At 43.1% G+C, this 115343-nt stretch carries 97 protein-coding genes, 1 tRNA gene and 1 pseudogene (1 of these 99 running past the window's edge); 63 read left to right on the forward strand and 36 right to left on the reverse strand.

The features are described 5' to 3' along the window. Window positions 1-112: 112 nt before the first annotated feature. A pseudogene (locus FEK29_RS07030) lies at window positions 113-684 on the reverse strand (PhnA domain-containing protein). A gap of 143 nt (window positions 685-827) precedes the next feature. Here FEK29_RS07030 and FEK29_RS07035 point away from each other — a divergent pair. The 5 genes from FEK29_RS07035 to tamL all read left to right on the forward strand — a co-directional run bounded on the left by FEK29_RS07035 (window position 828) and on the right by tamL (window position 12559). After that, window positions 828-1193: a BlaI/MecI/CopY family transcriptional regulator gene (locus FEK29_RS07035; protein ID WP_138257724.1), complete on the forward strand. Its 366-nt coding sequence runs from the start codon at window positions 828-830 to the stop codon at window positions 1191-1193. A 1-nt stretch (window position 1194) separates the two neighbouring features. Next, the gene (locus tag FEK29_RS07040) at window positions 1195-3450 is read left to right on the forward strand and encodes a M56 family metallopeptidase (protein ID WP_138257725.1); all 2256 of its coding nucleotides are present in this window, start codon (window positions 1195-1197) and stop codon (window positions 3448-3450) included. A 323-nt stretch (window positions 3451-3773) separates the two neighbouring features. Next, window positions 3774-4874: a DUF4407 domain-containing protein gene (locus FEK29_RS07045; RefSeq protein ID WP_138257726.1), complete on the forward strand. Its 1101-nt coding sequence runs from the start codon at window positions 3774-3776 to the stop codon at window positions 4872-4874. A 383-nt stretch (window positions 4875-5257) separates the two neighbouring features. Further along, window positions 5258-10234 carry a translocation/assembly module TamB domain-containing protein gene (locus FEK29_RS07050; protein ID WP_138257727.1) on the forward strand — a complete coding sequence of 1659 codons (4977 nt, stop codon included), beginning with the start codon at window positions 5258-5260 and terminating at the stop codon, window positions 10232-10234. Window positions 10235-10276: 42 nt separating this feature from the next. Next, window positions 10277-12559 (forward strand): translocation and assembly module lipoprotein TamL, encoded by a 2283-nt coding sequence (tamL, locus tag FEK29_RS07055; RefSeq protein ID WP_138257728.1) that lies wholly within the window; start codon window positions 10277-10279, stop codon window positions 12557-12559. Between the two features lie 44 nt (window positions 12560-12603). On the opposite strand, the gene galE is transcribed toward tamL, so the two are convergent. The 15 genes from galE to FEK29_RS07130 form a co-directional block, all read right to left on the reverse strand. Further along, window positions 12604-13638, reverse strand: a complete 1035-nt coding sequence (galE, locus tag FEK29_RS07060) for a UDP-glucose 4-epimerase GalE (protein WP_138257729.1) — start codon at window positions 13636-13638, stop codon at window positions 12604-12606. A gap of 17 nt (window positions 13639-13655) precedes the next feature. Then, complete coding sequence (gene rfbD / locus FEK29_RS07065) at window positions 13656-14534, reverse strand: dTDP-4-dehydrorhamnose reductase (protein ID WP_138257730.1); 879 nt, start codon at window positions 14532-14534, stop codon at window positions 13656-13658. Window positions 14535-14543: 9 nt separating this feature from the next. Further along, on the reverse strand, window positions 14544-15092 hold the full coding sequence (gene rfbC, locus FEK29_RS07070) for a dTDP-4-dehydrorhamnose 3,5-epimerase (RefSeq protein ID WP_138257731.1): 549 nt from the start codon (window positions 15090-15092) through the stop codon (window positions 14544-14546). Between the two features lie 507 nt (window positions 15093-15599). Continuing rightward, entirely contained in the window at window positions 15600-17375 is a 1776-nt protein-coding gene (locus FEK29_RS07075) for a MutS-related protein (protein WP_138257732.1), read from the reverse strand. Between the two features lie 250 nt (window positions 17376-17625). After that, the gene (locus FEK29_RS07080) at window positions 17626-17985 is read right to left on the reverse strand and encodes an MmcQ/YjbR family DNA-binding protein (protein WP_138257733.1); all 360 of its coding nucleotides are present in this window, start codon (window positions 17983-17985) and stop codon (window positions 17626-17628) included. Window positions 17986-18099: 114 nt separating this feature from the next. After that, window positions 18100-18423: a Dabb family protein gene (locus FEK29_RS07085; RefSeq protein ID WP_317129170.1), complete on the reverse strand. Its 324-nt coding sequence runs from the start codon at window positions 18421-18423 to the stop codon at window positions 18100-18102. 95 nt (window positions 18424-18518) lie between these two features. Further along, window positions 18519-19142, reverse strand: a complete 624-nt coding sequence (locus FEK29_RS07090) for a DUF4230 domain-containing protein (protein WP_138257735.1) — start codon at window positions 19140-19142, stop codon at window positions 18519-18521. Then, on the reverse strand, window positions 19135-19494 hold the full coding sequence (locus tag FEK29_RS07095; protein ID WP_138257736.1) for a DUF4260 domain-containing protein: 360 nt from the start codon (window positions 19492-19494) through the stop codon (window positions 19135-19137). Before FEK29_RS07095 ends, FEK29_RS07090 begins: the two co-directional genes overlap by 8 nt. Further along, on the reverse strand, window positions 19491-20243 hold the full coding sequence (locus FEK29_RS07100; RefSeq protein ID WP_138257737.1) for a cyclase family protein: 753 nt from the start codon (window positions 20241-20243) through the stop codon (window positions 19491-19493). Before FEK29_RS07100 ends, FEK29_RS07095 begins: the two co-directional genes overlap by 4 nt. Window positions 20244-20275: 32 nt before the next feature. Continuing rightward, a complete protein-coding gene (hemW, locus tag FEK29_RS07105; protein WP_138257738.1) occupies window positions 20276-21442 on the reverse strand; it encodes a radical SAM family heme chaperone HemW in 1167 nt (388 codons plus the stop codon). 66 nt (window positions 21443-21508) lie between these two features. Further along, entirely contained in the window at window positions 21509-21874 is a 366-nt protein-coding gene (locus FEK29_RS07110; RefSeq protein WP_138257739.1) for a four helix bundle protein, read from the reverse strand. Between the two features lie 212 nt (window positions 21875-22086). Then, window positions 22087-22644, reverse strand: coding sequence for a crossover junction endodeoxyribonuclease RuvC (gene ruvC / locus FEK29_RS07115; protein ID WP_138257740.1), 558 nt, complete (start codon window positions 22642-22644; stop codon window positions 22087-22089). A 3-nt stretch (window positions 22645-22647) separates the two neighbouring features. Next, a complete protein-coding gene (locus tag FEK29_RS07120; RefSeq protein ID WP_240042687.1) occupies window positions 22648-23124 on the reverse strand; it encodes a hypothetical protein in 477 nt (158 codons plus the stop codon). A 219-nt stretch (window positions 23125-23343) separates the two neighbouring features. Further along, entirely contained in the window at window positions 23344-24975 is a 1632-nt protein-coding gene (locus tag FEK29_RS07125) for a M56 family metallopeptidase (protein ID WP_138257742.1), read from the reverse strand. Next, window positions 24972-25334 carry a BlaI/MecI/CopY family transcriptional regulator gene (locus FEK29_RS07130; RefSeq protein WP_138257743.1) on the reverse strand — a complete coding sequence of 121 codons (363 nt, stop codon included), beginning with the start codon at window positions 25332-25334 and terminating at the stop codon, window positions 24972-24974. Before FEK29_RS07130 ends, FEK29_RS07125 begins: the two co-directional genes overlap by 4 nt. Window positions 25335-25529: 195 nt before the next feature. Here FEK29_RS07130 and FEK29_RS07135 point away from each other — a divergent pair, with 195 nt between their 5' ends. Beyond that, window positions 25530-26039, forward strand: a complete 510-nt coding sequence (locus tag FEK29_RS07135) for a DUF456 domain-containing protein (protein ID WP_138257744.1) — start codon at window positions 25530-25532, stop codon at window positions 26037-26039. On the opposite strand, the gene FEK29_RS07140 is transcribed toward FEK29_RS07135, so the two are convergent. Both FEK29_RS07140 and FEK29_RS07145 read right to left on the reverse strand, forming a co-directional pair. Continuing rightward, entirely contained in the window at window positions 26036-26590 is a 555-nt protein-coding gene (locus FEK29_RS07140; protein WP_138257745.1) for a nitroreductase family protein, read from the reverse strand. The two genes, FEK29_RS07135 and FEK29_RS07140, sit on opposite strands and share 4 nt — an antisense overlap. A gap of 92 nt (window positions 26591-26682) precedes the next feature. Beyond that, window positions 26683-27573: a LysR family transcriptional regulator gene (locus FEK29_RS07145; RefSeq protein ID WP_138257746.1), complete on the reverse strand. Its 891-nt coding sequence runs from the start codon at window positions 27571-27573 to the stop codon at window positions 26683-26685. Between the two features lie 85 nt (window positions 27574-27658). Between FEK29_RS07145 and hutH the strand changes: the two genes are divergently transcribed. The 6 genes from hutH (at window position 27659) to FEK29_RS07175 (ending at window position 35527) form a co-directional block, all read left to right on the forward strand. After that, on the forward strand, window positions 27659-29233 hold the full coding sequence (hutH, locus tag FEK29_RS07150) for a histidine ammonia-lyase (RefSeq protein WP_138257747.1): 1575 nt from the start codon (window positions 27659-27661) through the stop codon (window positions 29231-29233). A gap of 3 nt (window positions 29234-29236) precedes the next feature. Continuing rightward, entirely contained in the window at window positions 29237-30487 is a 1251-nt protein-coding gene (gene hutI, locus FEK29_RS07155; protein ID WP_138257748.1) for an imidazolonepropionase, read from the forward strand. 8 nt (window positions 30488-30495) lie between these two features. Further along, window positions 30496-32499: a urocanate hydratase gene (locus FEK29_RS07160; protein WP_138257749.1), complete on the forward strand. Its 2004-nt coding sequence runs from the start codon at window positions 30496-30498 to the stop codon at window positions 32497-32499. Between the two features lie 141 nt (window positions 32500-32640). Then, window positions 32641-33618, forward strand: a complete 978-nt coding sequence (gene hutG, locus FEK29_RS07165; RefSeq protein WP_138257750.1) for a formimidoylglutamase — start codon at window positions 32641-32643, stop codon at window positions 33616-33618. 425 nt (window positions 33619-34043) lie between these two features. Beyond that, window positions 34044-35237 carry a hypothetical protein gene (locus tag FEK29_RS07170; protein WP_138257751.1) on the forward strand — a complete coding sequence of 398 codons (1194 nt, stop codon included), beginning with the start codon at window positions 34044-34046 and terminating at the stop codon, window positions 35235-35237. Window positions 35238-35299: 62 nt separating this feature from the next. Continuing rightward, window positions 35300-35527: a hypothetical protein gene (locus FEK29_RS07175; RefSeq protein WP_138257752.1), complete on the forward strand. Its 228-nt coding sequence runs from the start codon at window positions 35300-35302 to the stop codon at window positions 35525-35527. On the opposite strand, the gene FEK29_RS07180 is transcribed toward FEK29_RS07175, so the two are convergent. Then, window positions 35520-36425, reverse strand: a complete 906-nt coding sequence (locus tag FEK29_RS07180; RefSeq protein WP_138257753.1) for a universal stress protein — start codon at window positions 36423-36425, stop codon at window positions 35520-35522. The two genes, FEK29_RS07175 and FEK29_RS07180, sit on opposite strands and share 8 nt — an antisense overlap. An 86-nt stretch (window positions 36426-36511) precedes the next feature. Further along, window positions 36512-37201, reverse strand: coding sequence for a Crp/Fnr family transcriptional regulator (locus tag FEK29_RS07185; protein ID WP_138257754.1), 690 nt, complete (start codon window positions 37199-37201; stop codon window positions 36512-36514). Between the two features lie 121 nt (window positions 37202-37322). Here FEK29_RS07185 and FEK29_RS07190 point away from each other — a divergent pair, with 121 nt between their 5' ends. The 11 genes from FEK29_RS07190 (at window position 37323) to FEK29_RS07240 (ending at window position 48537) form a co-directional block, all read left to right on the forward strand. After that, window positions 37323-39719 (forward strand): heavy metal translocating P-type ATPase, encoded by a 2397-nt coding sequence (locus FEK29_RS07190; RefSeq protein WP_138257755.1) that lies wholly within the window; start codon window positions 37323-37325, stop codon window positions 39717-39719. Between the two features lie 93 nt (window positions 39720-39812). Next, window positions 39813-40016 carry a cbb3-type cytochrome oxidase assembly protein CcoS gene (ccoS, locus tag FEK29_RS07195; RefSeq protein WP_138257756.1) on the forward strand — a complete coding sequence of 68 codons (204 nt, stop codon included), beginning with the start codon at window positions 39813-39815 and terminating at the stop codon, window positions 40014-40016. Window positions 40017-40022: 6 nt separating this feature from the next. Next, window positions 40023-42224: a cytochrome-c oxidase, cbb3-type subunit I gene (ccoN, locus tag FEK29_RS07200; protein WP_138257757.1), complete on the forward strand. Its 2202-nt coding sequence runs from the start codon at window positions 40023-40025 to the stop codon at window positions 42222-42224. A 2-nt stretch (window positions 42225-42226) separates the two neighbouring features. Continuing rightward, entirely contained in the window at window positions 42227-42418 is a 192-nt protein-coding gene (locus FEK29_RS07205; RefSeq protein ID WP_125221360.1) for a CcoQ/FixQ family Cbb3-type cytochrome c oxidase assembly chaperone, read from the forward strand. Continuing rightward, window positions 42415-43398, forward strand: coding sequence for a cbb3-type cytochrome c oxidase N-terminal domain-containing protein (locus tag FEK29_RS07210; RefSeq protein WP_138257758.1), 984 nt, complete (start codon window positions 42415-42417; stop codon window positions 43396-43398). Before FEK29_RS07205 ends, FEK29_RS07210 begins: the two co-directional genes overlap by 4 nt. A 132-nt stretch (window positions 43399-43530) precedes the next feature. Further along, window positions 43531-44949, forward strand: a complete 1419-nt coding sequence (gene ccoG / locus FEK29_RS07215; RefSeq protein WP_138257759.1) for a cytochrome c oxidase accessory protein CcoG — start codon at window positions 43531-43533, stop codon at window positions 44947-44949. Between the two features lie 14 nt (window positions 44950-44963). Next, entirely contained in the window at window positions 44964-45410 is a 447-nt protein-coding gene (locus FEK29_RS07220) for a FixH family protein (protein WP_138257760.1), read from the forward strand. Between the two features lie 5 nt (window positions 45411-45415). After that, window positions 45416-46120 carry a sulfite exporter TauE/SafE family protein gene (locus tag FEK29_RS07225; RefSeq protein WP_138257761.1) on the forward strand — a complete coding sequence of 235 codons (705 nt, stop codon included), beginning with the start codon at window positions 45416-45418 and terminating at the stop codon, window positions 46118-46120. A 10-nt stretch (window positions 46121-46130) separates the two neighbouring features. Next, window positions 46131-46619: a GTP-binding protein gene (locus tag FEK29_RS07230; RefSeq protein ID WP_138257762.1), complete on the forward strand. Its 489-nt coding sequence runs from the start codon at window positions 46131-46133 to the stop codon at window positions 46617-46619. A 38-nt stretch (window positions 46620-46657) separates the two neighbouring features. Continuing rightward, window positions 46658-47053 (forward strand): group III truncated hemoglobin, encoded by a 396-nt coding sequence (locus FEK29_RS07235; RefSeq protein WP_138257763.1) that lies wholly within the window; start codon window positions 46658-46660, stop codon window positions 47051-47053. A gap of 92 nt (window positions 47054-47145) precedes the next feature. Continuing rightward, the gene (locus tag FEK29_RS07240; RefSeq protein WP_138257764.1) at window positions 47146-48537 is read left to right on the forward strand and encodes a Gfo/Idh/MocA family protein; all 1392 of its coding nucleotides are present in this window, start codon (window positions 47146-47148) and stop codon (window positions 48535-48537) included. Window positions 48538-48595: 58 nt separating this feature from the next. Here FEK29_RS07240 and FEK29_RS07245 read toward each other — a convergent pair whose 3' ends face one another. Together FEK29_RS07245 and hemN are read right to left on the reverse strand one after the other, a co-directional pair. After that, complete coding sequence (locus FEK29_RS07245; protein ID WP_138257765.1) at window positions 48596-49417, reverse strand: universal stress protein; 822 nt, start codon at window positions 49415-49417, stop codon at window positions 48596-48598. 24 nt (window positions 49418-49441) lie between these two features. After that, entirely contained in the window at window positions 49442-50803 is a 1362-nt protein-coding gene (hemN, locus tag FEK29_RS07250) for an oxygen-independent coproporphyrinogen III oxidase (protein WP_138257766.1), read from the reverse strand. 200 nt (window positions 50804-51003) lie between these two features. Here hemN and FEK29_RS07255 point away from each other — a divergent pair, with 200 nt between their 5' ends. The 4 genes from FEK29_RS07255 (at window position 51004) to FEK29_RS07270 (ending at window position 55894) form a co-directional block, all read left to right on the forward strand. After that, window positions 51004-51879 carry a nucleotidyltransferase family protein gene (locus tag FEK29_RS07255; RefSeq protein ID WP_240042688.1) on the forward strand — a complete coding sequence of 292 codons (876 nt, stop codon included), beginning with the start codon at window positions 51004-51006 and terminating at the stop codon, window positions 51877-51879. 786 nt (window positions 51880-52665) lie between these two features. Continuing rightward, window positions 52666-53526, forward strand: a complete 861-nt coding sequence (locus FEK29_RS07260) for a UDP-2,3-diacylglucosamine diphosphatase (protein ID WP_138257767.1) — start codon at window positions 52666-52668, stop codon at window positions 53524-53526. 14 nt (window positions 53527-53540) lie between these two features. Continuing rightward, window positions 53541-54536: a glycosyltransferase family protein gene (locus FEK29_RS07265; protein ID WP_138257768.1), complete on the forward strand. Its 996-nt coding sequence runs from the start codon at window positions 53541-53543 to the stop codon at window positions 54534-54536. Between the two features lie 8 nt (window positions 54537-54544). Continuing rightward, on the forward strand, window positions 54545-55894 hold the full coding sequence (locus FEK29_RS07270; RefSeq protein ID WP_138257769.1) for a GH1 family beta-glucosidase: 1350 nt from the start codon (window positions 54545-54547) through the stop codon (window positions 55892-55894). Window positions 55895-56214: 320 nt separating this feature from the next. Here the strand turns inward: FEK29_RS07270 and FEK29_RS07275 are convergent, their stop codons facing one another. Next, on the reverse strand, window positions 56215-57393 hold the full coding sequence (locus FEK29_RS07275) for an acyl-CoA dehydrogenase family protein (RefSeq protein WP_138257770.1): 1179 nt from the start codon (window positions 57391-57393) through the stop codon (window positions 56215-56217). 50 nt (window positions 57394-57443) lie between these two features. After that, a complete protein-coding gene (locus FEK29_RS07280) occupies window positions 57444-58103 on the reverse strand; it encodes a tRNA1(Val) (adenine(37)-N6)-methyltransferase (protein ID WP_240042689.1) in 660 nt (219 codons plus the stop codon). 169 nt (window positions 58104-58272) lie between these two features. Here FEK29_RS07280 and FEK29_RS18080 point away from each other — a divergent pair, with 169 nt between their 5' ends. Then, entirely contained in the window at window positions 58273-60225 is a 1953-nt protein-coding gene (locus FEK29_RS18080) for an autotransporter outer membrane beta-barrel domain-containing protein (RefSeq protein WP_193554882.1), read from the forward strand. A gap of 70 nt (window positions 60226-60295) precedes the next feature. Here FEK29_RS18080 and FEK29_RS07290 read toward each other — a convergent pair whose 3' ends face one another. After that, on the reverse strand, window positions 60296-61738 hold the full coding sequence (locus FEK29_RS07290; RefSeq protein ID WP_138257772.1) for a sulfatase family protein: 1443 nt from the start codon (window positions 61736-61738) through the stop codon (window positions 60296-60298). Window positions 61739-61908: 170 nt separating this feature from the next. Here FEK29_RS07290 and FEK29_RS07295 point away from each other — a divergent pair, with 170 nt between their 5' ends. Both FEK29_RS07295 and FEK29_RS07300 read left to right on the forward strand, forming a co-directional pair. Continuing rightward, on the forward strand, window positions 61909-64734 hold the full coding sequence (locus FEK29_RS07295) for a DUF7133 domain-containing protein (protein ID WP_138257773.1): 2826 nt from the start codon (window positions 61909-61911) through the stop codon (window positions 64732-64734). Beyond that, window positions 64731-65774 (forward strand): sugar phosphate isomerase/epimerase family protein, encoded by a 1044-nt coding sequence (locus FEK29_RS07300; protein WP_138257774.1) that lies wholly within the window; start codon window positions 64731-64733, stop codon window positions 65772-65774. Before FEK29_RS07295 ends, FEK29_RS07300 begins: the two co-directional genes overlap by 4 nt. Here FEK29_RS07300 and rimM read toward each other — a convergent pair. Together rimM and FEK29_RS07310 are read right to left on the reverse strand one after the other, a co-directional pair. After that, window positions 65771-66298: a ribosome maturation factor RimM gene (gene rimM / locus FEK29_RS07305; protein ID WP_138257775.1), complete on the reverse strand. Its 528-nt coding sequence runs from the start codon at window positions 66296-66298 to the stop codon at window positions 65771-65773. The two genes, FEK29_RS07300 and rimM, sit on opposite strands and share 4 nt — an antisense overlap. Window positions 66299-66306: 8 nt before the next feature. Next, window positions 66307-66891, reverse strand: coding sequence for a 30S ribosomal protein S16 (locus tag FEK29_RS07310; protein WP_138257776.1), 585 nt, complete (start codon window positions 66889-66891; stop codon window positions 66307-66309). 313 nt (window positions 66892-67204) lie between these two features. Here FEK29_RS07310 and FEK29_RS07315 point away from each other — a divergent pair, with 313 nt between their 5' ends. The 8 genes from FEK29_RS07315 (at window position 67205) to FEK29_RS07350 (ending at window position 75854) form a co-directional block, all read left to right on the forward strand. Further along, window positions 67205-67660: a ferritin-like domain-containing protein gene (locus FEK29_RS07315; protein WP_138257777.1), complete on the forward strand. Its 456-nt coding sequence runs from the start codon at window positions 67205-67207 to the stop codon at window positions 67658-67660. A gap of 243 nt (window positions 67661-67903) precedes the next feature. Continuing rightward, complete coding sequence (dnaE, locus tag FEK29_RS07320; RefSeq protein WP_138257778.1) at window positions 67904-72340, forward strand: DNA polymerase III subunit alpha; 4437 nt, start codon at window positions 67904-67906, stop codon at window positions 72338-72340. Between the two features lie 17 nt (window positions 72341-72357). Next, window positions 72358-73578 carry a multiheme c-type cytochrome gene (locus tag FEK29_RS07325; protein WP_138257779.1) on the forward strand — a complete coding sequence of 407 codons (1221 nt, stop codon included), beginning with the start codon at window positions 72358-72360 and terminating at the stop codon, window positions 73576-73578. Between the two features lie 108 nt (window positions 73579-73686). Next, a complete protein-coding gene (gene trxA, locus FEK29_RS07330; protein ID WP_138257780.1) occupies window positions 73687-74004 on the forward strand; it encodes a thioredoxin in 318 nt (105 codons plus the stop codon). Window positions 74005-74077: 73 nt separating this feature from the next. Continuing rightward, window positions 74078-75007, forward strand: coding sequence for a DUF58 domain-containing protein (locus FEK29_RS07335; protein ID WP_138257781.1), 930 nt, complete (start codon window positions 74078-74080; stop codon window positions 75005-75007). 72 nt (window positions 75008-75079) lie between these two features. Continuing rightward, a tRNA-Asp gene (locus FEK29_RS07340) sits at window positions 75080-75153 on the forward strand. A 153-nt stretch (window positions 75154-75306) separates the two neighbouring features. Then, entirely contained in the window at window positions 75307-75576 is a 270-nt protein-coding gene (locus tag FEK29_RS07345) for a helix-turn-helix domain-containing protein (protein ID WP_138257782.1), read from the forward strand. Between the two features lie 2 nt (window positions 75577-75578). Next, a complete protein-coding gene (locus FEK29_RS07350; RefSeq protein WP_138257783.1) occupies window positions 75579-75854 on the forward strand; it encodes a hypothetical protein in 276 nt (91 codons plus the stop codon). 255 nt (window positions 75855-76109) lie between these two features. Here the strand turns inward: FEK29_RS07350 and FEK29_RS07355 are convergent, their stop codons facing one another. Further along, window positions 76110-76574 (reverse strand): hypothetical protein, encoded by a 465-nt coding sequence (locus tag FEK29_RS07355; protein ID WP_138257784.1) that lies wholly within the window; start codon window positions 76572-76574, stop codon window positions 76110-76112. Between the two features lie 87 nt (window positions 76575-76661). On the opposite strand from FEK29_RS07355, the gene FEK29_RS07360 reads away from it, so the two are divergent. Next, a protein-coding gene (locus tag FEK29_RS07360) for an IS3 family transposase (RefSeq protein ID WP_240042690.1) occupies window positions 76662-77800 on the forward strand; the annotation gives its coding sequence in 2 pieces (ribosomal slippage) (window positions 76662-76923 and window positions 76923-77800; 1140 coding nt in all). On the opposite strand, the gene FEK29_RS07365 is transcribed toward FEK29_RS07360, so the two are convergent. The 4 genes from FEK29_RS07365 to FEK29_RS07380 are packed head-to-tail and all read right to left on the reverse strand — an operon-like array spanning window position 77786 to window position 80119. Next, window positions 77786-78724: a hypothetical protein gene (locus FEK29_RS07365; protein WP_138257785.1), complete on the reverse strand. Its 939-nt coding sequence runs from the start codon at window positions 78722-78724 to the stop codon at window positions 77786-77788. The genes FEK29_RS07360 and FEK29_RS07365 overlap by 15 nt on opposite strands. Before the next feature lie 8 nt (window positions 78725-78732). Continuing rightward, a complete protein-coding gene (locus tag FEK29_RS07370; protein ID WP_138257786.1) occupies window positions 78733-79554 on the reverse strand; it encodes a reverse transcriptase family protein in 822 nt (273 codons plus the stop codon). After that, complete coding sequence (locus tag FEK29_RS07375; RefSeq protein ID WP_138257787.1) at window positions 79547-79840, reverse strand: helix-turn-helix domain-containing protein; 294 nt, start codon at window positions 79838-79840, stop codon at window positions 79547-79549. Before FEK29_RS07375 ends, FEK29_RS07370 begins: the two co-directional genes overlap by 8 nt. Before the next feature lie 39 nt (window positions 79841-79879). Continuing rightward, a complete protein-coding gene (locus FEK29_RS07380) occupies window positions 79880-80119 on the reverse strand; it encodes a hypothetical protein (protein ID WP_138257788.1) in 240 nt (79 codons plus the stop codon). Window positions 80120-80669: 550 nt separating this feature from the next. Between FEK29_RS07380 and FEK29_RS07385 the strand changes: the two genes are divergently transcribed. Further along, window positions 80670-81443, forward strand: a complete 774-nt coding sequence (locus tag FEK29_RS07385) for a type IV toxin-antitoxin system AbiEi family antitoxin (RefSeq protein ID WP_138257789.1) — start codon at window positions 80670-80672, stop codon at window positions 81441-81443. Next, on the forward strand, window positions 81430-82326 hold the full coding sequence (locus FEK29_RS07390; RefSeq protein ID WP_138257790.1) for a nucleotidyl transferase AbiEii/AbiGii toxin family protein: 897 nt from the start codon (window positions 81430-81432) through the stop codon (window positions 82324-82326). The genes FEK29_RS07385 and FEK29_RS07390 overlap by 14 nt, the downstream gene beginning before the upstream one ends. Window positions 82327-82385: 59 nt before the next feature. On the opposite strand, the gene FEK29_RS07395 is transcribed toward FEK29_RS07390, so the two are convergent. Continuing rightward, window positions 82386-82916 (reverse strand): hypothetical protein, encoded by a 531-nt coding sequence (locus FEK29_RS07395; RefSeq protein WP_138257791.1) that lies wholly within the window; start codon window positions 82914-82916, stop codon window positions 82386-82388. Between the two features lie 572 nt (window positions 82917-83488). Here FEK29_RS07395 and FEK29_RS07400 point away from each other — a divergent pair. From FEK29_RS07400 to FEK29_RS07490, 19 genes are all read left to right on the forward strand, one after another. Further along, window positions 83489-83863, forward strand: coding sequence for a plasmid mobilization protein (locus FEK29_RS07400; RefSeq protein ID WP_138257792.1), 375 nt, complete (start codon window positions 83489-83491; stop codon window positions 83861-83863). 8 nt (window positions 83864-83871) lie between these two features. Then, the gene (locus FEK29_RS07405) at window positions 83872-84666 is read left to right on the forward strand and encodes a relaxase/mobilization nuclease domain-containing protein (protein ID WP_138257793.1); all 795 of its coding nucleotides are present in this window, start codon (window positions 83872-83874) and stop codon (window positions 84664-84666) included. A gap of 12 nt (window positions 84667-84678) precedes the next feature. Beyond that, the gene (locus FEK29_RS07410; RefSeq protein WP_138257794.1) at window positions 84679-86178 is read left to right on the forward strand and encodes a hypothetical protein; all 1500 of its coding nucleotides are present in this window, start codon (window positions 84679-84681) and stop codon (window positions 86176-86178) included. A gap of 138 nt (window positions 86179-86316) precedes the next feature. After that, entirely contained in the window at window positions 86317-86736 is a 420-nt protein-coding gene (locus tag FEK29_RS07415) for an HYC_CC_PP family protein (protein ID WP_138257795.1), read from the forward strand. Between the two features lie 142 nt (window positions 86737-86878). Next, a complete protein-coding gene (locus FEK29_RS07420; RefSeq protein ID WP_138257796.1) occupies window positions 86879-90676 on the forward strand; it encodes an efflux RND transporter permease subunit in 3798 nt (1265 codons plus the stop codon). Continuing rightward, on the forward strand, window positions 90673-91890 hold the full coding sequence (locus tag FEK29_RS07425; RefSeq protein WP_119638282.1) for a TolC family protein: 1218 nt from the start codon (window positions 90673-90675) through the stop codon (window positions 91888-91890). Before FEK29_RS07420 ends, FEK29_RS07425 begins: the two co-directional genes overlap by 4 nt. A 2-nt stretch (window positions 91891-91892) precedes the next feature. Beyond that, a complete protein-coding gene (locus FEK29_RS07430; protein WP_138257797.1) occupies window positions 91893-94295 on the forward strand; it encodes a multicopper oxidase domain-containing protein in 2403 nt (800 codons plus the stop codon). Between the two features lie 28 nt (window positions 94296-94323). Further along, window positions 94324-94920: a DUF3347 domain-containing protein gene (locus tag FEK29_RS07435; RefSeq protein ID WP_138257798.1), complete on the forward strand. Its 597-nt coding sequence runs from the start codon at window positions 94324-94326 to the stop codon at window positions 94918-94920. Next, window positions 94921-95376, forward strand: a complete 456-nt coding sequence (locus FEK29_RS07440; RefSeq protein WP_138257799.1) for a heme-binding domain-containing protein — start codon at window positions 94921-94923, stop codon at window positions 95374-95376. 73 nt (window positions 95377-95449) lie between these two features. Further along, window positions 95450-97993 (forward strand): heavy metal translocating P-type ATPase, encoded by a 2544-nt coding sequence (locus FEK29_RS07445; protein ID WP_138257800.1) that lies wholly within the window; start codon window positions 95450-95452, stop codon window positions 97991-97993. Window positions 97994-97998: 5 nt separating this feature from the next. Beyond that, complete coding sequence (locus tag FEK29_RS07450; protein WP_138257801.1) at window positions 97999-98706, forward strand: PepSY domain-containing protein; 708 nt, start codon at window positions 97999-98001, stop codon at window positions 98704-98706. Window positions 98707-98725: 19 nt separating this feature from the next. Next, complete coding sequence (locus FEK29_RS07455; RefSeq protein ID WP_138257802.1) at window positions 98726-99205, forward strand: DUF305 domain-containing protein; 480 nt, start codon at window positions 98726-98728, stop codon at window positions 99203-99205. Window positions 99206-99211: 6 nt separating this feature from the next. Beyond that, window positions 99212-100921, forward strand: a complete 1710-nt coding sequence (locus FEK29_RS07460) for an efflux RND transporter periplasmic adaptor subunit (RefSeq protein WP_138257803.1) — start codon at window positions 99212-99214, stop codon at window positions 100919-100921. Window positions 100922-100965: 44 nt separating this feature from the next. Next, the gene (locus FEK29_RS18175) at window positions 100966-101274 is read left to right on the forward strand and encodes a DUF6660 family protein (protein ID WP_138257804.1); all 309 of its coding nucleotides are present in this window, start codon (window positions 100966-100968) and stop codon (window positions 101272-101274) included. Between the two features lie 145 nt (window positions 101275-101419). Next, window positions 101420-105760, forward strand: a complete 4341-nt coding sequence (locus FEK29_RS07470) for a CusA/CzcA family heavy metal efflux RND transporter (protein WP_138257805.1) — start codon at window positions 101420-101422, stop codon at window positions 105758-105760. A gap of 4 nt (window positions 105761-105764) precedes the next feature. After that, window positions 105765-106967 carry an efflux RND transporter periplasmic adaptor subunit gene (locus tag FEK29_RS07475; RefSeq protein WP_138257806.1) on the forward strand — a complete coding sequence of 401 codons (1203 nt, stop codon included), beginning with the start codon at window positions 105765-105767 and terminating at the stop codon, window positions 106965-106967. Window positions 106968-106983: 16 nt separating this feature from the next. Beyond that, window positions 106984-107400 carry a Fur family transcriptional regulator gene (locus FEK29_RS07480; protein WP_138257807.1) on the forward strand — a complete coding sequence of 139 codons (417 nt, stop codon included), beginning with the start codon at window positions 106984-106986 and terminating at the stop codon, window positions 107398-107400. A gap of 59 nt (window positions 107401-107459) precedes the next feature. After that, window positions 107460-107834 (forward strand): DUF3703 domain-containing protein, encoded by a 375-nt coding sequence (locus FEK29_RS07485; RefSeq protein WP_138257808.1) that lies wholly within the window; start codon window positions 107460-107462, stop codon window positions 107832-107834. Continuing rightward, window positions 107831-109798 (forward strand): heavy metal translocating P-type ATPase, encoded by a 1968-nt coding sequence (locus tag FEK29_RS07490; protein WP_138257809.1) that lies wholly within the window; start codon window positions 107831-107833, stop codon window positions 109796-109798. The genes FEK29_RS07485 and FEK29_RS07490 overlap by 4 nt, the downstream gene beginning before the upstream one ends. Window positions 109799-110077: 279 nt before the next feature. Here the strand turns inward: FEK29_RS07490 and FEK29_RS07495 are convergent, their stop codons facing one another. From FEK29_RS07495 to FEK29_RS07505, 3 genes are all read right to left on the reverse strand, one after another. Beyond that, the gene (locus FEK29_RS07495; RefSeq protein ID WP_138257810.1) at window positions 110078-111301 is read right to left on the reverse strand and encodes a site-specific integrase; all 1224 of its coding nucleotides are present in this window, start codon (window positions 111299-111301) and stop codon (window positions 110078-110080) included. 248 nt (window positions 111302-111549) lie between these two features. Then, entirely contained in the window at window positions 111550-111960 is a 411-nt protein-coding gene (locus FEK29_RS07500) for a VOC family protein (protein ID WP_138257811.1), read from the reverse strand. Window positions 111961-112097: 137 nt separating this feature from the next. Beyond that, the gene (locus FEK29_RS07505) at window positions 112098-112508 is read right to left on the reverse strand and encodes an SRPBCC family protein (protein WP_138257812.1); all 411 of its coding nucleotides are present in this window, start codon (window positions 112506-112508) and stop codon (window positions 112098-112100) included. Window positions 112509-112822: 314 nt separating this feature from the next. On the opposite strand from FEK29_RS07505, the gene FEK29_RS07510 reads away from it, so the two are divergent. The 3 genes from FEK29_RS07510 to FEK29_RS07520 form a co-directional block, all read left to right on the forward strand. Continuing rightward, the gene (locus FEK29_RS07510; RefSeq protein WP_138257813.1) at window positions 112823-113236 is read left to right on the forward strand and encodes a hypothetical protein; all 414 of its coding nucleotides are present in this window, start codon (window positions 112823-112825) and stop codon (window positions 113234-113236) included. A gap of 126 nt (window positions 113237-113362) precedes the next feature. Next, window positions 113363-114445: an efflux RND transporter periplasmic adaptor subunit gene (locus tag FEK29_RS07515; protein ID WP_138257814.1), complete on the forward strand. Its 1083-nt coding sequence runs from the start codon at window positions 113363-113365 to the stop codon at window positions 114443-114445. A gap of 21 nt (window positions 114446-114466) precedes the next feature. Continuing rightward, on the forward strand, window positions 114467-115343 hold the start of the coding sequence (locus FEK29_RS07520) for an efflux RND transporter permease subunit (RefSeq protein ID WP_138257815.1). It continues 2366 nt past the right edge of the window; only the first 877 of its 3243 coding nucleotides appear in the window; the start codon lies at window positions 114467-114469; its stop codon lies off the right edge, out of view.

A 115343-nucleotide genomic window follows, 5' to 3' on the forward strand; every position in this document is an offset into this window, starting at 1 on the left:
TGTTAGCTGTTAGCTGTTAGCTGTTAGCTGTTAGCTGTTAGCTGTTAGCTGTTAGCTGTTAGCTGTTAGCTGTTAGCAAAAAAACACTTTTAACTATTAACTTTTAACTTAATCAGACCTTTTTCACATACTTCGTAATGATGACGATTTGCTGACCGTCTAGTTCTCCTTCTATATACTCCGCATTCTCATGGCCCAGGGAAATTCTGCAAAAGGCCGTACCTGTTTGGCGACCAGACTGGAGCCTTTCACTTTCAAATCCTTGATCAACATTCCGGAATCCCGGTTCTCCAAAATGGCTCAGCTGGCATCGCTAAGGACGATTTTATCGGCTTCCGAAACGCCCTCTACCATTGCCTTGACCCATTCCAAGGTCTTCGATTCCAGGTATTGCATATCCAACAAATCCTGCGGCGATCCTTTAGGTTTTAATTGGGACAGCATGCGCCAAACCACTACTTTGACTGCATCGTGCTCGCTCCACATGCTATCGTTGAGACAACGCCAATGGCTGGTATCGGTCGTATCTGGATATTCAATTTGGCCAATACAGGTAGTGCAGGCCAATACGCTGCCATCAAATCCGCCCGTAAAGACCGATGGTACTTCATATTTTAATAAGGTATCGGCACTACCGCATAAATCGCATACCTTGCCACTTTGATCTTGTAAAATTTCCAACAACCCTCATTTTCAAAATATTTATCGGCGAACATACTATATTCAATAGGTTAAAATAAAGGAAGGGACAAAACCAATTTTCTACATTTGTAGAATCAAATATTTTATTCTATGTTTGTAGAACAAACTCTAAACCTGTAGAAAAAATGCAGTTGTCTAAATCCGAAGAAGAGCTCATGAACATCGTATGGAAACTCAAAAAGGCCTTTATGAAAGACCTTCTAGAGGCGTATCCGGAACCAAAACCGGCTACCACCACGGTTGCGACTCTTTTAAAGCGCATGGCGGACAAGGGTTTTGTGGCCTACAATAGCTATGGAAGGAGCAGGGAATATTATCCATTGGTAAAAAAGAAGGATTATTTTTCCAAGCACGTAAACGGGCTGATCAAGAACTTCTTCAACGACAGCGCCAGTCAGTTTGCCTCCTTTTTTGCGCAAGAGACAAATCTCAGCAGAACGGAACTGGAAGAATTGAAAAAATTGATAGACGACGAAATAAAAAAGAAGTGATATGCTTTTGTTCCTAGCAAAATTCACCGCCTGTTTGGCCATTTTCCTCCTCTTTTACAAGCTTTTGTTGGAAAAGGAAAGCATGCACCATTTTAAAAGGGCCTACCTACTGGGCGCCTTAGTGGCTTCTTTACTGATACCTGCCATCGTTTTAACCGAATACGTTGCGATTCCCACAAATACCGACCTCCTTGGAGCAACCACTCAAGAGGGCAATCCCGTCCTCACCGAAGCCGTATCAAAAATCCATACGGAAAAAATGAACTGGGAAACCCTCCTCTGGAGTATATACTTGTTTGGCGTAGCCCTATTCGGGATTCGGTTTCTGCTCCATTTAGGACATCTTTGGTGGCGTATTCGTAAAAACCCAAAATTAAGAACACGATTTACAACAAGGGTCTTATTGATTCCACAACTACCTCCCCACACCTTTTTTAGCTATATCTTCTTGAACAAGACCGCTTACGAAACGGACCAAATTCCACAAGAAGTATTGTTACATGAGGAAACCCATGCCAAGGAGTGGCATAGTTTGGACATTGTTTTAGTGGAACTGGCCCAAATACTCCTTTGGTTCAACCCCCTTATTTACCTGTTAAAATCCGCCATAAAGCTGAATCATGAATTCTTGGCGGATAGTGCTGTTGTAAAGACCGATACCACTATTTCCAAATACCAACATCTTCTACTTTCCTTTTTAACAAAGGCAAGTGAAAACCATCATTTATCCATCAAAATAGCGAACGCTATAGTTTATTCATCAACCCGTGCCGAGCGTAGTCGAAGCATCAAAAAACGTTTTACAGTCATGAAAACAAACACATCAAAAAAATCAATTGTATTGAAAAGCACCTTATTAATTCCTTTGGTAGCCCTTTTACTTTTCGGATTTAGTCAGAGAAAAATTGAAACGAAAGAAACAGATGGTATCATAAAGGACATCAATATTGAAATCACCGAAGACGGTCAATTCTTTATCAATAACCATTACACGGCCATATCCGACTTAGCAGAAAGGGCAAAAGAGGTCAATGAAGGCCTGGAACCCTATTTTTTAAAAAATTACGTACATGCAACTATCTTGTACCATGAAAGTCAGTATCAACTAATTCCAGTCGTACAGGGCCAATTGGAACGTCTAGGCATCAGCAATATTACCCATGTAAGCGATAGAACGCGTGGTATCTTGAACCAGAAACGCTTCTCACCCAGTATTTATGATGGCAAGACACTCATGGAAGCCCGCCAAATACGAAGAGAAAAAGTCCTTTCGGAAATGAACGGGGTGGACAATGAGGACCTTCCTATGGAAATAATATGGCTCGAAGTTAAGAGCGAGCATCAATTTTTATATGAAGATGAAAAGCTTTCCTTAACCGAAGTTTTTGAAAAAATAAAGTCAACATACAATCCCAAAAACAGTTCGACCAATTATGAGGTACAACTATATTCGGAGGGAATTTTGAAGTCCGATTTTTTAAACGAGGTCAATAGTAAACTACGGGAGATTGGAATCAAGAGAATTACGGCTTTTTCGGATCAATTTATCATGCCCGAAAAGGATTTTAAGAATCAGGTGGAAATAACGCCAGAAACTATATTTGTTGAGTCCAACAAAATCGGTTTTTCAAATAAAAATTCTCAAAAAACTAAAAAACTTCAAACAAGCGCCACCCGCGAGGAAATGAAGGAATACAACGCATTGGCCAAAAAGTACAATGAAATGGACCGTAACCGTATGGTCGTTAAAAACAAGGAAATAAAACGCCTAAAGGAACTGTATGGAAAAATGTCCAAAAAACAACAGGCGGATGCGGAACCTTTTCCCAATTTTCCACCACCGCCTCCGGCTCCCACAGCTCCCGAACCTCCCAAAAATGTCTCGGATACGGAGTATGCTTCCAACCAAATAGAACACATTATAGATACGCAAGACCCTTATGATGCAACAAACATCTCATTAAACTCTATAAGGCCTAATATTCCTGAATCACCTGTGCCTATTACTACAAAATTAAACATCCAAAAAACACATTTACTCCCTCCACCTCCCCCAGAACCTATCTCCCCCGTTGAAAGCATTGAGAAATTGGCCAAAGAGGGAGCCGACTTTATGCTCAACGGCACACCCATTTCCGCCGAAAAAGCTGTGGAGGTCGTAAAAAACAATGACAAGATAAACATCGACCTCAGGGAGTCCAGTGGAGAAAAGCCCTTAGTGAAGTTATCAGTAAATCCCATTCACCTTAAAAACTAATTCCTCAAATTCAGTGAATAATATGTTTGCACGTGTCCCCTCAAGTGGAGTCGTGAGGTTCATAAAACAGGCATATTAAATAGGTCTCGACTGCGCTCGACCCGACATTATTTTTTAAAATACAAGTCCAACATAACATTCAATATTTTTTATATTGAACACAAGTTAAATACTGTTAAAAGCCCCTTCCAAGGGGCTTTTTATGTAACAAACTTTGGTAAACTACGTTCTAACAGGTAAGGCTTTTACCAAAGCTCCACCAGAGCTGGGACACTGTGCGTAGTGTTAGTGAAGTCGGATAATCAATCAAAAAACAAATCATCATGTTACAAAACTTTTTTATCCTGTGTTCCGGAGCGGATTCCGAAATCTTAAAAACCTGCTCCAAGGGGGAGCAAAACAAGTATGCCGGTATTGGCGCAACCGTTTTCTTTACGGCCGTTATGGCCTTTATTGCCAGTAGCTACGCTTTATATACGGTATTTGACAGTGTCTATGCAGCCGCATTTTTCGGGTTTATTTGGGGACTTTTGATTTTTAATCTTGACCGCTTTATCGTTTCCACCATAAAAAAACGAAATAGTTTTTCAAAAGAGTTACTTCAAGCTACACCAAGGATCCTATTGGCCATTATCATCGCCGTGGTCATTTCCAAACCTCTGGAAATGAAAATTTTCGAAAAGGAAATCAATCAGGTGCTTTTGGAACAAAAAAACGAACTGACCTTGGCCAACAAGGAACAGCTTGCTTTACAGTATACGCCCAAGATAGAGCAATTAAACCTGGATATCGCCAATCTCAAATCGGAAATCGCGGTAAAGGAAGCTGAGACAAATGCCCTCTACGATGTCTATATCAATGAAGCCGAAGGGACCGCGGGCACCGGACTTTTGGGAAAAGGGCCCGTATATAAGGAAAAACGCGAGAAACACGATGCCTCCTTGGCCGAGCTACAACAATTGAAAACTACCAACGCCGAAAAGATTGTCGGTTTGGAAAAACAAATAACCGAACTTAATACGGAATATGCCAAAATAGTACAGAACACCCAACCCATTATAGATGGTTTTGACGGACTCATGGCCCGTATTAACGCTTTAGGTGAACTACCTTGGTTTCCCTCCTTTTTCATCTTTCTTTTGTTTCTTGCCATTGAAACCTCTCCCATCATTGCCAAGTTACTGGCTCCCAAAGGTGAGTATGATGTAAAATTGGAAGAACAGGAAAGCATCCTCTCCTCTTGGGTGGCCCAAAAGGTGGCACAGCGTCAACTCATTGTTTCTACCGATGGGGAACTCAACCAAAAAATCTACGAAGATTTAAAAGGAGAAGAGGAACTCTACAGGTACAAAAAACAAAAAGCCGAAGAACTTTTACGCCTCCAGGCCGATAAATTCCACGAGGTTCAAGTTAAAAACCTCTAAAAACCATTTTACGTTTAGGTTTCCCTAAACGTACGATACTCTTTCTAAATATCCTTCAAAGGACAAACCAAAATTCCGGAATACTTCGGGACAGAATATTGAATTTCAAAACTTAAAACCAAGGTCAAAGAGTTGGGAATTCCTCTATCCAGGTACAAGTAAAAGAGACACTCTTTATTTCATAACAGCATAACCCTCTGATAATACCCATATATTTTTGTACAAGATGGGTACTTTAAAAGAAGAAAAGCAAAGAAAAAGGAAGGTATATAATCTTGTTATTCTAATTTCGCTTATGCTAGTAATCATTACCGCGATTTTGGTGAATACCTTATAAATCGGTCAAGGGCCAATCGCCTATTTATCTCCTTTTTTTTCGACCTATGGAAAACAAAATATGGAACCGAAAACGAATACTTAATACGGTAGGAAAAGTGATTCTTGCCCTATTAGCCTTATTTATTCTTTTGGTTTTGGTTATTAGAACACCATGGGCACAAAACTATATCGTTACGCAACTAACGGATTATGTTTCTAGTAAGACAGATACAAAAGTAGCAATAGAACGAATATTCATCACGTTCGCAGGAGATGTAAAAACCAAGGGTATTTATTTGGAGGATATCCAAGGGGATACTATACTCTTTGCAAAGGAACTTCAATTGGATCTACCCATCTATCCACTGCTTTTCAAGAACCGACTTTCCATTGACAATGTGGAAGCAGACGGTTTAATTGCGAACATCCATAGAGGCTCCGAGAGGGACCGATTCAATTTTTCCTTTTTAATCGATGCTTTTTCAACGCCGACCGATTCCACACAGTCCTCAGAACCCGTGGAAATTCGCTTGGGTGATTTTTCCCTTTCCAACTGGAAAGTTGGCTACGAGGACGACTATTTGGGGACCTGCGTACATCTAGCCTTGGGAACCCTAGAAGCCGATATGGAGGAATTCGACTTGGAAGCGATGATTTTTAGTGTTGGCGATTTTGAACTTGGTGATACCCAAATTACCTATAACCAAGCTCATGCCTTTCCGGAAACCGACAAACCTAATACAGGTCCATTACCCAAAATAAACGTTGACCAACTGCTACTTAACAGCGTAACGTATGAATATTCTTCCTCTCCCGATAGTATTGCAACCTCTGGAAAACTAAACCATTTTAACATCACGGAAGCGAATGTGAACCTTTCCGAATTTATATTCACTGTGGAGGACTTCATTCTTGAAGATTCATCCATGTCCCTCACCCTTAATCAGTCCGTGGATACCACCCAGACACAGAACACTCCCTTCAATTGGCCCGAAATGGAACTTTCTGCCAAAAACATTGACCTAAGGAATAATGATGTTCGTTTTTACAGACCGGACGCTTTTACAAGCGAAACCACTTTCAACCCGAACAATCTCAACTTTCAACAGGTAACGTTCCAAGCGCGGGATTTCAACTATAAACCTAAAATTTTAGAACTAATCGTGGATGAAACAGCTTTTAAGGAAGCCAGTGGCATGGTCCTTAAAGAATTGGCTTTCAATGCGCAGGTATCGGACATTGGGGCCGCTCTAAAAGATTTTACTGTTTCCTTTAATCAGAGTAAAGCTCGTGCAAATTTTGAAATGGCATATGAAAACATAGAGCAGGCGATGGTCAACACGTCCAACTCCAACCTAAACGCCAGTATTACGGATGTATCCATTGCTACCAAGGACGTTCAAAAATTCCTACCTCAACTGCAACACAACCAATATCTGGATTCCCTGTCGCAGCACAATATAACAGGAAACATAGAAGTATCTGGGAATCTGCAAAAGATTGACCGATTACAGTCGGAAATTCATTGGGGTCCCAATACACATTTTTATGTGCAGGGGGAGGCTAGCGCTATCACGGATGAAAAATATTTTAGCTATGATTTGAACGATATTAACATAAAGACGATAGATTCTGATGTTGCCAAGTTAATATCAGATAATGAATTGGGAATTGAAATTCCGAAATCCATAGCACTTACAGGGAATGCGAAAGGCACATTAAAATCCTTAGAAACACATTTACAACTTTCAATCCCTGAAGGATCCGTTCATTTGGATGGTAATGCACGTTTTGATACGACTCAAAGTTTTGATGGCACCCTAAAAACCGATAGTCTCCATCTGGGTAAAATCTTGAAAAATCCGCACTTGGAATCGCTATCACTACACTTAAACGCAAGCGGTTCTGGAACGAGCCTTTCCACCCTAAATACTAAAATTGATGGGCAGATCCCTATGGTGGAATATCGTGACTATGCGTATAAAGATATTCTTATCAATGGGGAAATTAGTAATGGAAAAGGTAGTGCGACCCTTGAAATGCAGGACCGTAATCTTAATTTCAAATCCATCGCAACCATTGATTTAAAAACAGCCAACAATTCCGTAAACTTCAAGGCAAATTTAGTAGGGGCGGACTTAAGGGCATTGGGCCTTACCAGAAGGGATATTAAACTAGCCGCCAATATGGAGGGTTCCTTTACAGGGCTTTCGAATAATTTCACCTTTGAAACCACCATCGACAATGGAATTGCGGTAACGGACAACCAACAATATCAAATTACGCCGCTCAACATCAATGCCCATGTAGAAGATTCCATTACGGATGTGAAAATAAGGAGCGGATTTATCAACGGAGGATTATTTTCAAACGCCTCCCCAACCAGAATCACTACCGCATTAAAAAAACAATTTGAAACCTACTTCAGTTTAGATTCCGTAACGACCATGGAATTGGACAGTGTAAAAGCCACCTTGGACTTGGCCCTTGCACCTACACCCATAATTTCAAAGGTGTTTTTTGATGGTATACAAGAACTGGATTCGCTGACCATTGATGCCAAGTTCGATTCGTTCACTAAGGAAATATCAGGTCAGGTAATCGTTCCCAGGGTCTCCTATGGAGGGAGCACGATAGATAGCCTCAGGGTGGATTTGGAGGGCGACTCCCAGGATTTTAAATTCATGGCCGGGGTCTCTGAGCTTAATTACCAACCGGTTCTTTTAAAAAAGACGTATTTGGAGGGCGCTCTTAAAAACAAGGAACTGGTTTTGGATTTTACTTCGGTGAACGATACGACTAAAGTAATGCACGTTGCATCAGAACTTGTGTTCCAACGTGATACGGTACGAATTCATGTGTCTCCAAAAAATCTCGTATTGAACAAAAAACCATGGGACATTCCAGAGGACAATGCCATACGCTTAGCGAACTCGTATTCCCAATTTAAAAATGTAATACTCTCCAGAAACAATCAAAAATTGGAGGTGTCAACACAGATTCCTGAAGTGTCATCGGACCATATCGGCATCCAATTTGAAAACTTCCAGCTACAGACCTTTTTAAGCCTTTTCAATCCAGAAGAACCCTTGGCCAAGGGCATCGTGAAAGGCAACTTTGTCATTTTAAATCCGTATGGGGCTTCCGGTTTGGTGTCGGAACTCAATATAGACCAATTCCAATTGCTACAAAATCCGTTAGGGACCCTCAGCTTAAATGCCTCCTCAAAATCGTTATCCGATTATAATATCGACCTGCATTTAAAAGATGGTGGTGCCAATGTACGCCTTACGGGGGATTATGCGACAACACAGAACGGCACCGACTTAAACTTGGAGCTGGACATACAAAAATTGGAGACTGCCATTGTACAAGGTTTTTTTGCCGATGAACTCTCGAATCCTTCAGGAAATATCTCTGGAAGTTTATTGGTCAAAGGTTCACTAACCGAGCCAGAGTATTCAGGTAAAATCAAATTCAACGATGTGGGTTTTACCCTATCTGCTTTTAAAACCGATTTAAAAATAAATGAACAACAATTGGATTTGAACGAAAAAGAAATCACACTCAACGCCTTTCGCTTAAATGACTCCAAACTAGGCGAAATACTATTGAGTGGAGCGATTACTACGGACAATCCCTTAAAACCAGGTTTTGAACTTACCGTAAATGCCAAAAACTTTACAGTCTTAAATTCGGAAAAAGGAGATAACGAATTGGTATATGGGTCCGCCGTAATCGATACTAACCTAGAAATTACAGGAGATTTGGAACTACCAGTTATCGATGGCTCCCTGAGCATAGGTAATTCTACGGACCTTACCTATTTGGTACCTCAAACACAATACGAAATTCAAGAAAGGGAAGGGGTAGTCCTATTTGTAAACCGGGAAAACCCTGATGCCATTCTCACCAGAACTTCAGGAGAAACAGCGAATTCCGTATTTGCCGGAATGGATATCAATACCACCTTGGAGATTTCAGACGATGCGGTTTTTACGATTGTGTTGGATGAAAAGACCCAAGATAAATTACAAGCATCCGGCAATGCAAGTTTAAGCCTAAACATTGACCCCAATCAAGATATTCGACTATCGGGAAGGCTGGAACTCAATTCCGGTTTTTACAGGACCAGTTTGTACAATTTGGTCAGCAGGGAGTTTACGATCAGTGAGGGGAGCAGTGTCACCTGGTTTGGGGACCCATACAATGCAAAATTGGATGTTACAGCCATCTATGAGCTGGAAACGTCGGCTGCACCGCTAATGTCATCCATTAGTTTTGGTCAGGATACGGGAATTTCGGGGCAATATCAAAGATCATCCACTTTTTTAGTATATCTGAATGTGGGTGGGGAAATTACCGCTCCTGAGCTCTCCTTTGCCCTTGACATGCCCGAAAATGCACAGGGTTCCTATGGGGGAGCGGTCTACGGGCGTATACAACAATTGAACGAGCAGGAATCCGAATTGAACAAACAGGTATTCTCCCTCCTGGCCCTGAATCGATTCTATCCTACCTCCGGTAGTGATGGAAGTAATGGGGGCGCCATTGCCTTGGCAAGAAACAATGTCAATAAGGTATTGTCCAGCGAACTGAATACCATTTCGAACAAAATATTGGGAAACAGTGGTTTTGAACTCGATTTTGACCTGGACAGTTTTCAGGATTATCAAGGAGACGGCTACCGGAACAGAACCCAACTCAATGTCAATGCTAGCAAAAAATTATTCGATGACCGATTGATCGTTACGGCCGGAAGCGCCTTGGATGTGGAAGGCAGTGCCGCCAATTCAGACACTTCCACTCCGGTGATCGGCAATGTAATGCTTGAATATCTTTTATCCGAAAAGGGAACCTATCGCTTAAAAGGGTTTAGAAGACAAGAATATCAAAATATCATTGATGGACAATTGATCGTGACCGGACTCGCATTCATCTTCGATAGGGAGTTTAATAAATTTAGTCAGCTTTTTAGTCCCGTAAAGATAAAAACGGAGAAAGATTTAGAGAATATTGATAACCCAAACCAGGAGAAATAAACTTTGAAAACCTTTCACCTAAAATACAAGCTCTTTCCTATAATGGTATTATTCCTTTACGCCTGCAGCGTAGAGAAATTCATTCCTGAAGGAGAGCAACTTTATACCGGTGCTACCTTAAAAGTAGATACCCATGGAGAGATTGGGAACCTTAAGAATATCGAGCGGGAACTGACCACATTAATAACACCCAACCCCAATACCCGGTTTTTGGGGATGAAACCGGCACTTTATTTTCATTATAAGGCGCAACGGGAACGTCCAGGCTTTATATATAAATTCCTAAATAACTCTTTTGGAGAAGAACCCGTATATTTCTCTGAAATAAATCCCGAACAAGTAGAGGAGCTCTTATTGAACCGTTTGGACAATTCCGGTTTCTTTTACAGCAAATCAAGCTCAAAAGCTAATATAGGGGATAAAAAAACTTCGGTCAATTATACTGTTTCCATTCAAGAACCCTATACGCTCGGGAACTATCAATTGGATACGGATTCGCTTCCTATTTACGGGGAGTTGGAAAACCTTATTATAGAAACCCCTTTAAAAAAGGACGACAGATTTGACCTTGACCTCTTAAAAGCGGAACGGGAACGGCTTGACAATGGCCTGAAGCAGAAAGGATATTACAACAGCCAAGCCAATCTTTTGATTTTTGAGGCGGATACCAACCAATATAATAAGAGAAAATTCGATCTGTTTCTAAGACTTAAAAAAGCCGTTCCCAGAAAAGCCGCCATACCGTATACCATAGATTCCATAACTGTCTATCCAAATTATTCCCTGGAGGGGGATACAATTCCTAAATCCCGACAAGAATCTACCACCATCAACGGTACAGATTTTATACAGAACGAATACTTTTTTAGACCAGACCTATTGGAGACCTACTTACTCTTTAAGGAAGGCGATCTTTACAATGCAAGCACTTCCAAAGTGACGAGCGACCGACTCTCCTCCCTAGGGAGTTACAAGTATGTCAATATTCAATATACGGAGTTGGATACTACCATGACCGACGGTGACGGGGGTTCCTTGGCCGCTGATATATTTCTTGCCCCGTTGACCAAAAGATCTCTAAGGGCAGAAGTACAGGCCGTCACAAAATCCAACGGATTTACGGGACCGGGCATACAATTGATTTATAGCAACAGAAATTTGTTCCACGGCGGGGAAACCTTGAGCCTATCCACGAACTTCTCTTATGAATCACAACTTTCATCAGGTAACAATTCAAGCCTAAGTAGCATTGCCTGGGGATTGAAAGGCGACCTAATCTTTCCTAGATCTATTCCCTTTTCCCCAAAAAATTTCAGGTATTCCGTTCCTAAAACGAAAATCTCTACAGGAATCGATTTTTTGAGGCGAAGCCGATTATTCACCTTAAGCTCCATTAATGGATCCTTTGGTTATACCTGGAAAGAGAACAGGTATGTATATCATCAATTAAATCCTATTAGCCTAAATTATGCAAGGCTTTCGAACGTCACGGACGATTTTCAACAAATATTGGATGACAACCCCTTTTTGCGACGGAGTTTTGAACAACGTTTCATAGCAGGTTTGCTGTATGGATTCACCTATGACGAGGTGTCCGATTTGGAAAAGGACAACCCCATTTTCTTTTCAACCAACTTGGATATAGCCGGTAATCTATTCAGCTTGATCGATGGAGGTTCTGGGACAATCATCGGTTCTGAGTATGCGCAATATGCCAAATTGGATGCCGATTTTAGGTTTTATATACGTTGGGGGAACGATCAAACCTTGGTCTCACGCGTGTATGCAGGCTGGGGAGTGCCGTATGGCAATAGCGAAACCCTACCCTTTGTGAAACAGTTTTTTTCAGGTGGCCCCTATAGCGTAAGGGCCTTTGACATCCGTTCCCTGGGCCCGGGAAATTTTAATGCCCAACAAGAAGATGCCACTACCGATTATTTCGACCGGTCCGGAAACCTAATGCTAGAAGCAAATTTGGAGTATCGGTTCCCAATAGTATCCTATCTAAAAGGCGCTTTCTTTGTAGATGCGGGAAACGTTTGGTTGACGGGTAATTATGAAAATCTTGAGGCGGACCAAGAACGAAGCAACGCATCTAATTCTTTGTTCATAGACGGAAAATTCGAGTCGGATTGGATACGTGAAGTGGCGGCCGGATTTGGATTTGGCGCACGGGTCGATATTCAAAATTTTGTAATTCGGCTAGATTTGGCATCCCCGTTTCGAGTACCATACCGCCCAGAAAATGACCGATGGAACATCCCTTTCTTTGGGGACAAAGCGAATAAAATGACCTTGAATTTCGCTATTGGATATCCATTCTAATGAGATGGAATAGCCAAAGATCGAATTTAATGCCGAATCTATTTTTATTGGCCAACGGCTTCGGGGCGTCTGATCTTCCGTTCCCAATCCCAGGCCGATTTCATGGCGTCATCCAATGTTGATTGTGCTTTCCAGCCCAGGACACTGTTCGCTTTGGTCGTATCGGCATACGCCGTAATTACATCCCCGGGGCGTCTGTCCACCATTTTGTAGTTCAGTTTTTCACCGGAAACCCTTTCAAAACTTTCAATGACCTCCATCACGGTACTTCCAGTTCCGGTTCCCAAGTTGAACACATCAAAGTTGGACCCGTTCTCGTCCTTTAAAAGTCTTTGCAGGGCCACCACATGCGCCTTGGCGACATCAACCACATGAATATAATCCCTGATGCAAGTACCATCCGAAGTTGGATAATCACTTCCAAACACCGATAGTTCCTTTCTAAGTCCTACACCTGTCTGGGTAATAAATGGCACTAAATTTTGCGGCACGCCCAAGGGTAGTTCGCCAATATGGGCAGATGGGTGTGCCCCCATCGGATTAAAATAGCGTAAGGCAATGGCCAGTAGATTGGGGGTTACCTTACAAGTGTCCCGTATGATTTCCTCCCCAATTTGCTTGGTGTTGCCATAGGGCGATTCCGCTGCCTGCACCGGCGCGGATTCCGTAATAGGCATTTTTTCCGCTTGTCCGTAAACCGTACAGGAACTGCTAAAAATGAACCGGGCCTTTTTCATGGCACTTAGTTCCTGTAACAGATATACTAAGGTATTCAGATTGTTTTCGTAATAGTCCAAAGGTTTCGCGACGCTCTCCCCTACAGCCTTGTAGGCCGCAAAATGGATGACGCCGTCCAAATCCTTGTTATTGGCAAAAAAGGTTGAAACGGCCTTTTTGTCCCGAAGGTCCAAACGTACAAAATCAGGTTTTTTATCCGTAATGGCCACAATGCCCTCCAAGACATCCTCTGAAGAATTACTAAGGTCGTCAATGATCACAACATCAAAGCCTTCATTTTGAAGTTCAACAACAGTGTGGGACCCTATAAAACCGAGTCCGCCGGTTACCAATACTCGCATACCATTTATTTTTTAGGTTAGACCGATTCCTTACTAAGAATTTCGGAAACGGCCCGTAAACTTTCCCGCCAATGGGGAATGTCCATTTTTAATACTTTTTTTATTTTTTCCTTGTCCAGCACACTAAAGGCGGGACGTTCCGCAGGAGTTGGATATTCTTTGGAACGGATGGGCCTTAAATCCACCTCAATTTGGTTGATTTCAAAGATGGCCGATGCAAAGTCGTACCAACTGGCCACACCTTCGTTACTGAAGTGATAGATTCCATACGTGTCTATTTCCTCCGAAATAATTTTTAAAATGATTCCTGCCAAGTCATGCGCCGAAGTAGGCGTGCCCACCTGGTCGAACACGACGGACAATTCCTCCCTTTCCTTCCCATATTTTAACATGGATTTGAAGAAGTTATGACCGTAGGCGGAATACAACCAAGAGGTACGTATAATGAAATATCGCTCCATATTCCGTACCACCTCCTGTTCGCCCTTGAACTTAGAATGGCCGTAAATGCCCAATGGACTGGGTCTATCGGTTTCAACATACGGGGAACTTTTGCTGCCATTGAATACAAAATCGGTAGAAATATGTATCAATACAATATTCCCGGCATGGCAGGCTTTCGCCAAATTTTTGGCACCCTGTTGGTTTATGAGTAGGGCCTTTTCTGAATCGGCTTCGGCTTTATCCACTTGGGTATAGGCCGCACAGTTAACGCAATAATCAAAATCGCCCTGTTTCATATAATCGGTAACAGATCGGTCATCAGTGATGTCCAAATCCTTGGAACTTGCAAATACAAATTCAATCGTTTCTGCAACGGATGAAACCGATTTCCCTAAGGTTGTTCCCAACTGACCCGAACCTCCGGTCACCAATACTCTTTTTTTACGCTGCATGTATAAAGCTTAATGGATTACCAAATCCTTGAAGTGAGGAAGTATTTTATCTTTCTCGGAAATGATGAGTTCGCTATCCGTTATTTCCCAATCTATGTTCAAGTTGGCATCGTTATAGATGATTCCCGCCTCGGCCTTTGGGTCGTAGTAATTATCACACTTGTAAAAGAAGGTTGCCGTATCACTAAGGGTCACAAAACCATGTGCACATCCCCTTGGGATAAAAAGATGTCTATAATTTTCTGAGGATAAAATCGTTTTGAATACATTTCCATACGTTGGGGAATCCTTTCGGATGTCCACCGCCACGTCCAACACCTTTCCCTGAAGCACCCTTACCAGTTTTGCCTGGGCACTTTCACCTTTTTGATAATGCAGCCCGCGCAACACCCCTTTTGTGGAAAATGATTGATTGTCCTGAACAAAATTCACCATAAAGCCTGTAAGCTCAGCATACCTTTTTTGATTAAAACTCTCGAAGAAATACCCCCTTTGATCTTCAAAGACCCTAGGTTCCAATTCATAACAGTCCTTTATGTTTGTTTCTTTAATTTGCATCTACACTTTCAGCCAATCAAATGTACAGTAAGTTTGCTTCTTCTAAATTTCACACGTGCAAGATACTTACTTTTTGGGAAGTTGGTTTTGAAATATGCCAAACGTAAACCTCAACTAAAAAAATAAGCCGATAGGAATATCGGCTTTTGAAAGATTCGGGGGAAACTACCTATGGTAGTTTTACTTTAAGGAGCTATGGGAGTTAGGGTGCTTAGAATTATTTCCTTTCTGTTGATACTAACATCACAAATCTGATAAATACAATGTGATTTTGATATTTCTAAATAGCCCAGGGATTTTTTGAGTTTACTTCGCTTATTCATAATAGTTCGTATTTAATTATGAAACAAATATAAAGTCGTGCAAAGAGAACATGAGGACTCTCAAGATGAAACCCCAAATTACTGTAGACGAATGGTAAATTACCTTAGATTATGATCTTAATTAAAAAAGTTTAAATAGGAGAATCTGCAATCACTAAGTTTGGATATATAAACAAGGTATTGGCTACTCGCCTATGATATCCATTTTCCTTAATAAAAAAGAGGCGTTCATGTTCTGGCAGATGCCCTTTTTGAAGATATAGTCAAAATGAAGTTCGTCATTCACAATCTCCGCATCAAAATAGTAGTTTTTAACCTTTGATAGTTTCTTGGCCACCTCGCACAAGCTTAGGTCATGGGTGGCAATGATCCCCGCAGCACCCGAAGATACCAAACGCTCCACGAACTTCCTTGAGCCTGCGGCCTTATCCGTACTATTGGTGCCTTTGAGAATCTCGTCCAAGACAACGAAATAGCGATCCTTTTTTATTTCGTCCACAATGAACTTTAGCCTTTTCAATTCTGAAAAGAAGTAGGAGGCGTCATCGGTTAGGGAATCTGATGTACGCATACTGGTGATCAGTTTTATGGGACTGTATTCCATGGATGCCGCACATACAGGAAGTCCAATATTCGCCATCACAATCTGTAAGGAAACCGTTCTCAAAAAGGTACTTTTGCCGGCCATATTGGCCCCCGTGATGATAAAGAAATCGGTTTGGCCTATTTCGTAATCGTTCAGCACACATTTCTTGGGGTTCAGCAGAGGATGCCCGGCCTGCTTCGATCTAATGCATATTCCGTTTTCCTTAAGAATTGGAAAGGCATATCCCGGATGGTTGAAGACAAAATTCGCCAAGCTATTATGGGCATCGAAAAAGGCGATACAATCGAACCAAACACCCATAGATTCCTTGTGTTCAGAAATCCACTTTTCAACCTTATATGCCGTATACAGGCCTCTTAGAAACAAGCCGTTTCCAAAAATGAGGTACAACAGGTTGTTGTTTTGGTCTAAATCCGACAGTAAACCGGCGAATTCCCTAAGCACTACGGAGTTCTTTTTACCATGGCTTTGTATCCCTCCCTGTTTTTCCTTCAGTAGGGCCGACCCGAATTTTTGCGATTCGATGGCCGCTAGCAAACGATTATAGCGTTCGAATAAAGATTGGATCTTACTTGTGCCTGAAACGAGTTTGGTCATTTTTTTGGTAAAGGCACCTGTTATCAATAGCCCCAACAACAACCAGTAGAACAATACCGAAGTAGGTAGAAAACCCATAAGCAACAGGCCAAAAAACAGAATACTGCCTCCGGTGTACAGCCACGGTAAAAATCGCATAACACCCGGAACAAAGGGCCTGTAACTGGTTATCCAGTGCAATGCCGTTTGGGTGGTTACTTCCGCCTTCGACAACGCCGCGGTGGCGGCAAAATCCTGTCGCCATTTGGGGATTTGAGCCAATTCCTTCATTGACTCTTGTTTTGCTTCAATTCGGTCCACAGTGTTTTCCTTTAGTATGGAAGCTAAGAGTAGGCCGCCTTCCGGAAGGATGCTTCTGTTCAGATACTGAAAAAAGGAACCCCTGCCAAATAGATCAATATCCTGACTATAAAAATGGGTATCGTCCTTAAATTCATCTCCTGTTGGAAGGTTTTTATAGTCCCTGTTTAAAACCTGGATCTCGGTTTCATTGATAGCGATCAATCTTTTGAGCTTGTCCCTTTTATACTGTAAATCGGTATGTCTAGAGACCAAATAAAGAAAAATGACGATGGCAACGACCAAAACTACCAGGACCATTCTGGTATTCCCATACAAAAAATAAACACCAACTACCGCAAGTATGAAAACGACCAAACGAACGGTGCTGGAGGCGAGCAATTGTGACTTTACCGTTTCCAATTGCCCCTGGTACGATTTTATTTCATCCTGATAAAAAGATAGGGGATCTATCATGCCATTGCTTACTTCTGAAGTTTCAACAAAAGTAGGGTTTCAAACGCTAAGCAGGGAAATTTATAGGGATTGAATCACTCAAATAACCAGCCGTTGTTCTGTAGCTCCGAAAATCGAAAACTTGCAGAGCTGGTGGTGGCACGAGATTGGGGAATTATAAATCCGTTTGATTGCAGGAATTAAAAGACCCCAAAGGTTTTAAAAACCTTTGGGGTCTGGTTGCATTAACCAAGATTCTTCTTGTGCTTATTTATAATAAGGCATCGTATTCCGCCCGAATCTTTTTAGGGAACTTCGCTACCACCAAATCATAGGAATGGTCCGTAAGCTCCAGGACCAATTTTGGTGGTAAGTTTTCTAGAAAAAGGGTATTCCAATGGATCTTGCTCATATGGTAGCCGGGAATGATCTGGCCATCATACTTTTCCCTTAATTCCTCGCCACGATCCGGGTCACACTTTAGGTTCACTTGTGAGGGTACCCGTTCCAAGCCGCACAACGCAAACATTTTTCCCATGACCTTGAAAACGAGGGTCTTTTCGTCAAAAGGAAATCCTTCCGTTACGCCCTTTTTGGATAAGCAGTATTCCCGAAATTCCTCAATGTTCATTGCAAATAATACTATTTAAACCCTAAGGGAAAAAATGCAAATCTTTCTTCTATTTAAGTCCTCCCTTCACCTATGCTGAGCGAAGTAAAAGCATTGGAGGGATTGAGGAGGCTCTTATATACCTGTTGAGTCGTAAACAATCACTTTCTCCCAAAGATGTTCTGATTCCTCGATGAAAAGTTTATGCGGGGCTTCATCTTGGTACGCCTGTTGTGCCTCTGCAGATTCAAAGGATACCATCAATGAAAAAGTAAAGGAACCATCCACGACATCCCTACTCGCTTTTGGCGGGGTTCCTATGAACTTGGTCTTGGCATACCCGGAATTGTCCAGAAATTTGGACAGGGATTTTACAAAGGCATCTCTATCGGCCTGACTATCTGGATTTTTCAACCAAAAAAATACGGTGTGGTTGAAATTAGGATCGAATTCTTTCATGTTTTCTTTTGTTTGGCCAAAGGCCATGGTTGTAAGTACCAAAAATACTAAAGTTGTTATAGTTTTCATGTGATTGTATCCGTAGTTTGATAAGTTTATTGTTCGAGTAGTCTCTTGTCCTTTTCCGAAATATGCAAGGCGGAATAATCCAATTTCCAGCCAATGGTCTCCACGATTTTTTCAATGAGCAAAACCGATTGCAACGCTTCCTTCTTGGCGGTCTCCATGAGTCCGCTTTCCGGTATTTTTTCCCTGATATGCTTTTTTGCCTCGGTGTTGAGACTTGTCAAATCATCAGGGGTAAAGGTATTGAAAAGTCCGTTTTTAATATCATAAAATTCCAAATCGGGCTCAATCGACAAAACCTCAGGTTCGGGAAAATTGGAAAGGATGATCTTCCTTTTGCCAGTATCGGCATGCATCAATATTTTATTAAGGTCGTACCCAATCTGGGCTTTCGCCTTAATAACGATGAGCGCCTTTTTTTTGCTGCTCAAAAGGCTCATAAACCGTTCCCGCGTATTTTCATACTTGTAGACTTCGGCAAAATCGCCCTCCACGGAAATCAACTTGCAGACACTGCGTATCTTTTCCAATAAAACGGTGGACTGATGCGTGGTAATTTCCTTGCTCTGTTTTTTTCGGAACAGGGAAAACAGCCAATACATGCTGATTCCGCCCAAAATAAGGCCCAAAAAGACATCAAGTATATTATCCATTCCTTTTTCCTATCTCCCCTAAATGGGTGTATTTAAATCCCTTTTCATATTTAAGTCCATACCCAAAAGTCCGGTCCATAGATGCGTGCGCGAACAGTATGACCCCGATCATCTGAACGACCGGCATGGAAAGGTACATCCCCAAAAAATACAAAAGTATGGCAATTCCCTTATGGTGAAAAAGATTATACCCTATGGCCCCAACCTTTTCGTTCATCAAATAACCGAGCATGCCAATATCCGGCGTTAGCAGCAGTACAAAAAATAACCACCACGGGTAGCCCAATAGTCCGTACATAAAGATGCCCAGCACAAACATGGCCACTTCCTCCAATCTCAATAAATTCCTCATACTTCGGTAATTTTAAACAAAACAGGTCTGCTTGGGCTGGCGTCGTTCACGAACGGCGCTACCTGTAGGTTCAACAAATACATTCCGTCGACCACCTCGTTGGGTACAAAAATAAACTCCGTAATGGTGGCCTCCTTTCGTATGTCGCCGTTCATGTTCCAAAAGGTTCGATGGCAACGCAAGGCACCGCCATCCCTTTCCTTATCCACGGATGGTAGGTCTACCAATAAATGGTCTATACCGCTGTTGACCAAAAATGCCATGGCATCCTCCATAAAATAAGGGGGATTGCTATTGGAATACTGTTTTGAGAACTTTTCCTTGGTGTTGGGCAAGGTGCGTACCACCAAGGCATTCGGTTTTGCCCCCTTCATGGCATTGCTCAACTGATGCTTGGAAATCACAAAATCGTCCCCCAATTTTCCCGGGGCGATCGTAATGACTTCGGCCAAAAAAAAGTAGTTTTTCAATTTTTCGTTGACGGAATAGACCTCACGGGTAATATGGCCGTAGCACTCCGTGTGCGTGCCATGGGCATGGGGGTTGAACCAGATATCATTAAAATTGGTGCTTGCGCCCTGCTTTACGCTACCCGTAAAACCATGTTCCACATGCGGCTCGATCCTGGGATGGTCCACGTACCACGCATTCACATTGGAAATATCACCGGTCATGGGTATGGATAAATCCAAAGGTTTGGAAAGGTCTACTTGATAAGTCCTTTTTTTAATGGTTAGGGTCGCTTTCAAAACAAATGTAGATCGGTTAGGTGGTTTGTTTGTTATGACAAGTTAATCATAAACAGATCAGCGGCAATTCCATCCGCCAAAAACTTCCCTTTTTTGGTGGTAGAAAGTACCTTTTCCTCTAATACCAACAGGCCTTCTTCCCTGAACTTTTTGGATTGCATCAAAAGATAGTCCTTAAATTTTTCCCCATACTCTTTTTGGATTCGGGTTACGTCCACGCCCCAAATGGTTCGAAGGCCGGTCATGACATACTCGTTGTATTTATCCTTTGTGGACAAGGTTTCCGTTTCCATGGGAAGTTCCCCTTTTTCAAGTGCCTTTATGTATTTGGTGTTGTTGCCGATGTTCCACCCCCTGCGAATCCCGTCAAAGGAATGTGCCGATGGCCCGATACCCACATATTTCTTTTGCTGCCAGTAGGCCGAATTGTTCTGGGAAAAATAGCCCGGCTTGCCAAAATTGGAGATTTCGTAACAAATAAAACCTTCCTGCAGCAATGTTTCGTACAAGAGGTGAAAGTGCTCTTGGGCCAGTTCATCACTGGCAGGCCGAATCAATCCCTTGTCCACAAAATTGGCCAATGCCGTTTTGGGCTCTATAGTGAGCGCATAGCTTGAAATATGGGGCACTCCATAGGAAAGGGCCTTTTCGATGTTTTTTTTCCATCGGTCCAAGGTCATATCTGGCATGCCATAGATAAGGTCGATGGAAATATTGTCGAAATGGCGTACCGCATTTTTTAGGGATTCTGATGCTTCATTGGCAGAATGGGCACGGTTCATCAGTTTTAAATCGGTGTCAAAAAAAGACTGTATGCCTATGCTTAAACGGTTGATGGGGCTTTTTGCCAATGCCTGGATTTTTTGGAGCGAAAGGTCATCCGGATTGGCCTCCAAAGTAATTTCTGGCGTATCGGCCACCTTATAATGCTTATAGACCGTCGAGACCAAATCATGGATTTCACCCAATTCCAGCACCGAGGGTGTTCCACCCCCAAAATAGATGGTTTCCACGTTTTCATTGGCAAATTCCCCCTTTCGTAATTCCAATTCCCTTTTTAAAGCGGCTATCATAGCTTCCTTTTTTCCCAGGGATGTGGAAAAATGAAAATCGCAATAATGGCAGGCCTGTTTGCATAAAGGGATGTGGATGTACAAGCCCCCTCCGCCCCCAAAGGGGGCGCTATTTTCAGTATTCATACGAAGCTGATTTTTCAAGCATAAATTAACAGTTTCCAGTTTCAGTTGGCAGGTTTTATTTGTTGGTTATTCCGACCCAAATTTAGAATGATTGTTGATCATGTAATTTATAAGTTTACCGACCTCTTCGCTCTCTTTAATAAATTCATTAAAATGACCTTGTTCAATGTATTTACATGCCAATGCAAATTCTAACCAGGTTTGTGTTTCAGAATTTTCTGCGTCACTGTCAGTCAATTTGCTGATAAAATTCTTTGGATATCTTCTTTTGCGATAGGCCTCTGCAATATTGGCGCTCACGCTTCTAGAAGAACGCCTTATCTGGTCAGTCAATGAATATTTCTCTTCCACTGGAAACGACTTGGAAATTTGAAAAATTTTCATCGCTAAAGCAAAAGATCTTTTATAAGCTAGTAAATCCTGAAACTGCATCTATCTTAATTTTATCCTCACCGGGTCTTATTACTGCAAACTGGTTGCTGTGAACTGTTCACTGGTAACTGATTACTGTTCACCGATAACTTATTACTGTTCACTGATAACTGATTACTGTTCACTGATAACTTATTACTGTTCGCTGATAACTGAATACTGTTCACTGATAACTGATTACTGATAATTGTTTATTGCTTATTGAACATTAATCATTCCTTTCCAACCTTCCCCGGATTATTTTTAATGTAGGATTCCCACCCAGAATACGACTTCCCTACCTCCACCCTGCCTTCATTGTAAAAATGGCAGACTGCGGCGGCAAGTCCGTCCGTGCTGTCCAGATTTTTGGGGAGCGATTTTAAGGAGAGTAAGCTTTGGAGCATTTTGGCCACCTGCTCCTTACTGGCGTTTCCATTGCCCGTGATGGCCATTTTTATCTTTTTTGGGAGATATTCCGTTATGGGTATCTGTCTTGAAAGTCCCGCTGCCATGGCCACGCCTTGTGCCCTGCCCAATTTGAGCATGGACTGTACGTTCTTGCCAAAAAACGGTGCCTCGATCGCAATTTCATCGGGATGGTACGTATCGATCAGTTCAATGGTGCGGTCAAAGATCAATTTGAGCTTGGTGTAGGGGTCGTCATACTTTTTCAATTGCAGTTCGTTCATCTGTATGAACTGCATCTTTTTGCCTACAACCTTTATTAGGCCGAAGCCCATAATCGTAGTTCCGGGATCTATCCCTAAAATAATCTTTTCTGTCGCCAAAACTTAGTTGGTGTTTAGTTGTATGGGTATCTTAAATTTTGTCTTTACCGGAATGCCTCTTTTTAGGGCTGGGGCAATGGGAGGTATGTTTTTGAGACTTTGGGTAATGATTCCATCAAATTCGGGCATTTGCCGTAGGATGGCCGCATCCTTGAATATCTTTACGACACTGATTTTTCCCTTCGCATCGATGACAAAGATAACATCTACCAGGGCCCCTCGGTCAGAATCAACGGTAAATTCAAATTCCCGCAAGGTATTTTCGAAATGGGTCGTCAATTGATGTTCAAAGCATTTTCTCTGTGCCTCTTTGCTGGCCGTTTCATCACATTCCATAAACAGCGGATAGGAATCCACGGAGTTCCAGTCCATTTCCCGAAGTTCCGCGTTAATCAATTCTTGGGTCCTTTTTTCCTTGGACTGGAAAAGGTTACAGGAACCCAAACTTAAAACGACCAACAATACCAATATGCGTTGCATGTCACCAATTCTATGGTGGAAATTACAAATTTTTGACGGGTTTAGTTTTTGGAAAAGTGGATTTCCACCTTGAAATCAGAAATGCGTTTGGTTGCTATTTTGGAAAGGTAAGCTATTTGAATTTCCATTCTAATGATTTATGTAGAAAGTATTTTGAAGTACAAGACCTGTCAGGTTTTGAAAACCTGACAGGTCTTAAATTATTTAATTACAAACCTATTATTCCAACTTAAAATTTACCGGAATGGAATAGGCCACCGCCACTTCCTCTACCCCATTTTTACCCGGTTTCATTACTGGCAAACGCTTTAAGATTCGCTCCACCTCATCCTCCAAAAGTTTATCAGGTCCGCGCATGGCAATATTTTCGACGTTTCCTTCTTTTGAAATCGTAAAAAGGGCACTTACCCTGCCTTGGATTCCCCTGTCCTGAGCTTCTTGGGGATAACTGAAATTTTTGCTGATATGCCGCATGATATTCTCATTGAAACAGGCACGGGAGTCGGTTGCATTTTCACAGCCCGGGAAAACGGGAACCTCATCTACTTCCCCAAATGGTATGGCATTCGATTCAAGGGCCTTATTGGCCCGAATTGTTTGGGCCGATGTTCCATCCAGTTGAAAAATAACAGGAATGGAATAAGGTATGTTCACTGTCTTACCATCCTTTAATCCCGGTTGCATTTTAGGAAGCTTAGAGATGATCCCTTCCACTTCCTCCTCCAAAAGAGGATGGGGACCACGATTCTCGATATTAACTATACTTCCTTCTGTATTTATGGTAAACAGAACACTCACCTTACCTTCGATGTTTTTCTCCAGGGCTTCCTCTGGATAATTAAAGTTTTTACTGATGTGTTCCATGATTTTTTGATTGAAGCAGGCCCTTTTATCTTCGGAATTCTCACAACCTGGAAAAATGGGTACAGCATCTAATTCTGAAAATGGTACCATATTGGATTTTAAGGGAGTAGCTTCTAAATTTTCTTTGGAATTTGCCTCGCTTTCACACGAGGTATAGAATAACATACCGAGTACCAGGGGTACCAATACCAAATACTTTAACTGCCAGATTTTTTTTGATTTTGATTTTTGTAACATGACTATTCGTTTTTTGATTAATGTTGATTTAAAAAATGGATTGATGAAGGAAAAATTCCGGACTTCGAACGCTTGGGACAACAGCATTTCACAGTGTTCCTGTCGCTCTTGTTTGGGAACCTGGGCATCGGCGATAAATTCGTGCAGTTCCGTGAGTCGGTTTTGATAAACATAAACCAAGGGATTGAACCAAAACACGATTCGCACGACCTCGAAAAACAGTAGGTCCAAGGTGTGCCACTGCCTAATATGGACCATCTCATGTGCTACAATGGATTCGGTTTCCTTACGACTAAAATTCTCTCCTAAGAAAATAGACTTTAGGAACGAAAAGGCCACATTACTCTGGGGGATCAGAATCCTTCTATGGTCCCTATAAACTTGTACCTTCCCCGTCAACTTTAAGGTTCGCAAGCGCCAAAGTTTCACGACAAAGGCAATGACAGCCATTCCGCACCCAATGAAAAATAGGACGATGAGCCAAGTAATTTCCATTGCCGCCGGAGCAGTTCCAACTCCCACGATAGCCGTCGGCTGAAGGTTCCATAAATACTCGGAATACCCTAATAAAACGGGGGCTTCGTTTTTAAATGCCTCTATTTCTACCCAGGGCAAGGCCAAGGATGCGGCAAATGTGGCCAACAGATAGACCCGGTTCCATTGAAAGAAGGTCTCGCGCTTAAGGAAAAAATCATAAATAACGAGGAACACCAATTGAAAGGCGATGCACTCTAGGATATACTGTATCATTTCTTGTCCTTTTTTATTTCGTTCATAATGGACTCCAATTCGGACAGGCTCATATCGTTCTTCTTCATGAAAAAAGAAACCATACTCTTGAAGGAGCCCTGAAAATAACCGTCCACCAATTTGTTGATGCTTTGGTTGCTGTAATCCGATTTTTTCACGATTGGATAATAGAGGTATCCCTTTCCCTCCTTCTCATGGTCCACAAAGCCCTTGCTCTCCAAAATCCGAATGATGGTGGAAACGGTGTTGTAGGCCGGCTTGGGCTCGGGCAATTCATCAATGACACCCGCCACGTTCGATTTTTCCAATTGCCACAATACCTGCATTACCTCCTCTTCGGCCTTGGTTAACTGCTTCATCACTTTAGTTTTTTTATTCTCTTAAATACAAATTCCAGACAATACTCCCTTCGACTCCGCTCAGGGTAGCAGTTCGATTCGTAAATCTCATCGCTAATATAACTAAATATTTAGTTTAAACTAATTTTTTAGTTAAAAAATTGATTTCAGTATGACACTTGTAACATTTTTGACCTATTTTCGTCCAATCGTCATATGGATATAGCACTATTGATTATCGGGTTTATTTTTATGCTGCTGGGCATCCTTGGCAGCTTTCTTCCCGTACTTCCGGGACCACCCATTAGTTGGATCGGACTGTTACTTTTATACCTTACCAAGGCTATTCCCAACAATTGGTGGGTGTTGGGCATCACCCTCGCCATCGCACTGATCGTATTTGCGCTTGATTATATCATTCCTGCCATGGGTACGAAGAAATTTGGTGGAACACGGGCAGGGATGATAGGTACGACCATCGGCCTCATAGTTGGATTGCTCGCACCTATACCTGGAGGAATCATTATTGGTCCTTTTGTAGGTGCCTTTCTAGGGGAACTATCGGCGAAAGCCGATAACAAAACGGCCCTAAAAGCTGCCTTTGGTTCCTTTTTGGGTTTCCTTACCGGTACGTTTATGAAGTTTGTGGTCGCCGTGGTCTATTTGGGACTGTTCATCTCCACCGCTTGGGAGTACAGAACGGCGTTGTTTCCGTATTTTAATTAATCCAGCCAAACGGTTTTTTCCGAAATTGGATTTCTTGTAGATACCGGCACATCGCCATCATAATAGCCCATGTACAAAAATCCTAGGCATTTTTCCCCTACGGCCATGTCGAAAAATTCATCCATGTACTTTATAATTCCCGGGGAGCTCCAATAACACCCAATTCCCAGCTCGGCACAACATAACCACATGTTCTGCACGGCCATGGCAACCGCGGCCACCTCTTCCCACTCGGGAAGGCTCTCCTTAGGGTCTCGCTGCATACAGATGGCTATCACCGCTGCGGATTGATCGGCGTTGGCGCGTAACTTTTTGATCTTGATCTGTTGGGGTCGTGCATCGGTATCCTCATATTTTTTGGACAGGAATGCGCCCAAGGCTTCCTTGGATTTTCCCCGTAGTACCTTAAATCGCCATGGTTCCGTTTTTTTATGCGTTGGCGCCCAATTGGCGGCCTCCAATATGCGCTCCAAATCGGTTTTGGATAGTTCCTTTTCTATATATTGAGGTGGAAATACCGACCTTCTATTTTTAATCAAATCAAATATCATAGTTCAATATTTAGGTTCATAAAATTAAGCCTCAAAACCCATGATTCCAAAGTCTAAGTACAGCAATTAAATGAATCTCAACGATTTCTATGCTATTTAGTTTCAAACAACAAATCGATGCAGTTCTGTAAAACAGGATTCCTATGCTCCTTTTTCCAAATGGCCGATAGCAAGGCCCTTTGTTCTATATCCCTAAGCTCAACAAATTTTACCCGCATTTGAAAGCCGTATTGCAGGGCCGTTGGGACAATGGCAATGCCCAAATTGTTCTCCACCAATTTGAAAATGGTCTGCGCGTGCACGGATTTATGGGAAACCTTGGGTACAAAACCCGCATCGGAACAAATGCTCATGATCGTTTCATAATAATAGGGACTGTAATCCTGACTGAACAAAATAAAGTTATCTTCGGAAAAGCGTTCCATCCCCGTGTACTCCCTTGTAAGCATTGGATAACTCTGGGGCAATACCAAGGAGAACGTATCCTCATAGACCGTTCGCATGTGCAAATTTGCCGGAACTTTGGCCAATCGAACAAACCCAATATCCAAATCTCCCTTTAAAACGGCATCCACCTGGTTCAAATTAGAAAGCTCCTCCAAAGAGGTCTTTATCTTTGGAAAGGTATCCCTCAATTTTAAGAGCAGATTTGGGATGACATCCTGCATGGCGGAACCCAAAAACCCGATCCGAATTTCACCCGTATCGCCCTCCCCTATCAGCTGTAATTGTCGTTTTATCTCCTTTAATTGCTTAAAAAGTGATTCGGATTGATGTTTCAGGTAATGGCCCGCCGGGGTCAGTGCAACCTTCTTTTTATCCCTCACGAAAAGTTCCGCCTGCAATATTTCCTCCATTTGCTTTATCTGGCGTGACAATCCTGGTTGGGAGATAAAGAGCTTTTCCGCAGCCTTTCTAAAATGTAGTTCATCGGCTACCGCCAAAAAATACGTAAGGTGCCGTAATTCTATTTGAGAACTCATAGTTATTGATTGTTCAACAAAATGGTATTGGTAATTATCATACTTAAACAATATCTTTATAAAACTAATATCTAAAAGGCAAATTTTGGCGTTGGACACCTTTAAATTTGGAGAAGACTGGCTTACTGTAGGTAAGGTCTTAAGTATTGCAAAAGGAGGTACTACAATTGTTCTTTCACAATCGGTTGAAAAAAGGATCGAGAACAGTTCGCAGGTAGTCGCATCCATCGTGGAAAAAGGACATCCTGTTTACGGGATCAATACGGGTTTCGGGCCCCTTTGCACCACCAAAATTTCCAAAGAGGAGACGCGTATTTTACAGACAAACATCCTTAAAAGCCATAGTGTGGGCGTAGGAGAACCTATTTCTATGGAATTGGCCAAAATCATGCTGATTTTGAAGGCCCATTCCTTGGCAAAAGGATATTCCGGTATCGCGCTTGACACCTTGGAACGAATTATTTGGCACATAGAAAACGATGCGATACCTGTGGTCCCCTCCCAAGGTTCCGTGGGGGCATCGGGCGACTTGGCTCCATTGTCCCATTTGTTTTTGCCCTTGATCGGGCTGGGCAAGGTCGTTTATCAAGGAAAAATTATGCCGACCCAAACCTTGTTTGAAAAAACGGGACTTGAAGCTATAAACCTGGGTCCAAAAGAAGGATTGGCCCTAATTAACGGTACTCAGTTCATTGCGGCCCATGCGGTAATAGTGGTTGAAAAACTACATTCTGTACTATCCCAAGCGGATATTATTGGGGCCATGATGATCGAAGGGCTACAAGGTTCCGTAAAGCCCTTTTATAAGGAACTGCACGAACTACGTCCCTTTAAGGGCAATATTCATGTTGCCAGGCGCGTCAAGCGATTGCTAAAGGGTTCAGAAATCATGGAGGACCATATCGATTGTGACCGCGTACAGGACCCGTATTCCCTGCGCTGTATTCCTCAAGTACACGGTGCCTCCAGAAATGCCTGGTTGCACCTGAAGGAACTTTTGGAAACTGAACTGAACTCCGTCACGGACAATCCCGTCATCATTGACGAGGAACTCACCATTAGTGGCGGAAATTTTCACGGACAGCCCTTGGCACTGGCCTTGGACTATGCCTGCTTGGCGGCATCGGAAGTGGGCAATATTTCGGACCGACGCATTTATTTGGCCTTGGAAGGAAACAGTCCAGGCGTACCCAAATTGTTGATGAAGGACACGGGGATCAATTCCGGGTACATGATACTACAATACACCAGTGCGGCCCTGGCCAGCGAAAACAAGGGGATGTGCTTTCCGTCCAGTGCGGACAGTATTCCCACTTCCCTAGGGCAAGAGGATCATGTAAGCATGGGCTCTATTGGAGGCAGGAAGGCGCTTCGCGTCATAGAAAATGTAGAAAAGATATTGGCCGTAGAATTGCTAACGGCGGCACAGGCCTTTGAATATAGAAAGCCCTTAAAATCGGGCATCTTTTTGGATGAAATACACAAAGCGGTTCGGAAAAAGGTATCCTTTGCCGAGAAGGACCGTGTTTTTTCGGACGATATCGAAAAGGGCATCCAAATGATTCAAAACAAAACGATCATATCGGTGATTGAAAAAGTTGAAAAGAACAGAAACATTTCGCTCAAAACGAAATATTCGGCAGAATTTGAAAGCTATTGATATATGGAAGCATTGCAATTAATCGGACCCTTCAAACAATTGTTGACCATGGAGGCCCTGCCTTTAAAAGGTGCGTTGTCCGATAGTCAACTTTGGATCATAGAGGATGGAGGCCTATTAATTTCCGATGGAAAAGTGATGGCCACGGGAAATTACGCTTCCCTAAAAAAAGAACATCCTTCCGCAAAATGTCACGAATTAACAGGTGCCCATGTGTGTCTTCCCGGTTTTATCGATGCCCACACCCACATTTGTTTTGGGGGAAGCCGGGCCAACGACTACGCGCTCAGAAATTCGGGAAAAACCTATTTGGAAATAGCTAGAGCGGGTGGTGGTATTTGGGATACGGTTACCCAAACCAGAAAGGCGGACAAGGAAACCTTGACAAAGAAGACAGTAAAATTGGCCAATCGGCATCTTAAAACGGGCGTTACAACGCTGGAGGTGAAAAGTGGATACGGACTTTCATTGAACGAGGAAATTAAAATGTTGCAGGCGATACAGGAAGCCAACAACGAAGTTCCATCGGACCTAATCCCAACCTGCCTTGCCGCGCACATGTTCCCCAAGGATTATGCGGGTACCAAAACCGAATATTTACAGGAATTGGCCCAAAAGTTATTGCCCAAACTGAAGGCCGAAAATCTCACCAACAGAATCGACGCTTTTATTGAAGAAAGTGCCTTTTCACCGGATGAAATAGCCCCGTATTTTGAAGCGGCCAAACAACTTGGATTTGATATCACGGTGCATGCCGACCAATTTTCCACGGGCGGTAGCAAAGTGGCGGTTGATTTTGATGCCATCAGTGCAGACCATCTGGAGGCCAGCACGGATATAGAGATTGAACTTTTGGCCAAAAGCAATACCATCGCCACGGCCTTACCGGGGGCCTCATTGGGACTTGGCTGTAATTTTACACCGGCAAGAAAATTATTGGATACCGGGGCCACTTTGGCCATTGCAAGCGACCACAACCCGGGTTCCGCCCCCATGGGCGATCTATTGACCCAAGCGGCCATATTGGGTGCTTTTGAAAAATTATCGAATGCGGAGGTCCTGGCCGGAATTACCGTAAGGGCGGCCGCTGCCTTGGGGCTCAAGGACCGAGGGAAACTGGCGAAGGGATACTTGGCGGATTTTAGCCTTTTCCATACCGATAACTATCAGGAAATCCTGTACAACCAAGGAAACCTGAAACCCTGCATGGTCTGGAAAAACGGAAATTTGGTGTACAACAAGCATAAAGCGTAAAGACAAGCATGGATTTTAAAGCACAGATTCTTGCGGGAATCCCATCGGAACTACCAAAGAAAAAAGAACGTTCTTCCACGGTTTCACATGCCCCTATAAGAAAGGATATCCTTTCAACCGAAGAAAAAAAACTGGCCATACGCAATGCGTTGCGGTATTTTCCACAGGAATGGCACCAAGAACTTGCGGAGGAATTCGCCCAAGAACTGATGGAATACGGTCGGATTTACATGTACCGCTTCATGCCCGATTATATAATGTACGCCCGACCCATTTCCAAATATCCCGCCAAGACTACTCAAGCGGCCGCCATTATGTTGATGATCCAGAACAACTTGGACCCTGCGGTGGCACAACATCCGGAAGAATTGATTACCTATGGAGGGAATGGGGCCGTTTTCCAGAATTGGGCACAATACCTGTTGACCATACAATTTTTGGCCACGATGACCGAAGCGCAAACGCTTCATATCTATTCCGGGCATCCCATGGGCCTGTTCCCGTCTTCCAAGGAAGCCCCTAGGGTGGTCGTGACCAACGGTATGATGATTCCCAATTATTCCAAACCCGATGACTGGGAACGTTTTAACGCCTTGGGTGTCACGCAATACGGGCAAATGACGGCAGGTTCGTATATGTACATAGGTCCGCAGGGCATTGTTCATGGCACTACGATTACAGTCATGAACGCCTTTAGAAAAGTGTTGAAATCTGGAGAAACACCCGAAGGTAAAATCTTCCTTACGGCCGGACTGGGCGGTATGAGCGGGGCCCAGCCCAAAGCTGGAAACATTGCGGGCTGCATTACCGTCTGCGCCGAAGTGAATCCGGCGGCCGCCCGAAAACGCTTTGAACAGGGTTGGGTGGATGAACTTTTGGAAAGTATTGACAACCTTCTTGAACGAACCAAAACCGCCATCGCACAAAAAGAAGTTGTTTCATTGGCCTATATAGGAAATGTAGTGGATGTTTGGGAGCGCTTCTATAAAGAAAACATTTTTGTGCATTTGGGTTCGGACCAGACCTCCTTGCACAATCCTTGGGCCGGGGGCTATTATCCCGTGGGACTCGGTTATGAAGAGGCCAACGAATTGATGAGCACAAATCCCGAACTTTTCAAAGCCAAGGTTCAGGAATCGCTACGGAGACATGCCAGTGCCATCAACAAGCATACGGAACGAGGTTGCTATTTCTTTGACTACGGTAACGCCTTTTTGTTGGAAGCGTCCAGGGCCGGAGCAGAGGTAATGGCAGAAAACCAAGTTGATTTTAAATATCCTTCTTATGTTCAGGATATATTGGGACCTATGTGTTTCGATTTTGGATTTGGTCCGTTTCGATGGGTCTGCACGTCGGGGAATCCGGAGGATTTACATAAAACGGACCAGATTGCGCTGGAGGTGATGTTAGGTATAAAAACGACCGCACCAGCTGAGATTCGGCAACAAATGGACGATAACATCAAATGGATCCAAGAAGCCGAAGAAAACAACTTGGTCGTGGGTTCCCAGGCACGGATTTTATATGCCGATGCGGAAGCTAGGGCAGCCATTGCCGAATCCTTTAACCAAGCGGTGAAGTCGGGCGAAATTTCCGCGCCGGTTGTTTTGGGTAGGGACCACCATGACGTAAGCGGCACGGACAGTCCGTATAGGGAAACCAGTAATATTTACGACGGAAGTAAGTTCACGGCAGATATGGCCATCCACAACGTAATCGGCGACAGCTTTAGGGGTGCCACCTGGGTATCCATCCACAACGGTGGCGGCGTAGGTTGGGGCGAGGTCATCAACGGCGGTTTTGGCATGGTGCTCGACGGGACAAAGGAAGCATCGAACCGATTAAAAAACATGTTGTTCTTTGATGTAAACAATGGCATCGCCCGAAGAAGTTGGGCCCGAAATAAGGAAGCCATCTTCGCATTACAAAGGGAAATGGAGCGCACACCCAACTTACGCGTTAATTTACCTAACTTCGTGGAGGACCACGTTTTGGAAAAATTATTCCTTTAGCAGGAATCAATCGGATAGTTATTTTGTCTCCTCGAAGGCAGTCGGGAGGTCGTCATAATTTGCAACTAGGAAAGAAGGTCTCGACTGCGCTCGACCGGACAAATACTTATTTTAGGGCGACCCTAGCATTAAAAAAAATATATGAGCAACTACGCAGAAACTTTTTCGGAGATATACACTGGAAGGCCTTCGGGGCGGCAACTGTATCTGCATGAAAAGATTTCTTGCGTTCCTATTTCCAACGTATCAACGGTTGCCTCCGAAAAGTGCTTTACCTTTTTGGGCTATGCCTGCGATGAAGGGGTGAAAAGAAATCTGGGTCGGCCTGGTGCCGTCAATGGCCCGGATGCCATCCGAAAGCACTTTGGCAAACTGCCCAACCATCTTCCCACGGAGACGCTGCTCTATGATGTGGGCACACTACAATGTTTGGAAGGCGATATGGAAGTAACCCAACGGGCCCTCAGCGATTCCATTTGCCAATTGCTTCAACATAAACACTTCCCCATCGTACTTGGCGGCGGACACGATATGGCCTACGGCAGCTACAACGGACTCAAAAAATATGTTGGAAAAGGGGAAACCATCGGTATCATAAATTTTGACGCCCATTTTGACCTAAGAAACAACAGACAGGACAAAGGTCACACTGTGAACAATTCCGGAACCCCGTTTTACCAAATAGCCCTGGACTGCCAAGCGGACGGCACCCTTTTCAAGTATCTCTGTTTGGGTATCAGACAAGATGCGAATGACAGGATTCTCTTTGAAACGGCCAAGGAACTGGATGTTAAGTACATCATGCGGGACACTTTTAGAATCCAATTCCACAATGAGATAAACGCCTGGATCAATGCCTTTACAGGCAATGTGGACCACATCTATGTGACCATTGATTTGGACGGATTTTCTTCGGCCTACGCACCCGGGGTAAGTGCTCCCTCGCCCATGGGTTTCACCCCGGATGTTGTCCTAGAATCCCTAAAGACCATTATGGCAACCGGTAAACTTAGGGTTTTGGACATTGCAGAATTAAATCCGGATTTTGATAGGGACGATCAAACGGCAAAATTGGCGGCATCCTTAGTGCATTACGTTTTACATGCTGAACGTAACTGAAAAGATTCCGCATTCAAGCGGAATTAGTTCAACCAACGGATAAATGTGCACTTCGTTTCACCTATCTGGTTTTCACTAACAAAAAAAGCCTCCCAAATGGAAAGCCTTTCATTGGTTCAATAGGTATAATCCTATTTTTACCACTGTCCCAAAATCACTTTCGGGACACAACACAACCGCACAAAGATAAGAAAGGATTTTTATTTTTTAAGGTCATTCTAAAATTATCATCGGATGAGCGGTCTCCTTTTTCCTTTGAATTGAAATTTGACCTAGAAGGGAATTCCCGATTAAAAACCATATAATCAGATAAATAGATCCAACCAATACAAGTTACCAAGGAAACTTTCCACTGGTCGACACTTGGGTAGTTACTCCAAAGCGGCTACGTAATTTGCAGGTCCAAATCCAAATCGACCTATCCCATGAACCTACGACCGGTTGCCTTCATAATTGTCCTATTGCTGTTTTTTTCGTGTTCAAAAGAGGATATTTCCACCTACCAAGAGGATTTAGTGGTACGTTTGGACGAGGAAATTGAGACAGTATCCCATAAGACCAATGAAAAATCGCAACATGTTGATGAGGCCTTTGTTCATTGGATCGTAAACCGGCAGCAAGCATCGGGCCTGATGGAAAGTACGGAAATCTCCAATTTCACTTCCTTATACGACAATGCCTTGGCCGCGATATTTTTCATCCAAGAGGATCGAAGGGAAAATGCGGAAAAGATATTCGATTATTTTTACTCTATTCGGGAAACGGAACTACCTCTAACGGGCGGGTTCTATCAATTTAGAAAATCAGATGGTTCCGATGCGGAAAGGATCTGGATGGGCGACAATGCCTGGCTGCTGATCGCTTTGAACCAATATGCCACCAAATACGGATCTGGAAAATATGAATCACTTTCGCTTCAATTGGAAAACTGGATCCGTTCCCTACAAATGGAAAATGGGGCTTTGAGAGGAGGAACAAATTCGGATGGAACGGAGATACCCAATGTTACGGAAGGTATGATCACGGCCTTTCACGCCGTAAAGGGATACGACGCATTCCATAAAAACATGCTGGATTTCCTGAAAAAGAATCGGTGGGACGAAGAGCTTGGACTGTTAATGGCCTGGCCTGAAAATCCAGAATATGCCTTTGCCCTGGACGTGCTTTCCCTAAGCAAACTTATTTTCAACGACCTCTCTGACGATGTGCTCTTCCAAGCCAACAAGTTCCTGAACGATCAAACAGCCACCATGAGCGGTGAAATGATTTCAGGCTATTGCTTCGACCAGGACAAGGATGTAATCTGGCTGGAAGGTTCCGCACAAATGGCAGTGGCCTTCAACAGTATCGCGCGGTTCGATATTTCGGAAAATATAATGGAAAACATTGAAAAAACGGTCATACAGAGCTCCATGACCGATAACGCTCAAGGCATACCCTATACCGCCAACTTTGGCACTTCCTATGGAAGCAACGAACTTTGGGATCATACGGATATTACCCCGGCGCTGTCCTCCACCCTCTGGTACTACTTCGCCAAAACCAATTTCAATCCTTTCGATACGGGAAAAAAGGACATGCTACCTACAGCCGACAAATTTTGGGAATACGATTTTTAGTCGCAGTTTTAAAAAACCTTTAACGCATTTAAGAGTCCCTAAACACTATCTTTCAATTAAAAATGAAAGATTCAGTCTACGTTTGGGTAGTGATTACCACATTGGCCTTGGTCACGGTCACCATAATGTCCGTAATGAACCTCCCCTTTAATTGGATATTTTATTGCACCGTGCTAGGCCAGGCCCTTATTGTCATCATGGTCTATAAAGTACTGACCGATAATTACAAGACGGACAAAACATTCAAGGATTTTTACGAGGACAATCCCATTGGGAACCGCGTTAATTAGGTACGACTACGTTTTCCCTCTTACTGGATTCCTTTAAATGGGAGGTCATGCCCAGTTCCGGTATGACCAGTAGCGGTATTTGGGTGTGAAATGCCACTCTTTTTACTACGGGCTCACGTACCAATTGTTCCATGTAACTGTGTTGGTAGTTCAACATGGCCAGTAAGTGAATGTCCATTTCCCTGGAAAAGACCTCCAAGGTCTTGGAAACGGAATTCAACTCGGATACGGTGTGTACGTAATGCTCCACTTCACCCAGGTACTTGCGCAACATTCCCAAATTGAACAATTGAAGCTCGGACAGGGTCTTGATTTCATATTGTACATGTACGATCCGAACGGTGGCATCAAAAATGCCGGCCAGTTCCACCAAAGGCCTTAGCTCGGATTTGGTATAAAATCGGGTGAAATCCGTCGCGAAAGCGATTTCGGTCGGTTTTTGAAATTCAAAGTTTTGCGGAATGGCCAATACGGGACAGTCCTTTACGGATTTGATGACACGTACCGTATTGCTGCCCATGAAAACCTCTTCCATTCCTGTTGCCCCCGTGGTTCCCATAATGACCAGTTCAATGTCATAGGCCGAAATACTTTCAATGATCTCATCCACCAACAAACTAAAGGAAGAAATGGTCTCAAAATGATGATGCTCGTTCACAAAGTCATTCTTGACCCGCGCCAATAGATCATCCAGGCCCTTTTGGGAATATTTGGCGGCACTGTTCGTTAGCATACTTTCCTCAAAGGAAGCCGCCATAAACCTACTGCCGGCGATGGCTGGGGTATAGGTATTCAATAAATAGAAGGTACATTCCTGATCCCAGAACATGGAAATGGCATACTTGATGGCATTGCAGGAATTATCCGAAAAGTCCGTAGGGATTAAAATATTCTTCATCTAATTTCATCTTTGAATATGGGATAAAATTAGACCGAGCCTTACGAGGAAACTATGACAATTGTCATCTTTGGGAAATAATCGACTTAAAAACCTTCCACAAGGTTTTTTAGCGCCTTTTCATCGGTGATCCCGATTCTTTTCCCGGAAGTTTTTAGATACCCTTTTTTCTTAAATTCTGAAATGATTCGGATACACGATTCAATGGCCGTACCTACCACATTGGAAATATCCTCCCTGGACAACACAAGTCTTAGATAGCCTTCCTCATCCTCCCCAAAATTATTTTTTAGGTACAGGAAAGCTTCCGCCATTCGCTGTTTGACGCTTTTTTGGCTCATGTTCACGATAACGTCATCGGCCTCCTTCAGGTCGTGGGCCATATGCCGTAATACCTCAAGGGTAAAATTGGGATTGGTATGCAAACTGGAAACTATACCTTCCTTGGGTATGAAACAAACCTCCATATCACTTACGGCAATGGCACTCAAGTTTACGTTTTCCTCCGCCACCACGGAGCGTTGTCCTATGACCTCCCCCTTGCTCGCAAGCTTTACAATCTGGTCTTTACCATTTTCGCTTAATTTGGATAGTTTGGAAACCCCATCGCGTACGCAAAAGACGCCATCCAATTTTTCACCTTCCTTAAAGAGGGCCTCTCCCTTCTTGATTGTTCGTGTAGTTTTTGAATCGGACACCCTTTTTAATTCCTCCTTGGACATAGCGCGTAAGGAGTTGAATTGCCGTACGATACAATTTTCACATCTGCTTTCCATTTAACTAATATTTACCTGACCCTACAAAAATAACAGCTTGAATTTACGTAAAAACTGACAAATATCATATTTGTAACCGCATTGATTTCCAACCTTTGCCCCAGGTATAAGCAAATGTATTATGGAAAAGCAACCCTGTTATCACTGTGGGGACGATTGCGGCTCCGAGAGTATCCAGTACGATGAAAAGTGCTTCTGTTGCAACGGTTGCAAAACGGTCTACGAGATTTTTTCGGAAAACGATTTATCCTATTATTACGACTTGCAAACTTCGGCAGGTTCTACGCCTACAGCCATAGAAGGCAAGTACGATTTTTTGGAAACCGAGCGTATCGTTGAAAAATTAACGGAATTCAACGACGGCAACCTACAAATCGTAAATCTCTATATTCCTTTAATACATTGTAGTTCCTGTATCTGGGTATTGGAAAACCTGAACAAGCTCAACCCGTTTATCTCCTCCTCCCAAGTAAACTTTTCCAAGAAAATGGTACGGATTTCCTATAACAGCCAAAAAACCTCTTTGAAGGACGTGGTGGTGCTATTGGCCAGAATTGGTTACGAACCCTATATATCCTTGGAGGATATTGATGGAAAAGAAAAAAAGGTAGACCGAAGCCTTATTTATAAGTTGGGCGTCGCCGGATTTGCTTTTGGTAACGTGATGTTCCTTTCCTTTCCGGATTATTTTGATCTAAGCTCCAGCAAAACTTCCGGTGGCGAATTCTGGTTGAACCAATATGAAGTGGTTTTTAGATGGCTGATGTTCGCCTTTTCACTTCCCGTCGTTTTTTATGCAGGTGCGGACTACTTTGTTTCGGCCTATAAAGGCCTTCGTTCCAAAATCCTGAACATTGACGTTCCCATTTCCTTGGGTATTTTGGTACTTTTTGTACGAAGTACCTTGGAAATTATGTTCGATTGGGGAAGCGGCTTTTTTGACTCCCTTACAGGTTTGGTCTTCTTCCTGCTTCTAGGGAAGTTCTTCCAACAAAAAACCTATTCCTTTCTCTCTTTTGAACGGGACTATAAATCGTATTTCCCTATCGCGGTCACCAAAATTAATGATGATGGTACCGAGGAAAGTACCCAAGTGCACGAAATCAAACAGGGCGACCTGCTATTGATCAGAAACGGGGAACTGATTCCGGTAGACGGACTCCTATATAAAGGCAAAGCACAGATTGATTACAGTTTTGTAACGGGGGAATCGGTCCCTGTGGAGCGGGAATTTGGCGACAAAGTTTTCGCCGGAGGGAGGCAAATGAACGGCCCCATTGAAGTGGAGGCCTTAAAATCGGTTTCCCAAAGTTACCTCACCCAGCTTTGGAGCAATTCGGTCTTTAAAACGGACAAATCCACCCGATTCCAAAACATCACCGATAGCATTGGAAAACGCTTTACCATTGGGGTATTGACCATTGCTTTTTTGGCCACAGCCTACTGGTTGTTTTTTGACCCGTCCTTGGCAATGAACGTTTTTACGGCGGTGTTGATCATCGCATGCCCGTGCGCCATAGCCTTGGCCTCGCCCTTCACCCTGGGCAATATGCTCCGCATATTTGGTCAGAAGAAATTCTACCTAAGGGATACCGGTGCCATTGAACAATTGGCACAAGTGGACACGGCCATATTTGACAAGACAGGGACCATTACCACTTCCAAACAAAGTACAGCCACCTATCAAGGCATGCCGTTGACAGTGGAAGAGGAGTCCCTTCTAAAAAATACCTTGAGGGCCTCCAACCACCCGTTGAGCAGGACCTTGTACGATATTTTATCGGACCATAATATATATACACTGGACGATTATGAGGAACACCTTGGCAAAGGCCTGGAAGGAAGTAAGGGCGACAGGCATATAAAAATAGGCTCTTCTGAATTTGTGGGCAAGGAAGAGGTTTCGGACAGTTTGAACACGGCGGTGCACGTGGCGAGCAACAATGCCTACAAGGGCAAATACGTGTTTCATAACCAATACAGGGAGGGTGTTTCCGAAGTTTTTGAACAAATGTCGGATCAACTGCAATTGGCCATTCTTTCCGGTGATAACGAGGGCGAAAAACGCAACTTGGAAAAACTGTTGCCCAAATTGACTCCGTTGTATTTCAACCAAAAACCGGAGGATAAACTGGCCTTTATCACTGCCTTACAGGAACAGGGCAAAAAAGTCCTTATGGTGGGTGACGGATTGAACGATGCCGGTGCCCTTGCCCAAGCGGAAGTGGGTATCGCCATATCGGAGAACATCAACGTATTTTCCCCTGCCTGTGATGGTATTATGGATGCCTCAAAATTCCAGCAATTGTACCAATACATCATCGCCTCCAAAAAGGCCATGAAAATCATAAAGCTCAGTTTTTTATTGTCGCTCCTTTACAATGTAGTGGGACTCTATTTTGCGGTTACCGGGCAACTGGAACCCGTTATCGCGGCCATTTTAATGCCCTTGAGTTCCATTAGCGTGGTTGGGTTTACAACGCTAATGACCAACCTTTTGGGCAAAAAATTAAAGTAAAAAACAAGGTATAGAATAAAATATTTAAAACTGATAAATGTCATATTTAAACGGAAGCAACAACGGTAATTTTACCCCGAAATTCAGGTAGGTATGAGTGTAATATATGTGTTATTGGCCATTAGTATCATCGTAGCCATTGTCTTTTTTGCAGCGTTCATTTTCTCGGTAAAAAATGGGCAATATGACGATTCCTATACGCCATCCGTCCGGATGCTCTTTGAGGACGAATTGGTAAAACAGAAAAAGAGTTTACAAAAATCCAATATGGATACATCAATAGAATCAAATAACTAATCAACTATGGAAGTACAGCAGTTTTATTACGATAACAAAATCGTAAAAAAGTTCATCTATGCCACAATGCTTTGGGGTATTGTTGGTATGTCCGTTGGCCTATTATTGGCCTTTATGTTCTTGTTTCCGAATGTTACGGACGGAATTTCTTGGCTCAGTTTTGGCCGTTTAAGACCCTTGCACACCAACGCGGTCATTTTTGCCTTTGTAGGTAATGCCATTTTTGCCGGTGTGTATTATTCGACACAGCGCCTCCTTAAGGCACGAATGTTCAGTGATGTACTGAGCAACATCAATTTTTGGGGCTGGCAACTTATTATTGTGGCCGCAGCCATTACGTTGCCACTGGGATTTACCACATCTAAGGAATATGCGGAATTGGAGTGGCCCATCGATATTGCCATTGCCCTTGTGTGGGTAGCCTTTGGGGTCAATCTGATCGGAACCATGATCAAAAGAAGACAACGACATTTATATGTTGCCATTTGGTTCTACTTGGCGACTTTTGTAACGGTTGCCGTACTTCATATCTTCAATAGTTTGGAGTTACCGGTAAGTGCCTTGAAGAGCTACTCCGTATATGCCGGGGTACAGGATGCCTTGGTACAATGGTGGTATGGCCACAACGCGGTTGCCTTCTTCTTGACAACCCCATTCTTGGGATTGATGTACTATTTTGTTCCTAAAGCGGCGAACAGGCCTGTATATTCCTATAGACTTTCCATAGTTCACTTTTGGTCCTTGATATTCATTTATATCTGGGCAGGACCTCACCATTTATTATACTCCGCATTACCGGATTGGGCCCAAAACCTTGGTGTTGCCTTTTCGGTCATGTTGATTGCTCCTTCCTGGGGCGGTATGATCAACGGTCTTTTGACCTTGAGGGGTGCTTGGGACAAGGTGCGTACGGACCCAACCCTTAAATTTATGGTAGTTGCGATTACCGGGTATGGGATGGCCACTTTTGAAGGTCCAATGCTTTCCCTAAAGAACGTAAACGCCATAGCCCACTTTAGCGATTGGATTATTGCCCATGTACACGTAGGTGCCTTGGCTTGGAACGGTTTCTTGACCTTTGGTATGATCTATTGGTTGGTTCCTAAAATGTTCAAGACCCGTTTGGCTTCCGTAGGAATGGCAAACTTCCATTTCTGGATCGGAACCTTGGGTATCATATTATATGCGCTACCTATGTACGTCGCCGGTTTCACACAGGCATTGATGTGGAAAGATTTCAATCCGGATGGAACCTTGGTCTACGGTAACTTCCTGGAAACCGTAAACGAGATCATCCCAATGTATTGGATGCGTGCTATTGGGGGTAGTCTTTACATTGTAGGTGCCATAGTTATGGTGTACAATATCGTTGTTACCATCAAATCCGGTCAAAAAGTGGAGGATGAGTTGGCCGAAGCCGCTGCCCTTACCCGGGTATCCAAAAACAGGACCGCAGGGGAAACCTTCCACACATGGTTGGAGCGTAAACCCATCCAATTGACCATTTTGGCTACCGTAGCCATTCTGATAGGTGGTATTGTACAAATTGTACCAACCATCATGGTGAAGTCCAATATTCCTACCATCACCAGTGTCAAACCTTATACACCGTTAGAATTGGAAGGAAGGGACCTATATATACGCGAAGGTTGTGTAGGATGCCATTCCCAAATGATCAGGCCATTTAGAAGTGAGGTGGAACGCTATGGGGAATATGCCAAGGCCGGTGAGTTCGTATACGACCACCCATTCCTTTGGGGAAGTAAGAGAACGGGTCCTGATTTGCTACGGGTTGGTGGAAAGTATTCGGATAACTGGCACTTGAACCACATGTACGATCCACAAACGACCTCCTCCGGTTCCATAATGCCCTCCTACTCCTGGTTGGTACGCAACAAACATGACAGAAGTGGGGTTCAGGACAAAATGGAGGCCATGGTTACCTTGGGAGTACCTTATACCGATGAGGATATTGCCAATGCCGAAGCCAGTATGAGCGAACAGGCCATACAAATTGAGAAGAACCTCTATAGCGACCCGGATTTTGCATCGACCTACGAAGCCGATAAAAAATACGCCGCTGAAAACGGGGAGGAATTCATTGAAATGCGCGACAGGGAAATTGTGGCCATGATCGCCTACCTACAACGATTGGGTACGGATATAAAAATTAAGGAAACCAACGAATTAATCTCAGAAAATAAATAGCCATGCTAAAGTTTGTAAAAGGATATATGGAAAACATTGAGGGGGTGGCCACCTACCCAATGATTTCACTGATGATTTTCTTCGTCTTCTTCGTCGTTCTCTTCTGGTGGGTCTTTACCGCATCCAAGGAGTATGTCAAAGAGGTGAGCGACATCCCACTAGACAATAACAACCAACAAAACATTGAATTATGAAGAACCTAGGACCTTGGTGGATCAGACTTCCACTACTATTTTTTATCATATTTGGATTGACGGAGTTTTTTATAGACTCGGGGGATAAGCCAGCCTTTCTGGACCAACCCATAGTCGCACTATTTCTAGGCTTTATAATCCTTTTGCTTGTGGGCATAGAGCTTATCCTGGCCTCCATTGAGAACGTCATGTTCCAGACGCTATCGGAAGAGGCAAAGGAACGCTACTTGGCTTCCAAGGAACAAGGCTTTGAATGGGCCTGGGGCAAAAGAATGTACAAGAAACTTTTGGGCTCCAAACCAATTGAGGCCGAAGGTGAAATCATCTTGGACCACAACTATGATGGCATACGCGAACTTGATAACAAGCTACCACCATGGTGGGTATATATGTTCTACGCCACCATCATTTTTGGGGTAGTGTATTTGGTGCGGTTCCACATTTTCAATGATTATGATCAGGATACCGAATACCTAACGGAAATGACCTTGGCCGAAGCCGAAATAGAAGAATACAAGAAGAACGCGAAGGACCTGGTAGATGTCAATACCGTGGAACTATTGACCGATGCATCCGATATTGCCGCAGGTAAGGCCGTTTTCGAAACGAATTGTGTGGCCTGTCATATGGCCGACGGTGGTGGGGGAATCGGTCCTAACCTGACCGATCAAAACTGGATATTGGGTGGCGATATTAAATCGGTTTTCAACACCATTTCAGAAGGTGGAAGGGACGGTAAAGGAATGATTGCCTGGAAACAGAGCCTAAAACCTGTGGAGATGGCGCAAGTTGCCAGCTATGTACTTAACTTTCAAGGAACCACACCAGCCAACCCAAAAGCTCCGGAAGGTGATATTATCGTAAACCCGCATATGGATGTGGAGGGAGCGCCTGCCGTGGATTCGGCCATGATTGAAGTTGAAGTCGACACCTTAGAATTCATTAAAACCATTGACGAAGAGGGTACCGTAATTGAATAACGAGATCCTTTTGGATTGCCACATGCCATACAAATTTGGTATGTGGCGGTTCAAAAAACCGATACCAAATAACCAAAAGCCAATAATGACAGCATTCCTATCCCTAGTAAAAGCAAGACAAATTAAACCGTAATGGCACAAGATCAAGAAAACTTTAGGGATTCCATTGGAACGATAAACGAAGAAGGGAAAAGAGCATGGGTTTTTCCAAAAAAACCCAGTGGCAAGTTCTACGAGTATCGGAAATATGTTAGTTATTTTCTGCTGGCTTTTTTGTTTGCCGCTCCTTTCATAAAAATAAATGGCAACCAGTTTTTAATGTTCAATGTATTGGAACGCCGTTTCAATATTTTTGGGTTTCCATTTTGGCCCCAGGATTTTCATTTGTTCGTCATTTCCATGATCATCGGTGTGATATTTGTCGCACTGTTTACGGTTGCTTTCGGACGTATTTTCTGCGGATGGATGTGCCCTCAGACCATTTTTATGGAAATGGTCTTCAGAAGGATCGAGTATTGGATCGATGGGGACCGTGGGGCCCAAATGAAATTGGACCGACAAGCTTGGGATGCAGAAAAGATTAGGAAAAGGGTATTAAAGTGGTTCATCTTCTTTGTCATTTCCTTTTTGATCGCCAATGTATTCCTGGCCTATCTCATCGGTAGCGACCGATTGATCAGGTATATTACGGACGGACCTTTTGAGCACTTAAGCACTATTGTCTCCTTACTGATTTTTACCGGGGTATTCTACTTTGTATTTGCTTGGTTCAGGGAGCAGGTCTGTATCATCGCATGCCCTTATGGTAGAATGCAAGGAGTCCTGTTGGACAATAAATCCATTGTCGTCGCCTACGACCACAAACGTGGCGAAGCGGAAAACGGCCGCAAAAAATGGCGTAAAAACGAGGATAGGGAAGCCCTTGGCTATGGGGATTGTATCGATTGTTTTCAATGCGTGAACGTTTGTCCAACGGGCATAGATATCAGAAACGGAACCCAACTGGAATGTATCAACTGTACCGCCTGTATCGATGAGTGCGATACCATTATGGAAAAGGTAAATCTCCCAAAGGGACTTATCAGGTATGCAAGCGAAGACGAAATTACCAAAAAGGAGAAATTCAAATTCACACCACGCTTAAAAGGGTACTCCGCAGTATTGACCATTTTAATTGGTGTCTTGGTAGGGATGCTGTTTTTAAGGAACGACCTGGAAGCCAATATCCTTCGGTTACCGGGGCAACTATATGAGCACAAGGAAGGGAACATCATTAGCAACGTGTACACCTATAAATTGGTGAACAAGACCACCAAACCTGTGGAGGACGTTAGCTTTAAGTTGATTTCCCACAAGGGAACCGTAAAACTGGTCCGTAACGAAAACTTTGAGGTTCCCGCACAGGATTTGGCCGAAGGAACGCTCTTTATAGAGATCAACAACGCCGCCGTAAAAAGCGATAAGGAAAAAGTGAAGGTTGGGGTATATAGTGGAGATGAGTTGGTAGAAACTACCCTTTGCTCCTTCATGGCTCCAAGGAGTTATAAATGATAAAAAAATAAAAGATGAAAATTAATTGGGGAACCGGAATTGTACTGGCATTTATAGGTTTTATTGGCTTTATCCTCTTCTTTGTGGTACGGATGAGTACGGACAAACGTGCCAACCATGACCTTGTAACAGAGGATTACTACAGGCAGGAATTGGCCTATCAGAAGGAAATCGATGCCCAAAAAAATGCCACAAAGGACATCAATAAATTACAGGTGAGAAAAAGTCCGGATGGACTTGAAATACGTTTCCCCGAAAAAGTGAACCCCAAAAAAATTGAAGGTACAGTGTCCCTATACAGACCATCTAATAAGCAATTGGATTTTGACTTACCCATAAGTTTGTCCAATAACCATTTGCTCATACCTGACAACCGCTTGTTGGATGGTCGCTGGGACATTAAAGTCAGTTGGAACTACAACGGCACGGATTACTTGCATAAGGAAAACATAATCTATTAGAACACATGCTCCTTTCTGCCCTCATATTAGGTTTTATGGGAAGTCTTCACTGCGTAGGCATGTGCGGACCCATAGCCTTTATGTTGCCGGTGGACCATAAAAACAATCTTAAAAAGTTTGGACAGATCAGTCTATATCACATAGGTAGGCTATTGGCCTATGGCATCATCGGTTTGGTTTTTGGGCTATTGGGGAAAGGGCTGTATGTCTTTGGAATGCAGCAAAGACTATCCATTGCCGTTGGTATTGTAATGATTTTATTGGTGCTGATTCCTGCCAAAACCTTAAACAGATTTCAATTGGGACGCCCGGTATACAGGGCCATATCAAAAATAAAAAGCAGATTGGGCCAAGAGTTCAAAAAGAAATCGGCCGACACCTTTTTGACCATTGGATTCCTAAATGGTTTTCTTCCCTGTGGTTTGGTCTATATGGCGCTGTTCGGGGCCATCGCCATGGGCGAAGTGGCACAGGGCAGCCTTTACATGGTACTTTTTGGACTGGGTACCGTTCCCCTGATGACAACCGCCGTTTATTTTAGTGCGTTTTTGAAAGGAAACGCAAAGAAACGGATCCAGAAACTGATTCCCGTTTTTGTGGTCCTAATGGGAACGCTTTTCATTTTACGCGGTCTTGGCTTGGGAATCCCTTACGTCTCCCCAAAACCGGTTACCCAAATGGTATCGGCAGAAATGGAATGTCATCCATGATATAATACTGATGAAGAAACTATCCAACGATATTGTCCTTAGGCCACGGTTTCAGCTCGAAATTTTGGGAAACAGGGAGCAATTGTTGCGAAAGTTCATCGATTCAAAAAAAGCCCCCTTTCTGGTCAATTGTCTGGACAACCATATCTTCATAAAATACAACAAGGAGACCACCCATTTTGGCTCTCCCCAATTACACTTGGAAATAGATGCTTTGGACGACAGAACATCCAAAATCTATGGTTTTTTTGGTCCAAACCCAACGCTATGGACCTTTTTCATGTTTCTGCATTTTGTGGTAGCCACCCTGTTCATTATTGTGGGTATTTGGGCCTATGTGAGTGCATCGCTCAACAAACCCTACGGACTTCAAGTTGGGTTTATGGTCTTATTGGTGGTCGTTTGGTTCGCACTCTATACCTTTGGACAAATGGGCAAAAGAAAAGGCAAGCCTCAAATACAGGAACTTTACGCCTTTATGATGGAAACTTTGGGGTAGTTGCAACCCTTTTCCATTGAAATGTGTATTTTACTAGTATGAGCGATAAGCCGGAAATCAAGACCCGAAAAGATATAGCACTCCTTGTAAACACTTTTTATGAAAAAGTGCGGAATGAGGATACCCTAGGGCCTATTTTCAACGGAATAATCTCCGATTGGGAGGCCCATTTGGAAATCTTGACCAATTTTTGGGAATCCCAATTGTTCCTTAAAAGAAAGTATACCGGCGACCCGATTAAGGCCCACATTAAGACCGATGATTACATGGGGAACACTATGTCCATGGAACACTTTGGTATTTGGCTCAATCTATGGTTCGCTACTATAGACGAGCTATTTTCTGGGGAAACGGCCTGGATCGCAAAAAATAGGGCCCGTAAAATGAATACGATGCTTTTCCTGAAGATATTCGAACATCGGGCGGCCAAATAAACGTTCCTGAGGTTTTCACTTCGGATTTATCGTTTAAAAATTCCTATTTTTAAAACCGACGAATTCAAATTGTAACCAAGCCCTTTTCGATTATGAGCAAGAAAAACACCCGAAGGTCATTTCTTAAAAAGGCTACCTTGACCTCAGCCGCCGTAACAACAAGTCCATTTCTATGGGCCTCAGGATTTGAGGAAAAATTGATGTTGAGCAGAATTTACACACCCAAATCCTTTTCGGCCAATGACCGCATCAACCTGGCGCTTATCGGCACGGGAATCCAAGGCATTTATGATACCCAGACCGCTTTCCACGTGGATGGTGTTCAGCTGGTCGCTGCGTGCGACCTGTACACAGGCAGATTGGAAAGGGCCAAGGAACTTTGGGGGGCATCTATTTACACAACAAAGGATTATCGGGATATATTGAATAGAAAGGATATCGATGCCGTCATTATCGCCACCCCGGACCATTGGCATCAAAAAATCACGATCGATGCTTTGAAAGCCGGTAAGCATGTATACTGTGAGAAACCCATGGTCCAAAAACCTGAGGAAGGAGAGGCCATCATCAAGGCACAAAAAGAAAGCGGAAAGATTTGTCAGATCGGGAGCCAAGGCATGTCCTCCCTTGGGAATGAAAAGGCAAAACAGTTATACGAAGAAGGGGCCATTGGCGATTTGGTGATGTTGGACATGTACAACGACCGATATTCCGCCGAAGGCGCCTGGCAATATCCCATCCCTCCGGATGCCGATACAAAAACCGTTGATTTCGATACCTTTCTAGGAAAAGCGCCAAAAGTTCCTTTTGAGCCCAAACGCTTTTTCAGGTGGCGAAACTACAGGGACTACGGGACAGGAGTTGCGGGCGATCTTTTCGTACATGCGTTCTCTACGCTAAACCACGTAATCAGTTCCATGGGGCCTAACCGTGCCCTGGCAACCGGCGGACTCCGTTATTGGAAGGATGGCCGGGATGTACCCGATGTTTCCATTACCTTATACGATTACCCAGAAACGGATACACATTCGGCATTTAATGCGGCCTTTAGGATCAATTTCATCGCCGGTAGCGGCGGTGGTGGGGGCTTTAAGCTAATCGGTACAGAAGGGGAAATGGAAGTCGGACAAAATTCGGTCACCGTAAGACGTTCCAAACTGAGCATGGTACCCCAGGGATACTCCATGGTTTCATTTACCGAGGAAATGCAGGAAAAGATAAGGGCAGGTTATGATTTGGAAACCTTGGAACCAAGAACTTCTTCCTTAAGCACTGGCACCACTACATGGGAGGCGGAACGGGATTATAAAGGAGGCCACTATGATCATTTCAACAATTTCTTTACTGCCATTAGGAACAAGGGTTCCGTAATCCAAGATCCAACCTTTGGATTAAGGGCCGCTGGTGCCGCCCTCTTGGCGAATGACAGTTATTACAAACAGCAACCCGTAAACTGGGATCCAATAAAAATGAAGCTCATATAAAAAAGGGTGCCTACGCACCCTTTTCAACCAACTAAAAACTGTGATTCCCTGCTTCTAACTAAATCTTAAAGGTGACCACAGGTAGCGTTGCATGGTTAGCAATGTCCTCTCCTATGCTGCCCATAAAGAAATGGGAAAGTCCCTTTCTACCATGGGTGGGAACCCCGATCATATCGGCATTGCTCTCCATTCCAAAATTCAGTACGCCCCGTTCCACGTTATAGTCGTTGTAGATGGCGATCAATAGTTCAAACCCTACCAGCTCGCAAAAGGATTTTATCCTCTTTTGTATTTCGGCGGTGCTTAAAAAATCGTCACCTGGGGTATTGATATAGACTAATTTTAGTTCCGCCGAAAAGCTGTCGGCGATGTACTTGGCCCGTTGTAGGGCATGGATATTTTCATTTTTGAGATCACAGGCAAATACGATCTGCTTCGGATTAAAATCGGATATTTTGGATTTGATGACCAAAACGGGGATATCAGAATTTCTAACCACTTTTTCCGTATTGGAACCTACGAACATTTCCTTGAGTCCGTCCGCACCTTGGCTGCCCATCACGATCAAATCCACATCGTTCTCCTCGGCAACTTCGCTGATTTCACCAAAGACCTTATAGTGCTTTATGATCGGCTCCACCTTTACACCTTTCAAATATGGTTTGTCCAAGAATTCATTCAATCGCTTTTCGGCCAATTTTATCAAAAAGACCGTCTGTTCCGGGTGGAAACCTTCGGTGGAGGTAAGCATTGCCTGATTCAATTCCAGCATGTGCAGCACGTACAGCGTGGCATCGTGTTTTTTGGCTATGGAAGCCGCTACCTCAAAGGCATACTCGGATATTTCCGAAAAATCTATGGGAACAATGATACTTTTCATTTTTACAAGATTTAGGTTAAACAATCAAATGGTCATGGAGAACAATCGGGTCTCCGGTGTTTTTTCGTGCAATTTCAAATCGAACGCCATACATATATTACGAACAAATGGACGCCCCTTTTCAGTGACCCGTAATTGATATTGGGTCATTTCCAGTAGTCCGTCGTCCTGCATCTCCTTCAACCTGTCCATCACCACAGGTAATTCCTTGAACCGCATGGACTCCTGGAACCAAATAGTTTCAAGTTGACACATTAAGTTAAGAATATGTTTTCTGATGATCCTATCCTCATCGGTTAAAATATGACCTCTAAAAATGGGTATGATGTTATTCTCCACCAAGTGCTGATATTCTTCCAGGCTTTTGACATTCTGGGCAAAACCGTACCAACTATCGCTAATACTGGAGGCTCCCAGACCTACCATCAATTGGGTCTTGGAAGCGGTGTAACCCATAAAGTTCCGGTGCAGTTTACCATTTTTCATGGATCGATAAAGACTGTCCGTATCCAAGGCGAAATGATCCATCCCTATTTCCGTATACCCGGCCTTTGCAAGTTCCAATTTGCCGGCTTCATACTGTGTACGCTTTTCCTCGGCGGACGGCAGATCGAAATCCTTATAACCACGCTGACCGTTTCCCTTGAGCCAAGGTACATGGGCATAGCTATAAAAGGCCAATCTATCTGGCTGTAAGGTTTTCGTTTTTTCTATGGTTTCGAGTACGTGTTCCAAGGTTTGGTGGGGTAACCCAAAAATGATATCGTGACCGATGGAGGTATACCCAATTTCCCTGGCCCAATCCGTAACGTTCTTCACGTTTTCAAAGGATTGCACCCGGTGGATGGCTTTTTGCACTGTCTCGTTGTAATCCTGTACGCCATAACTCACACGTCTAAACCCAACATCGTACAGCGCCTGCAGGTGCTCCTTGGTCGTATTGTTGGGATGGCCCTCAAAACTAAATTCGTAATCCGCTGCCCTATCGGCCCTCCTGAAGAGTCCGTTGATAAGCATTTGAAGGTTCTTCGGACTAAAAAATGTAGGGGTACCGCCTCCCAAATGGAGTTCCTTGATAATCGGCCTTTCATCGAACAACTCCAAATAAAGGGACCATTCCTTCAACAAGGTGCGTATGTAAGGGACCTCAACATCATGCCTTTTGGTGATGCGCTTATGGCACCCGCAAAACGTACACATACTCTCACAAAAGGGAAGATGGATGTATAGACTGATGCCTTCTTTGGAATTCGATTCGGAAAAACTTTGTTTGACGGTCGCTTCCCATTTTTTGCCGGAAAACGAATGAATATCCCAAAATGGGACCGTTGGATAACTGGTATACCTGGGACCCGGAATATTATATTTTTGAATAAGATTGCACATAGTTGGTTTGAATATGGCACAAAGCTACTCAGTGCGCCTCCCAAAAAATATGATAATTGTCAGTTTGGAATACCCATCTTGGCCAATAAGCATACTTTGGAATAAAAAAGTAACTTCATGGGGAATCCTCAACTGTTTGGCCGATTCTTCCCCGCTATTTTCATCACAATCCGTACTTTTGGACTTTAAAATTTAAAATCATGACATTACTTTTAATGGCCGCAGGAAGCGGAAGTAGATATGGAAAACTGAAACAGTTCGATGATTTGGGCCCCAAAGGGGAATTCCTCATGGAGTTTGCCATCTACGATGCACTACAGAACGATTTTGAACAGATCGTGGTCATCACCAAAAAGGAAAATGTGTCCTTTTTGGAGGAATATTTAAGTGAAAGATTGCCAAAAAACATTAAAATAAATGTACTGGCCCAGGAATTGACGGATCTGCCCGATGGTGTAAATTACAAAGGTGACCGTCAAAAACCTTGGGGAACCGCACACGCGGTATGGACGGCCAGAAATGTCATTGACGGACCTTTTGTGGTCTTGAATGCGGACGATTATTACGGACAGGCCGTTTATAAAAAGGCTGCGGACTTTATAAAATCCAATAATGAGGCATACGCCCTTTTGGGCTACACCCTAAAGGATACCCTATCCGAACACGGTTCCGTATCCCGAGGTGTTTGTAAGGTTGAAGGAGATAACTTGGTTTCCGTAAACGAACGGTTAAAATTGGTTCAAAAAGGCGACAAAATCGTTGATGAGGACACCGGTCTGGAATTTACGGGCGATGAACAGGCCAGTATGAACTTTTGGGTTTGCAGGCCTTCCATTTTTGAAAAGATAGATGCCGAGTTGAAGGTATTCCTACAGGACGAGAACAAAATCGCATCCAGCGAGCTGTATCTGCCCTTCATGATCCAAGAGATGCTGCAAGCTAATGAAGCCGAGGTGAAATGTATCCCCTCCGGCGCGGAATGGTTCGGGGTAACCTATGCCAGCGATCGTGAAAAGGCCGTGGAAAACCTACAGGCCAAGACCAATGAGGGACTTTACAAGACACCTTTGTGGTAGAAAACTCTTAAAAAATTAAAAAGGCCGGTAGTTGTTGCTACCGGCCTTTTTTGTGTTTTAACCCAAATTATGCTTTAGGACTTCGTCATGAGGGTTCAAAATACAATAAACACACGTGTTTTCTTAAATTTAGCATAGCATCGCTATGGTTAAATTAAAAAACAGCTTAAACAGGGTGTGTTTTTGAAGTAGTTTGAAGCTGTAATAGATTTTCTATTGCATATTTTGGGTTTAAGGATTACCAAAAGGGTTGAAACTAAAAAGAGTCCGACTTTGTGAAGCCAGACTCTTTTACGAGAACACTATATGAAAATGAAAAATTATTTACTTCTTTATTTTGATGTAAATGTAGCAGCTTTCCTTTCGCTCAAGAACTATTTGTTGTGAGTGAAGTGCTATTTGTTGTCAAACCAACTTAAATTGTGGTTTGCCGAAATTTCCTTCAATATAAGCGGCCAATCTCAGCTGATTCTTACTAGCGCTATTGGAAAATAGCTTAACAATCAGATAACTAAAAGATAAGTTACACCTAACCGAAATAGCGCGTTAAAGCATCAATTTTGTAGTCGGGGATTTTCTTTGTATGAAACCCTCATCGAGGGATTTTTTAGGGTGAACTATATATCTCACTTAAAGGAAATATTCATTTAGGGATCTCTTATACTTTATATGAACTTGTGAAAATAATACTGAAACCTCTTACTTCATTTTCCTCAAGTTTTTCAGTAAACTCACCGGTAAGTCTATCCTACTTAAGAAAAAATCACCACCAATTTATCGACCCTTATGAAAAAAAGACCTGTTGATATCGTGGTCATATCAGATGTGCATTTAGGCACCTATGGATGCCATGCCAACGAACTATTGCAATACCTTAAGTCCATTGCTCCAAAGGAAGTTATACTGAATGGCGACATTATTGACATCTGGCAGTTCAGCAAGCGCTACTGGCCCAAATCGCATATGAAGGTGGTCAAATATCTTATGGGCTGGATCACAAAGGGCATCAAAGTGCATTACATTACAGGGAACCACGATGAAATGCTACGAAAATTTACGGGCTTTCAAATGGGTTCCTTAAGTATTGTCAACAAAGTGGTTTTGCCCGTTCACGGTAAAAAAGCATGGTTTTTTCACGGGGATGTCTTTGATGTGACCATGCAACATTCCAAGTGGGTCGCCAAACTTGGGGCCAAGGGCTATGACTTTTTGATTCTGTTGAACAGGGGAATCAATTTTATCAGCAAACAAGTGGGACGCGGACCTATTTCCATGTCCAAAAAAATAAAGAACGGCGTAAAATCCGCAGTTAAATTCATCAACAACTTTGAAACGACGGCCTCTGAAATAGCCATAGAAAATGGCTATGAATACGTTGTATGCGGACATATTCATCAACCCGAAATTCGCAAAATTTCTACGGATAAAGGAGAAGTAACCTACCTAAATTCTGGGGATTGGATAGAAAACCTAACTGCGTTGGAATACAACCACGGTCAATGGGAGCTCTACTCCTTTTACAATGATAAGGGCATACAAAATCAATTGGAGGATCCTCATGAGGAACATCCGGTCCTTGAAAGGGCCGAACTGTTCCAAAGCCTTTTGGATGAATTCAGGACAAGCGGATTGGTAAAACTAAAATAATACGACAGAAGTTTATGCGGGTATTATATGCCATTCAAAGTACCGGAAACGGCCATTTAAGCAGGGCAAGGGACGTAATTCCGGCCCTGCTCGATGAAAATATAGATCTGGATATCCTAATCAGTGGTACACAGGCCGATATAGACTTACCCTATACGATAAAATACCGATGCAAGGGATTGAGTTTCATATTCGGCAAAAAAGGGGGTGTGGATATGTGGAAGACCTACGTAAAATCGAACACCCTGCGATTGCAAAAGGAAATCCGAAGCATTCCGGTCCAGGACTACCATTTGATCATCAATGATTTTGAACCTGTTTCCGCATGGGCCTGCAAACTGGCCGAAAAACCTTGCTTTAGTTTCAGCCATCAATCAGCCGTGCTATCCAAAAATGCCCCTAAACCCAAGAAAAAGGATAGCTTGGGTAAAATGATACTAAAGAACTATGCGCCCGGCATCCATCACTTTGGCCTTCATTTTAAATCCTATGACGAGGGTATTTTTACGCCCATCATCAGGGCCGATATTCGTAATGCTCACACGTACGAAGGAGAACACTACACGGTCTATCTGCCATCCTATAGTGATGGAAAAATCATTCATTTTCTTTCACAAATACCCAATGTAAAGTGGGATGTTTTTTCCAAGCACAACAACCGGGAAACGGTCACCAAGAATTTGAGCATACGCCCCATTACCAATGAAGCCTTTGTGCAAAGTATGGCCACTAGCAAGGGTGTTCTTTGCGGGGCAGGTTTTGAAACGCCAGCGGAAGCACTTTATATGCAAAAAAAGCTACTCGTAGTTCCTATGAAAGGTCAATATGAACAACAATGCAATGCGGCCGCTTTGCAGGAAATGAATATTCCCGTCATAAAATCCTTAAAGGAAAAACACCTGCCCAAGGTTATGGATTGGGTATCCTCAAACACAAGAGTTAATGTGGACTACCCCAATATTACTTCGGAAATAGTTCGAAAATTACTTATGAAAAGTTTGATGGCATAGAGTATCGCATGGCAAAAAAGATACACTCCTCAGATTTTGGCAAGGATTTTATTTGGGGGGTCTCCACAGCCGCCTTTCAGATAGAGGGCGCCTATGACAAACATGGCAAGGGGCCTTCCATTTGGGATGTTTTTACCTCGAAGAAGGGAAAGATTCGAGGCAACGATACGGCCAAAACCAGTTGTGATTTTTACCATAGGTACAAGGAAGATATCGACCTGATGAAAATCTTGAATATCCAAAATTTTAGGTTCTCCATTTCCTGGAGTAGGATATTGCCTACTGGAACGGGTAAAATAAATACGGAGGGAATTGCCTTCTACAATAGGGTCATCGACTATTGCCTGCAACAGGACATAACTCCTTGGATCACCTTATACCATTGGGACTTGCCACACGTCCTTGAGCTGAAAGGAGGTTGGACCAACAGGGAAATCCTGGATTGGTTCGAGGAATACGCTAAGGTTTGCGCCCAATCCTTTGGCGACCGGGTCAAACATTGGATGGTACTGAACGAACCTATGGTGTTTACCGGCGGTGGCTATTTTTTGGGAGTCCACGCCCCGGGAAAAAAAGGAATGCGCAATTTTCTTCCTGCCGTTCATCACGCGCAATTGTCTCAAGCGGTTGGGGGACGCATGATTCGAAAATGGATTCCCGATGCAAAAATTGGAACTACATACTCCTGTTCCTACATTGTACCAAAAAACAAATCACCAAGGAACATCAGGGCGACAAAAAGGGTGGATGCACTTTTAAACCGACTCTTCATAGAACCCGTCCTAGGTCTTGACTATCCCGAAAAAGATTTGCCGATATTAAAAAAACTAAAGCCTTTTATCCTACCCGGGGATATGGAAAAAAGCCAATTTGAATTTGACTTCATCGGCATACAAAACTATACGAGGGAGGTTGTACAACACAGCTATTTTATTCCTTACATCCAGGCCAAGATCATAGAAGCCCCCAAAAGAAATGTTCGCACCACATTGATGGATTGGGAGGTATATCCACCCAGTATCTATGAAATGATACACAAATACAACGGTTATAATACGATGCCCGATCTTATCATCACGGAAAACGGGGCCGCGTTTCAGGATACGTTCACGGAAGGAAAAATCAAGGACAAGAAAAGACAGAAGTTCCTTAAGGACCACTTGGAGCAAGTACTAAAAGCCAAAAAGGAAGGCCTAAACGTTCATGGGTACTTCGTGTGGACGCTCACGGATAATTTTGAGTGGGCCGAAGGATACCACCCCGGTTTTGGATTGGTCCATGTCGATTTTAAGACGCAAAAACGCACCGTGAAAAAATCGGGAAAGTGGTATAAGACCTTTTTGGATGTACGCAATTAGCCATATATACAAACAATAATGTCAGATCGAGCGCAGTAGAGACCTCATTTTAAAAGCAATAGGTTCAATAATCTCTGTACTACCCTTCGGCTACCCTCAGTAAAGGCTGCTCGAGGTGACACTGGAATGTGATATACAATGGAGAATCCAAAAAGCCTTTTAAAGGATTCCTAGTAATTGGATATAAAACAAAAAAGCCGATGCTCCCATCGGCTTAAGCTAACTAACTCAAAAAATTACATGAATCTTAATTACACGCAGGGCAAAAATAAGATCCTATTTTTGAGGATATGTTAAGATAACCTAAGCAATTTGTTATCTTATTTAAAGGCTTGGTGTCCTGTAATATCCGCTCCGGTAATCAAGAGATGAATATCATGGGTGCCCTCATAGGTAATCACACTCTCCAAATTCATCATGTGGCGCATGATACTGTAATCCCCGGTAATGCCCATACCACCCAAAACTTGTCTGGCTTCCCTGGCTATGTTGATGGCCATTTCCACATTGTTCCGTTTTGCCATGGAAATCTGGGCCGTAGTGGCTCGCCCCTCATTCTTTAACTGTCCCAGACGGAAAGCCAACAATTGGGCCTTGGTGATTTCCGTAATCATTTCGGCCAATTTTTTCTGTTGCAATTGAAAAGCGGCGATTGGCTTGCCAAATTGCATGCGCTCCTTGGCATATCGCAAGGCCGTATCATAGCAATCCATAGCAGCTCCAATGGCGCCCCATGAAATTCCATATCGGGCAGAATCCAAGCAGCCCAATGGCGCTCCTAGACCCGATTTGTTCGGTAACAAATTCTCCTTGGGCACTTTTACATTGTCGAAAATAAGTTCGCCCGTTGCCGACGCCCTTAGAGACCATTTGTTATGCGTTTCGGGTGTGGAAAATCCCTCCATGCCCCTTTCCACGATGAGTCCATGGATCTTGCCCTCCTCGTTCTTGGCCCAAACCACGGCAATGTCCGCAAATGGCGAATTGGAGATCCACAATTTTGCCCCGTTCAACAGATAATGGTCGCCCATATCCTTGAACTTTGTTTCCATACCGCCCGGATTGGATCCATGATTGGGTTCCGTAAGTCCGAAACAGCCCATCATTTCCCCGCTTGCCAACTTAGGCAGGTACTTTTTGCGTTGTTCCTCAGTTCCATAGGTGTAAATAGGATACATCACCAACGAGGATTGCACGGATGCCGTGGATCGCACTCCACTGTCCCCGCGCTCTATTTCTTGCATGATGAGACCATAACTGATTTGATCAAGACCTGCACCCCCATACTCCTCTGGAATATACGGGCCAAACGCCCCTATTTCCGCTAATCCACCAATAATCTGCTTGGGAAATTCGGCTTTTTGGGCATATGTTTCTATAATAGGGGAAATATCCCTTTTTACCCATTGCCTAGCGGCATCACGTACCAATTTATGTTCATCGGAGAGCAAGTCGTCCAAATTATAATAGTCGGGCGCTTCGAATAAGTCGGTTCTCATATATAGGATTTATAAGTGACGTAAAAATATAACATTGTAAAAACAATAAGTTACATTTTTAGATAAAAGTCCTTGGTCAAGGCCACGTATGCTTCGGTATATTCATGCCTTTCCTTTTCGATGGTCAATGTTTCGACTATTGCATCGGCCTTTGTCCTCGAAAATTCTATCAGACTACGCTTTAATGGGGCATCGCTGTGCCCCCTTACGCTACATATCCTCCAGACGTAAAGACCCGAGGTATTTGCCAGTGCGATGAACTCCTCGGTTTCCTTGTAGGGTATTATGACCGAAAACGTACCTCTATAGGACAATAACTTGGAAACACTTTCCACCAATTCCGTAAAGGGCAATGTATCGTTCTGGCGCGCCAAGTCCCTTGAGGTATTACCACTGGATACGGTTTCACTATAAAATGGCGGATTACTTATGATCAAATCATAGACCTCGTCCACTTCATCTACAAACTCGTCCAATCCAGCATGATAGCAGTATAGTCGGTCGCCCCACGGTGAGGCCTCAAAATTTTCGACACACTGTTCGTAGGCATTTTCATCGATTTCAAGGGCATCGATTGTAGGCGCATCGCATCTTTGAGCCAACATTAAGGATAATACACCTGTACCTGCACCAATATCCAAAATGGATTGTGGCTCAAAATCTACGTTCGTCCAAGCGCCTAAAAGGACACCATCGGTCCCTATTTTCATCGCACAACGTTCTTGGTCAATTTTAAATTTTTTAAAGCAAAAAGTATCCTTCAATGTGTTGTTTTTTGAGGTGTATGAAAATTTTGAAGGGCCTAGGTTCCAAAAAAAAGGAAAAAACCAAACCCTTGAAAAAATCTTCCGTACATAAACATACATAAAAACAATTATTATGAAACTTAGAAAAACATTCAGATTTATCCTGCCCATAGTCATGGGCGCAATGCTCGTTACTTCATGTAGTGATGATGACGGCGATTTTATTCCTCCAATAGTGGACGGAGGCGATTCCGAAACCTATCAACTGAGCTCCGTTTCCAACCCCGACATCTCGGGTACAGCCAAAATTATTGACAATGAGGACAACTCCATAACCGTAGAACTGGAGCTGCAGAATACCCCAAGTGGAGGAATGCATCCCGCTCATATCCATTTTAATACAGCCGCGGAAGGTGGGGATATAGCAATTACCCTGGGGACGGTGGATGGTTCAACCGGCATGAGTTCCGTTACGTTTTCTACGCTTGACGACGGTACTCCCATTACCTACGAAGAATTGTTGGATTTTGACGGATACATCAATGTCCATGCCAGTGCAGATGACCTTGCAACTTTGGTCGCCCAAGGCGATATAGGTCAGAACGAGCTGAACGGCGAGACCAAGGTTTATGAACTGGGAAGCGTAGCCATTGAAGAAATCAGCGGTACGGCTACATTCTCAGAACGAGTAAATGGAGAAGCTTTAGCTACTATTATATTGAACAATACGCCCGCTGATGGTATACACCCGGGACACATACATATGAATACGGCTGCAGAAGGTGGTGATATTGCCTTCACTTTCAATCCAGTCAATGGTGCTACCGGCATAAGTAATACGAATGTCTCCGCGTTGGATGATGGCACCGCTTTTGGTTACAACGATGTGCTTACCTATGACGGATATATCAACATTCACTTAAGCGCGGATGACCTCGCAACTTTAGTCGCACAAGGGGATATTGGACAAAATGAATTGACCGGTGAGGCCAAAAGCTATGAACTTGCTTCTGTGGATGTGGAAGGAATTGATGGAACGGCCACTTTTGAGGAGCGGGTAAACGGTGAAGCCCTGGCGACACTCATGTTGAACAACACCCCTGAAGATGGAATACATCCTGCACACATCCACATGAACACTGCCGCTGAAGGTGGAGATATAATCTTTACGTTCAATCCTGTTGATGGTGCTACCGGTATGAGCATGACCAATGTAAGCGCGTTGGATGACAATACTTCATTCGGGTATAATCAAGTATTGGAAGTTGATGGATATATCAATGTTCATTTAAGTGCCGATGATTTGGCCACTTTGGTTGCACAAAGTGATATTGGGCAAAATGAATTGACCGGGGAAGCCAAAACATACGAATTAGGTTCTGTTGCCGTACCGACTATCTCTGGTACAGCGACCTTCGAAGAGCGTCTAAATGGAGAGGCTTTGGCAACTATTATGCTTGAAGGTACTCCAGATGGTGGCATGCACCCAGGACACATCCACGCCAATAGTGCAACGGAAACGGGCGACATTTTATTTACCTTCAATCCCGTGGATGGAACTACCGGAATGAGCGTGACCAATGTAGCTACCTTGGACGATGACTCGGCTTTTGGATATGATGATGTATTGGAAGTAGACGGATATATCAATATTCACTTGAGTGCGGATGATTTGGCCACTTTGGTAGCCCAAGGAGATATAGGCGAAAATGAATTGACAGGTACTTCCAAAACCTATGCCTTGGCTTCGGTAGATGTACCTGGAATTAGCGGAAATGCCACGTTTTTTGAACGTGTAAGCGGAAATGCCCTGGCGGTAATCGAACTCACAGGAACCCCGGCAGATGGCGTTCACCCAGCCCATATCCATGCGAACAGCGCTGCGGAAACCGGTCCGATTATTTTTAGCTTCAATCCCGTTGACGGAACTTCGGGGATGAGTAGCACACATGTGGAAATCTTGGATGACGAGACTCCGTTCAGCTATCAGGATGTGTTGGAAGTAGACGGATATATCAATGTGCATTTAAGTCCGGATGACTTGGCAACCTTGGTTGCGCAAGCTGACATCGGAATAAATGAGTAAACACGTTTCATTATTTGTTAAAATAGGGCGACCAAATTGGTCGCCCTATTTTATTATAAAAAAATCATTTCTATCTTACCCAAGCTGGCTCCCTGCGTTCACTGCCTTCCATTCCAGTAAGGCTATCTCCCAATTCGGCCCGCATGGCATCGGCCATAGCGGTAATTTCTGAAATAATCTCCGGATGTAAATCCGCAATGTTGGTGGTCTCACTAACATCGGCCTCCAAATCATACAGTTCAATATCTTTTAGTTTCACCATTTTATAATCTCCTGGCAGCCCGTCCTTACCGGGTTCTTGACCTTCCATGGTTCTATAGGTATGGGGAAAATACAGTTTCCATTTTCCATAGCGCACCCCAAAGAGTTCATTGACGCGATAGTAATAGAAATAGGCCTTTTGTGGACTATTGTCGGTTTCACCCGTAAAGAGGCCCCAGGCACTTCTACCGTCGATTTTCTTTTGGGGCAATTCTGCATTCGTTGCCTCGGCAATGGTAGGCAAAATGTCGATGGCCATGACAGGTGCATCCACTACCCTATTGGATGGGATTTTCTTGGGGTATTTCACCAAAAAAGGTTCGCGCTGGCCGCCTTCCCAAGCCGTACCTTTGCCTTCCCTGAGCGGATAGGCACTCCCCGCATGGTTGCCGTAGGAAAGCCAAGGCCCGTTATCCGAAGTAAAAATCACTATGGTATTTTCGGTCAGTGCGTTTTCCTCCAAGGCCCTTAGGATTTCCCCAACGGACCAGTCCAACTCCATGATAACGTCACCGTACAAACCCCTTCCGGATTTCCCCTTAAATTTATCGGATACGAATAAGGGAACATGTGGTTGTGGATGGGGCACGTAAAGAAAAAATGGCTTCTCTTTATTTTTATTGATAAAATCCACGCTCCTTTCGGTAATGCTTTTTGTGAGGTCTGATTGGTCCGTTAACGTGTCCAGTATTTTTTCGTTTTCGTACAACGGTAAAGGACCGAAATTGAACACAGGCCCTTGCTGCGGATGCAAAGGCCACATATCATTGGAATAGGGGATTCCGAAATATTCATCGAATCCGTGATTATTGGGCATCAATTCAGGCGCATCGCCCAAATGCCATTTCCCAAAAATTCCGGTAGTATAGCCCTGGGACTTGAGCATTTCGGCCAAGGTAGTTTCCTCAGGGTTCAATCCGATCTCGCTATTGGGCATCAATGCATTGTGGATGCCGATTCTATTGGGGTAGCATCCGGTAAGAATACCGGCCCTAGATGCGGAACAGACCGCCTGTGCAGCATAAAAACTAGTGAGCTTCAGTCCCTCCTTGGCCATTTGGTCCAAATTAGGGGTAGCGATGTCATCGGCTCCAAAAACACCTACATCATTGTATCCCTGGTCATCTGTAAAAATTAAAACGACATTAGGTGGCTGAGCTTCTTTTGAAGTTGATTTTTGTGGTCTCTCTTGACAAGAACACATAGTAATTAGCATAAAAAAGACAAATCCTTTAAAATTTAATTGTTTCATGTGTTTTTTTTATTGTTTTTGATAAGTCACATGTAACCATTAATGATTACACTATTTTTTTAAGGATTATTTTAAATCATGTCGGTTTCATTGACACTTTTTCAAAAATACCCAGTTAAATTACTTGTAAGATGCCATGAATATAATTAATTTCCGAACGTATATTTTGAATGACCTTGACCAAAATGAATTTAAAAAAGACCTTTAAGAAGAACCGCTCATTTTCATTTCTTTTAGTTTACGGCTTTTTGATTGTAGGATTACTTAGCTGCTCAAACCAAGAAAAAAAGGAAGTAGATAAAAATAGTGTGGCAGATGTGATCGCCTCAATGTCAGATTCCCTTCCCCTTGTCACCTTGCCCGAGGGTGTTGACCCGGAGCATGAGGATTGGAAAGGCGCGGATCTAGACCCAAAATCCCCCGTACTTCCCTTATATCCAGAAGAAGAGGCCAAAAAATTTCTATTGCCCGAAGGCTACCATATTGAACCGATACTTACCGAACCCCAAATTGAACAGCCCGGTGCCATCGCTTTCGACGGTAATGGGAGAATGTTCGTTCTAGAATTGCGTACTTATATGCTTACGGCCGATTCTGACGGCACCTTGGAACCTACAAGTAGAATCTCCAGATGGGAGGATACCGATAATGACGGAATCTATGAAACGGGAACTGTCTTCGTGGACAGTCTTATTTTTCCCCGATTTGTACTGCCCTACGGAAAGGATGCCGTACTGACCATGAATTCAGATGAGGATAATGTATATAAATTTTCCGACACCAATGGTGACGGCAAGGCCGATAAAAAAGAACTCTTCACCACAAATTACGGTAGATCAGGGAACGTAGAGCACCAACAGGCCTTTATGTATTACAACATGGACAACTGGATGTACAGCACCTATAACGCCTTCCGGGTCAGGGAAACGCCTACTGGAGTCATCCGTGAAAATACGGGATATAACCGGGCACAATGGGGCGTAACACACGATGACGATGGAAAGGTTTGGTTTTTGGGAGGTGCGAGCGGCCTACCATCCCAATTTCAACAACCCGTACATTATGGTAATTTCGATTATGAGGATACCGACAATTATGCCGAAGGTTTTGAGGAACCGTGGGGCGCACCTGTATTGATCGGCGATCTTCAGGAAGGAATGGATCGAGTTCGTGAAAACAATGGTGGTCCAAAGAGGGTAACCGGTGCGGCCGGAAACGATATCTACCGTGGCGACCGATTACCCAAAGAATTATACGGACGATTGTTCTATGGAGAACCAGTAGCTCGGATTGTGCGCCAGGTTGATCCGGTGGTCAACGAAGGAATCACCACCTTGCACAACGCATTCCAGGACCAAAAATCCGAGTTCCTTCGATCCACAGACCCTTTGTTCAGACCGGTAGATATGACCACCGCACCAGACGGAACCATGTATATTACGGATATGTACCATGGAATTATACAGGAAGGGCAATGGGCGCAAAAAGGCACCTATCTTCGAACCAAAATTGAGCAGTATCAACTGGATAAGGTAATAGGGCTAGGCCGAATCTGGCGTATTACGCATGATAGCAAGGAACGGGACAAGACCAAACCGAATATGCTCAATGAAACACCGGCCCAACTTATAAAGCACTTGGAACACCCAAATGGTTGGTGGCGAGACAAGGCACAACAGTTGATTGTGTTGTCACAGGATAGGAGTATCGTTCCAGAACTTGAAGCCATGGTTAATAACAGCGATAATACATTGGCTCGTTTCCATGCCTTGTGGTGCTTGGAGGGTCTGGGTTCGTTGAAAGAGAAAATGGTTGAAAAATTAATGGAAGACCCCAATCCCAGAATGCGTATTCAGGCCATGCGTGCGGGGGAAACACTTTATAAGTCGGGTAAAAAATCGCTTGGAGAGGATTATTTAAAATTACTTGAGGATAAAAATGTGGATGTGGCCTTACAGGCCGTTTTGTCGGCACACATCCTTGAAGTCCCATCCTTCGATGTTGCCCTCAAAAAATTACTCAAGTCGAATTCGGCCAAAGGAATACAGACCATTGGCAAACAGATATTAGAACCAAAAGAAGTCAAAAATTGGTGGGAAGTTGGCAATAATCAGCTTACCGAAGCCCAAAAGAGCAGCTTGGAAAAAGGAAAGGTCATCTTCAACGAACTCTGTGTACAATGTCATGGAAACGATGGCACAGGAACACCCGTTGGAGATGGTTTGGTCATGGCACCGGCCTTAAGCGGTTCCACCCGAGTACAATCGCACCCGGAATATGTTATTAAAACGGTGATGCACGGACTGGAAGGCCCATTGGATGGAAAAACCTACCCAGCGGGTATTATGGTGGGCAACAAAGAACAATCCGATGATTGGATTGCGTCCATTGTATCCTACATTCGAACCAACTTATCTAATGAAGCCACCTTGGTATCCGCGGAGGATGTCCATAATGTTAGGACAAAAACGGAGGAGCGTAACACGCCTTATGTATATGATGAGTTAATGACATCCGTTCCGCAACTCCTTGTGCCAAGCGAAGATTGGAATATTACGGCAAGCCATTCCGTACCCACAAGAATTGGTGGCCGGGCCTCCCCTACCAGTGCGTTTAATTTTGAGGGATGGAGTTCTGGAGGTAATCAGGAAGAGGGCATGTGGTTTCAAGTAGAGTTCCCGGAACCTATGAGCGTCTCTGAAGTTCACTATAACGCGACCCCAATTTCTAGAGGTTGGCGTCCCGGATCGCCACCGCCACTTCACACCTATCCGCGTGGCTATAGATTAGAAACCTCCATGGATGGAATTTCATGGAAAGAAATTGAAAAGGGCGAAGGAGAACAGGCAGATGTTTCCCTGATTTTCGACCCTGTTGAGGCCAAGTTTATTCGTATGAGCTTAACGAAAAACTTTGGCCCACAAGAGGACCGTGAAATACCATGGTCCATGAGACAAATGAAGATTTATGGAGCATCAAAAAAACCTGTATTATGAATAACAAAAAAAACACAGTTTCAAGAAGAAACTTCGTAGCGAATTCAGCCGCTTTGGCCATTGGGACAACACTGATTGGTCCAAATATTTTTGGAAAAAATAGGTTGCTGAATTCAGCTGTCCCAAACTCTAAAATAAATGGGGTGCAAATCGGGGTAATTACGTATTCCTTTAGAAGTATGCCTGACCAAAGTGCAGAAGCTACGCTACAATATGTGTTGGATTCGGGCATTAACGCCATTGAATTAATGGGAGATCCGGCTGAATCCTTTGCAGGAAAACCCGAAAGTTCTTTGGACAGACGAACGCTTTGGGGATTAATGCGCTCCAAAAGGGAAGGAACAATAACAGCAGCGGATGAAAAAAAATTGACTGAAATGCAAGAGGCCATGGGCGTCTATAATGAAAAAGTGGCTACCTGGAGGTCTCAAGTTTCTATGGACAAGTTTAAGGAACTTAAGAAAATGTATAATGATGCCGGGGTAATCATTTACGCATTTAAGCCCAATGCTTTTGGCAAGGACAATACCGATGAAGAAATAAACTATGGGTTCAAAGCTGCTAAGGCCTTAGGGGCATCCCATGTGACCCTGGAACACCCAAGTGATGATGCACACACTAAAAAACTAGGGGAAATGGCCTCGAAACATGGCATATTTGTTGCCTATCATGGCCATACACAGCAAACACCCACCTTTTGGGACACAGCTTTGGAACAATCCAAATACAATGCGCTTAACTTGGATTTAGGACATTTTGTTGCTGCTGGAAATGAAGCCCCCTTGAATATTATCAAGGAAAAACACGATCATATAAAAAGCATGCACGTAAAGGACAGGCAAACTCCTGAACATGGCCAGGGCAATGTGGTTTGGGGAGAGGGAGATACCCCGCTAGTAGAGGCTTTGCAAATGATGCGCGATAATGGTTATTCATTTCCTGCTACCATTGAATTGGAATATGATATTCCCGAAGGTTCGGATGCCATTGCTGAAGTAAAAAAATGCTTGGCCTTCGCTAAAGAAGCTTTGGAAGGCTAGTTTAGATATAGACCTACTAGACCTTCCGGGGTAGCCACTTCAATGGTTTTGGCTTGCCGGTCTACTTTTTTAATGATTTCATCATTGATGGGGATCAACAACTGTTTGTCCACTTTTTTAATCTCGAAAAGTGCTTGGGAGGTAGTATCGTTTACACCTTCAACTATACCTATGTTTCCATGGACATCATCCAAGACGGTAAAGCCGATAACCTCATGATAATAGAACTTGTTGCCCGTTAGTTTAGGCAACATAGTTAGGGGAAGGTAAAGTTCACAGCGCATGATTCTGTCCGCATCGGACTCGTCCTTCACTTCTTCAAAATCGATACGAAGCAAGTTGGATTTGTGAAGGCGGGAACGTTTAATAAAAAATGGAACCAGATTGTTTCCCAATAAAACAAATACTGATTCCATATTTTCGTAAATCTCGGGGTCGTCCGTGTCCAACTTAACCAGGACTTCACCCTTAAAACTATATTTTGAAACGATTTTGCCTAGGTAGAAACAATCTTCCTTTCGCATCGTTAAAACTACTCGCCTTCTTTTGGAGCTTCTTCCTCTTTCATCTCAGGAGCGGCAGGGGCCTCTTCTGGTACTTCAGGTGCTTCCTCTAAAGCTTCAACTTCTTCCTCTGCACTTTCTCCTTCTGGAGTTTCTGGAAGTGCAGCAGCCGCAGCTTCAGCAGCCCTTTTCTCGTTTATTTCTTTTTCAGCAGCCAATGCTTTTGCTTTAGCTTCTTCCTTCGCTTTATCCAATCCGCCTTTTTTGGCATCGATTGCAGCTTCCTTCTCGGAAACCCAGGCATTGAATTTTTCCTCAGCCTGCTCCTTTGTCAATGCGCCTTTCGCAACACCTCCTAATAGGTGTTTTTTCAATAGAACACCCTTATATGAAAGGATGGCTTTGGCAGTATCCGTTGGCTGAGCTCCGTTCTGCAACCACTTTACGGAACTATCCACATTCAAATCTATGGTTGCTGGATTGGTATTGGGATTGTAGATTCCTAATTTTTCCAAGAATTTACCGTCTCTTTTGGCTCTTGAATCGGCGGCAACCACCCAATAAAATGGTTTACCTTTTTTACCGTGTCTCTGTAATCTAATCTTAACTGGCATATCACATTAATTTGTAGGGTGCCCGACCCTTGGTTATTAATTCATTATTTTTTATTCCGCCATTCCCACAAAGATGGGAATCATTATCCTTGAAAAAGGGCTGCAAATGTAATTTAATTTCCTTGATTTGGCAATCATTGCTTCCACAAAATTTAGAAGCACATTGTTAAAACCTTTAAGAGCTTTTAAGTTAGCAAGTTAAATCTATGCAAAAACCCCTTAAACACTTGGTTTTCCAAGATATTCCTGTATCTTATTTCATGAAGTTATTGAAAGACAATAACCGTTATAAATTTAAATGTTAAGATAGATTATGAAGTATTCAGAAAAAATTTCTAACAGGTTAAATGATTTGTTGACCAAAACGTACGACGCAGAAAAGGGATATAAACTGGCACAGGATAAAGTAGATAATCCAACCGTAAAAAAATTTCTTGCGGATAAGGTTCAACAGCGCTATAATTTTGGCCATGAACTTAAGAGAGAAATTCAAACTTACGGAGAACTGCCGGATAAAGGTGGAAGCACGAAAGGCGACTTGCACAGAACATGGATGAATTTAAGTGCAAGCCTCAGTTCGAATAGTACTGAACGCATCCTGGAAGAGGTAGAGCGCGGTGAAAAGGCCAGTCTGGAAGAATACAACGAAATTCTAAAGGACGATAATATGGAACTCGCACCAACTACCCAAGAAATCTTGATCAAGCATAGAAACCAGATTGAGAGCGCTTTAAACAATGCCAGAATTTATGAGGAAGCGATTTCCTAAAAAATATCTAACCATAAATATGAATGTAAAGTGGACGCTAAAACGTCCGCTTTTTTTGGTTGATAACTCCTAGCAACTACACTTTTTCCAAACGTCACTTTTGAGTATTTTTATAAATCCATTTCTTTTGAATCCCAAACATCAGTTTTCGCAAAATTTTTATTGAATTTGGGCTTCGACTTTTTGGAATTGAACACAAGATTCGTCAATATGTTCCGATTCCCTCGGAATTAAAAAAAATATATGTACCTAATTTTCGACACCGAAACCACTGGACTGCCAAAACGCTGGGACGCCCCCATAACCGACACGGATAACTGGCCCCGATGTATCCAAATCTCATGGCAATTGCATGATGCCATGGGCAACCTTTTGGACCAGCAGGATTATCTGGTAAAACCTGAAGGTTTCAATATTCCTTATGATGCCGAGAAAATCCATGGTATCTCCACCGCCTTGGCGGAACAAGAGGGAGTCCCTTTGGCCGAGGTATTGGAAAAGTTCAATGATGCCATGTCCAAGACCAAGTTCATCGTGGGACAGAACGTTGGGTTCGATGTCAATATCATGGGAGCGGAATTCCACCGATTGGGCGTTGAAAACCCCTTGCAGGAACTTCCGGTCTTGGATACCTGTACCGAACATACGGCCGAGCTTTGCCAAATCCCGGGCGGGCGCGGGGGCAAATTTAAGCTCCCTACCCTAACGGAACTGCATGAGTTTTTGTTCAAGGAACCTTTCGCCGAAGCACATAACGCAACCGCGGATGTGGAAGCCACCACCCGTTGCTTTTTGGAGCTGGTTCGACTTAGACAGTATACGGTCGAGCAACTGGACGTACAACCCGATTATTTCAGGAATTTCTCCGAAGCCAATCCGCAAGAGATTCAGCTTATCGGCCTAAAGCATATCAACCTAAAAAAAGCATCCAAAAAAATTGCCGATGCCCTCTGGGAAAAGGATACGGGCGGTATCACCAAGGAAGAAATAAAGGAAAACCTGGCCACCTTGGAGACGGCTGATTTTGCCCATCTCCACAATCATACCCAGTTTTCCATTTTGCAATCCACCATCAGCGTACCTGACCTCATCGCCGCGACGGCCAAGGCAAAAATGCCTGCGGTTGCCATAACGGACCATGCCAACATGATGGGTGCCTTTCACTTTGTGAACGGTATCATCAACCATAATAACGGGGTTGCGGCCAGGAACGAAGAAAACAGAAAGCGTTACGAGGCTACCAAAAACGGCACCTTGGAAGAAGGTCAGGAACCCCTGGAAACATTACCTGAACCGGAGCGGGAAATTACGCCCATTGTGGGTTGTGAGTTCCAGGTGTGCGAGGACCATACCAATAAGACCCTAAAGGACAATGGGTACCAAATCGTGATGCTGGCGAAAAACAAGAACGGCTATCTCAATTTGGCCAAAATGTCCTCCATTGCCTTTGTGGACGGTAAATATTATGTTCCCAGAATCGATAAAAAAATCATTGAACAATACAAGGATGACATCATTGTCCTAACGGGAAACCTGTATGGCGAGGTACCGAGCAAAGTTTTAAATGTAGGTGAAAACCAAGCCGAGGAAGCTCTGTTATGGTGGAAGGAAACCTTTGGCGACGACCTGTATATTGAAATCATGCGCCACGGGCAGGAAGACGAGGACCGTGTCAACCAAGTCTTGATCCAGTTTGCACAAAAGCACCAAATTAAGTTGGTGGCCACCAACAACACCTATTACGAAAAGAAGGAAAACGCCCATGCCCATGATATTTTGCTTTGTGTAAAGGACGGCGAAAAACAATCCACGCCCATTGGTAGGGGCCGTGGCTATCGTTATGGGTTGCCCAATCAGGAGTACTATTTCAAGTCCTCGGATGAAATGAAGGAGCTTTTCAAGGACATCCCAGAGGCCATCATCAACATTCAGGAAATCGTTGACAAAGTAGAGACCTTTACCTTGGCAAGGGATGTCTTGTTACCCGCATTTAATATCCCCGAAGAATTCCAATTTGAAGAGGATAAACTCGACGGGGGCAAACGCGGTGAAAATAAGTACCTACGTCACATCACCTATGAAGGTGCCAAAAAACGTTACGGGGAAATAACCCCTGAAATTGACGAGCGCCTTGATTTCGAGTTGAAGGTCATTGAAAAAACGGGGTATCCGGGATACTTTTTGATCGTGGAGGATTTCATAAGGGCGGCACGTGAAATGGGTGTTTCGGTGGGGCCTGGCCGGGGATCTGCCGCAGGTTCTGCGGTGGCCTATTGCCTTTGGATAACCAATCTCGACCCTATCGAATACGACTTGCTATTTGAGCGTTTCCTCAATCCCGACCGTATCTCCATGCCCGATATCGATATCGACTTTGATGATGAAGGCCGTAGCAGAGTTATGGACTACGTGATCGACAAATACGGATCAAACCAGGTGGCGCAAATTATTACCTATGGTACGATGGCCGCCAAATCTTCCATCCGTGATACGGCACGAGCCTTGGACCTTCCTCTGGGCGATGCCGACCGAATGGCGAAACTGATTCCCAACATGTCCAAGTTGAAAAAAATTATGGGGGTCGATGAGAAAATCCTCAGAAGCAAGTTCAACAGTGACGACATGGTCAAAATCAACGAACTGTTGGCCATTTCAGAAGGGGACGGATTGGAATCCGAAACCTTGAACCAGGCCTATGTTTTGGAGGGTTCCGTACGAAATACAGGAATCCATGCCTGTGGGGTCATCATTACACCTGACGATATCACCAAATTCGTACCAGTGGCCTTGGCGAAGGATTCCGACATGTACTGTACCCAGTTCGATAACTCCGTTGTGGAGAGTGCCGGACTTCTGAAAATGGACTTTTTGGGTCTAAAAACCTTGACCCTTATCAAGGACACCGTCAAGATTGTCAAGGCCAAACATGGCATTGAATTGGATCCTGAAAATTTCCCGTTGGACGATGAAAAGACCTACCAGCTTTTTCAACGTGGGGAGACCATTGGGGTGTTCCAGTACGAATCGCCCGGGATGCAAAAACATATGCGGGCGTTAAAACCTACCGTGTTCGCCGATCTTATCGCCATGAATGCCTTGTATCGTCCGGGTCCTATGGAATATATTCCCAGCTTTATCGCCAGAAAGCACGGTACGGAGGAAATCGTGTACGATTTGGAGGCTTGCGAGGAATATCTCGCCGAAACCTATGGTATTACGGTATATCAAGAGCAGGTAATGCTCCTGTCCCAAAAATTGGCGGATTTCACCAAAGGCGAAGCGGATGTACTGCGAAAGGCCATGGGGAAAAAACAAAAGTACGTGCTGGACAAAATGAAGCCCAAATTCATCCAACAAGCCTCTGCCAAAGGCCATCCGGAGGACAAACTGGAAAAAATATGGAAGGACTGGGAAGCCTTTGCCGCATACGCCTTTAATAAAAGTCACTCTACGTGTTACGCATGGATAGCCTATCAAACGGCCTATTGCAAGGCCCACTATCCTGCCGAATACATGGCCGCGGTGCTCAGTAACAATATGAACGACATTAAGCAGGTCACCTTTTTCATGGAGGAATGTAAGCGCATGGGGCTGGATGTTCTAGGACCGGATGTTAACGAATCGTATTACAAATTCGCAGTGAACAAGGACGGAGCGGTCCGGTTTGGAATGGGGGCCATAAAAGGAGTAGGAAAAGGTGCCGTAGAGGCAATCGTTGAGGAACGAAAGGAGAACGGACCCTATAAGTCGGTTTTTGATATGGCCAAGCGCATAGACCTAAGGGCGGCAAACAAAAAAGCCTTTGAAAACCTAGCACTCGCCGGGGGATTCGATTCCTTGGGGAATTCCCACAGGGCACAATACTTCCATAACGACGGGGACGGAATCACCTTTTTGGAAAAGGTCATCAAGTACGGGGCAAAATTCCAGGAGAACCAAAACTCGGCACAAGTGAGCCTTTTTGGCGATGCCAGTGAAGTCTCCATCCCCGAGCCCATCGTTCCTCCCTGCGAGGAATGGGGTACCATGGAAAAATTAAGAAGGGAAAAGGAGGTAGTGGGCATCTACATTTCAGGCCATCCACTGGATGATTTTAAAACGGAAATCAAAGCGTTCTGCAATGCCAGTCTTTCCGATTGTAGCGACCTTCAAAATTATATCAATAGGGAACTGACCTTTGCGGGGGTCATTACGGATGTACAACACAGGATTTCCAAAAACGGAAAGGGATGGGCCTCCTTTACCATGGAAGATTATACGGACTCCTTTGAGTTCCGGATATTTGGGGAGGAATACCTCAAGTTTAGGCACTTCCTCATGCTAAACTCCTTCGCCTATGTAAAATTGTTCGTGAGGGAAGGATGGGTCAACCGGGAAACCGGACTCAAGGGAGAGCCACGAATGCAGTTCAACAGCTTTATGCTGTTACAGGATGTCATGGAATCCTTTGCCAAAAAATTGACCATTAGGCTGAACATCGATGAATTGGAAGAAGCGCAGGTACACCAACTCAAGGATACCTTGGTTTCCCACAAAGGGGAACACCCTTTGAGCTTTGTGGTGTATGAAATGCAGGAACAGATCAAGGTGCGATTGAGCAGCAGAAAACAAAAAGTACAGATTTCCAGTGAACTATTACAACGACTGGAGGAGCAACAGGTACATTTTAAACTTAATTAGCCAAAAGACCATTTCCATTGAAGAAAAAGATATTTGTCGGCCTTGGTTTAGTATTGCTGGGTTTTATTTCGGTAAAACTATACGATTATCTTTCCGGACCATCGGAGCAGTACACTGATGTAAAAGTGATTGCCTACCATTACAACGGTGAAGGGTACGTAGGATCTGAATCCTGCATGGAATGCCACGGGGATATTTATGAAACCCACTTACAAACGGCACATTATAACACTTCGGAATTCACCACTTTGGACAATATCCATGGTAGTTTTGAAGAAGGGAAAAATGCGGTGCGATTAATGGATGCCGATATTACCATAGTGGATAAAAATGGACATCCGTTTCAGGTTGCCCGATTAAATTATGGAGACCGGAAACAATTTGATTGGAGCATGGACATCACCATAGGCTCAGGACTAAAGGGACAAACCTTTTTGACCAATCAACCCGATGGTTTACATCAACTACAAGCATCCTATTTTGTGCCTACGGACACTTGGATAAATAGCCCAAATTATGCAAATATGTTGGTACCATTGAGGCCCGTAAACGACCAATGCTTAAAATGTCATATCACTTTTGCCAAAAGCAACAATGAGAACCTAAACTCCAACATGTATGATATGTCCAGGATGGTTTTGGGCGTTGACTGTGAAAAATGCCATGGCCCAGCGGAAAAACACGTAATTTTTCAAAGGAAAGGTATAGGTACACAAAAAGATACCACGCTCTTAGCCTTGGCTTCCCTGTCTAGGCAGCAAAGACTTGATGTTTGCGCCTCATGCCACTCCGGACTCAGAAGCAATCAAATTCAAAACCCCTTTAAATTCTTACCTGGGGATACGTTGTCCAAGTTTTCTAAAAACTTTAACTCACTTAGACCAAGCTCGTCTTTGGACGTTCACGGAAATCAGTTTGGATTGCTCATCAGTAGTAAATGTTTTACCCAATCTGAACAGATGGACTGTATGACCTGTCATGACCCCCATAGAAACCAAAGAGGACAATCAGGCTATTTCAATAGTAAATGTATTGGGTGCCATCAACCAAATACAATCACATGTTCTATTTCGGAAACAAAAATGGCAGCAAATAACAACAACTGTATACAATGCCATATGCCTATAATCCCTTCTAGGAGCATGCAGGTACAATTGACCAAATTGGAAGAATCCACCCCAATTGGGGTCAGAACCCATAACATTGCCATTTACCCAGAAGCCGTGGCAAATGAGTAAATTGGCATAGATTACGTCAATCTTTAAATAACCAAAACGAATACCAATAGCGTAAGGAAAGCGTTGAATATTTGACTAACTTTGCATAATCAATAAAATGTAATAATCATGGCATTAGAAATAACAGATGCTACTTTTGACGAAGTAGTTTTAAAAAGCGATAAACCCGTTGTAGTTGACTTTTGGGCCGCATGGTGCGGACCTTGTAGAATGGTAGGGCCTATCATTGACGAAGTAAGTAACGAATACGAGGGCAAGGCCATAGTTGGAAAAGTGGATGTTGATGCCAATCAGGAATTCGCCGCAAAATATGGAGTTAGAAATATCCCAACGGTCTTGGTTTTCAAGGACGGGGAAATCGTAAGTAGACAAGTAGGTGTTTCACCCAAAAAGGTTTACACAGACGCTATTGATGCGCTTTTATAGGCCCGTTACCCATATAATTATAAAGGAAAGTCCAGTGAAGAACGCTGGACTTTTTTTATGTTATCTTTAGGCTATGGAAATACGCAAAGAATTAAACAACGCCACCTTATTTCCTAATCTGGAGCTATTGGCCAATCAGGTCGTAGAAGGATTCATCAGTGGTATCCATAAAAGCCCCTTTCATGGTTTTTCTGCGGAGTTTGCGGAACATAAAATCTACAACAACGGCGAAAGTACCAAGCATATCGATTGGAAATTGTACGCTAAAACGGATAAGTTATATACCAAACGCTACGAGGAAGAGACCAATCTTAGGTGCCATATGATTTTGGACAACTCGGCCTCCATGTTCTATCCGCAGGTCAAGACCCAGACCTTGGGAAACCTGAATAAAATCGGTTTTGGAATATTGGCCATTGCGGCCTTAATGAACGTATTAAAAAAACAACGCGACGCCGTGGGCCTGAGCGTGTTCTCCGATGATTACCACTATTACACCCCTGACAAAGGGAGTGAAAGGCATTTTCAAATGCTCTTGTCAAAATTAAATGAAATTGGGAGCGAAAAATCGGGCGGTAGGGAAACAAGAACCTATACCTATATCCATCAGATAGCCGAAAAAATCAAAAGAAGAAGTCTCATATTTCTCTTTACCGATATGCTTCAGACGGAAAAAGAAGATGAAGAATTGTTCGAGGCCCTTAGGCATTTAAAGTATAACAAGCACGAAGTGGTACTCTTCCATTTGATGGACAAAGAACTAGAATATCACTTCGATTTTGACAATACGCCCAAACGATTTTTGGATGTGGAAACGGGCGAACATTTGGATCTTTATGCCGATACTATTAAAGAAGCCTATGAGAAGGGTGTACAGGAATATTTCACCGCCATAAAGTTGAAATGTGCCCAATACCGAATCAAATATGTAGAAGTCGATATAAAAAGGGATTTTTCTACGATACTGAATACCTTTTTGGTTGAACGCTCCAAATTTCTATAGAAGGTAATATTTTAAAAGAAAATGTTTGCGCAATTGAATAAGCAATGTATATTTGCACACGCTAAACGTCACGGTCTGGTAGTTCAGTTGGTTAGAATACCTGCCTGTCACGCAGGGGGTCGCGGGTTCGAGTCCCGTCCAGACCGCTAGTAAAATTAAGCCCTCACGGATGTGGGGGCTTTTTTATTCTTTCATTTATAAACTATTTATAAACATTCAAGGGCTTTATAATCAAGATTTTAATTAAGACCAAAAAAGTCATATCTTGAGACAATAAATAATCATACCGGTTAATTACCATGCAAGTCGTATGTCTACAAGAGGAAGCCTTTTATGCCTTGTTTAAAAAGTTCATTGAACATGTTGAATTCAAAAGGCAGGATAAGCCCGAAAAATGGATTGATGGGGAAGAAGCAATGTCTATCCTTAGAATAAAATCTACGACTACCCTTCAGAGGCTAAGGGATGAAGGTAAAATTAGGTTTTCCCAACCCCAAAAGAAGATTATCCTTTACGATAGGGATTCTATTATAGCATACATCGAGAAACACGCCCGAGAAACTTTTTAGAAATGGAAGAAGACATCAAAGTTGACGAAAAATTTAAGCATGCCTTTAACCTGGGTTATCAATTGGCAGAGGAGTTGAATCTCAAATCCCCTATGCTTGAAAATCAGGAGAAAATCATGCCCTCAAATCCCATGCACTTGGGTATGCAGCAGTTTATTGATGAATCCAAACTTTCTAAAAATAAACGGCAAAACATATCAATAGAACAAAGTAAAGCCAATAATCTTAAAAAGGGAAAGAAAAAATCTCAGGATAAAGGTAAAGGATTTAGTCTTTGATAATTCTATGTTAGTTACCGGTACTGATTATAATTTTTAAACAATGGAAGTTAATTTCAAAATTCTTACAATCTCTCCCAATAAAACATCTAAATCTCTTCGGAAATCCACTTGTGTGGCATTGGGAATAGTCTCCTTTTTTCTAATTTGAGTATGTAAAAACGAGTCTGCAATTTTTCTTAAGGACTTATCCAAATGAATCATAGAATCTCTAAAGCTTTTGGAACCATAAGCTCCTCTAACTTCTGAAAAGTTTTATTTACCAAATATCGGTGGAACATGGTCTATTATTGCCCTTGTTAATAAAGCCGTTGCAAAGAAACACTCAGAGTTGTAAGAAACATTTAATTCTTTACATTTTCTAATTAGTCTTGAAACATCAAACTGGTCGGTTCTTAATGCTTCTAGTTCTTTTATTCTACCCAGATCAACAAATAAAACTTTCTCACTATTTAGCTCATACTTGTTTTTAAAGTTTGGGTTATCTGTATTCAATACCGTTCTCTCTTTTTTATTAGCTATTTTATAATAATGATCGTTTATAGAATCCTCAAAGTTTGAAAATTGCATATAATTATCGAAGGTATGACTCGAATTAATTTCGTAACGTTCATACCAAATCTCACTGTGTTCTCCGGAGCTGCCAGCGCCATCATAAAAACCATTTACATACTGAAGAAAATAGAATACCAACCCAACATCCTTTATATTTAAGTTCATCTTGTAGCCTTCCCTAAAAATGTAGCCTTCCCTAAAAATAGGACAGTTTAAAATTCAGATTTTCTAATTTTAAATTTTAACTGTCACATGAAAAAAAGCAAGTTTACCGAGAGCCAGATCATCAAGGCACTGAAAGAGAACGAACAGGGCCGCAAGGTGGGTGATATATCCCGCGAGATGGGAATTGACACCAGCACTTTTTATTATTGGAGGAAGAAGTACGGGGGGATGGAAGTGGCCCATATGAAGCGCTTGAAGGAACTCGAGGAGGAGAACCGCAAGCTCAAGCAGATGTACGCCGATGCCAGCCTTGACATCCGTATGCTCAAGGACGTACTGTCAAAAAAGTTCTAGGGCCTTCCGACAAGAAGCAGCGCGCCAAATATCTCCAAGAGGCCTATTCGGTATGTGTATCGCGTTCCTGTGGGGTACTGGACCTTGCCCGGTCGATGTGGTACTACCATGGCAGGAGGGACGACACCGAGGTGGTCGACGCCCTCTCCAAGCTGGCCGAGGAGCTACCGACAAGGGGATTCGAGGTGTATCACAAGCGTTTGCGTCGCGAAGGCCGCAACTGGAACAGGAAACGGGTGTTGAGGGTCTACAGGGCCATGAACCTAAAACTAAGGAGGAAGCACAAGAAGAGGCTCCCCGCAAGGGTCAAGAACCCATTGGAGGCACCGACCAATCTCAATGACACATGGAGCATGGACTTTATGGCCGATGTGCTATCGGATGGAAGAAAGATAAGGGTGTTCAATGTCATGGACGACTGCAACCGGGAGGCACTGGCGATGGACGTGGGACTAAACTATCCGGCCATAAAGGTGGTGGAGACCTTATCACAATTGGGGGAAGAGATAGGACTGCCCAAGACCATACGCTGCGACAACGGTCCGGAGTTCATATCCAAGGCCCTAACGCAATGGTGCAAGGGCAAACGGGTGGAGCTGCAGTTCATCCAGCCCGGCAAGCCCATGCAGAACGGATATATGGAACGCCTCAACAGGTTTTACAGGGAAGATGTGCTCGATGCCTATTGGTTCAACGACCTGCACCAAGTCAGGGCGCTGACCCAAAAATGGATGGAGGATTACAATACAAGGCACCCCCATTCATCCATCGGGGATATGCCGCCCAGGGAGTACAAGAACCGTTTCGGGGAAGAATTCTTCCCCGAAACGAACAACATTAATGATAATTTTATGAATTTAGCGATGTCCTAAAAGGGGTAAGGCTACAATAACTGTATCGGCATCCTTTAATTTGTCTCGGACCAAGTAATTATTAAAACTAAATATTTGTTTGAAATTGTTATTTGATAAAGTAATGTAATTAATCTTAGATAGGCCGACCGTTACGTCCTTGTCAAAAGTACAGGAGTGCAACCACAGTTTTTCTATTAAAAGTTCACGCGAAAAATCTACAACATTGTCGCCGTCAAAGTCATTTATATAAACCAAACCATTGAAGTTACTTCTGTAGAAATAGATAGTTTCAAAGTTGCCCTCTTCAAAATCAATTCTGTAATTACAAATTGAGGATTCAAAAAATACTTGATTACACCTGACCTTTTTTTCAAATACTATACGATTATGAAAAGTTCCTTCAAAGTGGATTTCTTTATAAACGCTACCTTTAAAAGAGATATGAGAGTATGTGGAGTAAGGCTCAATTCTAACCTTCTTAATGTTATTCTCAGCAAGAAACTCAATCTTACTGTCTTTTTTGGTAGAGTCGGAGTTTATGTCTCCAATCCTAAACTCTTTAATTGTCGATGATACTATTTGAAGATTTTGGTAGTTCCCTTTTATTCTGGCTTTAGGGGTGCTTATTTTTCGGATTATCGTATACGCGCTACATCTATTTGAAACTAATCGAAACTCAACTTTAAATTTGCAGTCAGTAAAACCAATAATGGATATTTCCGATTCTATGAGATTGAATTCTTTTTCGAATTTGCAGTTGGTGAAAGATAGTTCTTTGATATTAAGCTTTTCAAGAACAACGGGAAGCTTGAAGGTACACTCATGGAATGAAACTATGTCGTTTGTTTCAATTTTAGGAGATCTTTCGTAAATAAATTGTTCAAAAACTTCTCCTTTAAAACCGGTCTTTTCATCTAGTATATTTGTTTGGTACTTAGCCATACAAGTAATTATTTAGTTCTGCCATAAGTAACTACTCTCTCGTAATACATTTCAAGGCCAGCTTTTTGTTTGTCATTTAATCCGTCGATATTATTCAATTTTTCACGAAAATCATCTTTAACGTTCAATGTATTTTGACCGACCTTAACTCCAGTAATGTCAGCTTTGCCTTTCGTATAAAAGGTTTTATCATGATTGACAAAAAAACCACCTTCAATAATTATATCTCTCAACTCCAGAGATAATTCTTTAAAGTCGTGACTTGAAGAAAATGTCATGTCATCTACATAAATAGTAAAAACGATTTCCTCCTTATCACAAATTTCTAGCAGTTTTTGAGCTGTATTCCAAATGGTCAAATACGCAATGTGTGTACTGTTTACCCCTCCCTGAATCAAACCACCCTTATTGGTTGTCAATTTGGTCAGAATACTTGATACGTCAGCAGAAAAACCCCTATTTACAAAAGCCTTATAGACCATTTTATTATTAATATGTGGATAGAAGTTTTTAAGGTCAGTACAAAATTTGTGGGGCTTTCCCTGATGGAAATAAGCATTTAAAATATTGTCCTTCTTTTTCAAACCTCCAATAAATGGTGGGGACGGAAAATCTATTTTTTGAAGTACGTTTTTGAGGATTAACTTATGTGTCCTTTTTAGTAAGCCACAAGCTTCGGTTATTTCCCTTCGCTTTACTCGTCCGTCAGGCTTTACTTGCTTTTTTATGAAGGTGTTGTAGTATTTTGGAGTGTTTTTAGAAAGCTCTAATAATTCTTCTTTTTTTATTTGAAGATAGTGATTGGATAAATGATTAATGCTTTTAATCATTCACATAAATTTGCTTAATCATGTCCTTAATTGAAGGTTCCAAAGCCTTAAATATTTCTTGCTTCCTTTTTGGAATATCATCTTCATCTAAACTTAAAAAAAACATTACAGGTAGAGGAATTCCGAGTTTTTCAGATATAGTTTTTAAAGTTGTGATATTGGGTTCTTTTCGGTTACTTTCTATCAAGCTAAGATATGTTTGTGAGATTTCACAGAGATTAGAAAAATCTCCTTGTTTTATCCCTTTCTCTTTACGAGAATCCTTTATTACTTGACCTATGTTCATAACGTGAATTTAAGTGAGAAATAATGATAGAGATGTGGATTATGAAATATCAATATCAAAAAAACGGAGCAAATTAATTACTACCCTGCCCATTAACATTAAATCATTTTCAGAAAAAGCTTTCTTTTTAAGTTTCCTTAAGTCAGATAAACTTTCTTCCAGTAAATGGATTTCATCATCCAAGAGCATATTACGGCTCTTTTCTAGAACTGTTTCGATTCGTTCGATAACAGCTTCCACACGAGTAGTGTGATTGAAAAAATAATTGTGTTTTTCCATTTTTCATGGGTTTTAAATTATACAATTAACGAATGCAATGCATATTAAATCATTGCCTGCTTCAATCAATGTTTATTAGCAAACGCATACTCGTAAGATGCTGCCATCTCTATCAATTTCCTGCTTCTTTAATTAATCTAATTTTTAAAGGACTCCTTTTATTTATCTACCGAAAGGCTTAACTTATTTCAGTTCGATACGTACTTCCTTAATAGTTTAAAGGCAGTTGTGTAAAACCATTCCAACGCGACCAGTATATGGTCGCTGGTGTAAAAATACCCGTAGGGCTGTGAAACTGAATTCACTTCAATTCATACGTTTGCTAACTAACGCTCGTGCGATGTCAAAGAACTTATACTACAAATCTAGTAATATTTTTTAACTGATGGTTAAAAAATATTACTTTTTTTAATCTATAGGTAATTTTTTTCTAAAAATCTTCGCTTTTGATGGTTTATAAATAATCTTACAGGGGTACTTGTAGTACCGAAATCTATTTATTTTTAAACCAATTCTCGCAATAGTTTAAAAAATTACGTAATTTGGTACCGTGAGTACCGATAGTAAATTAAAAATAAACCAATTATTGGGTGCGAATCCTTCGGGAATCGTTTACCTATCTTCTTGGTTAGTAGGGAAAGGATATAGTCTTGATCTGCAAAAAAGGTATCGTAGCAGTGACTGGTTTACCTCAATAGGTACAGGAGCCATGATACGCTCGGGTGATAATGTCGGTTACGAAGGTGCAATCTATGCCCTTCAAAAACAAGCTGGGCTATTTGTACATCCGGCAGGGAAGACCGCTTTCTCATTACTCGGAAAATCACATTATTTAGAACTTTCCCAAAAAAAGGTTACGCTGTTCGGCGGAAAAAACGAAAAACTGCCCACTTGGTGCTTAAAGCATGATTGGGGCGTAACCCTAGACTATTATAGTTCTTCTTTTCTACCAGCGGAAATAGGGCTTACGGAAGTGGAGCTAAAAACATTCACTATAAAAGTTTCCAGTGCTGCAAGGGCAATGCTGGAGTGCCTATTTTTAACACCCAAAAATCAAGAACTTTTAGAGTGTTACCAATTAATGGAAGGGTTAAATAACCTAAGACCGAATCTTGTTCAAAATCTATTGGAAAACTGTTCCTCTATAAAGGTAAAACGCCTTTTTCTATATCTGGCCGAAAAGGCTGGTCATAGTTGGGTTCAACATATAAACCTCGAAAAAATAGATTTGGGAAGTGGTAAACGAAGTATCGTAAAAAATGGTGTTTACAATTCAAAATATAAAATAACCGTTCCTACTGAATTTGCAAATGGCGAATTATAAATCACAAGTTTCACTGTTATTGAATATACTTCCGGACGTTGCAAAAGAAACATGCTTTGCCCTCCATGGAGGAACGGCCATTAACCTGTTCGTTCGCGAAATGCCTAGGTTGTCCGTAGATATTGATTTAACCTACGTTCCGGTCGAGAATAGGGAAACATCTTTTAAAAATATAACGGGGGCCTTGGAAAGAATTAAAGCAACTATTCAAGCGGTTGTCCCAAACGCCAAGGTTATACACAAACAAGCTGAACTTAAATTGCAAATTTCCAATACACAAGCTCAAATAAAACTGGAAATCAATCAGGCAATGCGTGGAACCATTGCGCCACCTATCAAAATGACCTTATGTGAAAAGGCACAGGAAGCATTCGATGCTTTTTGTGAAATCCAAGTTGTTCCTATTGGCCAGCTCTATGGAGGTAAGATTTGTGCTGCGTTGGATCGTCAGCATCCTAGAGATTTTTTCGATGTCAAATATCTTTTAGAAAACGAGGGATTTACCGAGGAAGTCAGAACAGGATTTCTCTTTGGACTGTTAAGTAGCAATAGACCGCTACATGAAATGCTTACTCCAAATTTACTTGACCAACGTTCAGCTATGGCGAATCAATTTGAGGGTATGAGTGAAGAAGAATTTACTTATGAAGATTTTGAAGCTAGGAGAAGTTTGCTTATCAAAACCATTCATGAGAATCTTACCGATACCGATAAGAAATTTCTTCTGAGTTTCCAAAATGGCACTCCCGATTGGAGTTTATTGGATTTTGGAGATTACCCTGCCGTGCAATGGAAACTGCAAAATCTTCAAAAGCTAAAAGAAGCTAATCCTGAAAAGCATAGGGAGCAATTAGATCTTTTAGAAAGTGGGCTTATAGCTTAATCCTAGTTATGAACATTCCACATAAAAACACTCCGTTAACACGTAAGTACAATTCTTAACTAGAGAACCGGCACGAAATTATTCGATGATGAACAGTAGATATCAATAACCTCTACTATCTCTTCTGATGTAAATTCATCTATAACCGATAAATCAAATTCACTAGCGAAATTACATAAGAGTACTTTGAGTTCTTCTATGGTGTCCTCCTCCAATCCACTAGCGTTAGGATTATAGACTTTATAGGCAAGAGACCTGCCAAATTCCTTGTCGAATTTCTTTTCTGGATAGCTATCACTTTCACCTAAAAAATTCTCGAAATAATACATGTATTTTTGGTTCAAGCCCCAAAAGTACAGAGCGGTTAGTTCGTCCTCTTCAAGGTTATTTTTGAACTGCATTAACATTACAAAAGGGTCTAATTCATACTCGTTAGACAAGTCAAATCCATAATGATTAATACTTTTGAACAGGTCGATAATTGCTTTATTATTTGATTGTTCAAAGGAAAAACTCATCAATAATTTACGTAGAACCGATTTTTTAAAATAGGCTATAGTAGCTGCATTGATATCTGTTGTAATGAACATTTTGTCGCTAATACTTATCAATGGGTTCTAAGTTTTTTTGTTGGTCGTAGGTCCGGATTTTGAGATTGACCAAAGATACCGAGTAAAGATTTTAACTAAGGAGGTAGTACTCTTTTTAACTTTTTTATTCAGCCATATATTCCCAAGCCACTGCGGAAGTCTTGCAAAAATTCCACTCCGATCCTCCCGAGCGGGCGACCTTCGTCCGCCCGCTTTCGGTCGTCTTTCCGTTCCGGTTTTGCAAGACCCCCTCGCGGCCGCGCAAAAGCACAAGCGGCGGAAATGCCGCTTGCCCTTTTTTCTCCCTACCCACAAAAAGCTTGAATATTTCTTTATTTCTTTATTTCTTTCAATTTTTTCAACACCATATTAGACCAAATAAATCTACTATCTGTACCCATTTATATTAATATGGTTCGATATGAATTAACGACTTAAACAATTGATTAATAGATAGTTAAATTCATAATTGATTACTTATATTTATCCGTGAAACGGATAGCGAGGTGCATTCTAAGTTACTTAGAATTGTCTACTTCTTGCGAAGTGTTTTGCCTTAAAAAGCAATAAAAATGAAGCAACGAAAAAGAGGCCGAAAACGATTGGGAAACAAGAAGCGACTTTATAACGTGATGCTGCGGTTCAACGATTCGGAATATGAAAAATTGCGAAAAATTTGTGAATCCTATAATCTAAATATTTCCGAAAGGGGAACGATAAGTCCGCTTTTAAGAAGGTTAGTTTTGAACAAAGAAGCTGACGAAAAAGATATGCTCCCCGATACCTCGAACCTTGCTTACCACATCAACAGAATAGGCAACAACATTAACCAATTAGTCAAAATCGCACACCACAAAAACCTGAGAAGCCCGAATTCGAACCTCGAACGGGAAATAAAAAAGACCAACGAACTCCTACACTCGCTAATTGAAATTGCGAAGGATTAAAGAACGGCATGATAGCAAAGATTATTTATGGGGAGACCTGTACCGGGACATTGAACTATGTCTTCGGAAAAGAAGGTATGCGAATACTCGGTTACGGCAACACGTTTTCCCAAAGCATATCCCCAAAGTTCTTCGGGAACGTGCTCCATTTTCAGGGGCAGCGCAATGCCACAAAAAACCGTTATGCCCATATCAGTCTGAACCTTCCCCACGGGGAACATTTAAATGACAAGACCTTTTACAAAATTTCCAAGGAATATATGGAAAATATGGGTTTTGGAGAACAGCCCTATGTGGTGGTCAGGCACAACGATACCAAGCATGAGCATGTTCATATCGTAACCACTATCGTAAAAGAAGATGGAAAAGTCCTGCCTATTTTTAATAGTCACAAAAGGAGCATGGCGACACGACAGCACCTAGAAAAAAAATACGACCTGTCACCGGCACCGACGACAAAACAGATACGGGAACTCCCGATATACCGATTGCCCGAACTACAGTTCGGCATGGATGCGGAAAAGGGAACGAAGTATTATCTACAGGATGTGCTAAACAGCATCAACCAGAAATACAAAGTGCGAAGTTTCAATGAACTCGGAAGACTAGTAAAGCCCTATCATATTGAGTTACGGCAAACCAAAAGCGAATCGGGAAGGATTGGGGTTGCCTATGGCCTGAACAACCAAAAAGACTACCGAACAAGGTTTATCAACGGTTCCGCCGTACACCGAGGTCTGAGCGGCCCGAAACTGCAAAAGGTCTTCGATGCACATTCAAATTCGAAATTGCTGCCAATGTAACGGAAACGCCTGTTGAAACAAATTGAAACAACCTATGACCTTTTTTATACTATCGATCCGCACGACCTTCAAGATGTGCTCCAGGAGTATCAGGGAATCGACATCAAACTGGACAAAAAAGGAGATGTTATCGAGGAATTTACAATCTATGACAAATCGCGCTATGTATTCAGGGCAAGGGAACTTGGCAAGAACATTCGGATGCAGAATCGTTTGGACATTTTTGGCAACAGGGACGAACCCACTCAAATCGATATCGAAAGCAAACAGTTCAGATTGGAAGTCCAAAAAGTTATAAAAGAGGCATTGACGACATCATACCTGAAATCCCCAAAACAGCAAGGACTGCTTTCGGAACATATTTTGAAAACCAGCTTCGGGAATATCGTCCCCAGCTTGACCGCTACAAAAAAACATTATTTCTTGGAACGCTACATCCCAAAAAATCAAAAGACCGAATTCAGAAAAGCGTTAGAGAATGCCTTTCCCATGGTCAGGCAAAGATTATATGAAATAGAAACCAAAAAAGAAAAGGAAATCTTGGAGAATAAATTCAAACTTATCGGCAAGGTATTGAAGAAAGGCATTTTCGATGTTGGAATTGAAAAAGGTAGCGTTCGTCTTTTGTTCCAAGCTTGGGGCGTAAAGTATCAAAACAACGAATTGTGCTTTACCAAATCGAACAAGCATACTGTTCCCGTAAAACTGGGCAAACTGCCTTTTCCCGATAATATGGAAAAACATGTATCCACGGGCTTCGTGCGTCAAAACCATTTGATATTGGAAATGCTGTCTGAGCAATCTTCCGAAAACAGCTCCAAGTTGACTGCAACGGCTATATTCTTGCCTATGATTTTTCCGAAACTATATGGAAAAATGAATACCGTTTACAAAAAGCAATATGAAAGTATCGCTTTGGGTTCGTATATAAAGAATGCCGAACGTATGCATGCGCCTTTCGAAAAATCGGCGAAGGATTATATCTCCCTGTTCAATGCCAAGGGGTTCTATTTTGTAAATGGAGAGAAAGGGTTCGAGATCAAATCCATTTATACGGACAATACAACAAGTTGCCCCTTGCCGAAAAGAACGAACCAGTATTTGAGTTCAATTCCTGATTTAAGCGAAACATTAAAAGGACAACAACCTATCATTAATGAACTAATAGCAGATGGAAGGAACAATCTCGAAAACCTATGGGCGGGACATTTGATGGAAAGGGGACTGTACGACAAGGTCGCCTTTATGCTAACCGCTGAAAAAGGGTACCCGAACCTGCACCGGGAAATAGTGCAACACCATATGGATAACGGACTTCGCGAAAGTGTGAAAATGGCATCAGCGAGGCATTCGAATATCCAACAAAACAGACTGCTCAGAAAAGGCGTTTATGCCGTTAGCTCCTTATTGGGCAGTAGGGGCAAGAAAACCGAAGAAGTCTATAACGGGTTCAAGGATGAGTTTACGGATTGGTCGAAATACAAAGGCAAAGGTAGAGGACTTTCATTCTAAATTTCGTTTTCATTCTTTGTCCCACAAACTATTATCTTATAAAACATCTCACATTTTTTGACTATTTTTCATCGATTGCATTGCCCAAAAATTCCTTAAACCAAAAAAAGAATCTTAAAATTTTGTAATTTTGCATCGATGAAAAAGGTTTTCCATAAAATATTATCTGTTTTAATGGCATTTGTAGTGATGTTCACTACGATGTCATTCACGGTTGATATACACTACTGCGGGGACTCTTTGGTCGATTTTAGTTTCTTCACAAAGGCAGAAACCTGCGGAATGGAAAAGGCACAACCAACCACGGGTTGTGAAAATCCTTCAATGAGCAATAAATCGTGTTGCTCAGACCAAAAAATCGTGAAGGAAGGTAGCGACGACCTTAAAACATCATTCAACAAACTTACTTTTGAGCAACAAACCTTCGTTGCCACATTTTTCTACACCTATATCAATCTTTTCGAGGGACTTGATGAAAATATCGTTCCCTTCAAGGATTACTCGCCCCCCTTTATTGAACGGGACGTTCAGATACTCTACGAGACTTATTTAATTTGATTTTTAGACAGTAGCCCGATTCCGATACCCATCGGAACGGCACTAAGCCCAACGGTTATCCCGTTCTGGGCACGTTTTGTTGTATTCAACTTTTAGAATTGCAACAAGCCACAATTGTATAACTGTCTAATTATCATTTTATATGCTGAACAAAGGCATAAAATTCCTTATAGAAAATAAGCTCGTTGCGGTACTGATGCTAGCCCTTTTCGTGGGTTGGGGTATCGTGAACGGACCCTTTAATTGGGACACCGGAATATTGCCCAATGACCCTGTGGCTGTAGATGCCATACCCGATATTGGCGAAAACCAACAGATTGTTTTCACCAAGTGGCAAGGGCGCTCTCCTCAGGATATCGAGGACCAGATTACCTACCCGCTCACCACTTCCCTTCTCGGAATACCTGGCGTCAAGACCATTCGTAGTTCTTCGATGTTCGGGTTTTCCAGTATCTACATCATTTTTGAAGAGGACATCGAATTCTACTGGTCGCGTAGCCGCATCCTCGAAAAGCTCAATTCGCTACCCAGCGGTCTGTTGCCCGATGGTGTCAATCCCGCCTTGGGCCCGGATGCCACGGGATTGGGACAGATTTTTTGGTACACTCTGGAAGGTCGTGACAAAGAGGGAAACGTTACAGGTGGATGGGATTTACAGGAACTACGAAGCATACAGGATTACTACGTAAAATATGCGCTCTCTTCTGCAAGCGGTGTAAGTGAAGTGGCATCCATTGGCGGATACGTTCAGGAATACCAAGTGGATGTTGACCCCGAAAAGATGCGGCAGTACAACATCGGTCTGGCGGATATTGTAAAGGCCGTTAGGGAAAGCAATCAGGACATCGGTGCGCAAACCTTGGAAATGAACAAGGCCGAATACCTGGTGCGCGGTCTGGGGTACGTAAAATCCATAGCCGATATAGAAAATGCGGTAGTCGATTCCGAGAATTTCACTTCCATCAGGATAAAGGATGTAGGCAAGGTACACTTGGGACCAGCTACACGTCGCGGCATTTTGGACAAGGAAGGTGCCGAAGTCGTGGGCGGTGTGGTAGTTGCCCGTTACGGTGCCAATCCGCTGGAAGTCATCAATAATGTCAAAGACCAAATCGACGAGGTAAGCTCGGGGTTTCCTTCAAAAGAACTGGCCGACGGTAGAACCTCCCAAGTCACTATTGTCCCCTTTTACGACCGTACCGAACTCATTCAAGAAACCTTGGGTACGCTCAACGAGGCCCTGACCTTGGAAATCCTGATTACCATTTTGGTCATTATCATAATGGTTTTCAATCTCAGAGCATCCATATTGATTTCTGGATTATTGCCCGTGGCGGTGTTGATGGTCTTTATCACGATGAAGCTCTTTAATGTGGATGCGAACATTGTGGCACTTTCGGGTATCGCCATTGCTATTGGTACGATGGTAGATGTCGGGGTCATCCTTGCCGAAAATATGATTCGACATCTGGAAGATGAAGACTTGCGGGTAAACAAAAACGGTCAACCCTATACAACAAACGAAATCGTTTACAACGCCACATCCGAAGTTTCCGGCGCTATTGTTACTGCTGTAATGACTACAATAATTAGTTTCCTTCCGGTGTTTACGATGATTGGTGCTGAAGGGAAACTCTTTCGACCATTGGCATTTACCAAAACAATGGCATTGGCCGCTGCACTCGTTATTGCCCTATTCCTTATACCGCCATTCGCAGCCACTTTCTTTAGAAAGACCGAAATGCGGGAACGGCTCAAATATGCCATCAATGGGCTTTTAATCCTTTTGGGAATCACCGCAGTGATTTTTGGGTATTGGATAGGATTGGTACTTGTCGCTTTTGGCTTGGTAGCCATTTTATCGATGCGTGTTACGCTTTCGCGAAATCGAGCTGGCGAGATTCACGACCAAAGGGAGAGCGTAGCGGTAAAGCAAAAAAATCTCATCAATACGGCTATTGCCACAATCGCAGTTGTATTCCTATTGGCTGAATACTGGCGACCGCTCGGCTTCGACCGCAGCCTGATTATGAACCTCATTTTTGTAGCGGTAAGCTGTTTTGGTGTTCTGGGCATCTTTTCGCTACTCAGAAAATACTACGATAGCATCTTAAGATGGGCATTGCAAAACAGATTGCTGTTCTTGATAATTCCCACCACATTGCTGGTTCTCGGTTTCTTCATAATGCGCAACACGGGTAAGGAATTTATGCCAGCGCTCAACGAGGGTTCGTTCCTGTTGATGCCTACCTCGCTACCGCACTCAGGTGTAGCCGAAAATAAACGGGTCTTGCAACAATTGGATATGGCGGTGGCCACCATCCCTGAAATCGAGACCGTGGTCGGAAAGGCAGGCCGCACCGAATCCGCGCTTGACCCGGCACCGCTTTCGATGTACGAGAACGTGATTCAGTACAAGTCGGAATATATGCGCAACGCTTCAGGGGAACGGCAACGCTATCGGGTAAACGACGACGGACTTTTTGTATTGAAAAATGATAGGTTCCATATTAATCCGAACAACGAAGTAGAAAACGATGCCAGTTATGAAGCATCCCAATTGCAAACTACCATCACAAGAAACGAATTGATTCCCGATGATGATGGCGAGTACTACCGAAACTGGCGACCTGAAATCCAGAGCCCGGATGATATCTGGAACGAAATCGTCAGGGTCACTAAACTGCCCGGTATTACTTCCGCCCCTAAGTTACAGCCTATCGAAACCCGATTGGTGATGCTGCAAACGGGTATGCGCGCGCCAATGGGCATTAAGGTCAAGGGGCAGGACTTACGGGAAATCGAAGCTTTCGGCTTGGAACTCGAAGAAATATTGAAACAGGCCGAAGGTGTAAAAGAACAGGCCGTATTTGCCGACCGTATCGTGGGCAAACCCTATCTGTTGGTGGATATCAAACGGGAACAGTTGGCGCGTTACGGGGTTTCGATTATGGACGTACAGGAAATCCTGCAAGTGGCCGTAGGTGGGATGCCCCTGACCCAAACAGTCGAAGGTAGGGAACGCTACGCCGTTAGGGTACGCTACCCACGAGAGCTGCGTGATAATCCGACCGACCTAAAGAATATCTACGTTCCCGTGGAAAAAGGAAGCCCCGTTCCCCTTGGCGAACTCGTGGACATCCGGTATGAGCAAGGTCCGCAGGTCATCAAAAGTGAGGACACCTTCTTGGTCGGCTATGTTTTATTTGACAAGCTGGACGGCTTTGCCGAAGTGGATGTGGTGGAAAATGCCCAGGCCTTGATTCAAGAAAAGATAGACAGCGGCGAACTGACCGTACCCAAAGGCATCAGCTACAAGTTTACGGGCACCTATGAAAACCAGTTGCGTGCAGAGAAAACCCTGTCCATCGTGGTTCCGCTATGCTTGATTATCATATTTCTCATTCTATACTTTCAGTTTAAATCGGTCACCACCTCATTGATGGTATTTACCGCCATTGCCGTAGCATTTGCAGGTGGCTTTGTGATGATTTGGCTCTATGGACAAGACTGGTTTCTCAATTTCAATTTGTTCGGTGAGAACCTTCGCGAGTTGTTCAATATCAAAACTATCAACCTGAGCGTTGCGGTCTGGGTCGGATTCATCGCACTCTTTGGTATTGCTACCGATGACGGTGTGGTGATGGCAACCTATCTCGACCAATCTTTCGATAAGGAAAAACCGAATGACAAACCGGGCATTCGTCAAGCTACCCGTGAAGCGGCAGGCAAGCGTATCCGTCCCTGTTTGATGACGACCGTAACGACCGTTCTTGCCTTGTTGCCAGTGCTAACATCCACCGGAAAGGGAAGCGATATAATGATTCCAATGGCCATTCCCATTGTGGGTGGGATGCTCATTGATGTAACCTCATATTTCCTGTTGCCCGTACTATATAGCTGGCGGGAAGAAAATCAACTTAAACGAGCGAGCAAATGAAAAATGTAAAAATCATCATCGGATTATTGCTTGTTTCTTTTTACGCGGAAGCGCAAGAGCTTCAATCTTATATACAGGAAGCAGAAGCGAACAATCCAGATATTCAGGCTTACGAGCTGCGGTACAATATCGCCGAAGAAAAAGTGAACGAAGTCAATACGCTACCTAATACTGTGGTAAGCGCAGGATACTTTGTAAGCGAACCCGAAACCCGAACGGGTGCGCAACGGGCACGATTTTCGATTTCGCAGATGTTGCCGTGGTTCGGTACGATAACGGCACGGGAAAACTATGCCAGCTCAATGGCGGAAACCGAGTTTGTTGAAATTGCCATTGCCAAACGAAAACTGGCACTTTCGGTCGCCCAATCCTACTATCAACTATATGCCATCAATGCGAAACAGGATGTACTGGACGAAAACATCCAACTACTACAAACTTACGAACGGTTGGCATTGACCTCTGTGGAAGTGGGCAAGGCTTCCGCAGTTGATGTTCTACGGTTGCAGATTCGCCAGAACGAACTGCAACAACAAAAAGAGGTCTTGCAGGAGGAGTATTTGGCGGAACAGGTCAGCTTCAACAATCTTTTGAACCGAAAGGAAAGCATTGCCGTTGAAATCGTCCCAGAAATGACCATCCCAACGGAAGACCCGATATACAGCGATGAAGGATTGGCGCTTAATCCCGAACTGCTCAAATATGATAGACTTTACGAGTCCATTGAACAATCCGAATTGCTGAACCAAAAGGAAAGTGCCCCGAACATCGGTTTTGGATTGGACTATGTACCCGTTTCCGAACGTCCCGATATGACCTTTAGCGACAACGGCAAGGATATCGTGATGCCAATGGTATCGCTGTCCATACCTATTTTCAACAACCGCTATTCATCGGTTTCCAAACAGAACGAACTGAGACAACTGGAAATCGAATCACAAAAAACAGAGCGTTTGAATGTACTTGAAACCGCTTTCGCGAAAGCAAAATCACAGCGCAATCAAGCCCGTATTCAGTTCAATACCCAAGAAAAGAGTTTAATGCAGGCTAACGATGCCGAGGAAATATTAATAAAGAATTATGAAACGGGAACCATCGATTTTAACGATGTGCTGGACATTCAGGAATTGCAACTGAAATTTCAGATGAACCAAATCGAATCCATAAAGATGTATTACGTGCAATCAGCACTTTTAAACTATTTAATAAATTAAAAATGAAAATATTACAAATCACCACCCTATTGCTGTTTTCTTCTACTGTATTTGCCCAAGTAGGCACAAACGGTGCGGACAGAAATGAAGAAGGTAGACCTGTCAAGGAGTATAACTTAACCATTGAAGAAAATGAAATGACGCTCGCTGGTGTAACAGCAAAAGGAATGACCATCAATGGTAGTATTCCTGGACCAGTCTTGGAATTCACCGAGGGCGACCTCGCCATTATCAATGTTACCAATAAAATGGATGTGGAAACCTCTGTACATTGGCACGGGTTGATATTACCCAATTTTTACGATGGCGTTCCCTATTTGACCACGCCACCTATTAAACCAGGAACAACTTTTCAATACAGAATCCCAATCAACCAATCAGGCACCTACTGGTACCATTCCCACACGATGCTACAGGAGCAAAGCGGTGTTTATGGGTCTATTATTATTCACCCAAAAGAAAAAACTCTGGAATATGACAAGGATTTGGTTGTGGTACTCTCTGATTGGACCAACGAAAATCCTATGAATGTTTTGAGAAACCTTAAAAGAGGTAACGAGTGGTATCAGGTCAAAAAAGGTACGGCGGTTCCTTTGGGCAGGGTTATCAAGGAAGGCGCATTTGGTGCACAACTGAAATTTTGGAGAGACCGTATGGAAGGAGCAGATATAGCCGACATCTATTATCCGGCATTTCTGACCAATGGAAAATCATTGGCCGAGTATCCCGAATTCAAAACAGGCGAAAAAGTACGGCTTCGCTTTATCAATGCATCCGCCTCTACCTATTACTGGATGGATTTTGGCGGTGGCAACCCTATGGTCGTTGCGGGCGATGGTATTGATGTGGAACCTGTACCTAAAAGCCGTTTCCTTTTTGGTATTGCCGAAACCTATGATGTTATCGTAACCATCCCTGAAGGTACTTTGGAAGTTACCGCCACCGCTCAAGACGGTTCTGGTAGCACCTCGTTGCGCTTGGGACAGGGAAGCCTGTATCCAGCAAAAAGAATTGAGAGACCGGACAAGGTTGCAATGATGAAACAAATGGCCAAAATGGATATGAAGATGGGCGCCCCTGCAATGGTGGGTAACAAAAAGAAAAAAACACCCGAGTTTTTGAAGGAAAATTACGGGATGAAAATGGATATGAAAGATGGCCAGATGAATATGGGAATGCAAGACAAAATGTCAATGAATAAAGGCGAAATGGGCGACAATATGAAGATGGACGACCATAAGCAAATGAAGATGGATAAAAAGATGGACGGTATGGCAGGAATGAAAAAAGATTCAATGCCAATGAAATCTACCGAACCTTCGCATATGATGGGAGGCCATATGGGGCACGATATGCCTATGATGCAAAAAGACACTTCCTCTTTTGATTACGATACCCGTAAAACCTATTTCAACTATGATTTCTTAAAAGCGAAGGAAAATACCACCTACAAGGCTGATTTGCCCGTAAACGACATTCTATTAAACCTGACCGGAAATATGCAACGCTATGTGTGGAGTATTAACGGTGTGCCACTTTCAGAAACGGATAAGATTAAAATCAGGGGTGGTGAAGTAACCCGCATTACCCTTAACAACCTAACGATGATGCACCACCCGATGCACCTTCACGGGCATTATTTTAGGGTAATCAATGAAAATGGTGAGCGCTCGCCGTTGAAACACACCGTCAATGTGCCACCGATGCAGAAAGTGGTTATCGAGTTCTATAACGAGGAGTATGGCGATTGGTTCTTTCACTGCCACATCCTGTACCATATGATGGGCGGTATGGCTCGCGTATTCAGCTATGATACCCCAAGGGATGAAAGGATGAAAAACTTTCCCGTTCAAAAACTGATTGACGAAACAGACCATTACTATTCTTGGGGATTGTTGCGTGCAGGCTCAAACTTTAATGAACTATTTCTGATGTCAAGCAATATTCGGAATGAATTTGGTTTAAGAGCAGAGTTCGATTATAACAAAAACCTTGAAGCCGAAGTAAACTATAATAGGTATCTCAATGATTGGGTGCGCCTCTATGTAGGAGTAAATACCGAAACTTCTACACCCGACTCGTATGACACCTTTAATACAGTAGGTCTAATTGGTGTAAAATACTTTACGCCTTACCGATTTAATGTAGATGTGAGTGTAGACCATCAACTGCGCCCAAGGATACGTCTCGATAGGGAACTGTTGCTTTTTCCACGCTTTTTCCTTGAAGGGGAATACGAATACCGGGCAGACTTTGGTTGGGTGAACGATATAGGCGATACATCCTATCAGGGCGAAACGCAATGGTTGGTGGGAACCTCTTATATCCTATCCCGAAATTTTTCAATACAAGCAAATTACAATAACCGATATGGCTGGGGTGGCGGTCTTTTAGCCCGATTTTAACAAAGTAACAATTTAAAACAAACACAAAATGAAAACAGTAAAGAGAACGATAGGTACAATGGCACTTGCTACCGTAGTGATGGTAACAGTTTCCTGCAAGGACGGAAATAAGAACGAACCCGCCAAGCCAATGAGCAATGAAATACATCAAGAAAAGATGGATGATAAGGAAGATATGGCTATGGATAACAGCCAAGATGCCAAGGCAGAAGCGATATTGAAGGACTATTTCAACTTGAAGGACGCTTTGGTCAACGATGACAATTCCAAAGCAAAGGAACTGGGCAACACCTTGGCACAATCGCTCAAATCCTTTGATGCATCGAGCTACTCGGACAGCGAGCAGAACGAACTAAACGATATCATTGAGGATGCCACCGAACACGCCGAGCATATTGGCGAGAGCGATATAGCCCACCAACGCGAGCATTTTAAAACGCTTAGCAAGGATATGACCGATATGGTGGCGATAACGGGAACTTCAATGACCATTTATGAGCAGTACTGCCCAATGTACGATAACAATAAAGGCGGTGCTTGGCTAAGTATGAATGAAGAAATCAGAAACCCCTATTTCGGTGCCCAAATGCTAAAATGTGGTAAGGTGCAACGTGAAATCAACTAAGTGAAAATAGTAAAAATCATAGCGTGGATAGCATTGGTTGCCTTTGTGGTCATCCAGTTTTTTCCTGTGGACTATAACCAGAGTGAAACCGTACCACAAACCGATTTTATGCTCGTGAACAATGTACCTGCAACGGTAGAACAATCGTTGCAGGTTTCCTGCTATGATTGCCATAGCAATAATACCGATTATCCTTGGTACAGCAAGGTACAACCCTCTTCTTGGTACTTGGAACATCATATCAAAGAAGGAAAGGCAGAGCTGAATTTCAACGAATGGGGCAACCTTTCCGACCGAAGGAAAAATAGCAAATTACGGTCTATCATAAACCAGATCGAGGATGGGGAAATGCCTTTGGATAGTTACACGCTAATTCATCGGGATGCAATTTTTTCTGAGGCGAACAAAACAGCAGTAATTGACTATATGAATAAACTAAAAGATAGCTTGGAATAAAGTCCTGCTGCGGGAAGGGTAGTATGATGGTTCGTAGTAACCCTTTCCGTAACAGACACAAATTAGTAAAGTAATGAAACACACCTATCACATACACGGAATGACCTGTAACGGTTGCAGAACCCACGTCGAGAAAACGCTCTCTAAAGTGGACGGTGTAATTGATGTATTGGTCGATTTGGAAAAATCTGAAGCGGTCATTGAAATGGAATCGCATATTCCTATCGAATCATTTCAGGAAGCTCTAAAGCAAGATGGTGGTTCGTATAGCATTCACAAATCTGGCAAACATCATCACAAGGATGATTCGGCTAAAGTTAATACTGAGCATAGTCGAAGTACGAAAGCGAAAAAGCAAAAACCAAAAGGCAAGGGAACCGGAACGTTCTACTGCCCGATGCACTGTGAAGGCGATAATACTTATGACAAGCCAGGCGATTGCCCTGTCTGTGGAATGGATTTGGTGGAAGAGCAAAGCTTTTCCGCCAGTTCCCGCAGCGAACAATGGACGTGCCCAATGCATCCTGAAATTGTAAAGGATGAACCGGGAAGCTGCCCCATTTGTGGGATGGACTTGGTACCGATGAAGCCAGATTTGTCCGCAGAGGAAAAAACCTATAAAAAACTGCTCAAAAAGTTCTGGATAGCCACGGCCTTTACACTGCCTATTTTCATCATTGCGATGTCCGAAATGGTCAGCAACAATCCGCTATACGATATTTTGGAACTGAAATACTGGAACTGGATTCAGTTTGCACTTTCCCTACCCGTGGTGTTCTATGCCACTTGGATGTTCTTCGAGCGTGCTTATCGAAGCATAAAAACGTGGAACCTCAATATGTTCACGCTCATTGGCATCGGTGCTGGTGTAGCTTGGTTGTTTAGTGTATTCGGGATGCTGATGCCGGACTTTTTCCCAGACCAGTTCAAGACCGAAGCGGGCACCGTACACGTGTATTTTGAAGCGGCCACGGTCATTCTCACGTTAGTTTTACTTGGCCAACTATTGGAAGCCCGAGCCCATAGCAAGACAAATTCCGCGGTCAAGGAACTTTTAAAACTGGCGCCAAATAAGGCAGTTAAAGTCGTGGATGGTGAGGAACAGGAAGTGGCCATCGACCAAATTGAATTGGGCGATATTCTTCGGGTAAAACCGGGCGATAAAATTCCCGTTGATGGTGTTATCACCGAAGGCGAAACATCCATCGATGAATCGATGATAACGGGCGAACCCATTCCAGTCAACAAGTCAACCGATGATAAAGTCAGTAGCGGAACTATCAACGGCAACCAGTCTTTCCTTATGAAAGCGGAAAAGGTAGGTTCCGACACTTTGCTTTCACAAATCATCCAAATGGTCAATGATGCCAGTCGTAGCCGTGCGCCTATCCAAAAACTGGCCGATACCGTTTCAGGTTACTTTGTGCCCATCGTGGTCATCATCGCCGTAATCACTTTTGGGATTTGGGCAATTTGGGGACCAGAACCAGCTTATGTGTATGCCTTGGTCAATGCCATTGCCGTTTTGATTATCGCCTGTCCCTGTGCATTGGGATTGGCAACACCGATGTCCGTGATGGTCGGTGTGGGTAAGGGTGCACAAAATGGGGTGCTCATCAAGAATGCAGAGGCACTTGAAAAAATGGATAAGGTAGATACCCTTATCGTGGATAAAACGGGAACGATTACCGAAGGAAAACCCACGGTGGAAAAAATGGGGTCTTTTGATAACGGTTTCAGCGATAGCGAAGTACTGCAATACATTGTTTCCCTGAATAATCAAAGTGAGCATCCCCTTGCGGAAGCCACCATCAAATACGGCAAAGAACAAAAAGCTGATTTCTTAAAAGCCGACGGGTTCAATGCCGTAACCGGTAAAGGTGTTGAAGGTAATGTAAACGGTAAAAAGGTGGCTTTAGGAAATGCCAAAATGATGGAATATGCAAAGGCGACGCTTTCCAAAGAAATGGAAGAAAAAGCCCAATTCTTCCAAAAGCAGGGCAAAACCGTTTCCTATCTCGCGATTGATGGAAACCTTGTCGGTTATGTAGTAATTGGTGATAAAATTAAGAAAACGAGTGCCAAGGCCATCAAGGAATTACAGGACAAGGGAATCGATGTGATTATGCTCACGGGCGACAACCACGATACAGCTCAGGCAGTGGCCAACGAACTCAATCTTGCAGATTTTCAAGCGGGAATGCTTCCCGAAAACAAATTGCAGGAAGTTGAAAAACTACAAGAAAATGGAAAAGTCGTGGCGATGGCAGGTGACGGTATCAATGATGCACCTGCTTTGGCAAAAAGCGATGTAGGCATCGCAATGGGAACGGGTACTGATGTGGCCATAGAAAGTGCTGCCATTACTTTGGTCAAAGGCGACCTACACGGTATTGTCAAGGCAAGAAATTTAAGCGATGTGGTAATGCGAAACATTAAGCAGAATCTGTTTTTTGCGATGATATACAACACCTTGGGAATACCCATTGCTGCGGGATTGCTCTATCCATTTTTTGGGATTTTACTATCACCAATGATAGCTGCTTTGGCGATGAGTTTCAGTTCGGTTTCGGTCATAGCCAATTCGCTTAGGCTTAAAGGTTCAAACATTGATTAAGTTATATGGTAAAAAGAAAAACAGCGATAAAAATTAGAAAGGTACACCGCTATTTGGGCATCTTCTTGGGCATCCAGTTCTTGATGTGGACGATAAGTGGGATGTATTTTAGTTGGACAGACATTGACGAAATACACGGTGACCAATTTCGGCAAGACCCAGTAAAGGCATCTGCTTTTACAAGTTTGATAAGTCCATCCGAAGTGAATCTTGAAGAAGCAATAGTCTCGGTAGAACTTCGGGAAATCGGTGGTAAACCCTTTTACTGGATTAATGACAAACAGCTCTTTGATGCCAAGACAGGCAAAGTAAAGAAAGTAATCTCAGAAAGTGAAGCTCTGAAAATCGCTGAACGGAATATGTTGCCGGAACTTCAAGTAAAAGGAATCGAGCGCATCGAGCAAGTAGGCAGCCATAGCGAGTATCGTGGCAGACCGCTTCCGGCCTATGTCATCAGCTATGAAACACCTAAAAACATCAAGGCCTACGTTTCCGAAAAAGATGGCGCATTCCAAACGCTACGTCATCGGGATTGGCGTTGGTTCGACTTTCTATGGATGACCCATACGATGGATTATGAAGGTCGCGACGATTTCAATACAACCGTACTACGTGCCTTTTCCCTACTTGGATTGATTACCGTATTGAGCGGGTTTTTGTTATGGTATATCAGTTCACCAACAATCAGAAAAATAAAAAAGAGAAACAAATAACACCAAAAATTCAAAAACTATGGAACATTCAAAACACGCAAACAAAGGAAAATACAGAACATTTTTTATGATGCTGGCTTGCTCATTTGTAGCAATGTACATCACAATGTATCTCAACACCTATAAACTCGACCACGTATGGTTCAGCCTAACGCGCTTCTATATGGTCTGTCTGGGCATAGCAGCAATGGCAGTCATTATGTGGTTTTTTATGCGGAAGATGTACACCGACAAGAAAAAGAATATTGCCATTCTTTTAGGTAGTTTGGTCTTGTTTTTTGGGGCATTGTTCTTGGTTCGCGACCAAAAATCCACAGTAGGTGACGTACTATGGATGAAAGCAATGATACCGCATCATTCCATCGCTATATTGACCAGTGAACGAGCGGACATCAAAGACCCAGAGGTGAAGAAACTGGCAGAAGAAATCATCAAGGCACAGCGCAGGGAAATTGCCGAAATGAAAGAAATGATTGAACGATTACAGAACGAAAAATAAATAGCTATGAACAAGAATTTCATATATATCGCTATTGCAGTCGTTGTCGGACTGCTTGGTGGTTGGCTCATTTTCGGTGGCTCATCGGAAGAATCTATGACAGATAAGCACGACCATTCCACAGAAGCGGAAGGTCAAATGTGGACCTGCTCGATGCACCCCCAGATTATGCAACCCGAACCAGGTGATTGTCCCATTTGCGGAATGGATTTAATTCCTGCGGAATCAGGTGCTGATGGACTTGCAATGAACGAAATAAAGATGACCAAAAATGCGATGGCATTGGCGGACATCCAAACATCCATCGTGGGAAATGCTTCTGTAGATGATGAGAATATGATTTCCCTTTCGGGAAAAATCAAGATGAACGAGGAAGAAAATGCGGTGCAGGCCAGTTATTTCGATGGTAGAATTGAACGGCTCAACGTCAATTTTGAAGGTCAGGAAGTACAAAAAGGGCAATTGTTGGCAACCATTTATGCACCTAATCTGATAGCTGCTCAGCAAGAATTGATTACTGCGGCTTCGCTAAAAGAATCGCAACCCTCACTATACAAGGCGGTACGCAACAAACTGAAACTTTGGAAACTCTCGGAAGCCCAAATCAATAGCATAGAGGAATCCGGCAAGGTCAAAGAGAACTTTCCGATTTATGCGACCGTATCCGGAACGGTTTCAGAAAAAATGGCTGCCGAAGGCGACTATGTAAAACAGGGACAGCCCATTGTAAAGGTGAGTAACCTAAACTCTGTATGGGCGGAATTTGATGCCTACGAAAACCAGATTTCAGAGTTTAAAAAAGGGCAGAAAATTTCAGTAACGACAAATGCTTATCCAAATAAGGAATTTGATGCAACGGTCTCATTTATAGACCCTGTTCTGAATACCCAAACCCGCACCGTAACCGTTCGGGCCAATCTCAAAAATAGCGATGGAATGCTAAAACCCGGAATGTTCGTAACTGGCAAAGTAGAAGGAACAACGGTAAATACGGAATCAAACCTGACCATACCTGCAAGTGCTGTGATGTGGACGGGTGAACGGTCTTTGGTGTACATCAAAACCAACGCCAACGAACCTGTTTTTGAAATGCGGGAAGTTACTCTTGGCAATCGCAATGGCGATATGTTTACGGTTACATCCGGTTTAAAAAATGGCGATGAGATTGTGACCAATGGCACTTTTACCGTAGATGCAGCTGCGCAATTGCAGGGGAAGAAATCGATGATGAATCAAAGTACTGAAGAAGAGAAAGAAATGATGGCGATGGAAATGTCACTTTCAACTTCTTTTCAAGAACAGTTTGTGAAGGCTTTGCCGTCATACCTTGAACTCAAAGATGCTTTGGTAGCGAGTAATGCAGAAAAAGTTTCCGATTTTGCGAAAGTATCTTCCGAAAAAATGAAGGTGATATCACAAAAAGATTTGGACAAAATGCTCAAAACCCATCTATCCAAAAGTATTGAAATGCTGGATGCCATTGCAAGTAATTCTAATTTAGAAAACCAACGTAGTCATTTCGTCATTCTCAATGAAAATTTGGTTGCAATAGCAATGAATCTCGAAAGCATTGACAACCCCCTATACGTTCAAAAATGCCCAATGGCAAACAACAATAAAGGTGCGGTTTGGTTGAGCACCGAAGAAGAAATCCGTAATCCTTATTATGGTGATGCAATGTTAACGTGCGGTAGTGTGATTGATTCGTTGAAATAGGACTTTGCAACCCTGTTGCACCGAAATTCTGTTATCTTTGCATCGTGAAAGTTTTGGCAATCATATTATCGATTTACTTCTTGGCGCTCAATGTGGTGCCTTGTAGCGATGTTGGTGATGTCGCCGACGATTCCCAAACCGTTTCAATAGTTGATTTTGATGGTGACCACGGTGACGATTGCGAACTTTGCTCACCGTTCTGCCAGTGCCACTGCTGTCACGTTCACACGATACACTTTGGTATTGCTAACTTCGAACCGCTTCAAGCGACCATTCCACAGGATAACTTTTCCCACTTCGACAGTATCGGTAAGGATATTACTTTCTCTCTCTTTCAGCCCCCGCAGGTTTAATTCAGTTTTACAGGATTACTATATCCAGTTTTGAAGTTTTCAGCTTTAGGAAACTTCAAATGGTGTATTTGCCTTGCGCGCCTGTCCAAAGCGCAGTCGAAGGGAAAGCACAATTTCATTTTTAACTGAATTAACACCTAAATCTATGATTAACAGAATCATTGATTTTTCAATCAATAACAAATTTATTATCGGTCTGCTTACACTGGCACTCATCGGTGCCGGTATCTACAGTATGACCCAAGTTCCCATAGATGCTGTGCCGGATATAACCAACAACCAGGTACAGGTCATCACGCAATCGCCCAATCTGGGTACAGAGGATATCGAACAGTTCGTAACCTATCCCGTGGAAGTGGCGATGAGCAACCTTCCCGATGTCAAGGAAATCCGTTCGATTTCCCGATTCGGGCTATCGGTGGTAACGGTAGTTTTTGACGATGATATGGGAACCTTTTTGCCACGCCAGCTCGTTTCCGAAAAACTGACTGAGGTACGCGAGCAAATTCCAGAGGAATTGGGCCAGCCATCGATGGGACCTATTACAACTGGTTTGGGCGAAGTGTACCAATACACCTTAAAGGTCAAGCCTGAGTTTCAGGACGAGTATTCCCTTGCCGACTTGCGCACGATGCAGGATTGGATTGTACAACGACAAATGGCGATGGTGCCTGGCGTCGTTGAAATCAATGCGATAGGTGGAAAGATTAAACAATATGAAGTGGCCGTTGACCCCAACGAATTGAAGGCTATCGGGCTTACCATTACCGATGTATTTAAAGCTTTGGAAGCAAACAATAGGAATACGGGTGGTGCCTACATCGAAAAGAACCACCAGGCCAACTTCATTCGGGGTGAAGGTTTGGTACGCAACCTCAATGACATCAAGAAAATCGTTATTAAAAATGAAAATGGTGTGCCCATCACCGTAAACGATGTGGCCGATGTACGCTTCAGTTCCGCCGTTCGCTATGGGGCATTAACGCAGGATGGCGAAGGCGAGGTCGTCGGTGGACTGGTGATGATGCTCAAAGGCGCAAACTCAAACGAGGTCATTGTCCGCGTTAAGGATAGGATGGCGGAAATCCAGAAATCACTTCCCGAAGGCGTGGTCATCGAACCCTTGTTGGATAGAAGTAAACTCATAAGTGAGACAACGGGCACGGTACGCAACAATCTTCTGGAAGGCGCGCTCATCGTGATTTTTGTACTCGTCTTTCTTTTGGGGAACTGGCGTGGCGGACTGATTGTGGCATCGACCATTCCCCTATCCCTATTGTTTGCCTTTATCCTAATGAATGTTTTTGACGTATGGGCGAACCTGATGAGCTTGGGTGCAATCGACTTTGGTATTATCGTAGATGGGGCGGTCATTATCGTGGAAGCGAGTGTATTTCTTATGGCCAGTTATGTGCTTAAAAAGAAATCTTTGGATAAGAAAGACCGTGACGAAATTGCAGCCGATGCATCCAAAAAAATGATGAACGCAGCCTTCTTCGGACAGCTGATAATCCTTATCGTTTTCCTACCCATCTTGGCATTGGAAGGTGTCGAGGGCAAGATGTTCCAGCCTATGGCACTTACGTTCATCTTTGCGATGATTGGTGCAATGGTTTTATGTCTGACCTATGTGCCGATGATGTCCGCATTATTCCTGAAACCGCCAAAAAAGGAAAAGAAATCGTGGGGCGACCGTTTTGTACATTGGGTACAACGCAAGTATGAGCCCCTATTGTTAAATGCCTTGGAAAAAGGAAAATGGGTCGTTAGTATTGCGGTGGCCATCTTTGCCGTGGCTATCTTCACGTTCACTAAAATGGGCGGTGAGTTCATACCGCAATTGGACGAGGGCGATATTGCTTTCCACGCTATTTTGAAACCCGGAAGCTCATTGAGCGAGACCATCGAGACCACCACAAAAATAGAACGCATCGTAAAGGCCGAATTTCCCGAAGTGGAAAAAATAGTTAGCCGTATCGGTGTTGCGGAAGTGCCTACCGACCCAATGCCTATGGACTTTGCCGATGTATTCGTAATCCTGAAACCGCAGGACGAATGGGTTTCTGCCGAATCCAAGGATGAACTTATTGACAAGATGAAGGATGCGGTGAGCATTATCCCTGGTGTCAATTATGAATTTACGCAACCCATCGAAATGCGGTTCAATGAACTATTGGAAGGCATCCGTGAGGATATTGCCATTAAGATATACGGTGAGGATATCGATGTACTTGCGTCCAAAGCGGACGAGATTACCAAAATCATCGCAGGTACTGAAGGTATAGGCGATATGCGGGCAGAAGCCACATCGGGCTTACCGCAGATGACGATAAAGTACAATCGAAACAAACTGGCCCAATACGGCGTAAGCATCGACCAACTCAATATGATGGTGCAATCCGCTTTTGCAGGTGGGTACGCAGGGGTCATTTTTGAAGGTGAAAAGCGTTTTGATTTGGTGGTAAGACTCGATGAGCAGAACCGAAGCGATATCAACGATATCCGTAATCTCTATATCAATCTACCGAACGGTTCACAAATTCCACTTCACGAACTGGCGGCCATCGAATACACACCGGGACCGATGCAGATAAGCAGGGACAATACCAATCGCAGAACCTATGTAGGCGTTAATGTACGTGGTCGCGATGTGGAATCGCTGGTCAATGAGATAAGGGACAAGCTGGATGCAAACCTCGATTTACCCCCAGGTTATTTTATCCGCTATGGTGGTGCCTTTGAAAATCTGGAAAGGGCCAGTGACCGATTGCAGACCGTGGTTCCTATTGCGCTATTACTCATATTCATCCTGATATATTTTGCATTAAAATCCTTTCCGCAGACGTTGATGATTTATCTGGCCATACCGATGGCGACTATTGGTGGCGTGTTCGCTCTCTGGCTTAGGGATATGCCCTTTAGTATTTCCGCAGGGGTTGGCTTTATCGTGCTTTTTGGGGTTGCCGTACTGAACGGATTGGTAATGATTAGCGGATTCAACGAACTGAAAGAGGAAGGCGTTATAAACCTAAAAGAGCGAATCGTTGAAGGAACAAAAAGAAGGGTACGCCCCATTATGCTCACGGCCTTTACCGATATCCTTGGGTTTCTGCCAATGGCAATTTCCGCATCGGCAGGGGCAGAAGTTCAGCGACCGTTGGCAACGGTCGTTATCGGTGGATTGATTACATCCACCTTGTTGACTCTATTCATTCTTCCCATTTTCTATCAATGGGTAGAAAGACGTTCGGAACGCAAGATAAAGGTCAATCCGAAAATCGTAACCGCTTCTGCGGTGGTCTGTTTCTTTTTTGCTTTCGCGAAAGCGGAAGCGCAACAAGTTCGGCAGAACGATACATTACCTGTTGTTTCATTGGAACAAGCGGTAGAAATATCCAAAGAAAACTATCCGCTATTGAAAACAAAACAACTGGAAATTCAAAAGCAGAACGCCCTAAAAGGTACGGCCTATGATTTAGGGAATACCCAAGTGTTTACCGGTGGTGAGGAAGTTTCTGATGGTCAGGGCATTTATACCCTTGTTGGCGTGGTTCAACAGAATATCAACCTGTTCGGTATCGGTGCGAAGAAGCGGTTGCAAAAACAGCGTATCGCCTTGGCGGAAACCGCACTTGACTTTACCGCATTGCAAGTGGAACAGGAAGTCAAAAAAGCTTGGTCACAGGCCTATCAGCAACGGCAGAAATTTGAACTGTATCGTGAACTGGATTCCATCTACTCGCAATTTGAAAAGGCGATTGAACTGAATTACGAGGTAGAGGCCATTTCACGTTTGGAATATTCATCGGCAACCAATCAGGCATTACAAATCAACAATAAACTTCAACAGGCCGAAAGTGACTATGCCATTGCCCTACAGAAGCTTAATCTTTGGTTGGTTTCCGACACGTTCTATACTGTTCCCGACACCCTTGATGAAAATGAAATGGCAGTACTGGGAATTCCATCAACCATAGAAACCCATCCAGAACTGGAACTTTCGCGAAAGCGGATTGAGGAAGCCCAATCCAGCTACCAAGCTGAACGTTCCGATTTGTTGCCCAATCTCAACCTTCAGGGCGGATTGCAACGGGTGAATGGCAGTAACGGATTCTACACTTATCAGGCAGGAATATCCCTTCCATTGTTTTCTGGTACAGAACGCAGTCAGGCCAAGGCAGCCAAAATCCAAAGTGAAATTGCAAAAGCCAATGCGGACTTTACCAAACGCCAACTGCAATCGGAATATCGACAAGCTGTACAAGCGTATCAAAAATGGGAAGCATCCTGGCGATTCTATAAGGACAAGGCCTTACCGCTTGCCGAGGAACAGCGACAGGGTGCGTTATTAGCCTATAAGGAAGGTGCCGTGGATTATGCCGCATTCACCCAAATTATTAGGGATGCCATACAGACGGAAATGGATGCGCTGGACGCGCTCGACAATTATCTAAAATCAGTTTTTGCACTACAATATTTCAAATAATAAAATGAAGAATCTATCAAAATACACAGCTATTGGTTTGTTGGCGATGCTTTTGGCGTTGACCGCTTGTGGCGATTCCAACAAAGAAACCGCAGGGAATAAAAATGCCAATCTGGAAATGGAAAAAGAACATTCCGAGGGTGAAGCCGAGGAAGTAATGCTCACAGCTAAACAGTTCGATGCACTACAAATGGAAATCGACACCCTGCAAATGCGGAATATGAGCGGTTATGTGCAAGCCAACGGGCAGTTGGAAGTCCCACCTCAGAACGAGGCCACCATCACAACGGTAGTAGGTGCCAACGTGGTATCCATCGAAGTTATCGAGGGTGATAAGGTTAATAAGGGGCAAACGGTCGCCTATCTGTCCCACCCCAATATCATCGAGAAACAAACGGATTACCTCAATGCTTTCAGTAATAGTCAATTTCTTAAAAAGGAATATGAGCGGCAAAAAACCCTGTACGATGCAGGTGTCGGCAGCGGTGCCAATTTTCAAAAGGCAGAAGCCGAATACCAGGCATCCCGAAGTATGGTAAAAGGTCTTGAGGCGCAACTGCAACAGTTGAGTATCAGCGCACCAGGCGTAAGAAACGGTACAATTTATCAGCGTGTATCTCTTAGAAGCCCCATTGAAGGATTCGTCCAAAAAGTAGAAATTAAGACTGGGCAGTACGTAGAACCACAGACCGACCTTATGGAAATTGTGGACACCCATCACGTACACGCAGATTTGATGGTTTTCGAAAAGGATGTCCATAAGGTGAAAGAAGGGCAAAAAGTGGTTTTCAATGTACAGCCCATTCCCGGAAAGGAACTGACTGCCGAAATCTATTCCGTAGGAAAGACCTTTGAACAAAATCCGAAGGCTATTCACGTACACGCTGAAATCGAGAACAAGGAAGGCAACCTGATTCCCGGGATGTACATTCAGGGGCGCATCCAAACGGAAAATACACAAACTAAGGCGATGCCCGAAGCTGCCATAGCAGCCGATGGCGAGAGATTCTTTGTATTCTCGGCAGAAAAGGAAGGTGACGATTGGTCATTCAAACCCATTGAAATCACCAAAGGCACCCACGATGGCGATTGGATTGCCATTGATTTTTTGAGCGAACAAGAACCGAACACACAATACGCCTATAACAACGCCTACTACCTAATGGCGGAACTAAAAAAGGGCGAAGCGGAAGAACACGGACATTAATACAGACAATTATAAAATGAAAAAAATAGAACAAAGACTCACTGAAAATGGCGTTCGCCCGACGGCGATGCGGTTATTGATTTATAAATATTTGGCAGAAAAGGAAGTAGCCATATCATTGACAGATATTGAAGCCGCTTTCGCGAAAGCAGAGCGTACGACTTTATATAGAACGTTGCGCACCTTTGAAGAAAAGAAAATTGTGCACCAAATAGATGATGGTACAGGCATACAAAAATATGCACTTTGTGAGCCTGGTTGCGATTGTAACCTTGAACAAGATTTGCACCTGCATTTCCATTGTAACAATTGCGATGAGACCGTTTGCCTGACCGAACATAAGATTCCACATATCAATCTGCCAGAAGGCTTTGTGGCAGAGGATGCCAATTTGGTACTGAAGGGTATTTGTGACAAATGCAGCGGACAATAATGCACTTCCGTTGCATAGGTCAGATACATACCTTGCACTTTAAAAATGAATAATAAATAATGAAATTTAATACCACCATACCAATAGGCCTTAGAGCATTTTATTTAGATGAACTGAACCTATATCGTTCTTCATTACATAGTGGAAATTCATCCCAAGCTTGGCATCACCTTGAACGTTCCCATATTCTCGGTCAATCCTACCCGTTGGAACATACCTATACCCATTGGTCAATGTTAAAATTCGGGTTACGCCAGCGAAACACAAAAGAAGTTCTGGGTCAGGTGTTGCGACTTTTGGTTGGTGGTTGGAAATCATTTATCGACCACGTACCCATTGGAAATACCGGTGGAAGCGATGTGCCACCATTGAAAAGAATGGAAATGCCCGAAGACATAGCCAAAATTTTAAATAAATACCGAAAAACGCAATGAAAAAGAAAAAAGTAAACTTACGGGATTTAGACCCGAAAGAACATCAAGGTGAGCACAGTCACGATGACGGACATAACCATAGCAGTGCCGCAGAGGTATCCAATTTTAAGACCTACTTGCCCGCCATTTTCAGCTTTTTAATGCTGATTACGGGCATTGCCATAGATTATTTCGATACGTTCCCATTCTTCAGGGGCTGGGTGCGGATTATTTGGTACACTGTAGCTTACATTCCCGTTGGGTTTCCTGTAATTAAAGAAGGCTGGAACAGTATCAGGAACGGTGATTTCTTTACGGAATTTTTCTTGATGTCCATTGCCACCTTGGGGGCATTTGCCATAGGCGAATATCCCGAGGGTGTGGCCGTAATGCTATTTTATGCCGTGGGCGAACTCTTCCAGAACGCTGCGGTAAATAGGGCGAAGGGAAATATAAAGGCACTTTTGGATGCGCGACCCGATGAAGCATTGGTTTATAGAAATGGGGATTTTGTTTCGGTCAATCCCGAAACGGTCGAGATTGGTGAAAGAATTCAGGTTCGCGTAGGCGAAAAAATTCCTTTGGACGGCATTTTACTTTCAGAAAAAGCATCGCTGAACACGGCTGCCATTACCGGTGAAAGCAAACCCGATACCATTGCCAAGAGCGAAAAAATCTATGCAGGAAGCATCAACTTGGATGGGGTCATTGAAGTAAAGACTAACAAAGAATTTAAGGACAGTTCCATCGCCCGAATCTTGGATATGGTTCAGAACGCTACCGCCCGAAAATCTAAAACGGAGCTGTTCATTAGAAAATTCGCCAGAATTTATACACCCATCGTGGTTTTCCTTGCCATCGGACTGACGTTTTTGCCCTATTTCTTCGTGGACGATTATGTGTTTAGGGATTGGCTCTACCGCGCTCTGATTTTCTTGGTAATTTCCTGTCCCTGTGCCTTGGTCATATCCATTCCCTTGGGCTATTTTGGCGGATTAGGTGCGGCATCCCGCAACGGGATTTTGTTCAAAGGTGCGTCCTTTCTCGATGCGATTACCAAGGTAAATACCGTGGTAATGGACAAAACGGGTACAGTTACCAAAGGGGTCTTCAAGATTAAGGAAGTGGTCAACAAATCCGCTTTTGCAGAAGCGGAATTTATGCAATATCTGATGGCGATGGAAGAACAATCCACCCATCCCATTGCAAAGGCAATTCTGGAATATAAGGCCGATGGTGCCGATTTTGAAGCGACCGAAGTTTCCGAAGTGGCAGGAAAAGGACTGAAAGGTACGGTCAACGGAAAGCAAGTATTGGTCGGCAATAAGGCTTTGATGGTTTCCAACGGCATCGAAGTTCCCTCTGAAACCGATACCATAGTCGAATCCATAGTAATGGTAGCCATCGATAAAAAATTTGCCGGATACGTGACGATTGCCGATGAACTGAAGGAAGATGCCCACCAAGCCATCAAACAGATACGAGAGGCGGGTATCTCTAAAATCATAATGCTCTCGGGCGACAAGGATTCCATTACCCAAAAGGTTTCCAAAGAATTGAATATCGATTGGGCAAAAGGAGGTCTACTACCGGAAGATAAACTGACCGAGGTTGAAGAACTGAAAAAAAAACCTGACACCACAGTTGCCTTTATGGGTGATGGCATCAATGATGCGCCCGTACTCGCTGCAAGCAATGTGGGTATCGCAATGGGCGGTTTGGGAAGCGATGTGGCCATCGAAACCGCAGATGTCATCATACAGACCGACCAACCAAGCAAGATTGCCACGGCGGTTAAAATCGGTCGTTCTACCCGAAAAATTGTTTGGCAGAATATCGGTTTGGCATTCGGGGTAAAAATTATCGTGCTTATTCTGGGCGCAGGTGGACTTGCCACAATGTGGGAAGCGGTCTTTGCCGATGTTGGGGTAGCATTATTGGCAATTTTTAATGCGGTGCGGTTGCAGAAGATGAAGTGGGGGTAGAATAACGTTTCATAATATTTTTAGCTTGGTTCTTCTATAAAACGTCAGTTATATAAGACAATACCGGGAAAGCAAACCTTTTTTCGTCAAGATGTCCTATTCTCGGTCCTTTGTATTGGCAAAGTTAATGCACCTTATTATGAGACTGAAATCTTAAAAAAAAATGGAATTTCCGACTTGGGATTTAGTGCCCTATCGGGCACTTTTTGTGGTTAGGGAGAAGAAGAAAAAGCGGGATTTTAATCAAACCGAGAAAAAAAGCTTCATTCAAAATGAAACTTAAGACATGATTTTAGCATCATAATCATCAATAACATTGGTTTCAAATGAACTTAGATAGCTTTGGGTCATGGCCTCGGTTGTATGGCCCAAACTATCTTGAATCACATTGCTAGGCGCGCCGCTTCTCTTTAGTATGTTGGCATAGGTGTGTCGGGCAGTATAAATTGTGAATTTTGGAAGTTCAAGTCTTTCCGCCAAACGCTTTAGATAAATATTCTGCCTTTTTCGTTTGTTTTTTATGGTTTCATGGGTTTGATTTTGGGATACATCCTTGGTAAGTATAGGAAAAATGTAATCATCCTTTTGAATTTTGCCCTTATTATAGTCAAGGAGCATTTGCTTTAAGGCAGGGGTTATTTTGATGGAGAACAATTTGTTCTTTGTTTTGGCCCTTATGTATGTTATCCGCTCAAAATCGCCTTGTACATTATCCCCTCTCAACAAGGCCATATCCATCCAATTCATACCTCGCAAGTAGAAAGAAGCCATGTACAGGTCTCGCGCCTTGGCCAAGTGAGGCTCTTCAATTGATACTTCCTTTAAAGTTTGTAATTGCTCCCTGTTTAAAAATTGTCTTTTAGGAGTTCCGTTCTTTATCGAATAATCGTTAAAGGGATTGTGATTTTCCTTGGCTATCCCGTGCTTAATAGCTTTTTTGTAAACCGATCTCAGAGTTCTGAGATACACACTTAAACCACCGGCCGTATTTCCGGAAGCGTAATGATTCGTCTCCAACTTCTTTACAAAAGCGTAGTTGATTTGACGGAAAGGAAGGGAACGCTTTCCATGGAATTTTTCTATTCTATTTCTCAGGGTCCTATAGATTTCTGCATTACCATATTTTCCGGCCTTTTTGAAATCTAGTATTAGAGAATCGATGAATTGAAAAAAGTCCATGTTGCCAACGGACTTACCCTCTATTTCTTTTTTGATTGAGGACATCGACAAACTTTCAATTTTACCATCTTCCTTCAAGCGGGAAACAGTGTCGTAAATCTTCTTCAGCTTTTCTTGTATTCCGTTGTTCAGCCGCGTAATATTCGAAGCTATTTTACTTGAAGGCCTTATACGTTGATTCTTGGCATCGAAGTCTTTTTCAGCCAAGTTGTAGCCCAAGGGCAGATATATAGATTTACGATTATAGGTGATGCGTATCACCAGCGGAAAGGTTCCGTCCTGTTTTTGGCGTACTTTGTTTAGAAGGACTTTTGTGGTTAGCATACGTTTGTAAATTTATAAACTATTTATAAACAAATATAGGTGTTATTTGGTTCTATATGGTTTTATATAATTTTTAATTTACTGAAAAACAGCCATTTAATTATTTTTAAAATCAATTAAAACCATAAATGACGTGTCTGTCACGCAGGGGGTCGCGGGTTCGAGTCCCGTCCAGACCGCAAAAAGCCCTCAATTTATTGAGGGCTTTTTTGTTTCCTTATGGGTTTCAATCGCAAAATCCATTAAATCTATTTCGGCATTTTATCCATTTCCATGTGCAGCATGCTCCAACGGTGGCCGTCCCTATCGATAAAACCCATGGCGTACATCCAGCCATCGACTTCGGAAGGTTCGGCAAAAATCCTGCCTCCGGCATTTTTCACTTTTTGGGCCATATCATCGACTTCCGTTCTGGTCTGGGCATCCAAATTGATCAACATCTCGGAACCTTTGTTGGTATCGGAAATCCCCGTCTGTGCAAAATGCTGAAAGGCATTTTCAGGAAAGAGCATCAAGACAAAATCGTGCTCACCAACCAAAAAACTTCCTATTTGCTGGGAATGGGCATGCATGGGATTTTCCCTAAACCCAATTTGCTTGAAAAATGTCTTTGAAACGTGTATATCCTTAACGGGAAGGTTCAACCAAATCGATTTCATACTATTTACTGTTAGGTGGTTACATCAAATATAACCAACTTTAAAATAAAAAATCTCCAACAATACCCGTAGATTCCGTACAATCCCATTTTTCCTGATATTAAAGGAATTCAAGTATCCAACCTAAAAAAATAAGTCTAATTGGATTCCACGTAGTCCTTGAAATTATCCAAAATGGCCTGCCAACCTTGCCGCTGTAGCTCCAGGGAATTTTGGTTTTCGGGTTGAAAGGTCTCCACAATTTCCGTTTGACCCTCCTTGTCCACAAATATTACGGATACTTCCCGTCCGTCATCCAAGGTGTATTCCAACAGATTATTAGGTATTACTTTGGTGAATTGACCGCCAAAATCAAAGCCCATACTCCCATCTTTGGCTTCCATCCTACTAGTAAACCTACCACCTTCCCTAAGGTCGCTTTCAGCGTTTGGGCAGTGCCATTCATCCGATGCGAAATTCCAATTTTTGATATGGTTTGTTTCCGTCCAATACTTCCAAGTTTTTTCTTTCTTGGCGTTTACGATAGCTGCTACTTCTATTGCCTTCATTTTTTGTTTATTTATACTTAATTGATAGTTGATCCGTTTGTGTTATTAGATCTAAAGATAGCTTACAATTTCATGCAAGATTTTGCCAATTGAACTTTGAGGAAATAAATGTCCGGGACGGAATCATTGTATTTTTTCTCGAACGTAAGGTTAACGTTCTATTTATACAGATTAAGGTATACTAAACCATTAATTACTAATTACATAAAAAAAGCCCCGTTAAACTTCATTAATCACTTTTCTATCGATTTTTGCATTTTTTTAACAACCACTTTTTGTTATCAGGGTTTTCTTGATATAATTTCACCCCCGAAATGAAGCAGAGTCTTTTAAAATATTCCTTACCACTAATGCTCACCTTGCTGTGTGGGCTTTTCTTTGTTCATTCCAATTTAAAGGTAGAGGATTCCATAAAACTCGATTCCAAGGAAGCCTTAATCCAACTCAATGATGTAGACCAGCATGCCCAGGTCGCCATCAACCCATTATCCAGTGATAAAAAACTTGCCATCGAGGTTGCAGAAACCGAAGAGCAAGAGGAAGAGATAAGACATACGTTTCCAACGGAGCACGGTAGATATTTAGGTGGCATTTCCGCTACTTCACTTAGAACCCAATTCATTTGGCATACTCGCTTTGATTCACAAAAATCCTTTGTAGCCTTCAGCGCATCGGATACAACTTCCTTATTTAGAAGATACATCAAGTATCAGGTATTTAGACTATAGCATTTTTTAGGCCGCAACACTTTGCTGGCCCCTTTCAAAAAGCCTTTCTCACCTAGACTCCTTCTTTAGGAGAAGTGATAGGCAAATCCATTGTTCTAAATAATATCATTTTCTAAATTTAAAATTATGAGGAGAATCCCCATGATTATAGGTCTTCTAATTATTTTGGGCCTATCTAGCTGTAACTCCAAAAAAGAAACCCACGAGGACTACACCAAATTTTTGGTTACCAGTCCCATAAAAAAAGACACTTCCATCACCAAGGATTATGTGGCCCAAATTCATTCTATACGCCACATAGAACTTAGGGCCCTTGAAAAAGGGTATTTAAAGGAAATTCATGTAGACGAAGGCCAGTTCGTAAAAAAAGGGCAAAAGATGTTCAACATAATGCCCAATGTCTATCAAGCCGATTTACAAAAGGCAGAGGCCGAAGCCAAAATTGCCGAAATAGAGCTCAATAACACCCAATTACTTGCCGATGGCAATGTGGTCTCCGCCAATGAGCTCGCCATGGCCAAAGCTACTTTAGAAAGAGCAAAAGCAGAGGTGGCATTGGCCCAAACACATCTTGGATTTACAGATGTTCGCGCACCTTTTGATGGTATCATGGACCACCTTCACGTTCGGGAAGGTAGTTTACTTGATGAAGGAGAACTATTGACCACCCTATCCGATAATTCCGAAATGTGGGTCTATTTCAACGTACCGGAAGCCGAATATTTGGATTATATCATTAGCAAGGACAGGGGCGATAAGAAAACCGTAGGTCTTTTGTTGGCCAATAACAAACAGTTCAACCAAAAGGGTATCGTACAGACCATTGAAGGTGAATTCAACAACGAAACGGGAAATATAGCCTTTAGGGCCACCTTCCCCAATCCCGACAGAATTCTTAGGCACGGAGAGACTGGAAGTATTCTCATGACCATCCCCTTTAAAGATGCTATCATCATTCCCCAAAAAGCCACTTTTGAGATTCTTGACAAAAAATATGTTTTTGTGATCGACGAAAATAACGTTGTGCAACAGACGGAAATTACCGTTGCTGCAGAACTTCCTCACTTATTTGTTGTTAGTAAAGGAGTAAGTCCTAAAGATAAAATTTTACTGGATGGCATACGAATGGTCAAGAACAAGGAAAAAATAAAGACCGAGTTCGCGGAGCCGAACGAGGTGATTTCCAAGTTGGCCGTTTATGCCGAATAACAAGAATTAATCCAACGTATTATGTTCAGTAAATTTATCAAGAGACCGGTCTTGGCTATTGTCATATCGGTAATAATCGTATTTGTAGGATTGCTTTCCATAAAGCAATTGCCTATTTCACAGTTCCCCGAAATTGCACCGACCACGGTAAACATTTTCATTGCCTATCCAGGTTCCAGTGCGGACGTTTTGGTAAAGTCCACACTAATCCCCTTGGAAACCGCCATAAACGGTGTACAGGGAATGCGCTATATCGCTTCCGATGCCACCAGTGCCGGCGAGGCGACCATACGTATCATTTTTGAACCTGGTACCGATCCAGATCAAGCCGTCGTACGGGTAAAGACCCGCCTTGACCAGGTAATGCCAAACCTACCAGATCTTGTGCAACGCGAAGGGGTTATCATAACACCTATTCAGCCCAGTATGCTTATGTACGTTAACCTCTACAGTGATAACGTGGATGATCATGAGCTCTTCCTCTATAACTACGCATATACCAAGATGATTCCAGAAATACAGAGAATCGATGGTATTGCAAGTGCCCAAATTTTGGGAAGCCGAAAATACGCGATGCGTGTCTGGTTAAAACCGGACCGTATGCGGGCTTATAATGTCTCTGCCGAGGAAATCCTCACGGCAATGGAAGAGCAAAGTATTTTGGCCAGACCGGGAAGGATCGGACAGAGCTCCGGTAAGACCTCGCAATCCTTGGAATATGTGTTGATGTATCAAGACCGATATAACGAACCCCAACAATACGAGGAAATTATCATAAAGGCCAACGAAGATGGTGAAATCTTGAAACTTGGTGATTTGGCCGATGTAGAGCTGGGAAGCGAATTTTTTGATATTTATTCCAATCTGGATGGTAAACCATCGGCTTCCATAGTTTTGA

The sequence above is a fragment of the Maribacter aurantiacus genome, from assembly GCF_005780245.1.
Lineage (GTDB): Bacteria > Bacteroidota > Bacteroidia > Flavobacteriales > Flavobacteriaceae > Maribacter > Maribacter flavus.

Coding starts and splice junctions, on each gene's coding strand:
- FEK29_RS07035 (WP_138257724.1), top strand. CDS start 828: ATGCAGTTGTCTAAATCCGAAGAAGAGCTCATGAACATCGTATGGAAA.
- FEK29_RS07040 (WP_138257725.1), top strand. CDS start 1,195: ATGCTTTTGTTCCTAGCAAAATTCACCGCCTGTTTGGCCATTTTCCTC.
- FEK29_RS07045 (WP_138257726.1), top strand. CDS start 3,774: ATGTTACAAAACTTTTTTATCCTGTGTTCCGGAGCGGATTCCGAAATC.
- FEK29_RS07050 (WP_138257727.1), top strand. CDS start 5,258: ATGGAAAACAAAATATGGAACCGAAAACGAATACTTAATACGGTAGGA.
- tamL (WP_138257728.1), top strand. CDS start 10,277: ATGGTATTATTCCTTTACGCCTGCAGCGTAGAGAAATTCATTCCTGAA.
- galE (WP_138257729.1), bottom strand. CDS start 13,638: ATGCGAGTATTGGTAACCGGCGGACTCGGTTTTATAGGGTCCCACACT.
- rfbD (WP_138257730.1), bottom strand. CDS start 14,534: ATGCAGCGTAAAAAAAGAGTATTGGTGACCGGAGGTTCGGGTCAGTTG.
- rfbC (WP_138257731.1), bottom strand. CDS start 15,092: ATGCAAATTAAAGAAACAAACATAAAGGACTGTTATGAATTGGAACCT.
- FEK29_RS07075 (WP_138257732.1), bottom strand. CDS start 17,375: ATGATAGATCCCCTATCTTTTTATCAGGATGAAATAAAATCGTACCAG.
- FEK29_RS07080 (WP_138257733.1), bottom strand. CDS start 17,985: ATGAACATTGAGGAATTTCGGGAATACTGCTTATCCAAAAAGGGCGTA.
- FEK29_RS07085 (WP_317129170.1), bottom strand. CDS start 18,423: ATGAAAGAATTCGATCCTAATTTCAACCACACCGTATTTTTTTGGTTG.
- FEK29_RS07090 (WP_138257735.1), bottom strand. CDS start 19,142: ATGGATAATATACTTGATGTCTTTTTGGGCCTTATTTTGGGCGGAATC.
- FEK29_RS07095 (WP_138257736.1), bottom strand. CDS start 19,494: ATGAGGAATTTATTGAGATTGGAGGAAGTGGCCATGTTTGTGCTGGGC.
- hemW (WP_138257738.1), bottom strand. CDS start 21,442: ATGAATACTGAAAATAGCGCCCCCTTTGGGGGCGGAGGGGGCTTGTAC.
- FEK29_RS07110 (WP_138257739.1), bottom strand. CDS start 21,874: ATGCAGTTTCAGGATTTACTAGCTTATAAAAGATCTTTTGCTTTAGCG.
- FEK29_RS07120 (WP_240042687.1), bottom strand. CDS start 23,124: ATGCAACGCATATTGGTATTGTTGGTCGTTTTAAGTTTGGGTTCCTGT.
- FEK29_RS07125 (WP_138257742.1), bottom strand. CDS start 24,975: ATGATACAGTATATCCTAGAGTGCATCGCCTTTCAATTGGTGTTCCTC.
- FEK29_RS07130 (WP_138257743.1), bottom strand. CDS start 25,334: ATGAAGCAGTTAACCAAGGCCGAAGAGGAGGTAATGCAGGTATTGTGG.
- FEK29_RS07135 (WP_138257744.1), top strand. CDS start 25,530: ATGGATATAGCACTATTGATTATCGGGTTTATTTTTATGCTGCTGGGC.
- FEK29_RS07140 (WP_138257745.1), bottom strand. CDS start 26,590: ATGATATTTGATTTGATTAAAAATAGAAGGTCGGTATTTCCACCTCAA.
- FEK29_RS07145 (WP_138257746.1), bottom strand. CDS start 27,573: ATGAGTTCTCAAATAGAATTACGGCACCTTACGTATTTTTTGGCGGTA.
- hutI (WP_138257748.1), top strand. CDS start 29,237: ATGGAAGCATTGCAATTAATCGGACCCTTCAAACAATTGTTGACCATG.
- FEK29_RS07160 (WP_138257749.1), top strand. CDS start 30,496: ATGGATTTTAAAGCACAGATTCTTGCGGGAATCCCATCGGAACTACCA.
- hutG (WP_138257750.1), top strand. CDS start 32,641: ATGAGCAACTACGCAGAAACTTTTTCGGAGATATACACTGGAAGGCCT.
- FEK29_RS07170 (WP_138257751.1), top strand. CDS start 34,044: ATGAACCTACGACCGGTTGCCTTCATAATTGTCCTATTGCTGTTTTTT.
- FEK29_RS07175 (WP_138257752.1), top strand. CDS start 35,300: ATGAAAGATTCAGTCTACGTTTGGGTAGTGATTACCACATTGGCCTTG.
- FEK29_RS07180 (WP_138257753.1), bottom strand. CDS start 36,425: ATGAAGAATATTTTAATCCCTACGGACTTTTCGGATAATTCCTGCAAT.
- FEK29_RS07185 (WP_138257754.1), bottom strand. CDS start 37,201: ATGGAAAGCAGATGTGAAAATTGTATCGTACGGCAATTCAACTCCTTA.
- FEK29_RS07190 (WP_138257755.1), top strand. CDS start 37,323: ATGGAAAAGCAACCCTGTTATCACTGTGGGGACGATTGCGGCTCCGAG.
- ccoS (WP_138257756.1), top strand. CDS start 39,813: ATGAGTGTAATATATGTGTTATTGGCCATTAGTATCATCGTAGCCATT.
- ccoN (WP_138257757.1), top strand. CDS start 40,023: ATGGAAGTACAGCAGTTTTATTACGATAACAAAATCGTAAAAAAGTTC.
- FEK29_RS07205 (WP_125221360.1), top strand. CDS start 42,227: ATGCTAAAGTTTGTAAAAGGATATATGGAAAACATTGAGGGGGTGGCC.
- FEK29_RS07210 (WP_138257758.1), top strand. CDS start 42,415: ATGAAGAACCTAGGACCTTGGTGGATCAGACTTCCACTACTATTTTTT.
- ccoG (WP_138257759.1), top strand. CDS start 43,531: ATGGCACAAGATCAAGAAAACTTTAGGGATTCCATTGGAACGATAAAC.
- FEK29_RS07220 (WP_138257760.1), top strand. CDS start 44,964: ATGAAAATTAATTGGGGAACCGGAATTGTACTGGCATTTATAGGTTTT.
- FEK29_RS07225 (WP_138257761.1), top strand. CDS start 45,416: ATGCTCCTTTCTGCCCTCATATTAGGTTTTATGGGAAGTCTTCACTGC.
- FEK29_RS07230 (WP_138257762.1), top strand. CDS start 46,131: ATGAAGAAACTATCCAACGATATTGTCCTTAGGCCACGGTTTCAGCTC.
- FEK29_RS07235 (WP_138257763.1), top strand. CDS start 46,658: ATGAGCGATAAGCCGGAAATCAAGACCCGAAAAGATATAGCACTCCTT.
- FEK29_RS07240 (WP_138257764.1), top strand. CDS start 47,146: ATGAGCAAGAAAAACACCCGAAGGTCATTTCTTAAAAAGGCTACCTTG.
- FEK29_RS07245 (WP_138257765.1), bottom strand. CDS start 49,417: ATGAAAAGTATCATTGTTCCCATAGATTTTTCGGAAATATCCGAGTAT.
- hemN (WP_138257766.1), bottom strand. CDS start 50,803: ATGTGCAATCTTATTCAAAAATATAATATTCCGGGTCCCAGGTATACC.
- FEK29_RS07255 (WP_240042688.1), top strand. CDS start 51,004: ATGACATTACTTTTAATGGCCGCAGGAAGCGGAAGTAGATATGGAAAA.
- FEK29_RS07260 (WP_138257767.1), top strand. CDS start 52,666: ATGAAAAAAAGACCTGTTGATATCGTGGTCATATCAGATGTGCATTTA.
- FEK29_RS07265 (WP_138257768.1), top strand. CDS start 53,541: ATGCGGGTATTATATGCCATTCAAAGTACCGGAAACGGCCATTTAAGC.
- FEK29_RS07270 (WP_138257769.1), top strand. CDS start 54,545: ATGGCAAAAAAGATACACTCCTCAGATTTTGGCAAGGATTTTATTTGG.
- FEK29_RS07275 (WP_138257770.1), bottom strand. CDS start 57,393: ATGAGAACCGACTTATTCGAAGCGCCCGACTATTATAATTTGGACGAC.
- FEK29_RS07280 (WP_240042689.1), bottom strand. CDS start 58,103: ATGAAAATAGGGACCGATGGTGTCCTTTTAGGCGCTTGGACGAACGTA.
- FEK29_RS18080 (WP_193554882.1), top strand. CDS start 58,273: ATGAAACTTAGAAAAACATTCAGATTTATCCTGCCCATAGTCATGGGC.
- FEK29_RS07290 (WP_138257772.1), bottom strand. CDS start 61,738: ATGAAACAATTAAATTTTAAAGGATTTGTCTTTTTTATGCTAATTACT.
- FEK29_RS07295 (WP_138257773.1), top strand. CDS start 61,909: ATGACCTTGACCAAAATGAATTTAAAAAAGACCTTTAAGAAGAACCGC.
- FEK29_RS07300 (WP_138257774.1), top strand. CDS start 64,731: ATGAATAACAAAAAAAACACAGTTTCAAGAAGAAACTTCGTAGCGAAT.
- rimM (WP_138257775.1), bottom strand. CDS start 66,298: ATGCGAAAGGAAGATTGTTTCTACCTAGGCAAAATCGTTTCAAAATAT.
- FEK29_RS07310 (WP_138257776.1), bottom strand. CDS start 66,891: ATGCCAGTTAAGATTAGATTACAGAGACACGGTAAAAAAGGTAAACCA.
- FEK29_RS07315 (WP_138257777.1), top strand. CDS start 67,205: ATGAAGTATTCAGAAAAAATTTCTAACAGGTTAAATGATTTGTTGACC.
- dnaE (WP_138257778.1), top strand. CDS start 67,904: ATGTACCTAATTTTCGACACCGAAACCACTGGACTGCCAAAACGCTGG.
- trxA (WP_138257780.1), top strand. CDS start 73,687: ATGGCATTAGAAATAACAGATGCTACTTTTGACGAAGTAGTTTTAAAA.
- FEK29_RS07335 (WP_138257781.1), top strand. CDS start 74,078: ATGGAAATACGCAAAGAATTAAACAACGCCACCTTATTTCCTAATCTG.
- FEK29_RS07345 (WP_138257782.1), top strand. CDS start 75,307: ATGCAAGTCGTATGTCTACAAGAGGAAGCCTTTTATGCCTTGTTTAAA.
- FEK29_RS07350 (WP_138257783.1), top strand. CDS start 75,579: ATGGAAGAAGACATCAAAGTTGACGAAAAATTTAAGCATGCCTTTAAC.
- FEK29_RS07355 (WP_138257784.1), bottom strand. CDS start 76,574: ATGAACTTAAATATAAAGGATGTTGGGTTGGTATTCTATTTTCTTCAG.
- FEK29_RS07365 (WP_138257785.1), bottom strand. CDS start 78,724: ATGGCTAAGTACCAAACAAATATACTAGATGAAAAGACCGGTTTTAAA.
- FEK29_RS07370 (WP_138257786.1), bottom strand. CDS start 79,554: ATGATTAAAAGCATTAATCATTTATCCAATCACTATCTTCAAATAAAA.
- FEK29_RS07375 (WP_138257787.1), bottom strand. CDS start 79,840: ATGAACATAGGTCAAGTAATAAAGGATTCTCGTAAAGAGAAAGGGATA.
- FEK29_RS07380 (WP_138257788.1), bottom strand. CDS start 80,119: ATGGAAAAACACAATTATTTTTTCAATCACACTACTCGTGTGGAAGCT.
- FEK29_RS07390 (WP_138257790.1), top strand. CDS start 81,430: ATGGCGAATTATAAATCACAAGTTTCACTGTTATTGAATATACTTCCG.
- FEK29_RS07395 (WP_138257791.1), bottom strand. CDS start 82,916: ATGTTCATTACAACAGATATCAATGCAGCTACTATAGCCTATTTTAAA.
- FEK29_RS07400 (WP_138257792.1), top strand. CDS start 83,489: ATGAAGCAACGAAAAAGAGGCCGAAAACGATTGGGAAACAAGAAGCGA.
- FEK29_RS07405 (WP_138257793.1), top strand. CDS start 83,872: ATGATAGCAAAGATTATTTATGGGGAGACCTGTACCGGGACATTGAAC.
- FEK29_RS07415 (WP_138257795.1), top strand. CDS start 86,317: ATGAAAAAGGTTTTCCATAAAATATTATCTGTTTTAATGGCATTTGTA.
- FEK29_RS07420 (WP_138257796.1), top strand. CDS start 86,879: ATGCTGAACAAAGGCATAAAATTCCTTATAGAAAATAAGCTCGTTGCG.
- FEK29_RS07425 (WP_119638282.1), top strand. CDS start 90,673: ATGAAAAATGTAAAAATCATCATCGGATTATTGCTTGTTTCTTTTTAC.
- FEK29_RS07430 (WP_138257797.1), top strand. CDS start 91,893: ATGAAAATATTACAAATCACCACCCTATTGCTGTTTTCTTCTACTGTA.
- FEK29_RS07435 (WP_138257798.1), top strand. CDS start 94,324: ATGAAAACAGTAAAGAGAACGATAGGTACAATGGCACTTGCTACCGTA.
- FEK29_RS07445 (WP_138257800.1), top strand. CDS start 95,450: ATGAAACACACCTATCACATACACGGAATGACCTGTAACGGTTGCAGA.
- FEK29_RS07450 (WP_138257801.1), top strand. CDS start 97,999: ATGGTAAAAAGAAAAACAGCGATAAAAATTAGAAAGGTACACCGCTAT.
- FEK29_RS07455 (WP_138257802.1), top strand. CDS start 98,726: ATGGAACATTCAAAACACGCAAACAAAGGAAAATACAGAACATTTTTT.
- FEK29_RS07460 (WP_138257803.1), top strand. CDS start 99,212: ATGAACAAGAATTTCATATATATCGCTATTGCAGTCGTTGTCGGACTG.
- FEK29_RS07470 (WP_138257805.1), top strand. CDS start 101,420: ATGATTAACAGAATCATTGATTTTTCAATCAATAACAAATTTATTATC.
- FEK29_RS07475 (WP_138257806.1), top strand. CDS start 105,765: ATGAAGAATCTATCAAAATACACAGCTATTGGTTTGTTGGCGATGCTT.
- FEK29_RS07480 (WP_138257807.1), top strand. CDS start 106,984: ATGAAAAAAATAGAACAAAGACTCACTGAAAATGGCGTTCGCCCGACG.
- FEK29_RS07485 (WP_138257808.1), top strand. CDS start 107,460: ATGAAATTTAATACCACCATACCAATAGGCCTTAGAGCATTTTATTTA.
- FEK29_RS07490 (WP_138257809.1), top strand. CDS start 107,831: ATGAAAAAGAAAAAAGTAAACTTACGGGATTTAGACCCGAAAGAACAT.
- FEK29_RS07495 (WP_138257810.1), bottom strand. CDS start 111,301: ATGCTAACCACAAAAGTCCTTCTAAACAAAGTACGCCAAAAACAGGAC.
- FEK29_RS07500 (WP_138257811.1), bottom strand. CDS start 111,960: ATGAAATCGATTTGGTTGAACCTTCCCGTTAAGGATATACACGTTTCA.
- FEK29_RS07505 (WP_138257812.1), bottom strand. CDS start 112,508: ATGAAGGCAATAGAAGTAGCAGCTATCGTAAACGCCAAGAAAGAAAAA.
- FEK29_RS07510 (WP_138257813.1), top strand. CDS start 112,823: ATGAAGCAGAGTCTTTTAAAATATTCCTTACCACTAATGCTCACCTTG.
- FEK29_RS07515 (WP_138257814.1), top strand. CDS start 113,363: ATGAGGAGAATCCCCATGATTATAGGTCTTCTAATTATTTTGGGCCTA.